Annotated in this window: 98 protein-coding genes and 1 pseudogene (2 of these 99 cut by a window edge); 48 read left to right on the plus strand and 51 right to left on the minus strand. The window is 62.5% G+C overall.

Annotation, left to right across the window (positions count from 1 at the left end; all coding sequences use genetic code 11):
• On the minus strand, positions 1–319 hold the 5' portion of the coding sequence (locus AC20117_RS14870; protein ID WP_074699065.1) for a hypothetical protein. The gene continues 92 nt to the left of window position 1, outside the view; only the first 319 of its 411 coding nucleotides appear in the window; the start codon lies at positions 317–319; its stop codon lies beyond the left edge, outside the window.
• 501 nt (positions 320–820) lie between these two features.
• On the opposite strand from AC20117_RS14870, the gene mfd reads away from it, so the two are divergent.
• Positions 821–4,393, plus strand: a complete 3,573-nt coding sequence (mfd, locus tag AC20117_RS14875; RefSeq protein WP_074699063.1) for a transcription-repair coupling factor — start codon at positions 821–823, stop codon at positions 4,391–4,393.
• A 33-nt stretch (positions 4,394–4,426) separates the two neighbouring features.
• Here mfd and AC20117_RS14880 read toward each other — a convergent pair whose 3' ends face one another.
• The 3 genes from AC20117_RS14880 to AC20117_RS14890 all read right to left on the minus strand — a co-directional run bounded on the left by AC20117_RS14880 (position 4,427) and on the right by AC20117_RS14890 (position 9,134).
• Positions 4,427–6,781 carry a CHAT domain-containing protein gene (locus AC20117_RS14880; protein WP_074699062.1) on the minus strand — a complete coding sequence of 785 codons (2,355 nt, stop codon included), beginning with the start codon at positions 6,779–6,781 and terminating at the stop codon, positions 4,427–4,429.
• A 453-nt stretch (positions 6,782–7,234) separates the two neighbouring features.
• Positions 7,235–7,489 (minus strand): hypothetical protein, encoded by a 255-nt coding sequence (locus AC20117_RS14885; protein WP_074699061.1) that lies wholly within the window; start codon positions 7,487–7,489, stop codon positions 7,235–7,237.
• A 46-nt stretch (positions 7,490–7,535) separates the two neighbouring features.
• Positions 7,536–9,134, minus strand: a complete 1,599-nt coding sequence (locus AC20117_RS14890; RefSeq protein ID WP_074699060.1) for a PucR family transcriptional regulator — start codon at positions 9,132–9,134, stop codon at positions 7,536–7,538.
• 104 nt (positions 9,135–9,238) lie between these two features.
• Between AC20117_RS14890 and AC20117_RS14895 the strand changes: the two genes are divergently transcribed.
• The 5 genes from AC20117_RS14895 (at position 9,239) to AC20117_RS14915 (ending at position 14,031) form a co-directional block, all read left to right on the plus strand.
• Entirely contained in the window at positions 9,239–10,105 is an 867-nt protein-coding gene (locus tag AC20117_RS14895; protein WP_074699058.1) for a hypothetical protein, read from the plus strand.
• A gap of 26 nt (positions 10,106–10,131) precedes the next feature.
• Complete coding sequence (locus tag AC20117_RS14900) at positions 10,132–11,073, plus strand: ABC transporter substrate-binding protein (protein WP_083339510.1); 942 nt, start codon at positions 10,132–10,134, stop codon at positions 11,071–11,073.
• The gene (locus AC20117_RS14905; protein WP_074699056.1) at positions 11,070–12,050 is read left to right on the plus strand and encodes an amino acid ABC transporter permease; all 981 of its coding nucleotides are present in this window, start codon (positions 11,070–11,072) and stop codon (positions 12,048–12,050) included. The genes AC20117_RS14900 and AC20117_RS14905 overlap by 4 nt, the downstream gene beginning before the upstream one ends.
• Before the next feature lie 22 nt (positions 12,051–12,072).
• Positions 12,073–12,852: an amino acid ABC transporter ATP-binding protein gene (locus AC20117_RS14910; protein ID WP_074702825.1), complete on the plus strand. Its 780-nt coding sequence runs from the start codon at positions 12,073–12,075 to the stop codon at positions 12,850–12,852.
• A gap of 66 nt (positions 12,853–12,918) precedes the next feature.
• Entirely contained in the window at positions 12,919–14,031 is a 1,113-nt protein-coding gene (locus AC20117_RS14915; RefSeq protein ID WP_074699055.1) for a mandelate racemase/muconate lactonizing enzyme family protein, read from the plus strand.
• Between the two features lie 111 nt (positions 14,032–14,142).
• Here the strand turns inward: AC20117_RS14915 and AC20117_RS14920 are convergent, their stop codons facing one another.
• The 6 genes from AC20117_RS14920 to AC20117_RS14945 form a co-directional block, all read right to left on the minus strand.
• Entirely contained in the window at positions 14,143–14,733 is a 591-nt protein-coding gene (locus AC20117_RS14920) for a hypothetical protein (RefSeq protein WP_074699053.1), read from the minus strand.
• A 28-nt stretch (positions 14,734–14,761) separates the two neighbouring features.
• The gene (locus tag AC20117_RS14925) at positions 14,762–16,702 is read right to left on the minus strand and encodes a beta strand repeat-containing protein (protein ID WP_101632609.1); all 1,941 of its coding nucleotides are present in this window, start codon (positions 16,700–16,702) and stop codon (positions 14,762–14,764) included.
• A gap of 259 nt (positions 16,703–16,961) precedes the next feature.
• Complete coding sequence (locus tag AC20117_RS14930; protein ID WP_074699049.1) at positions 16,962–17,438, minus strand: hypothetical protein; 477 nt, start codon at positions 17,436–17,438, stop codon at positions 16,962–16,964.
• Positions 17,439–17,705: 267 nt separating this feature from the next.
• Complete coding sequence (locus AC20117_RS14935) at positions 17,706–18,464, minus strand: amino acid ABC transporter ATP-binding protein (RefSeq protein WP_101632610.1); 759 nt, start codon at positions 18,462–18,464, stop codon at positions 17,706–17,708.
• Positions 18,464–19,381 carry an amino acid ABC transporter permease gene (locus tag AC20117_RS14940; RefSeq protein ID WP_083339899.1) on the minus strand — a complete coding sequence of 306 codons (918 nt, stop codon included), beginning with the start codon at positions 19,379–19,381 and terminating at the stop codon, positions 18,464–18,466. Before AC20117_RS14940 ends, AC20117_RS14935 begins: the two co-directional genes overlap by 1 nt.
• 40 nt (positions 19,382–19,421) lie before the next feature.
• Complete coding sequence (locus AC20117_RS14945) at positions 19,422–20,327, minus strand: ABC transporter substrate-binding protein (protein ID WP_158300474.1); 906 nt, start codon at positions 20,325–20,327, stop codon at positions 19,422–19,424.
• A 220-nt stretch (positions 20,328–20,547) separates the two neighbouring features.
• Here AC20117_RS14945 and AC20117_RS14950 point away from each other — a divergent pair, with 220 nt between their 5' ends.
• From AC20117_RS14950 to AC20117_RS14960, 3 genes are read left to right on the plus strand one after another with little or no spacing between them, the layout of a single operon-like run.
• Complete coding sequence (locus tag AC20117_RS14950; RefSeq protein WP_074699046.1) at positions 20,548–21,213, plus strand: TetR/AcrR family transcriptional regulator; 666 nt, start codon at positions 20,548–20,550, stop codon at positions 21,211–21,213.
• 59 nt (positions 21,214–21,272) lie between these two features.
• A complete protein-coding gene (locus tag AC20117_RS14955) occupies positions 21,273–22,508 on the plus strand; it encodes an aminotransferase-like domain-containing protein (protein WP_074699044.1) in 1,236 nt (411 codons plus the stop codon).
• Positions 22,505–23,680, plus strand: coding sequence for a M20 family metallopeptidase (locus AC20117_RS14960; protein WP_211482270.1), 1,176 nt, complete (start codon positions 22,505–22,507; stop codon positions 23,678–23,680). The genes AC20117_RS14955 and AC20117_RS14960 overlap by 4 nt, the downstream gene beginning before the upstream one ends.
• 73 nt (positions 23,681–23,753) lie before the next feature.
• Here AC20117_RS14960 and AC20117_RS14965 read toward each other — a convergent pair whose 3' ends face one another.
• Genes AC20117_RS14965 through AC20117_RS14995 form a run of 7 tightly spaced genes read right to left on the minus strand, consistent with a single transcriptional unit; the run spans position 23,754 to position 32,260 of the window.
• The gene (locus AC20117_RS14965) at positions 23,754–25,370 is read right to left on the minus strand and encodes a zinc-binding metallopeptidase family protein (RefSeq protein WP_074699042.1); all 1,617 of its coding nucleotides are present in this window, start codon (positions 25,368–25,370) and stop codon (positions 23,754–23,756) included.
• A 23-nt stretch (positions 25,371–25,393) separates the two neighbouring features.
• A complete protein-coding gene (locus AC20117_RS14970; RefSeq protein ID WP_236777321.1) occupies positions 25,394–27,037 on the minus strand; it encodes a thiamine pyrophosphate-binding protein in 1,644 nt (547 codons plus the stop codon).
• Positions 27,038–27,050: 13 nt separating this feature from the next.
• Entirely contained in the window at positions 27,051–28,781 is a 1,731-nt protein-coding gene (locus tag AC20117_RS14975; protein ID WP_074699040.1) for an amidohydrolase, read from the minus strand.
• A gap of 32 nt (positions 28,782–28,813) precedes the next feature.
• Positions 28,814–29,827 carry a C-terminal binding protein gene (locus AC20117_RS14980; protein ID WP_074699038.1) on the minus strand — a complete coding sequence of 338 codons (1,014 nt, stop codon included), beginning with the start codon at positions 29,825–29,827 and terminating at the stop codon, positions 28,814–28,816.
• Positions 29,817–30,620 (minus strand): amino acid ABC transporter ATP-binding protein, encoded by an 804-nt coding sequence (locus AC20117_RS14985; protein ID WP_074699036.1) that lies wholly within the window; start codon positions 30,618–30,620, stop codon positions 29,817–29,819. Before AC20117_RS14985 ends, AC20117_RS14980 begins: the two co-directional genes overlap by 11 nt.
• The gene (locus AC20117_RS14990; RefSeq protein ID WP_074699034.1) at positions 30,620–31,351 is read right to left on the minus strand and encodes an amino acid ABC transporter permease; all 732 of its coding nucleotides are present in this window, start codon (positions 31,349–31,351) and stop codon (positions 30,620–30,622) included. The genes AC20117_RS14985 and AC20117_RS14990 overlap by 1 nt, the downstream gene beginning before the upstream one ends.
• Before the next feature lie 60 nt (positions 31,352–31,411).
• Positions 31,412–32,260: an ABC transporter substrate-binding protein gene (locus tag AC20117_RS14995; protein ID WP_074699032.1), complete on the minus strand. Its 849-nt coding sequence runs from the start codon at positions 32,258–32,260 to the stop codon at positions 31,412–31,414.
• Positions 32,261–32,496: 236 nt separating this feature from the next.
• On the opposite strand from AC20117_RS14995, the gene AC20117_RS15000 reads away from it, so the two are divergent.
• Positions 32,497–33,420, plus strand: a complete 924-nt coding sequence (locus tag AC20117_RS15000; protein WP_074699030.1) for an Lrp/AsnC family transcriptional regulator — start codon at positions 32,497–32,499, stop codon at positions 33,418–33,420.
• Between the two features lie 67 nt (positions 33,421–33,487).
• On the opposite strand, the gene AC20117_RS15005 is transcribed toward AC20117_RS15000, so the two are convergent.
• Positions 33,488–34,084 carry a flavin reductase family protein gene (locus tag AC20117_RS15005; protein WP_074699028.1) on the minus strand — a complete coding sequence of 199 codons (597 nt, stop codon included), beginning with the start codon at positions 34,082–34,084 and terminating at the stop codon, positions 33,488–33,490.
• A 203-nt stretch (positions 34,085–34,287) separates the two neighbouring features.
• On the opposite strand from AC20117_RS15005, the pseudogene AC20117_RS24340 reads away from it, so the two are divergent.
• The 8 genes and pseudogenes from AC20117_RS24340 to AC20117_RS15040 form a co-directional block, all read left to right on the plus strand.
• Positions 34,288–34,395: pseudogene (locus AC20117_RS24340) on the plus strand (hypothetical protein); the annotation flags it as partial.
• 39 nt (positions 34,396–34,434) lie between these two features.
• Positions 34,435–34,581, plus strand: coding sequence for a hypothetical protein (locus AC20117_RS24345; protein WP_236777322.1), 147 nt, complete (start codon positions 34,435–34,437; stop codon positions 34,579–34,581).
• Positions 34,578–34,892: a (2Fe-2S)-binding protein gene (locus AC20117_RS24350; protein ID WP_074699023.1), complete on the plus strand. Its 315-nt coding sequence runs from the start codon at positions 34,578–34,580 to the stop codon at positions 34,890–34,892. The genes AC20117_RS24345 and AC20117_RS24350 overlap by 4 nt, the downstream gene beginning before the upstream one ends.
• A complete protein-coding gene (locus tag AC20117_RS15020; RefSeq protein ID WP_074699021.1) occupies positions 34,889–36,112 on the plus strand; it encodes an NAD(P)/FAD-dependent oxidoreductase in 1,224 nt (407 codons plus the stop codon). The genes AC20117_RS24350 and AC20117_RS15020 overlap by 4 nt, the downstream gene beginning before the upstream one ends.
• Positions 36,109–37,281, plus strand: coding sequence for an NAD(P)/FAD-dependent oxidoreductase (locus AC20117_RS15025; RefSeq protein ID WP_074699019.1), 1,173 nt, complete (start codon positions 36,109–36,111; stop codon positions 37,279–37,281). The genes AC20117_RS15020 and AC20117_RS15025 overlap by 4 nt, the downstream gene beginning before the upstream one ends.
• Before the next feature lie 26 nt (positions 37,282–37,307).
• Positions 37,308–38,786, plus strand: a complete 1,479-nt coding sequence (locus AC20117_RS15030) for a TRAP transporter large permease subunit (protein WP_074699017.1) — start codon at positions 37,308–37,310, stop codon at positions 38,784–38,786.
• 17 nt (positions 38,787–38,803) lie between these two features.
• Positions 38,804–39,445, plus strand: coding sequence for an aspartate/glutamate racemase family protein (locus AC20117_RS15035; protein ID WP_158300475.1), 642 nt, complete (start codon positions 38,804–38,806; stop codon positions 39,443–39,445).
• A gap of 17 nt (positions 39,446–39,462) precedes the next feature.
• Positions 39,463–40,449 (plus strand): LysR family transcriptional regulator, encoded by a 987-nt coding sequence (locus tag AC20117_RS15040; RefSeq protein WP_083339507.1) that lies wholly within the window; start codon positions 39,463–39,465, stop codon positions 40,447–40,449.
• Between the two features lie 58 nt (positions 40,450–40,507).
• Here AC20117_RS15040 and AC20117_RS15045 read toward each other — a convergent pair whose 3' ends face one another.
• Together AC20117_RS15045 and AC20117_RS15050 are read right to left on the minus strand one after the other, a co-directional pair.
• Positions 40,508–40,831, minus strand: a complete 324-nt coding sequence (locus tag AC20117_RS15045; RefSeq protein WP_074699011.1) for a DMT family transporter — start codon at positions 40,829–40,831, stop codon at positions 40,508–40,510.
• A complete protein-coding gene (locus tag AC20117_RS15050) occupies positions 40,831–41,205 on the minus strand; it encodes a DMT family transporter (protein ID WP_074699009.1) in 375 nt (124 codons plus the stop codon). The genes AC20117_RS15045 and AC20117_RS15050 overlap by 1 nt, the downstream gene beginning before the upstream one ends.
• Before the next feature lie 136 nt (positions 41,206–41,341).
• On the opposite strand from AC20117_RS15050, the gene AC20117_RS15055 reads away from it, so the two are divergent.
• The 3 genes from AC20117_RS15055 to AC20117_RS15065 all read left to right on the plus strand — a co-directional run bounded on the left by AC20117_RS15055 (position 41,342) and on the right by AC20117_RS15065 (position 44,276).
• Positions 41,342–42,589, plus strand: coding sequence for a cytochrome P450 family protein (locus AC20117_RS15055; protein WP_074702817.1), 1,248 nt, complete (start codon positions 41,342–41,344; stop codon positions 42,587–42,589).
• Between the two features lie 176 nt (positions 42,590–42,765).
• The gene (locus AC20117_RS15060) at positions 42,766–43,074 is read left to right on the plus strand and encodes a GNAT family N-acetyltransferase (protein WP_236777323.1); all 309 of its coding nucleotides are present in this window, start codon (positions 42,766–42,768) and stop codon (positions 43,072–43,074) included.
• 182 nt (positions 43,075–43,256) lie between these two features.
• Positions 43,257–44,276, plus strand: a complete 1,020-nt coding sequence (locus AC20117_RS15065) for a DUF6528 family protein (RefSeq protein WP_139186719.1) — start codon at positions 43,257–43,259, stop codon at positions 44,274–44,276.
• 57 nt (positions 44,277–44,333) lie between these two features.
• Here the strand turns inward: AC20117_RS15065 and AC20117_RS15070 are convergent, their stop codons facing one another.
• The 3 genes from AC20117_RS15070 to AC20117_RS15080 form a co-directional block, all read right to left on the minus strand.
• Complete coding sequence (locus AC20117_RS15070; protein ID WP_074699005.1) at positions 44,334–44,972, minus strand: hypothetical protein; 639 nt, start codon at positions 44,970–44,972, stop codon at positions 44,334–44,336.
• A gap of 180 nt (positions 44,973–45,152) precedes the next feature.
• Entirely contained in the window at positions 45,153–46,805 is a 1,653-nt protein-coding gene (locus tag AC20117_RS15075) for a sensor histidine kinase (protein ID WP_083339504.1), read from the minus strand.
• Positions 46,806–46,974: 169 nt separating this feature from the next.
• Complete coding sequence (locus tag AC20117_RS15080; protein ID WP_335644995.1) at positions 46,975–47,613, minus strand: amidohydrolase family protein; 639 nt, start codon at positions 47,611–47,613, stop codon at positions 46,975–46,977.
• Between the two features lie 149 nt (positions 47,614–47,762).
• Here AC20117_RS15080 and AC20117_RS15085 point away from each other — a divergent pair, with 149 nt between their 5' ends.
• Both AC20117_RS15085 and AC20117_RS15090 read left to right on the plus strand, forming a co-directional pair.
• A complete protein-coding gene (locus AC20117_RS15085) occupies positions 47,763–48,620 on the plus strand; it encodes an RCC1 domain-containing protein (RefSeq protein WP_074699001.1) in 858 nt (285 codons plus the stop codon).
• A gap of 736 nt (positions 48,621–49,356) precedes the next feature.
• Positions 49,357–49,653: a hypothetical protein gene (locus tag AC20117_RS15090; RefSeq protein WP_074698999.1), complete on the plus strand. Its 297-nt coding sequence runs from the start codon at positions 49,357–49,359 to the stop codon at positions 49,651–49,653.
• 159 nt (positions 49,654–49,812) lie between these two features.
• Here AC20117_RS15090 and AC20117_RS15095 read toward each other — a convergent pair whose 3' ends face one another.
• From AC20117_RS15095 to AC20117_RS15135, 9 genes are all read right to left on the minus strand, one after another.
• Positions 49,813–50,568, minus strand: coding sequence for an SDR family NAD(P)-dependent oxidoreductase (locus AC20117_RS15095; RefSeq protein ID WP_101632612.1), 756 nt, complete (start codon positions 50,566–50,568; stop codon positions 49,813–49,815).
• Positions 50,569–50,593: 25 nt separating this feature from the next.
• The gene (locus tag AC20117_RS15100; RefSeq protein ID WP_074698997.1) at positions 50,594–51,454 is read right to left on the minus strand and encodes a fumarylacetoacetate hydrolase family protein; all 861 of its coding nucleotides are present in this window, start codon (positions 51,452–51,454) and stop codon (positions 50,594–50,596) included.
• Positions 51,451–52,647 carry a fumarylacetoacetate hydrolase family protein gene (locus tag AC20117_RS15105; RefSeq protein WP_074698995.1) on the minus strand — a complete coding sequence of 399 codons (1,197 nt, stop codon included), beginning with the start codon at positions 52,645–52,647 and terminating at the stop codon, positions 51,451–51,453. Before AC20117_RS15105 ends, AC20117_RS15100 begins: the two co-directional genes overlap by 4 nt.
• Position 52,648: 1 nt before the next feature.
• Positions 52,649–54,118, minus strand: coding sequence for an aldehyde dehydrogenase (NADP(+)) (locus AC20117_RS15110; protein WP_074698993.1), 1,470 nt, complete (start codon positions 54,116–54,118; stop codon positions 52,649–52,651).
• Complete coding sequence (locus tag AC20117_RS15115) at positions 54,115–55,443, minus strand: enolase C-terminal domain-like protein (RefSeq protein WP_074698991.1); 1,329 nt, start codon at positions 55,441–55,443, stop codon at positions 54,115–54,117. The genes AC20117_RS15110 and AC20117_RS15115 overlap by 4 nt, the downstream gene beginning before the upstream one ends.
• A gap of 20 nt (positions 55,444–55,463) precedes the next feature.
• Positions 55,464–56,744, minus strand: a complete 1,281-nt coding sequence (locus AC20117_RS15120; protein ID WP_074698989.1) for a TRAP transporter large permease — start codon at positions 56,742–56,744, stop codon at positions 55,464–55,466.
• 10 nt (positions 56,745–56,754) lie between these two features.
• A complete protein-coding gene (locus AC20117_RS15125) occupies positions 56,755–57,306 on the minus strand; it encodes a TRAP transporter small permease (RefSeq protein ID WP_074698987.1) in 552 nt (183 codons plus the stop codon).
• Positions 57,303–58,355: a sialic acid TRAP transporter substrate-binding protein SiaP gene (locus AC20117_RS15130; protein ID WP_236777324.1), complete on the minus strand. Its 1,053-nt coding sequence runs from the start codon at positions 58,353–58,355 to the stop codon at positions 57,303–57,305. The genes AC20117_RS15125 and AC20117_RS15130 overlap by 4 nt, the downstream gene beginning before the upstream one ends.
• 62 nt (positions 58,356–58,417) lie before the next feature.
• Positions 58,418–59,398: an Ldh family oxidoreductase gene (locus AC20117_RS15135; protein WP_236777325.1), complete on the minus strand. Its 981-nt coding sequence runs from the start codon at positions 59,396–59,398 to the stop codon at positions 58,418–58,420.
• 223 nt (positions 59,399–59,621) lie between these two features.
• On the opposite strand from AC20117_RS15135, the gene AC20117_RS15140 reads away from it, so the two are divergent.
• Both AC20117_RS15140 and AC20117_RS15145 read left to right on the plus strand, forming a co-directional pair.
• A complete protein-coding gene (locus tag AC20117_RS15140; RefSeq protein WP_236777326.1) occupies positions 59,622–60,356 on the plus strand; it encodes a GntR family transcriptional regulator in 735 nt (244 codons plus the stop codon).
• Between the two features lie 82 nt (positions 60,357–60,438).
• Positions 60,439–61,398: a 2-hydroxyacid dehydrogenase gene (locus AC20117_RS15145; RefSeq protein WP_074698983.1), complete on the plus strand. Its 960-nt coding sequence runs from the start codon at positions 60,439–60,441 to the stop codon at positions 61,396–61,398.
• 131 nt (positions 61,399–61,529) lie between these two features.
• On the opposite strand, the gene AC20117_RS24415 is transcribed toward AC20117_RS15145, so the two are convergent.
• From AC20117_RS24415 to AC20117_RS15160, 3 genes are all read right to left on the minus strand, one after another.
• Positions 61,530–63,083, minus strand: a complete 1,554-nt coding sequence (locus AC20117_RS24415) for an amino acid ABC transporter permease/ATP-binding protein (RefSeq protein ID WP_074698981.1) — start codon at positions 63,081–63,083, stop codon at positions 61,530–61,532.
• Between the two features lie 2 nt (positions 63,084–63,085).
• Positions 63,086–63,970, minus strand: coding sequence for an ABC transporter substrate-binding protein (locus tag AC20117_RS15155; RefSeq protein ID WP_074698979.1), 885 nt, complete (start codon positions 63,968–63,970; stop codon positions 63,086–63,088).
• 81 nt (positions 63,971–64,051) lie between these two features.
• Positions 64,052–65,197, minus strand: a complete 1,146-nt coding sequence (locus tag AC20117_RS15160) for a M20 family metallopeptidase (RefSeq protein WP_074698977.1) — start codon at positions 65,195–65,197, stop codon at positions 64,052–64,054.
• 108 nt (positions 65,198–65,305) lie between these two features.
• On the opposite strand from AC20117_RS15160, the gene AC20117_RS15165 reads away from it, so the two are divergent.
• From AC20117_RS15165 to AC20117_RS15195, 7 genes are all read left to right on the plus strand, one after another.
• Positions 65,306–66,217 (plus strand): LysR family transcriptional regulator, encoded by a 912-nt coding sequence (locus AC20117_RS15165; protein ID WP_074698975.1) that lies wholly within the window; start codon positions 65,306–65,308, stop codon positions 66,215–66,217.
• A gap of 146 nt (positions 66,218–66,363) precedes the next feature.
• The gene (locus AC20117_RS15170) at positions 66,364–66,966 is read left to right on the plus strand and encodes a flavin reductase family protein (protein ID WP_074698973.1); all 603 of its coding nucleotides are present in this window, start codon (positions 66,364–66,366) and stop codon (positions 66,964–66,966) included.
• On the plus strand, positions 66,963–68,420 hold the full coding sequence (locus AC20117_RS15175) for a 4-hydroxyphenylacetate 3-hydroxylase family protein (RefSeq protein ID WP_074698971.1): 1,458 nt from the start codon (positions 66,963–66,965) through the stop codon (positions 68,418–68,420). The genes AC20117_RS15170 and AC20117_RS15175 overlap by 4 nt, the downstream gene beginning before the upstream one ends.
• On the plus strand, positions 68,417–68,845 hold the full coding sequence (locus AC20117_RS15180; RefSeq protein ID WP_074698969.1) for a RidA family protein: 429 nt from the start codon (positions 68,417–68,419) through the stop codon (positions 68,843–68,845). The genes AC20117_RS15175 and AC20117_RS15180 overlap by 4 nt, the downstream gene beginning before the upstream one ends.
• Before the next feature lie 19 nt (positions 68,846–68,864).
• Positions 68,865–69,539, plus strand: coding sequence for a DUF1028 domain-containing protein (locus AC20117_RS15185; RefSeq protein ID WP_074698967.1), 675 nt, complete (start codon positions 68,865–68,867; stop codon positions 69,537–69,539).
• Positions 69,536–70,735, plus strand: coding sequence for a M20 family metallopeptidase (locus AC20117_RS15190; protein WP_236777327.1), 1,200 nt, complete (start codon positions 69,536–69,538; stop codon positions 70,733–70,735). The genes AC20117_RS15185 and AC20117_RS15190 overlap by 4 nt, the downstream gene beginning before the upstream one ends.
• Positions 70,725–72,161 carry an aspartate ammonia-lyase gene (locus AC20117_RS15195; protein WP_074698965.1) on the plus strand — a complete coding sequence of 479 codons (1,437 nt, stop codon included), beginning with the start codon at positions 70,725–70,727 and terminating at the stop codon, positions 72,159–72,161. Before AC20117_RS15190 ends, AC20117_RS15195 begins: the two co-directional genes overlap by 11 nt.
• A gap of 105 nt (positions 72,162–72,266) precedes the next feature.
• On the opposite strand, the gene AC20117_RS15200 is transcribed toward AC20117_RS15195, so the two are convergent.
• Positions 72,267–72,836 carry a TetR/AcrR family transcriptional regulator gene (locus tag AC20117_RS15200; RefSeq protein WP_139186717.1) on the minus strand — a complete coding sequence of 190 codons (570 nt, stop codon included), beginning with the start codon at positions 72,834–72,836 and terminating at the stop codon, positions 72,267–72,269.
• A 188-nt stretch (positions 72,837–73,024) separates the two neighbouring features.
• Between AC20117_RS15200 and AC20117_RS15205 the strand changes: the two genes are divergently transcribed.
• The 4 genes from AC20117_RS15205 (at position 73,025) to AC20117_RS15220 (ending at position 79,007) form a co-directional block, all read left to right on the plus strand.
• Complete coding sequence (locus AC20117_RS15205) at positions 73,025–74,515, plus strand: aldehyde dehydrogenase (protein ID WP_074698961.1); 1,491 nt, start codon at positions 73,025–73,027, stop codon at positions 74,513–74,515.
• Positions 74,516–74,635: 120 nt separating this feature from the next.
• Positions 74,636–76,144, plus strand: coding sequence for an APC family permease (locus AC20117_RS15210; protein WP_236777328.1), 1,509 nt, complete (start codon positions 74,636–74,638; stop codon positions 76,142–76,144).
• A 164-nt stretch (positions 76,145–76,308) separates the two neighbouring features.
• Positions 76,309–78,309 carry a primary-amine oxidase gene (locus AC20117_RS15215; protein ID WP_083339502.1) on the plus strand — a complete coding sequence of 667 codons (2,001 nt, stop codon included), beginning with the start codon at positions 76,309–76,311 and terminating at the stop codon, positions 78,307–78,309.
• Between the two features lie 245 nt (positions 78,310–78,554).
• Complete coding sequence (locus AC20117_RS15220) at positions 78,555–79,007, plus strand: hypothetical protein (RefSeq protein WP_139186716.1); 453 nt, start codon at positions 78,555–78,557, stop codon at positions 79,005–79,007.
• Positions 79,008–79,081: 74 nt separating this feature from the next.
• On the opposite strand, the gene AC20117_RS15225 is transcribed toward AC20117_RS15220, so the two are convergent.
• The gene (locus AC20117_RS15225) at positions 79,082–79,666 is read right to left on the minus strand and encodes a DUF3237 domain-containing protein (RefSeq protein ID WP_074698955.1); all 585 of its coding nucleotides are present in this window, start codon (positions 79,664–79,666) and stop codon (positions 79,082–79,084) included.
• A gap of 30 nt (positions 79,667–79,696) precedes the next feature.
• Positions 79,697–81,118: an alpha/beta hydrolase family protein gene (locus AC20117_RS15230; protein ID WP_074698953.1), complete on the minus strand. Its 1,422-nt coding sequence runs from the start codon at positions 81,116–81,118 to the stop codon at positions 79,697–79,699.
• Positions 81,119–81,593: 475 nt separating this feature from the next.
• On the opposite strand from AC20117_RS15230, the gene AC20117_RS15235 reads away from it, so the two are divergent.
• On the plus strand, positions 81,594–84,428 hold the full coding sequence (locus tag AC20117_RS15235; RefSeq protein ID WP_074698951.1) for a hypothetical protein: 2,835 nt from the start codon (positions 81,594–81,596) through the stop codon (positions 84,426–84,428).
• Positions 84,429–84,560: 132 nt separating this feature from the next.
• Here the strand turns inward: AC20117_RS15235 and AC20117_RS15240 are convergent, their stop codons facing one another.
• Positions 84,561–85,583, minus strand: coding sequence for a carbon-nitrogen hydrolase family protein (locus AC20117_RS15240; RefSeq protein ID WP_074698949.1), 1,023 nt, complete (start codon positions 85,581–85,583; stop codon positions 84,561–84,563).
• Positions 85,584–85,709: 126 nt separating this feature from the next.
• Between AC20117_RS15240 and AC20117_RS15245 the strand changes: the two genes are divergently transcribed.
• On the plus strand, positions 85,710–86,684 hold the full coding sequence (locus tag AC20117_RS15245; protein WP_158300477.1) for an AraC family transcriptional regulator: 975 nt from the start codon (positions 85,710–85,712) through the stop codon (positions 86,682–86,684).
• 124 nt (positions 86,685–86,808) lie between these two features.
• A complete protein-coding gene (locus tag AC20117_RS15250) occupies positions 86,809–87,282 on the plus strand; it encodes a universal stress protein (RefSeq protein ID WP_074698945.1) in 474 nt (157 codons plus the stop codon).
• Between the two features lie 15 nt (positions 87,283–87,297).
• Here the strand turns inward: AC20117_RS15250 and AC20117_RS15255 are convergent, their stop codons facing one another.
• The 3 genes from AC20117_RS15255 to AC20117_RS15265 all read right to left on the minus strand — a co-directional run bounded on the left by AC20117_RS15255 (position 87,298) and on the right by AC20117_RS15265 (position 92,565).
• Positions 87,298–88,659 carry a hypothetical protein gene (locus AC20117_RS15255; protein ID WP_139186715.1) on the minus strand — a complete coding sequence of 454 codons (1,362 nt, stop codon included), beginning with the start codon at positions 88,657–88,659 and terminating at the stop codon, positions 87,298–87,300.
• Between the two features lie 171 nt (positions 88,660–88,830).
• Complete coding sequence (locus AC20117_RS15260) at positions 88,831–90,657, minus strand: calcineurin-like phosphoesterase C-terminal domain-containing protein (protein ID WP_236777329.1); 1,827 nt, start codon at positions 90,655–90,657, stop codon at positions 88,831–88,833.
• Positions 90,658–90,744: 87 nt separating this feature from the next.
• Positions 90,745–92,565 (minus strand): calcineurin-like phosphoesterase C-terminal domain-containing protein, encoded by a 1,821-nt coding sequence (locus tag AC20117_RS15265; RefSeq protein ID WP_074698941.1) that lies wholly within the window; start codon positions 92,563–92,565, stop codon positions 90,745–90,747.
• Between the two features lie 179 nt (positions 92,566–92,744).
• Here AC20117_RS15265 and AC20117_RS15270 point away from each other — a divergent pair, with 179 nt between their 5' ends.
• The 3 genes from AC20117_RS15270 (at position 92,745) to AC20117_RS15285 (ending at position 98,185) form a co-directional block, all read left to right on the plus strand.
• Positions 92,745–93,341 (plus strand): hypothetical protein, encoded by a 597-nt coding sequence (locus AC20117_RS15270; protein WP_074698939.1) that lies wholly within the window; start codon positions 92,745–92,747, stop codon positions 93,339–93,341.
• 573 nt (positions 93,342–93,914) lie between these two features.
• Entirely contained in the window at positions 93,915–96,761 is a 2,847-nt protein-coding gene (locus tag AC20117_RS15275; protein ID WP_074698936.1) for a S8 family serine peptidase, read from the plus strand.
• 773 nt (positions 96,762–97,534) lie between these two features.
• Positions 97,535–98,185 carry a DUF2278 family protein gene (locus tag AC20117_RS15285; RefSeq protein WP_074702811.1) on the plus strand — a complete coding sequence of 217 codons (651 nt, stop codon included), beginning with the start codon at positions 97,535–97,537 and terminating at the stop codon, positions 98,183–98,185.
• 62 nt (positions 98,186–98,247) lie between these two features.
• Here the strand turns inward: AC20117_RS15285 and AC20117_RS15290 are convergent, their stop codons facing one another.
• Positions 98,248–99,666, minus strand: a complete 1,419-nt coding sequence (locus AC20117_RS15290; protein ID WP_139186714.1) for an FG-GAP-like repeat-containing protein — start codon at positions 99,664–99,666, stop codon at positions 98,248–98,250.
• Positions 99,667–99,983: 317 nt separating this feature from the next.
• Between AC20117_RS15290 and AC20117_RS23730 the strand changes: the two genes are divergently transcribed.
• From AC20117_RS23730 to AC20117_RS15310, 4 genes are all read left to right on the plus strand, one after another.
• Entirely contained in the window at positions 99,984–100,178 is a 195-nt protein-coding gene (locus AC20117_RS23730) for a hypothetical protein (protein WP_211482269.1), read from the plus strand.
• Entirely contained in the window at positions 100,163–100,969 is an 807-nt protein-coding gene (locus AC20117_RS15295; RefSeq protein ID WP_211482268.1) for a PfkB family carbohydrate kinase, read from the plus strand. Before AC20117_RS23730 ends, AC20117_RS15295 begins: the two co-directional genes overlap by 16 nt.
• On the plus strand, positions 100,966–101,742 hold the full coding sequence (gene surE / locus AC20117_RS15300; protein ID WP_074698928.1) for a 5'/3'-nucleotidase SurE: 777 nt from the start codon (positions 100,966–100,968) through the stop codon (positions 101,740–101,742). Before AC20117_RS15295 ends, surE begins: the two co-directional genes overlap by 4 nt.
• Before the next feature lie 717 nt (positions 101,743–102,459).
• Positions 102,460–103,836, plus strand: coding sequence for a protein kinase domain-containing protein (locus tag AC20117_RS15310; protein WP_074698922.1), 1,377 nt, complete (start codon positions 102,460–102,462; stop codon positions 103,834–103,836).
• A 62-nt stretch (positions 103,837–103,898) separates the two neighbouring features.
• Here AC20117_RS15310 and AC20117_RS15315 read toward each other — a convergent pair whose 3' ends face one another.
• Positions 103,899–104,630: a GAF and ANTAR domain-containing protein gene (locus AC20117_RS15315; RefSeq protein ID WP_074698919.1), complete on the minus strand. Its 732-nt coding sequence runs from the start codon at positions 104,628–104,630 to the stop codon at positions 103,899–103,901.
• A gap of 143 nt (positions 104,631–104,773) precedes the next feature.
• Between AC20117_RS15315 and AC20117_RS15320 the strand changes: the two genes are divergently transcribed.
• Entirely contained in the window at positions 104,774–105,571 is a 798-nt protein-coding gene (locus tag AC20117_RS15320) for an alpha/beta fold hydrolase (protein WP_074698916.1), read from the plus strand.
• Positions 105,572–105,600: 29 nt separating this feature from the next.
• Here AC20117_RS15320 and AC20117_RS15325 read toward each other — a convergent pair whose 3' ends face one another.
• The 7 genes from AC20117_RS15325 to AC20117_RS15355 form a co-directional block, all read right to left on the minus strand.
• Positions 105,601–106,467: a potassium channel family protein gene (locus AC20117_RS15325; protein ID WP_074698914.1), complete on the minus strand. Its 867-nt coding sequence runs from the start codon at positions 106,465–106,467 to the stop codon at positions 105,601–105,603.
• A 199-nt stretch (positions 106,468–106,666) separates the two neighbouring features.
• Positions 106,667–107,572: a hydroxyquinol 1,2-dioxygenase gene (locus AC20117_RS15330; RefSeq protein WP_074698911.1), complete on the minus strand. Its 906-nt coding sequence runs from the start codon at positions 107,570–107,572 to the stop codon at positions 106,667–106,669.
• Positions 107,569–108,522, minus strand: a complete 954-nt coding sequence (locus tag AC20117_RS15335; protein ID WP_074698908.1) for an aldo/keto reductase — start codon at positions 108,520–108,522, stop codon at positions 107,569–107,571. Before AC20117_RS15335 ends, AC20117_RS15330 begins: the two co-directional genes overlap by 4 nt.
• A gap of 1 nt (position 108,523) precedes the next feature.
• On the minus strand, positions 108,524–109,645 hold the full coding sequence (locus tag AC20117_RS15340) for a maleylacetate reductase (protein WP_211482267.1): 1,122 nt from the start codon (positions 109,643–109,645) through the stop codon (positions 108,524–108,526).
• A gap of 55 nt (positions 109,646–109,700) precedes the next feature.
• On the minus strand, positions 109,701–110,927 hold the full coding sequence (mmsB, locus tag AC20117_RS15345) for a multiple monosaccharide ABC transporter permease (RefSeq protein ID WP_074702809.1): 1,227 nt from the start codon (positions 110,925–110,927) through the stop codon (positions 109,701–109,703).
• Between the two features lie 5 nt (positions 110,928–110,932).
• Positions 110,933–112,471: an ATP-binding cassette domain-containing protein gene (locus AC20117_RS15350; RefSeq protein WP_101632735.1), complete on the minus strand. Its 1,539-nt coding sequence runs from the start codon at positions 112,469–112,471 to the stop codon at positions 110,933–110,935.
• A 44-nt stretch (positions 112,472–112,515) separates the two neighbouring features.
• A complete protein-coding gene (locus tag AC20117_RS15355) occupies positions 112,516–113,667 on the minus strand; it encodes a substrate-binding domain-containing protein (RefSeq protein WP_074698906.1) in 1,152 nt (383 codons plus the stop codon).
• A 258-nt stretch (positions 113,668–113,925) separates the two neighbouring features.
• On the opposite strand from AC20117_RS15355, the gene AC20117_RS15360 reads away from it, so the two are divergent.
• Positions 113,926–115,343 carry the 5' portion of an IclR family transcriptional regulator gene (locus AC20117_RS15360; RefSeq protein WP_158300478.1) on the plus strand. It continues 139 nt past the right edge of the window, so only the first 1,418 of its 1,557 coding nucleotides appear in the window; its start codon is at positions 113,926–113,928; its stop codon lies beyond the right edge, outside the window.

Genomic DNA, 115,343 nt, shown 5'->3' on the forward strand with positions numbered 1-115,343 from the left:
CGCCGAAGAAGAGTTCGTCCGCGCGCTCCTCCAGTTCGCTTTGGGCGTCCACGCTATCAGGGTCATCGGCATCGATGTCTGCGGCATCAGCGGCGATCGATAGGATGCCGTCGGCCAGGGCATCGAGCCCGAACCAGCGGTAGCCGGCCACAGCGGCGGCGAGCTCATCCTCATCGAGAACCTGGATCCCGTGCAGCAGGCCTCCGTTCTGGGCGACGTTGTCCAGCATCAGCAGGTCATAGAGGGCCTGGTCCCCTTCAGACCGCGGACCCTCATAGTCGTAGTCCAGGGCTCTGTTCCACACTTCTTTTTCGCGCATTATCCCCAACCCCCTTAGCATTCGTAGCTACGGGCGGCCGCCGGCGGAAGCGGCCCCACGACCGAGCATAACGGTAGTCCGGGCGGAGGTGGAGAGCTCGACGCCAAGAAAATCGAACGGCTGGATCGAATCCGATTTATCCGCTCGCGCTGACCTCGAATTTTGAGTAAATACTGAGCTGGCGCAGACGCTGTCCTTGAGGGTGTTGGCCAAATACTGTCTGATAGCGCATTCCTGCGGCGGCACGGTCCTGACGCCCCTTGCCTGGACCATTCGCAGCTGTCTCTTCAGGTTGTGCTTAAACGGGGTGCGGGTAGCGTTGGGAAGAGCCTGCCCGCATTCCGGCCAGGCCCAGACTGTTGATTCCCTGTCCAAGCTCCAACCTCCCCGGCTCAGAACGTCAGTCGTTGGCGGTAAACTTTTACCCGTGACCCCGGAGTTCTGCTGAACTTCGGGTACTTGTGTTGCGCCCTGCCGGGGAAGAGTAAGGATTAGAAGACCATGAGCCTGAACGGACTGCGGACCGCCCTCGCTGAAGATAAGTCCTTCGAGCGGGTACGGCTCTACGCGTCCCGGCCGGCGGGGGAGCGCAGCGAGGATCTGCAGATCGGCGCGCCCCCCGGGCTGCGCGCGGCGTTGCTGGCGGAGATGGTCGAGGGGCAGGAATCCGGCGTCGTTCTTGCGGTTACCGCTACCGGGCGCGAGACCGAGGATCTGGCCACGGCGCTGCGCTGCTACCTGCCGGCCGAGTCCATCGAGGAGTTCCCCAGCTGGGAAACGCTCCCGCACGAGCGGCTTTCCCCGCGCTCGGACACGGTGGGCCGGCGCCTGTCCGTGCTGCGCCGGCTCAAGTACGACGACGGCGCCAGCCCGCTCCGCGTGGTGATCGCTCCGGTGCGCGCGGTGCTGCAGCCGCTGGTCAAGGGCCTGGGCGAGCTGAAGCCGGTGTCGCTGAAGGTGGGGGACGAGGTCTCCTTCGAGTCCGTGGTCCGGCAGCTGGCCGATGCCGCCTACGCGCGGGTGGACATGGTCACGCACCGGGGCGAGTTCGCGGTGCGCGGCGGCATCCTGGATGTTTTCCCGCCCACCGAGGACCATCCGGTGCGCATCGACTTCTTCGGCGACGAGGTGGACCAGATGCGCTGGTTCGCGGTGGCGGACCAGCGCAGTCTCTCGGGCGAGAACGTCAAGCACCCCAGCGCGCTGTACGCCCCGCCGTGCCGGGAGCTGCTGATCACCCCGGACGTGATGAGCCGGGCCGCGAAGCTGAAGTCCCAGATGCCGGCCGCGGCGGACATGCTGGAGAAGATCGCAGGCGGCATTGCCGTCGAGGGCATGGAGTCGCTGGCCCCGGTGCTGGTGGACGCCATGGTTCCGTTCCTGGGCGAGCTGCCGGAAGGCTCCCTCGCCGTCGTTATTGAGCCGGAAAAGGTGCGCGCCCGCGCCCACGATCTGGAAGCGACCAACGCGGAGTTCCTCGCCGCGGCGTGGGCCACAGCGTCCGACGGCGGCGACGCGCCGCTGGACCTGGCGCTGCAGGGGGACCTGGACGAGGCGAGCTTCCGCTCCCTGGCGGACACCCGCACCACCGCCCTGGACCGCAAGGTCTCCTGGTGGTCCATCACCTCCTTCAACCCGGACGATGAAACCGTGCTGGACGTGGACTCGCTGACCGTCAGCGCGCGCGAGCCCCGCGGCTACCAGGGCGACGTGGCGGAAATGATGGAGTTCATCGGCGGCCGCGTCCGCGACCAGTGGCGCGTCGTCGTCGCCACCGAAGGCCCCGGCCCCGCGCAGCGCCTGGCCGAGCTCTTCCACGACAATGACATCCCCGCCACCCGCGTCGACTCCCTCGAGGACCAGCCGCAGCCGGGCATCATCGAAATTACGACGGCGAGTGCGGGCAAGGGGTTCGTCTTCGACGGGTTGAAGCTCGGTCTGCTCACCGAGGCGGACCTGCTCGGCCGGACCTCGGCCGCCGGCACCCGCGACATGCGCAAGATGCCCTCGAAGCGCCGCAACGCCGTCGATCCCCTGCAGCTGACTGCGGGGGACTTCGTGGTGCACGAGCAGCACGGCGTGGGCAAGTTCGTGGAGCTGCTGCAGCGCTCCTCCGGGGCCGGATCCACCAAGACCATGCGCGAATACCTGGTGCTGGAGTACGCGCCGTCCAAGCGCGGGGCGCCGGGGGACCGGCTGTTTGTGCCCACGGACCAGCTGGACCAGGTCACCCGCTACGTCGGCGGCGACGCGCCCGCGCTGTCCAAGATGGGCGGCTCGGACTGGGCCAACACCAAGAACAAGGCGCGCAAGGCGGTCAAGGAGATCGCCGGTGAGCTCATCCGGCTGTATTCGGCGCGGATGGCCTCGCGCGGGCATGCCTTCGCCCCGGACACCCCTTGGCAGCGCGAGCTGGAGGAGGCGTTCCCGTACATCGAGACGCCGGACCAGCTGACTACCATCAACGAGGTCAAGCAGGACATGGAGCGCGAGATCCCCATGGACCGCCTGGTCTCCGGCGACGTGGGCTACGGCAAAACCGAGATCGCCGTGCGCGCCGCGTTCAAGGCGGTGCAGGACGGCAAGCAGGTGGCGCTGCTGGTGCCCACCACCCTGCTCTCGCAGCAGCACTACGAGACCTTCTCCGAGCGGTTCAGCGGTTTCCCCATCCGGGTCAAGGCGCTCTCCCGTTTCCAGACCGCCAAGGAATCCAAGGAGACCATCGAGGGCGTGAAAAACGGCGCGGTGGACGTGATCATCGGCACGCACCGGCTGCTGTCCAAGGAAGTGGACTTCAAGGATCTGGGCCTGGTCATCGTGGACGAGGAACAGCGTTTCGGCGTGGAGCACAAGGAGGCGCTGAAAAAGATGCGCACCAACGTGGACGTTCTGGCCATGAGTGCGACGCCGATTCCGCGCACCTTGGAGATGTCGCTTACCGGCATCCGCGAGACTTCCACTTTGGCTACGCCGCCGGAAGAGCGGCACCCTGTGCTGACCTACGTGGGCGGGTACACGGACAAGCAGGCTTCTGCTGCCATCCGGCGCGAGCTGATGCGCGAAGGCCAAGTGTTCTTCGTGCACAACCGCGTCTCCTCGATCGACGCGACCGCCGCCCGCATCCGCGAGCTGGTGCCCGAGGCGCGGGTGGAAGTGGCCCACGGGCGGATGAGCGAATCCAAGCTCGAGCAGATTATCGTGGACTTCTGGGAAAAGCGCTTCGACGTGCTCGTCTGCACCACCATCATCGAAACCGGCCTGGACATCTCCAACGCCAACACGCTGATTGTGGACCGGGCGGACAACTACGGCCTGTCCCAGCTGCACCAGCTGCGCGGCCGAGTGGGCCGTGGCCGCGAGCGGGCCTACGCGTACTTCCTCTACCCGGCGGAGAAGCCGTTGGGCGAGGTGGCGCTGGAGCGGCTCAAGGCCGTGGCCTCCCACAATGAGCTTGGCGCAGGCATGCAATTGGCCCTGAAGGACCTCGAGATCCGCGGCGCCGGCAACCTCTTGGGCGGCGAGCAATCCGGCCACATCCAGGGCGTCGGGTTCGACCTTTACATCCGGCTGGTCGGCGAGGCCGTCGCGGACTACCGCGGCGAGGCCGAAGAGAAGGCCGCCGAAATGAAGATCGAGCTGCCCGTCAACGCCCACCTCCCGCACGACTACGTCCCGGGGGAGCGGCTGCGTCTGGAGGCCTACCGCAAGCTTGCCTCAGCGACGACGCTGGAGGGCATCGACGAGGTGGTCGAGGAACTGACCGACCGCTACGGCGAACCGCCCTTGCCCGTGCAGAACCTTATCGCCGTGGCCCGGTTCAGGGTTGGCGCCCGCGAAGTCGGCCTGACCGACGTGGCGCTGCAGGGCAACTTCATCAAGTTCGCCCCCGCATCCCTGCCCGAGTCCAAGACCATGCGCCTGAACCGCATGTACCCGGGGTCTCAAGTCAAACCCAACCTCGACTTCATCCTCATCCCCAAGCCCAAAACCTCCCGCATCGGCGGCCGCGACCTCTCCGACCAAGCCGTCCTCGAATGGGCCCAAGGCGTCATCGACGCAGTGTTTAAGGGGTAGCTATTGAGAGTAAGTGAGAGCACGTCCTGTTTACTAAAGAGTACTGTCAATATATTTCGAGGCTCTCCTATTCCAAGCAATAAGTGAAGAAATAGGATCTGGAGAGGATTCCTCTTTCTCCTTAATACGTTGAGGACGTCCATGAACCTCAAAGGCTGCTATATACCCGAAGTGGTCCGGCTTGGTGGACAGTTTCTCGATTTGTGACCGCCAGTCGCCATACGTTCGTTCCAGGATGCCATCTATCAGCCATTCCATGTCGGGATAATCCAATGTTTCTTGAAAGAAAGAGCGAACAATGTGAAGCGACTCTGCGACGCTATGGTTTTGGGTATATGTCATATGGAAAGCGGTGGAATACAGGGCACCATAAAGATCCCCAATTGGCCATTCGGCGGCTACGACATGGGAGGCTCCTCGCAATAGCAGCGCGTCAGCGACTGACAGGCCCTCATGGAGTGCAGTCCGTGCATTATTTGCACTACCGACCGAGCAGACGTCGAGAAAGATCAGCTCGGCTTGTGATACTCCTTCAGAGCGCAGAATATCAATCACGTCAACCGTTTCTTCGCCCGAAGGACCGAGAAGCAACTGATTATCTGCGAGATTGCCGAATCCCTTGCCATGGGCAGATACATGGATCACGTCAGCTTGTGATTGGAGGAATTCCTCTGATGTGTGTTTGGGGAGATAAAGGCGATAGCAGTCTCTAATTGCCCGGCATTCTTTCGTCGCACTGCTGATGCGAGTATCGCCGGCACTGCAATCGAAGATGTCTAGCAGATTGGAATTCTTCTCGTAGCGGCGTGGAACGGCCTGGGCCACCATAGCGGACAGCAACAGCGACGGTGTACGTAAGCATTCAGCCTTACTTATGGCGCTGAGGAGAAAATGTAAAGGTACTCCGGATAATTGACGTCCCGGTGAATACCATATTTTCAGCGGTTTCGATGATATTTCATTCCACCAGTTCTCCAAGGGCGAGGCGATGCTGCTCAACACGTCCCGGAGCGTCGACTCACCATCGTCTGAGACAACGCTTGGATTTTTTGCTCTTTCACCGTTTTCCCGATGCTCTAGATGTTTCCCTATATTGTTGAGAAAAGTTTGACCGATGACCTCGTAATGCTCGAAGAAATTGTTCTCGCCGTCCACCCAGATGAAACTCAATTCCGACCGCCGGGCGTCATACTCCAAATGCAGAAAGATCTCGTCTGGATGCAGATAGTCGCTAGGGCAAGGGGGCGGCCAGTAGGCCGAACTTGAGGCAGGGGGTGGCACCGGCCTTTCTATGGCTTGTCCTAGTCGCAGTGAAGCGCGCCAGTCATCAATGTCCGAATCGAACTTTGCTAACGCATCCTTGTCTACGATTGCGCTAGGGAAAGCTTCACGCAATAAGAGTGACGAAGCGATGGCGTCCGCATGCCGGGTTCTGTCTATAGCGTTGAATTCTTCACTTATCGGAGTTAAAATATCATTCGTCATTGTATTTTTCATACTGCCAGTGTTGAAGAATTCTCGACATGCGTCGATAGATACATACAAAGACCTCGAGAGAATGTGGGGCATCGGAAACTTTGAAGTGTCATATAAATCCACTCTAACCATGCCAAAAATCATCGCGAGCGCCAAACTATATTTCCCATGGCTGCCATATAGTGGGGCGACGAACGTGCGCCTTCGATTATTGAATTCCCAAACAAAGCCGAACTCAATAATCTCAGTTTGATATATCGCCGTCAAAAACAGATCGTTGGGACGCCAGCTAATGTCTTTAAACCATTCAATGTCTGCGCTGTCTAAGTATAATTCCAACGTGGGTAATAGGCCGTTCGTATGCATAATGATTCTTTGGGGAAGTGTTGCAGCAAGAGAGTCTCGCCATTCAAGCCCCTCTATTGTTGGATGACTCGGCTTCGCCATGATGTCTGTGTAAACCACCCGTGGCCCCTCGAGTAGTTCTAGCACTTCCTTCGGTAGGTCATCCGCACGCGAGCTCTCCGGGTCGCAATTCATGCCAAATAGTGCGTGTTCAAGCGATCGATCCCAATCCGTTGGAAGATCATCTAATGGGATGCCATTCGCCGTGGCTAGCAGCCCCCAGCACCGCACCAAATCGGCAGCGGTAGTGAAACTGTATTGATTCTCTAGCTGAAACGGACGCAGGGCTAGCTTGCCCCAGATTTCAGATATAGAGTCTGCGGTCAGGTCATCAACGCTCTCGTGTTGTGCCAAGAGTGCTGCAATGCAGGCTGCGGTAGAGCCAGCGCTCCACCCAAACAAGTAACCTAAGTGGGCTGTAAGAACAACAAAGGTTTGGTCGGCGAGTAAGCCAGACTGAACATTGTTTTTATACATTGACTGAAGCGAAGATTCCATTTCCCCCATTAGTTCAGCATATATCCTCCGCGCCCCTTATGATGTGGTGAAGGTCGATGGCCTTAACGGACGGGGGCGCAGTTCATTGGCCGTCCTACAGCGGGGCGAGGACACGGCTGACGGTGCTTTCGTACTTTCCCAAGAGTCTGGGGAGCCGGGCGCGACCACTGCTCATTGAGGATAACCGTCATTGCGCTGGCGCTGATGGTGGTATTCAATGTTCTGTCTGGCGTGGCTTGGCATAGTTCTGCCGCATGATGATGTCGTCGGTGTCGCCTTTGTTGGGGGCCAGCGGAGTTCCCATTCATCCAATGGTGACGGTGGTTGGATTGATCTGCTGGGTGTAGGTGAAGCCAGAGCCGTGGCTGACTTCGAGCCCTCCCGCGGTGGCGGGTTCCCGGTGGTGCTACGGATGTCCGTTCCGATAGGCGGCTGCTGTCCGCGCCGGAGGGAAACGACGCTCTAAGGATCAGAGGTTGCAGACGGAAGTGAGGCGAAGACGGCCTGAACCTTTTCTGCTTCCGGTGCTTCACGGCGGAGCCTGGCCCAGTTTTCGGCCACGGCTAGATGACTCCTCGCGGCGGCAACGACGGCCTCCGGCAGCGGATTGTTCCAATTCCGGACTAGCTCCGCGAGCGTCTCCGCGGCGGAACGACGTGCCAAGGCCAGTTCCATGGAATCGACGATGCCAATACGGATGGCTGGTGTTGCGGTCATGCCCTGTATTCGAAGCAGGGTGGGTATGCGGATTGTTTCCTCATAGTCAGAGTAGCTCCTGAAGGTGCAGGCTGAGCCACAGCACCAAGGTGTCTTCGGGCTGGCCCAAATCAATGCCAAAGAGTTCGGAGAGGCGCCGCAGGCGGTAACGGAGAGTGTTCTGATGTAGGGACAGAGCGGCGGCAGTTTTGGCGGAGTCGCGCGATAAATCGAGGTAGGTGCGCAACGTCTTGGCATAGTCGGTTCCGGACTTGGCATCGAATTCCACCATCCTGGTTGCGGCCGGGGACATGAGCCGCGGGGTGTTCCGGAACTGAGCCGCGAGTTCGAGCAGGGTCAGCCGGCTGCGTACTTCCTGGGCGCTGGCATAGGCGCCGTCGCTGCGCCCGGAAGCGAGCATCAACAGAACAAGGTCGGCGTCGTGCCGTGAACGGCTGATCCCGGCGACGGTAGCGGCGGCAGAGCCGGTCGACACCCGTAGCTGGACTGGCAGGGTAGCGGCGGATCGCTCGATCAGGCGGCGGGCCAGGGCCTCGATGGACCCCAGAGCCGATGCGGCAGCGTCCGCGAAGAGGGCGTAGATGGTGGTGCCAATGAGGACGCAGTGGGCGCCTTGCCGGTGGGACTCGCACTGCGTGGTGACAAGGTCTACGAGGCGGAGCAGGGAGATTTCGTCGGCTTGGCTGAGGTCCGGTTGGAAAGCGACGACAACGAAGGGGCCCGACGGCTTGAGTCCAAGTTGTTCCGCGATGAGCTGGACATCATCGCCGCCTTCGAGGAGCCGGCGGAGGAGTTCTGCGCGTTGCTGACGGGCCAGATCGTTGGCGCTGCGGGCACGCAACATGTGCAGGGCGGCGATATCGGCGGCGCGTTCCAGTGCCTGCTCCGCGTCGGAATCCAGGTTTCCGTCGGCGTCGACAACCCAGATGGAACCCAGCGGTTGGTTCCCTGCCCTGACGGCGATGGCCAACCGGTCCAGCGCTGTGCCGATCCCTTTGATGTGCACGGCGCCGCGAGACTGAAACACGGAGGCGTACTGCTCGGCGTTCTCCGGCAGGTAGGGAACCTGCCGCCCCAGGATTCCGTTCCGTCGGTCTTCATCAATGGGCTGGTCGGGGAGGGCGGAGTAGGCCAGTACCTGTTCCTGGAGGTTTTCGATGGTGGTGGCGCCACCGACCATGGCTGCGATGGCATTGGCCAAGGCGAATAGGTCACCTGCCCCCAACGGCGAGGGCGACCGGCTGGTTTCTGCCGCGGTGCTCAGCGCCGATTCCAGAAGGGCGTAGAGCTGCCGCCAGCCTACTGCGTCGTCCACCACGAGAAGGGCAATGCCGGCTTCGACGGCGGTTGTGACGAGTCCGTCGATGTCCTGGGAGAGTTGCTTCAGGACGATCGCGCCGAAACCAGCGCCCGCGGCGCTTAGAACGACGTCGTTGGTTTCCGGATTCGCAGGATGGAGGCCTATCCCCAGCAGGATCTCGCCGCGGAATCCTTCGACGGGCGCGAGCGGATCGTACAGGGCTGGACTGGTCAGGGACAGCTTGGGGGCGTTGCCGTACGAGCGCACCAGCAGTCCGGAACGCTCCAGAACTTGCAGGAGGTCGGGCAAGCCGATGCTATCCGGGGTTTTCGCGAGGGTGACCACTTCGTGCACATTACCGGCGGTTTGTGCTGGACCACAAGACAAAGGACGAAGGTTGGTGCCGGGCGCTGAAGTCATGGCTAACCCGCTCAGGCCATAGTTGACGCATGTCACTTACAGTTGAAGCCAACCCGGCAGCCCGCCAGGCCGAGGAAGCGGCGGCCGCTGCCGCAGCCAGGGCCGGCGTCCGGGTTGTCGATGAACACGACCGCGAAAGACTCCGGGACGTTGAAGAGTTGCTCATTTCCATCTGGGGAATGTCGCCCCATGGAGCGCCCGTCCCCTTTGATCTACTGCGGAGCATCTCCCACGCCGGCTGCAACGTTTCCGCCGCCTACAGGACGGACGGCGTGTTGTGCGGGGCAGCCGTCGGCATCGTTTCCCCGGGAGGGCGGGCAACCTATTCGCTGATCGCCGGCGTCCTGCCCGGCACGGCGGACAAGGGCGTGGGTTTCGCCCTCAAACAACACCAGCGGGCGTGGTCCCTTGCCCGTGGCATCGACACGATGACGTGGACTTTCGATCCGCTGGTCAGCCGGAACGCGCGCTTCAACCTGACGAAACTCGGCGCCCACGCCACGGAATACGCCCGCGATTTCTACGGCGAAATGCAGGACGACATCAACGCCAACGACGAAAGCGACCGGCTCGTGGCCGTCTGGCCGCTGACCTCCACGCGGAGCGTCAACTGCAGCGAAGGCAAAGTCGAAGAGCCGCAGCTCCCCGAAGCGGACCTGGTCCGCATCCTCGAATACGGCCCGGACTCCGATCCGCTGCTCCGCGAAACCCCGGGTGCCCTCTGGTGCCGTGCACCGCAGGACATCGTCGCCTTGAGGGCCGCGAATCCGACCGAAGCAAGCCAATGGCGGCTGACGATCCGCGGGATCTTCGAATCCGCCTTCGCCTCCGGCTACAGCGCCACCGGAGTCACCCGGACCGGCTGGTACCGGCTGACCAAAACCAGCCAGGCCTGACCTACACCCACCATCAGGAGTAAACAATGCGCCACAAAAATCGAGCAGTTACCGTGCGCCACGTCCTCGGCGTCGCCAGCCTGAGCCTCCTCGTCGGACTCACGGGGTGTGCGGGAGGAGCCGCCCCGGCTGCAGAGCCGCAGCCAATCTCCACCGCCGACATCGACCCCGCCGCCGCAGCGGCCCTGCCGGAGGAATACAAATCGGCCGGCGTGATCAAGGTGGCCTCGGACATTCCCTATCCGCCGCTGGAGATGTTCGATGAAAACCAGCAACTCACGGGCCTGGACTACGACCTTGCCCAGGCGATGGGCGCCAAGCTCGGCGTGCGGCTGGAACTGCAGACGCAGGCGTTCGACAGCATCATTCCCTCACTGCAGTCCGGCAAGAACGACATCATCATGTCCGGCATGAATGACACGGTTGAGCGGCAGGAGACGCTGGACTTCGTGGATTACCTCCACGCCGGGTTCTCCATCCTGGTCCTGGAGGGCAATCCGGAGAACATCACCACCGTGCTGGACCTGTGTGGCAAGAACGTCGCCGTGCAGAAGGCCACGGTGCAGGGGGAGATCCTCCGCAGCTACGACCAGCAGTGCAAGGACAAGGGCTCCGAGCCGGTGAACGTTGCCGAGCTCCCGCTGGAAACAGATGTGCAGACAGCCGTCCGTTCCGGCAAGGCCGCTGCCGACGTCGTCGATTCCGCGGTAGCAACCTATGCAGCCAAGACCGCCGGGGACGGCAAGATCTTCGACATCGTGAAGGACCCCGCGAATCCGGCCGGCTACAACCCCGTCTACACCGGGATCGGCATCCTCAAGGAGGACAAGGAACTGAGCCAGGCCATCCTCGCAGCCCTCGATGCGGTCATCGCCGACGGCACCTATGACGAGATCCTGGCGAAGTACGACCTATCCGATTACACGGTCAAGGAAACCGGGCTCAATCTGGGCGGGACCAAACCATGAAGCAGGCGAGCACCCTCCCTGCCCGGCACGCAGCAGAAACCGGGAGCACCACCGCCAGCACGGCGGACGACGTCGTCGCTGTTCCGTTGCGGCATCCGTGGCGGTGGATCGTTGCGGGGGCACTGGCCCTGGGATTTGTCGCTCTCTTCTCGTCCCTGTGGACCAACCCCAACATCGACCACGACACCATCAGCAGCTACGTCTTCCACCCGCGGATCCTCAGCGGCATCGGCCTCACCCTGGTGGTGACCGTCGTTTCCATGCTCGTCTCGACCGTCCTCGGCGTGCTGCTGGCGGTGATGCGGCTGTCGAAAAACCCCGTGATGAACGCCTTCGCCTGGTTCTACGTCTGGGTATTCCGCGGAACCCCGCTGCTGATCCAGATTGTCTTCTGGGGGTATCTGGGGCTGCTGTATTCGCAGATATCCCTGGGCGTCCCGTTCACGGACTTCACGGTGTTCTCGGTAGACACCAACACACTGGTACCCGCCTTCACCGCCGGGCTGCTGGCCATGACCCTGAACCAGGCCGCCTATTCCGCGGAGATCATCAGGGGCGGGCTGGTCTCGGTGGATGCGGGGCAACAAGAGGCGGCCGCCTCGCTCGGAATGTCACCGGCCTACACTCTCTTCCGGGTGGTGCTGCCGCAGGCGATGCGCGTGATCATTCCGCCGATGGGCAACGAGACCATCTCGATGCTGAAGAACACGTCCCTACTGTCCGTCATCGCGGTTCTTGAGCTTTACACCGTGGCCACCCAGATCTCCTCGCAGAACCTCCGCCAGGTGGAGCTGCTCATCGTCGTTAGTTGCTGGTATCTCTTCCTGACCTCGGTGCTGTCCGTGCCGCAGTACTACCTGGAACGGCACTACGGCCGCGGGAACGCACGGCAGCCGGGGCCTACGCCGTTGGGCCGGATCGTGTCCTCGTTCCGCAAAGGCAAGCAGCCAGAATCGAAAGGACCGGTCAATGACTGACGCCCTCGCAACCCAACGGCCCATGCCTGGCTCCGCGGCAACGACGCCGCTCCTGGTCGCCAGCAACGTCCGTAAGCAGTACGGCAGCGTGGAGGTGCTGAAAGGCATCTCGCTGACCGTCAATGCCGGAGAGGTCATGTGCCTCCTGGGCCCTTCCGGCTCCGGCAAGTCCACTTTCCTGCGCTGCATCAACCATTTGGAGCGGATCGACGGCGGACGTATCTCCGTGGCCGGCGAACTGATCGGCTACGCCCAGCGCCAGGACCGGGTTTTCGAAATGAACCCGCGCGAAGTCGCCCGGCAGCGCCGCAGCATCGGCATGGTGTTCCAGCGCTTCAATCTGTTCCCGCACATGAGCGCCCTGGAGAACATCTGGGCCGCGCCGGTGGGAGTGAAGAAGGTGCCCAAGCAGCAGGCGCTCAAGCGCGGCATGGAGTTGCTGGACCGGGTGGGCCTGGCCCACCTGGCGAAGGCTTATCCGGCGCAGCTTTCCGGCGGCCAGCAGCAGCGGGTCGCGATTGCCCGGGCGCTCGCCATGGACCCCCAGCTGTTGCTGTTCGATGAGCCGACGAGCGCGCTGGACCCCGAACTGGTGGGCGATGTCCTCGACGTGATGCGGACCCTCGCCGCCGACGGGATGACCATGATTGTGGTTACCCACGAGATCGGCTTCGCCCGCAGCGCCGCGGACAACGTCGTCTTCATGGACGGGGGCGTGGTGGTGGAATCGGGTGCGCCGGCTGCGGTGCTCGACAATCCGCAGCATCCCCGGACCATCGCCTTCCTCAACAGCGTCATGTAGCCGGGCGCACCTTCAGCATCCCGTTGACAGTCCGACCCCTAGCCCTCTCTTGAATTGCGAGTACCAATGAAAATCTCCCGCGCCACCATCGCGCTCATCGATGTTCCGCTGCTGGAACCCTTCGTGGTTTCTTATGCCACCTACGACTCAATGCCGAGCATCATCCTGACTCTTGAGACCGACGATGGACTGGTGGGTTACGGTGAGAGCGTTCCGGATGGACACATCACCGGAGAAACGCCGACCGGAACGGTCGAAGCCCTCAAGACCGAGCTGATTCCCGCCATCTTGGGGATGGACCCGCGGGACATCACCGCGATTCATCAGCGGCTCGACCAGTCGTTGAAGGGGTGCGGCGCTGCGAAGGCCGCCGTCGACATTGCCTGTTGGGATCTGGCGGGCAAAGCTGCCGGGCGACCCATCTACGCACTCCTGGGAGGGCGCCGGCCGGAGCAGCCAAACATCGCCCGGGTGATGAGCATTCTGGAGCCCGAGGTGCTCGCCGAACAGGCGGTCCAGGCACGAAACGAAGGGTACCGGCACCTCAAGATGAAGCTCGGCAGCGACGACGGGCAGGACGTGGAGCGGGTGCGGGCCGTGCGGGCCGCTATCGGTCACGACTTGGCCATCCGGGTGGACGCGAACCAGGGGTGGGGCGATCCGGCCACGGCCCGCACAATGATCCGGGCCCTTGAGCCGTTCGGCATCGATTGGATAGAGCAGCCAATCCTCGCGGACGACATCCACGGCTTCCGCCTGCTTCGCCAGGACACGAGCGCCCGGCTGATGGCCGACGAATCCGTAGTGGATGCCGGCGACCTTGCACGGTTTGTCCGTGACCGCTCGGTGGACATGGTCAACCTGAAGCTCATGAAGAGCGGCGGCATCACGCCCTGCCACCGTATGGCGACGCAGGCTGAACTCGGCGGACTCAAAGTGCAGATCGGCTCCATGCTCGAGACTAGCGTCGCTTCCGCAGCAGGGTTCCATCTGGCCCTTAGCCATCCCAACATCGTTTCCACTGAACTGTCCGGGCCGATGAAGTTCGCGAAGGAACCGGGGGACTTGCAGTACGTTCTGCCCGACGTCCAGATCACCGAACGGCCTGGTCTCGGCGTCGACGTGGACACCGACATCCTTGCCGAACTCACGGTCAGCGAGTGCGAAGTTCTGGCGTGACGGTTGGCGCTGGTTCTCAATAAGCAGACCGAGCGAAACGGCGGGTGGAAGCGCAACGCCACCACTCGCCGTCGTCGTTTTCTTCCAAAGTGCAGCAGCCGTGGGCTGGACCTAGCTAACGTCGTAGCGCAGGGTCACGGTGGCCAGCTTGCAGGCGTCCTGATTGACGGATTTGTTGTTGAAGCCGATTTTTGCCCCGGTGAATACCGTTGACTCTCCTGGTGCCAGTGTGCGGCCAACTGGCATCCGTACATCGGTCAGGATGTAGTCGCTGAGGTCGCACGCTCCGGGTGCTGCTTCAGGGGCCATGGCCAAGGAGCTGGCCCTGACCGTAACTGCAGCGATGTACCTGGTTTCCGTGCTGTTGTTGGTGACGGTCCCGGTGATGAGTGCGGGATCAGCTCCGGGGGCAACGCCGTTGATAGTCGAGATCTGCACCGCTGTGACTTCCTTGTTCGGCCCGATCACGACCGGGCCTTGGATCTCCTGGCTGCAGTCCGGTACAGCTTGGGCGGCTGAAACGCCGGCGCCGGAGCCCCCGGCAAAGAGCAGTAACAGCAGCAGGACAGCGACGCCTCCCCGTCTGGTGCCTCGTCGGCGGGCCGCGGCAACCAGCAACAGGCCGGCAGCTACGAAGGCGACTGCTAGTGCTATCAGCGCCGTTATAGGCAGGCCGGTGGCGGCGAGCTGGTCACAGTTCATCGGAGGGCCTTTCTGCTGCGCGGATTGGTCAGTTGGCGTTGAAGGGATTGCTGGTCACGTCTGCAAAACCTGGTGTTGAGGCTATGAGGACGTGGGATGCAGTAGCTTGTCCTGCGATATACAGATCGCTGAAGGTAGCGATGCCATTGACGGCAGTGATGGTTAGGGACCCCTTCAGGTCTCCGGGCGAAGCGCCCTTCCTCATCGTTACCTGCACCGTTCCTGTCGTTTGATTCCCGAAACCGTCCACGATCAGAACGGTGACAGCAGGCGCAATGACCTGGCCTCCCCTCACCGTGCTGGGCGGCTGCTGACCGAACATCAGTCTGGCTGCCGGGGCTGCCGTGACGGTGGCGGTCTGGGTGGCGCTGGTCAGGCCGTTGGCGCTGACGGTGAGGGTCGGGGTGCCGGCTTTGGTGTCGCCGTAATAGAAGGAGGCGGTGGAGGAACCGGCCGGGATCATCACGTTTGTGGTGGATGTGCCACCGGCGGTGGCGGAGAAGACTTTGCTTCCGGTGGAGTTCGACGACAGGGCCAATGTGGTGGCGCCGGCGGTCACGGGATTGCCGAACGTGTCCTGACGCTGCACTGTTGCCGGGCCCAGGGTTGCCGTTGCGGAAGCGGCTCCGGAGACCGGGGCAGAGGTGAAGACCACCTTGGATGCGGCAGCGGCATTGATAGTGGCGGTCTGAGTGGCGCTGGTGAGGCCGCTGGCACTGACGGTGAGAGTCGGCGTGCCGGCTTTGGTGTCGCCGTAGTAGAAGGACGCGGTGGAGGAACCGGCCGGAATCGTCACGCTTGTTGTGGTCGAGCCGCCGGCGGTGGCAGAGAAGACCTTGCCTCCGGCGGAGTTCGACGTCAGGGCCAATGTGGTGGCGCCGGCGGTGACGGGATTGCCGAACGTGTCCTGACGCTGCACTGTTGCCGGGCCTAGATTTGCCGTTGCGGAAGCGGCTCCGGAGACTGGGGCAGACGTGAAGACCATTCTGGAGGCGGCGGCGGCGCTGACGGTGGCGGTTTGGATGGCGCTTGTCAGGCCGCTGGCGCTGATGGTGAGGGTCGGGGTGCCGGCTTTGGTGTCGCCGTAGTAGAAGGACGCGGTGGAGGAACCGGCCGGAATCGTTAGACTCGTGGTGGGCGTGCCGCTGGCGGTGGCAGAGAAGACCTTGGTTCCGGTGGAGTTCGACGACAGGGCCACGACGGTACCGCCGGCCGGCGCAGGTGCTGAATTTCCTGATGCGTCCTGCAACTGCAGCGTCACCTGCCCCAGAGACGCTGTTGCGGATGCGGGACCTGAAACAGGCGGCGTGGTGATTACCAGCCTGGAAGCCGGCAACGGGGCGTTGACGGTGAAAGGGCTGCTCGTTGCATCCAACAGTCCCGAACTGGTAGCCGTCAGCGTGAAGCCGAGGCCTGCCTTATCAATGGACAAGTCGTTAAAGACGGCTACCCCTTGGGCATTGGTCAAGGCAGTCAGCGTTCCTGAGAGTCTGGCACCGTTGAGGTTCAGTCCGCTCAAGGAAACGGTGATGGGAACACCGGCAGCCTCGACAGTGGTGCCCAGCACCGACTGCAGGCTCACCGCGACGGCCGGGCTAATCGGGGCGCCGGCCGTAGCGCCACTGGGCGAGGTGGTGAAAGCCAGTTTGTTCGCCGCAACGACGGTAACGGCACCGCTGGGTACGCTGGCAGCAGTCCAGGACTTGTAGACCGCTGTCACGGTGTAGGTAAAGGTGCCCGCCGCCACGGCGGTGTCAGTGCAGGAAGTGCCCGTGACCAGAACAGTCGAACTGGTTCCGCAGGCAGGCACGGCCATCCCGTTGCTGCTGGAGCGCGTGATGTAGTAACCCTCTGGGTTCGGAGTACCCGAAGATGCCGTCCAGTTGACCGGGATAGTGGAAGCGCCGATCAGGGAAACTGTCACGGCAGTCGGTGCCGACAGCGTTCCGGTCGACACCTCCGCGGTCACGGATCCAGTCGCCGTCCAGTAGGCCGAGGCTGGCCCCGCACCCAGAACAACCGCAAGGAACCAGACAGCGACGACGATCGCGCTGGATCGTAACAGGCGCCTCAAAGGCAGCGCACTGGCCCGGACCCCGGGAGGGGATTCGGGCGCGGCGGGCTGGCTGGGCACGAGCATCTCGACCTTCCGGACTCATTCCTAGAAACACGGCTCCCGACCCGCGACATGAAGGTCAAGCGGGCCGGGAGGTACAGGCTGCTATCGGCTAACTGGCGGAGAAGTGCAGCGGCACAGCCAGGCCCTTGCAAGCATCCTGGTTCGTGGCTAGGTTGTTCATCTTGATCGTGACGGTGCCTGTGACCTTACCGCCGTTGGGTGCGACGTCGCCAGCGGTGAACACGGCATCGCTAACAAAGTAGTCCTTATAGGAGCATCCGCCGGCATCCGTCCACAGGATCCCGTCCTCGTCCGCGACTGTCACGATAACGTTTTGCAGACGCTGCACGCCGGTGCTGGGGTTGGTGACCTCGAATTCGACTACCTGGCTGGGTCCACCCGGCGTAAGTGGCCCGCCGGTCGCCGTCGTGCTGGTGACGGTAAAAGGCACAGTGGTTCCGGTCGTTGCGCTGCCGGTGCCTGAGCCCGTCGAGGTCCAGTAGGCGAAGGCCGCGCCGCCGCCGATGGCGACGAGGGCTGCAGTCGTGATGGCTACACGCTTTTTGTGTGCGGTGAACTTCTTCATGATGTGCCCCTTAGTTAGTGAGTCGAGAAGCTGATCTGCTCTGGATTCACTTTCGTGGGTTAACCTCAAGAAGAACCGCTGCTCAGGCGCATGTACCTGAAAAAATGCCTCAAAATTCGCCCAAGATCTGCTCAAGTCTTGACACACACTGCGTCCGCGTCCTAGTTGGCGCTTGTTCGATAAGCAGGCCAAGCGGAACGGCGGGTGGCTGCGTGAAAAAACGCAACCACCCGCCGTCGTTGTTCTCGAAAGTCCGCGCTCCGGGAGTCAGGAGACGCGGGCCAGGAAGCTGCGGGTCCGCTCGTGCTGTGGGTGGAGCAGGACATCGTCCGGAGCGCCCTGCTCCACAATGACGCCGTTGTCCATGAAGGCGACCACGTCCGCTACTTCGCGGGCGAAGCCCATCTCGTGGGTGACCACGATCATCGTCATGCCCGAACGCGCCAGCTTCTTCATGACCTCCAGCACCTCGCCGACCAGTTCCGGGTCTAGGGCGGACGTGGGTTCGTCGAAGAGCATTACGTCCGGATCCATGGACAGGGCCCGGGCGATGGCCACGCGCTGCTGCTGACCGCCGGAGAGCTGGGACGGGTAGTTACCGATCTTGTCGGCTAGGCCAACCTTGCCCAGCAGACCGCGTGCCTTGGCCTCCGCTTCGGCCCGTGGCGCCTTGAGCAGCTTCAACGGGCCGTGCATGACGTTCTCCAGGGCAGTCATGTGGCCGAAGAGGTTGAAGTTCTGGAAGACCATGCCGATCTTCGACCGGCGCTTGTTGATCTCGCTTTGGCGGGCTTCCATCAACTGGTCGCCCTTGACGTCGTAACCGATCATCCGCCCGTCCACCAGAATGGCGCCGGCAGTGGTCATCTCCAGATGGTTTACGCAGCGCAGCAGGGTTGATTTGCCGGAACCGGACGGGCCGATCAAGCAGACCACCTGCTGTGGCTGGACGGTGAGGTTGATGCCTTTGAGTACTTCCACGTCGCCGAAACTCTTATGGACGTTGAGGAATTCGACGGTTGCCATCAGCGGGCCGCCTTTCCGGCAATGAGGAAGTTGCCTTTGGAATAGCGCTTTTCCAGTTTGCCCTGGAAGTACGTCAGGATGGTGGTGAGGACGATGTACCAGATGCTGGCGACGATCAGCAGCGGGATCTGGCGCAGGTTCTGGGCGTAGATCTGCTGGGTGTTGTAGAGCAGGTCTCCCACCCCGATGACTATGACTAGCGAGGTGGTTTTCAGCATGGAGATCACGTTGTTGCCCACCGGCGGAATGATGACCTTCATGGCCTGCGGGATCACTACGTGCCACAGCGTGGACATCTTGCTGAAGCCCATGGCCCGGCTGGCTTCGGTCTGGCCGTGCGGCACGCTGAGCAGGCCGGCGCGGACGATTTCGGCCATGTAAGCGCCCTCGTTCAGGCCGAGGCCGAGGATGGCCGCGGTCATGAGGGAAATGACGTCATTCGTGTTCCACTCGACGAAGTTCGGTCCGATGAAGGGGATGCCGATCCCGATCTTCGGGAAGAGCGCCGCGGCGAAGCCCCAAAACAGCAGCTGCACCAACAACGGGGTCCCGCGGAAGAACCACACGTACGCTCCCGCGACACCGGCTAAGAGCCAGTTGTCGCTCATCCGCATGACCGCGACGATCAGGCCGACAACAAATCCGATGACCATGGCGATGAAGGTCAACTGCAGCGTGGTCAGCAGGCCGCCGAGAATCCGCGTGTCGAAGAAGTAGCGGGCCACCACGTCCCAGCCGAAGCCCGGGTTGGTAACCAGGGTGATGCCCGCGATGAGGATGCAGAACGCGACGGCGATGATCGCAACCACCTGCCCGGGCCGCTTGCGCCTCAGCACCGGCCTGCCGGCTAGTGCGAGGAAGTCGATGTCCGCGCTTGACGGCCCGGATGTCGGGACGGGCTTGCTCGTTCGTTCCATGGTCATGATGTCTGGGCCTGGCCTTCCTGGTTTGTCCGGCTCACTTGGCAGGGTTGATCTCGGACGCTTCAACTGCCGTGTTGCCCAGGCTCCAGGCCTCCATGATCTCCGTATAGGTGCCGTCGGCGATCAACGAATCGATGGCGGCCTTGAACGCATCCGCAAGCTCCTTGTCCTTCTGGTTCACGACGACACCGGCCAGCGACGGCTCGACGAGGATGTCCTCGACGGCAGCGAAGACGTCGGGCTGCAGCTGCGAGTAGTAGGCGATCAGCGCGCCATCGGCCGCCATCGCTGCGGCCCGGCCGGTTGCCACGGCTTGATTCACGTTGTCCTGCTGGGGGAGCACCAGTTCGGTAACCTCTTCCTTGCCGGCCTTCTTGCACTCTTCCTGGAAGCCTGGCAGCACAGTCAGGGCCTGCGTCGTGCCGGTCTGGGCGGCTACCGTCTTGCCGCACAGGTCCAGAACCCCCGCGATGCTCTCGGGGTTGTCCTTTTTGACCATGACCGAGGTGCCCCCTTGCATATAGCTGACCATGGTCACGCGCTCCTGGCGTTCCGGGGTGATGGAGAAGGCGGCCCAGGAGGCGTCGTACCGCTCTGCCTCGATGCCGGCGAGGATGCCGTTGAAATCTCCCTTGTTGATGGTGATGTCCAGCCCCATCTTCTTGGCAGCGGCCAGAGCCATGTCCGGTTCCAGTCCGACGATGTTGCCCTTGTCGTCGGTGAAGTCGATCGGCGCGTAGGTGGGGTCCGTCACCAGCTCCATGGTGCCTTTGTCCTTGAGGTCCTGCGGGACGAGTGCGCTGACGGCGGGATCCTCTTCCACAGCCTGCGCAGCCTCCTGGCCACCTGCGCCCAACACGGGTCCTGCGGCCTGGCTGGCACCTTCGCCGCCCGACGAGGCAGCGCTCTCGGTGTTCGTGCAGGCTGTAGCACCTGTCATCAGCGCAAGTGCTGTGACTGCGAGGCAAGAGTTCCGGAACGTCATGTTCATGGTGTGCCTTCCATCGGCGGAATTAGATTCTGGAGAAGTGTTGATAACTTCAATATGTTCAACTTATTATTGAAGTGACAGAGATCACTGTCAAGGGCTATTTTTGAGGATGCGCCGAGTTGGAACCTCCATCAGGCCTCAACTGAAGTGCGATCAGAAGGAGTAAGCCGTGGGCGGGTCAAGGATTAAACATGCCGTAACGGATGAAGCCATTGCGGAGCGCCGGCTGGCTATCGTCAATCACACGGCTGCCATCATCTCCGACTCCGGGGTGGACGGCTGCTCCTTTGCCGCGGTCTCGGAGGCGAGCGGCTTCAGTATCGGCATGATCCAGCATTACTTCCGAACGCGGGACCGCCTCATCTCGGCGACCATCGACCACCGGATCCATGAAGCCGAGGAGGAATGGCGTGAGATCGCCTCCCGTGGTGCAAACGCGTTGGCGAAGATTCGTGACCTCCTGACCTTCTCCGTGGAAGGGGACAAGTCCTTCGCGGACGCGTGGGGCTTCTGGCTTGAGCTGTACGCAGCGTCGCATAAGGACCAAGCCATGCGGCAGGAGGTCAACAGCATTCTCGAGCTGTGGCGCAAGTTCTTCCTGGACGTGCTGGAGGAAGCCGTTGCCGAGGGCAGCATCAATCCCGTCCATGACCCCGAGGACGCGGCCCGGCTCCTGCTCGCCGTTGTCGACGGTCTCGCCATCCAGACCGTGAACGGAACCTACGGGAGCAGCCCCGAGGACATGCGGCGCTTGCTCTATCGCTTTGCTGCCGCCGAATTGGGCGTTGATACATCCGCATGGGAGTCCACGCTCGCCTATGCAGCCGAACGCTGACCACCGCTTTTTGCCCGTCGATTCCACTTTTGTGCAATGCCAACAGAACGAGGAAGTTCATGACCATCACCTCCTTTCCGTCCTCCACGGCAGCGGGCCTGTTCGCAGCCCGTGCCTCCGGCTACAAGCCGTCGCCGGTGCGCGAGGTCTTCGACATCTCGATGCAGCCGGGGATGATTTCCCTGGCCGGCGGCAATCCAGACCTGAGCGTCCTGCAGCTCGACGCGCTCGCGGATACGGCGGCCGAGCTGGTCCGCACCCAGGGCTTGGACGCGCTGCAGTATGGCGGGGGCGGCGGGACCAGGGAATTGCAGGAGCTCATCTGCGCGGTCATGGCGGCCGAAGGAAACCCGGCGCTTCCGGCTAACGTGCAGGTAACCGCGGGATCCCAGATGGCGCTTGAACTGCTGGTCAAACTCTTTTGCGATCCCGGGGATGTCATCCTGGCCGAGGGCCCCACCTACGTGGGCGCCATCAGCGTCTTTGACGGACTTCAGGCGGACGTGGTTCATGTTCCCATGGACGACGACGGCCTGATCCCCGGGGAACTCGAGCGCAAAATCAGCGAGCTGGCGGCCGTAGGCAAACGGGTCAAGCTGCTCTACACCATCCCCAACTTCCATAATCCTTCCGGCGTCACGCTCTCCGCCGGGCGGCGGGCCGACGTCGTCCGTATCTGCAGGGAGGCGGGCCTGGCCATCATCGAAGACAATCCTTACGGCATGCTCAGCTTCGATGGCCTCTACCTGCCAAGCCTCCACCAGCTGGATCCGGAGAACGTGTTCTACCTCGGTTCCTTTTCCAAGATCTTCTCCCCAGGGGTTCGTGTGGGCTGGGCGGTAGTGCCCGATGACGTGCGCCGGCAACTGCAACTGGCCTCCGAAGCGACCACCATCTGCCCTTCGGTTCTGAGCCAGATGCTTGTGCAGGAGTACCTGAGCCAAACCGACTGGCGCCAAACCCTAGCCTCAGCCGGCGATCTCTACCGGGACCGTTGTGAGGCGACAATGACAGCGCTCGCAGACTTCATGCCGGCCGGCACCACCTGGACCGTGCCCGGCGGCGGCTTCTTCACCTGGGTGACCCTGCCCGAGGGCATATCCGGTGAAGACGTTATGTACCGGGCGATCGGCCACAAGGTGGTATTCGTCCCGGGCAGTGCTTTCTATTCCGATGGGGCCGGCGACAACCAGCTGCGCATTGCATTCTCCTTCGAGACACCTGAACGATTGCGTGAAGGCGTCCGGCGCCTCGGACTGGCCACCGCCGAGAGCATACAGGGAGCTACGGCATGAGCATGGTGGATGCCTTAAAACAGCGGGCCGAGGATGCGCTCGAGGCGGGACTGGACCGGATTGTGGACTTCAGCCATCGGCTCCACGGCAACCCGGAGACCGGCCTGGAGGAGGTCAAGGCCTCCGCCTGGCTGGTGGCCGAGCTGGAAGCACTCGACCAAGCACGCGTGGAGCACGGCCTGGGCGAACTCCCTACCGCAGTGCGGGCCGAGGGCGGCCACGGCGAACTCGTCCTAACCATCTGCGCTGAGTATGACGCGCTCCCCGGGATCGGCCATGCGTGCGGTCACAACATCATCGCCGCCGCGGCTCTTGGTGCGTTTACCGCCTTGGCCCCGCTGGTCGACGAACTGGGCGTCACTGTCCGCCTGCTTGGAACGCCGGCGGAAGAAACTGTGGGCGGCAAGATCATCATGCTTGAGCAGGGTGACTTCGACGGAACCCATGCCGCGATGATGGTCCACCCGAACGCGCATGACGAATCCGCCATGAGGCCATACGCATGCTCCGGCTACAGGGCCACCTTCCGGGGCCAAAGCGCCCACGCATCCGCGGCACCTTATGAGGGCATCAATGCACTCGACGCTATGACGGTCGCCCTGACCGCCATCGGTCTCGCCCGCCAACAGCTGAAACCGAACCAACAGATCCATGGCTACGTGCTCGACGCCGGCTTCGCACCCAACGTCATCCCCGAAAAGGCTACCGGCGAATGGATGGTACGTGCGGACTCCATGGAGTCTCTTGAACACGTAACGAAAGTCCTCCACCGCTGCCTGGAAGCAGGTGCGGTTGCCAGCGGCTGCCGGTTGGAAATCGACGAGACGGGCCACAGCTTCGCAAACCTCAAGACCGACGGCCATATGGCCGACTTGTATAACGCCAATGCCAGGTTGCTGGGCAGGAGTCCCCGCGAGGAGGCGCTGTTGGCCGGATCGACGGACATGGGCAACGTGTCGCAGTACTTTCCGACAATCCATCCCATGATCGGACTCGGCGATGACTGCCCGCCGATCCACAGCGCCGAATTCGCGGACTTCGCGGTCTCCAGTGCCGGCGACCAGGCTGTCCGGGACGGCGCCCTTGCCATGGCCTGGACCTGCATTGATCTCGCCACCGATCCGGCGCACCGGCGGCGGCTGCTGACGGGAACGCGAATGATAGACGCCTAGCCCTTCGGGTGGATTATCACCAACGAAACGGCGGGTGGTTGCGTCTGAAACGCAACCACCCGCCGTCGTTGTTTTAGATGGAATTCGGATGCCAGACGCGTGACCCGCTGGTGTCTTTGGAGTAATCCGGCCAGGCCAGCTCGGTGGGCGGCATGAAGTCCGGTTCCAGCAGAGCCGGCATGGGATCTTCTGCCATACGGCCCTCAAATTCGGTCCGGGCTTGGGCCAGGACATCGGGCCGGGTGAGCAGGTCAATAAAGGTCCCGGTAATCGTCTTGCCGGCGGTCTCGATGGTGGGATCGATGGTTTCCGGTATGCCGCCGAGGGCGTTCATGACCCAGCCGGGGTAGGCGCCCTGGCCCGGGGCGGGTTTGAGCGCGGAACGGGAGACATAGAACCGGACCGTGGGAGCGTAATGCGTCATCTCCACGTAGTCGTCGCTGGTCCAGTTTTTCTGCCATGGCGCCATGTGCTCGCGCAGCGCAGCCTCCGCGTCCTGCGGCGTGATCAGCTGTTCGCACTCGTCCAGGAAGGGCTTGTCCATGGGCTCGAGACCGAGGTTCTGCTGGATGTTCTGCGCAGCCGCGACGGCGTCGGGTCCATAGCTTGGGGCGCCGACGGCTTCTAGGTTGTCGTAGAGCGCTTGGGCCAGCACATGGTTGGTCCGTCCCGGCCGGTTCCGCGCCACCCACGTGGTTTCCAGCCGGCAGTGAGCCATCGCGGCGGCATGCTCGGCGTTGCGGTCCAGCACGGTAAGGACATGTTCGGCCATTTCGACGGTGGGGCAGCGCCAGGAGTATTGGATCTGCGCTATCCGCGCCGGCAGGTTATCCGCGGTGGCCTGGCCGTGGGTGAAGATGGCATCGGAGAGGGACCAGCCGCCGAAGCTAGGCAGCATGGCGTCCTGCATGATCCGCGACGACGAATACATGCTCATCAGGGCCACGTTGGCTCCCGGCGCGCGGGCAGCGGAGTGCGAGGCGGGAATGGGGGAGTTGGGGTTGGCGGAGAGCTGCCAGGTTTCGGGCTGGTCGCACACGAAGGTGTAGACCTTGCTGTAGTAGCTGCCGCACTGGGTGTCCCAGCGGGCGGTGTTGCACAGCGGCAGCATGTAGAAGGGGTGGAAGCTGACAATGGCGTCCACGCCGTCGTAATAGCCGCGCAGGCCATGCACCACCTTGGAGCCCTGCACCTTTTCGGCCGGTTCCCCAGTGTACTTCAGCGTGCCTGTGATCCCATGGACTTCCATGGCGTGCTTGGTGGCCAGCAGCCCGGCAAGGGTGGAGATGCCCAGCGCCGAATGCGGGTCCGTATGGCCCGGGGCGAATTCGCTGAGCCCGTCGCGCGGTTCCTCCTGGTGGCCGGCGGCCTGGCAATTGCCGGGCACGGCGTCGTACTCGGCGTAGGTGAGCAGGACCGGGCCGCCCTGGCCGCTGGACCATTCCGCGGCGAAGGCCGTGGGCATGCCGCCGCTGCCGGCCTCTACCGTAAAGCCTTCCGAACGGAGGCGTTCGACATACCAGGCAGCGGACTGGAACTCGCGCCACGCCGGCTCGGCCAGCTCCCAGATGTGCCGGTGCCATTGGCTCAACCGGTCCATATTGGCGTCGATCCAGGCACGCGCGGTGGCCTTGGCTTCGTCGGTCAGACCGGCCGGACCAGCGGACTGACCGGAGAGTACTTCCGTCATGAGTGTTCCTTCAGGTGCAGTAGTTAGAGGCTCGCGGCGATTTCGGCGAGCGGGACATGGATGAGCTGCAGGCCGCCGTCGGTCGCGGCAGAGCGGAGGGCATCGCCGAGCTCCGCGAGGGTCGCGGCCCGCTGGCCGTGTCCGCCGAAGGCATCAGCCAGGGCAGGCCAGTTCGGCTGGGCCAGGTTGACGCCCACGGGCTCCATGCCGCGGTCGCGTTCGTTTTGCCGGATCTCCGCGTAGCCGCCGTTGTCCACGCAGACCACGGTCAGGTCCAGTCCCTGTTCCACGGCGGTGATGAGTTCCTGGATGGCGAACATCAGGGCCCCGTCGCCGGCCACGCACACCACCTGGCGGTCCGGCGCCGCGATCTTGGCGCCGATCGATGCCGGCAGGCCGTAGCCGAGCGTGGCGTATGCGGGGGTGTAGAGCAGGCTGTGCGGCTGCTGCTGCGGGATGAACGACGACGTCCCGAAGTACGTGATCTGGGAGGAGTCCCCGCCGATGATTGCGTCCGCCGCCACGTTGGCAGCAATGGTCTCGCTGACCGCGGCGAGCTCGGGCGAGAGGGAGCGGGCCTGCTCCTCAAGTTCCGTACGCAGGGCGGCGAGGTTGGTTACCGGAGCCTGATGCCCGTCGAGTTCTGCCAGAAGCTGGGGCACGACGGCGGAGGCGTCGCCTACCAGCCCGAGATCCGCCGGAATGTTCTTATCCAGTTGGGTGCCAAGGATATCGATGCGGATTACGCTGCCGCGCGGTGTGACGGCGCCGCCCCACATTTCCGCCTCGCCCACTTTGGAGCCGACGACCAGTAGCACGTCCGCGTCGTCGGCCAGCTGCTGGGCACGGGGCAACCTGATGTTGGAGCCCAGGGAGAGCGGGTGGTCTTCCGCAATGGCGGCCTTGCCGTTGAGCGTGGTGACCACCGGCGCCTGCAGCCGCTCGGCCAGCCTGCGCAGGTTGTCGCCCGCGTGGAGCGAGCCCCCACCGGCCAAAATCACGGGACGCACTGCGGAACGCAAGGCAGCAGCGGCAGCTGCCACGGCGCCGTCGTCCGCCTGAACGGGCTCAAGCAGCGGCAGCGCCTCCAACAGTTCGGGCGTGCAGCTGTGCCGGCTTTCGAGGATGTTGAGGGGAACCTCGATGTGGACCGGGCGGGGCCGGCCGTGGCGGAAGAGCTCGAACGCGTCGTGGACTGCCTGCACTGCTTCCTGGGCGCTGTGCACGCGCCGGCTCCACTCCATAATGGCGCCGGCAGCGGCGGAGGCGTCCTTCGTCTCGTGCAGCGAGCCGTTGTCGGAGAACTCCGCTCCCTCGGGCACGCCGGGGGAGAGGACAATCAGCGGGCGGGACTCGCAGTAGGCAGTCCCCGCGGCCGAGAGGGCATTCAGCAGGCCGGGACCGGAGGTGGTGATGACGACGCCGGGGAGTCCCGTCTGCTGGGCCCAGCCGTCCGCGCCGTAGCCGGCGCCCTGTTCATGCCGGGTGGTGACAGGGCGGATGCCTAGGGGGGCCAAGTGGCGGTAGAACTCCAGGTTGTGGGTGCCGGGAATGCCGAAAATGGTGTCGATCCCGTAGTTGCGCAGCACGCTCATGATGGCGAGGCCCGCATTGTCCGCAGGGATCTGCAGCGGAGCCACGGACGTTTCCTGATCCAGTGTTTCCATGATTGGTGGCCTCCTAAGCCGATGCCGTAGCGGTCAATTGGGCGCCTGCTGCTTCTGCTGCGTCAGCCGACGGGGTGGCGTACTGGCAGACGCCGTTGATCCAAGTCTGCAGCACGGCGATGTCGCGGATCTCTTCCGGAGCCACGTCCAGTGGATCGGCAGAGAGTACGGCGAAGTCCGCGCGCTTGCCGGCCTCCAGCGAACCGAGCTCGTCCTCGCGGCCGAGCGCCTTAGCACCGTTGAGGGTATGGCCGACCAGTGCATCGTAGGCAGAGATGCGGAGGCTGTCGGCGCCGAGCCGGTGGCCCAGCCGGGTCACGCGTGTGACGGCTGCCTGGATGGCCTCGAGGGGACGCGGTTCCGCCACCGGGGCGTCCGAGCTCAGCGTCACTGTAACGCCTTCGGCGATGAACTCGCCCAGCGGGTTGAAGCGCTCGCCGGGAGTGCCGATGGCGGCCGTGACCCCTTCGCCCCAGTTGTAGTAGTGCTGCGGCTGGTTTACCGGGTAGATGCCCGCGGCCGCCATCCGCCGGATCTGGTCCGGGGTGGGCAGGCCGCAATGCTCGATCCGGTGCCGGGCGTCCGCGTCCGGGCGTTCTGCCTGGGCTTGCTCGATGGCGGAGATGACCATCTCCAGTGCGGTGGGGGACTGGGCGTGGGTGGCCGTCTGGAGCCCGGCAAGGTGGGCTTTGCGGATCAGGTCGGCGTAGTCGGCCGGATCATGGTAGAGCTGGCCGGTGCGGCAGGGATCGCCCACGTAGCCGTCGGGGAAGTACGCGGTCCAGCCGCCCAGCGTGCCGTCGGCGTAGAACTTGATGCCGGCGAAGCTCAGATGGGCGTTGCCGAACTGCCCCTGCAGACCCATGTCCAGCGCGTCATCAAGCAGGTGGGAGAGCAGGTACATGCTGACACGGGTCTTGAGCTGGTCTTCCTCGGCCAGCCGCAGGTACATGTCGAACTCGCGCTTGGACACCTGGCAGTCGCCGATGGCTGTCACGCCGCCGGCCAGGAAGTTATCCTGCGCAGCGCGCAGCTGGCGCAGGTGCTCAGCGGGCTCATCGGCAAGGTGGAAGTTCGGGCCGTGGTGGCCTACCTTCACGCCCTCGAGGCCGGTCAGGATGTTGCAGGCAGCGTCCGAGAGCTCGCCGGTCAGCTCGCCGTCGTTGTCCCGGAAAAACACCCCGCCCTTCGGATCCGGCGTCGCGCTGGTTATTCCGTGCAGTTCGAAAGTGTAGGAGTTGACCACGCCGCCGTGTCCGGAGGCGTTCATCAGGTAAACCTCGCGGTCCGTGGCCACCTGGTCCAGTTCATGGCGGGTGGGGTGGCGGCCTTCGGCGAGGTTGCGGTGTTCGTAGCCGTAACCACGCACCGGCTGTCCGGCCGGAGTGGTGCGGGCGGCAGCTTGAAGCAGTGCCACGATCTCCGGGATGCTCCCGGCTTTGCCCGGGCCGCAGTCCACCCAGCTCATCATCTGTCCCAGCATGAGCGGGTGGGCGTGCGGATCGATGAAACCGGGAACGACGGCGGCATCGCCGAAGTCCTGCAGCTGCGGTTCCAGAGTGGAGACGTTGGCGGCGATTTCCCGGCAGTGCTCGAGGGAACCCGTGGCGACGATGTTCCCGCCGAGGACCAGCATCGCCTCAGGTGCCTGTCCGTCGTCTGCGAGCGTGTGGATGGTTCGGGCAGTGACGATCACGGGAACATGGCCGTAGGACTGTTGTTCGAAATGCTTGAGTTTGCGCAAGATGTTGCTCCTGTAGGGTGCTTGCCGGCGGACTAGATCCGGGCCGGTTCCAGCGGAAAGATGGGGGTGTCCGGAGTGCCGGTGGCGTACCAGCTAGCCACGTTCTGGGCCTGTTGCCGGACGTATTCAGAATCGGTGTGGTCCGAGAAATAGGCCACATGCGGAGTCACCAGCGCGCGTGGATGGGCCACCAGCGGATGGTCGGCAGCCGGAGGCTCCTGCTCCAGCACGTCCACGGCAACCCCGGCGAGGTGCCCGGAATTGAGCGCCTCAACCACTGCCTCGACGTCGATCAACTGGCCGCGGCTGACGTTGACCAGGAAGCTGCCGGCGGGCATCCGTCCAATGGTCCCCGCATTGATCAGTTGGTCCGTCTCCGGGGTCAGCGGTACATGGAGCGAGAGCACATGCGAGTTCTCCAGGACTTCATCCAGCCCGGTGCGCCTGATTCCTGCCGCCTTGAGCTCCGCCTCCGTTTCCGGTGAATCCGGGAGCATGGGATCGTAGCCGATGACCTCTCCAAAGATGGGGGAGGCTAGTTGGCCGAAACGGCGGCCGATCCGGCCAAGTCCTACCAGCCCGAGCCGGCGGCTGCTCAACCGCAGAGGCGCCCGGTCATTGCGGATGTTCCACTCGCCGTTGTTTACAGCCTGGGCGAAAAAGGGGAGATCGCGGACGGCCGCCAAGGCCAGAGCCAATGCGTGGGTGGCCACTTCCTCGATGGCCGCGGCCGGAATGTTCGTCAGCCAGATGCCGCGGCGGCGGGCTTCCTCAAGGTCCACATTGTTGTAGCCAACGGACATGAGTGCGATGATGCGCAGATTCGGCAGCTTGTCCATGAGGTCTGCGTCGATCTGTGCATAGCCGACGAGGAGAGCCGTGGCTTTCGCTGCTTCACGGGCGATAACTGCAGGATCCTGGCTGTCCGCGTAGCGCACGTCGAATCCCGCCGCCTCGAGGAGGCTCGCACCGGCAGCGAAGTCGGTGTCGTCCATGTCCGTGTAGACAGCCAGTGGGCGGTACTGCTCGTGGCTCTCAATGGACATGGCTCAGGAACTTCCTTGTGCGTTCGTGCTGCGGGTTATTGAAGAATTGGTCGGGGGCGGCCTGCTCTATGATCACGCCGCCGTCGAACAGACTCACCTCACTGGCCACACGGCTGGCGAAACGTGTCTCGTGCGTGACCACGATCATCGTCATGCCGTCGGCTGCGAGCTTTTCCATCACGTCGAGGACTTCGCCGACCAGCTCCGGATCCAGCGCGGAGGTGGGCTCGTCGAAGAGCATGACCGACGGGTTCAGAACCAGGGCCCGGGCAATGGCGACGCGCTGCTGCTGCCCGCCGGAGAGCTCCGAGGGGTAGTGCTCCGCGCGGTGGTCCAGTCCGACTCGGTTCAGCATCTCCATGGCCTGTTCCCGCGCCGCATGGTGTGAGATTCCCTTGACCGAGGTCATGCCCAGCATCACGTTCCGAACAGCCGACAAGTGAGGGAAGAGATTGAACTTCTGGAACACCATGCCGATTTCCTGCCGTTGCCTGGCCAACAAGCGCTCGGGCAGGTGGACGGTACGCCCATGCTGGAGCTTCGTGCCTATGGTTTCGCCTCGGAGCTGGATGGAGCCGTCGTCGGCTGGCTCCAACAGTGCCATGAGCCTGAGCATCGTTGATTTACCTGACCCCGACGGGCCCAGGACCGCCTTGACCTGGCCTTTGCGGATATCGAACTCGACGCCCCTGAGCACTTCCTGCCCCTGATACGACTTGTGCAGGTTCTTGACCTGCAGGATGGGCTGGTCCACGACAGCGGCCTCCTGAACAATCTCGGCACTTTGGGTCATCACAGGCCTGCTTTCGCGGCGGGAGCCAGAACGCGGCTCTTCTTTACTTTCGCCTTCGAGGTCCAGGCGAACTTCTTCTCCAAGGCATTCTGGGCCAGGGTCAGCAGCGTCACGATGATCAGGTAGTAGATGATCGCCGCGGCGTAGTACTCGGCGTAGCGGAAGGTGATGTTAACGCCGACCTGCGCGGTGGTCAGCAACTCCCGCAGGGAGATGACCGAGGCCAGGGACGAATACTTCACCAGCCCAATGAACTCGTTTCCGGTAGGAGGAAGCGCAATCCGGATGGCCTGGGGGAGAGTAATCTTGAGCATCACCTTCGTCGGCGACATACCCAGCGCGCGGCCGGCCAAAGCCTGGCCCTCATCCACACTCAACAGGGCAGAACGCACAATTTCCGCCATGAACGCCGCTTCGACCAGTCCAAGGCCGACGAAGGCCGCAATAAACGGGGTGAACCAGTCCTGGCGCAGGGCGGGAATGATCTGCGGCAAGGCGTTCCACATGATCAGCAGAACCAGGAGCGCGGGAATGGCGCGGAAAAACCAGACATAGATGCTGGCCGGTGCCTGGAAAGTCTTCCTGCGGGAGGTTCGGCCAAGCGCAAGGAAGAATCCGATGACGGTGGCAAGGATGAGCGACAGTACTGCTACCGCCACTGAGATCAGCGCACCCCACATGTATTCGGTGCTGACCAGTTGTTGGAAAAAGATATCGGGATCGAACAGCATGATTTCACTTCCTCATGGATGGGAGCGCCGATGAATGTGCCAGCGCTCCCATCAGCGGGATCAGTAGACGTCGAGGATTGCGGGATCGAGGTTGTACTTCTTGGCGATTTCAGCCAGCTTTCCGTTCTCGTACAGTGCCTTGAGCCCCTCGGCGATCGCAGGAGTCAGCTCATCACCCTTGCGGCTGAAGACGCCGAACTGGGTATCGGTCTCGAATACGCCGGGAGCAACCTGCAGCTTGCCTTCGTTCTGCGTCTCCATGTATGAAGCCGCGACGTTCGTTTCGACAAGAGCGTCAGCCTTGCCGTTGAGGACTGCGAGGACCGTCTCGGCCGTCTTGGGGTATTCCGTCAAGCGCGGTGCATCTTTGCCCTCAGCCTCGCACTCGTCGCCGAGGGCCTGGATCCTGGCCGCGTTGCTGGAGGCGGCCTGTGCGGCCACGGTCAGTCCGCAGAGGTCCGCAGGGGTGGCCAATTCGCTCGCCTTTGCCGGTGCTGTGAGGACCGCCGGACCTGCATTCATGACCGGTGCAGCATCAGCGACCTGAAGCCGGTCTTCGCTCATGTAAAGACCGCCGAGAATCATGTCGCAACGCCGTGTCTGCAATCCCGGCATCAGGCCATCGAACGCGGTGACCTCGAACTTCACCTCAACGCCCCAGTGCTCGGCCAAAGCTCGGCCTGCATCGGCGTCGAAACCGATGATGTCACCGCCCGAGCCGTCCGAGTAGTACTCAAGGGGCGGGTATTCGGGATCGATGCACAGCGTTGCCTGACCGTCGTTGACGAGTCCGGACGGTGCATTCTCCGAGGAAGCAGCGGCTCCTTCGCCGCCGGCGGAAGATCCGCAGCCTGCCAGCGCCAGCAACGCTGCTGACGCCGCAACTGTGGAATAGATCGACTTACGCATGGAAATCTCCTGGGTACAGGTAGTGGGCGACTATTTGCTGACAGGCGCCCGCTGAACGGTATGCAGATGATTCTGTGACACTTGCCACCATCCGTCAAGCAGTTTTTTTGTTGGGCATCATTTCTACGAATTAAGTGATGAGTTTACCTATCAATTTTGCGACGTTAGGCACGTAGATTCGCGTTCTGACAATAAATTTGCTGGTGAAGCTGAAAGTTAGTTGATATAAACAGTGGATGGGCGATCTTGAAGAGCGATTAGTGCGGCACCTGCAGCAAGACGGGCGCGCCTCATTCAGCGAACTGGCCAAGGCCTTGGATACCAACCGCGCGACAGTTGCCGCTCATGTGAATGCTCTGCTGGAGTCAGGAGAGATACGGATCGTTGCTGCCGTACACCCGCGTGTACTGGGGCTAAACTGTCTCGCGCATGTTGCCGTTCAGCTGACTGGGGATCCGGTTCCTGTGCTCGAAGCAATGGAAGCCATGGAGAGTCCGGTTTTCATCTCCCAGACGACTGGCCCGTATCATCTGGCAGCTGAACTGCGTATGCCAACGCTGGCTTCTATGTACGAGCAGACTGAGTTGATTCGTGCCCTGCCTCAAGTCGCTTCCGTCAACGTCACCGTCTATGAGCGGGTCATCCGTAGCTTCTTCCTGGGGGCGGAACCAAAGCTGATGGATCTGGAATTGGATGAGTACGACTTGCGGCTGATGAATCTTCTCCAACGTGATGGCCGTGCATCCTTCGCCGAAATGGCGGCGGCAGTAGGACTGTCGTTGAGCGCCTGCCGAACAAGGGTACTCAAGCTGATCAATGCCAATGTCATGCAGATCGGCGCTATCCGGCGTCGGGCAGATACATCCCAGGCCATGGCGTTCGGGTTTGGTCTCAGCACCTCCGGTATCGAGGAGGCAGTCCGGTATCTCGAGGGTGTGCCGGGTGCCGAGTTCATAGTGAAATGTTTCGGGCACTACAACTTGATTGCAACGGTGGGGGTGGCGTCGCTGGGGGAGTTCAACCGTATCGCTGGCGGGCTCCGTCAACTCGGTTCTGTCGCGACTGTCGATACTTGGCTTCACGCAGATATCGTTCGCGAACGCTATGAAAAACCGCTGGATACCTTGGTCGGCGCGATTGCCGCTTCACAGCTCGCGTAATCAACTATGACGTGAACGGTGAGCATGCGTTCGAGGTTCTGGAAGAGCAGGCCTAGAGAGCTATTGCTCAATCGGGCAGGACGGTCACAGGTGCGCCCATTTGGGAGAACGAAGGTCCGCGCTTGCTTCCCCAGAAGTGCACTGGCTGTGTCTTCTCCCAGATGAGTTCTTGGTTGTCATCAAGGCAATCGGCCCGGGCGGAGACAGCCACCACGCGACCCACAATCATGCAACGGCCTGACCAGAGCTTGATCCACTCAGCCTCGAGTTCGAGATGTGCGTAGCATTGCGCCAACAGCGGCGGCGCGATCTTGATGGCGGGAAAGGCCGTAAGCCTTGCTTGGGCAATCTCGTCGACACCGCCCGGCCAGGGGTGGGCGGCGACGAGAACCTGCTTCAGCAGCTCTTCCTCAAACGGTATGAAGTTCACTGCGAACTCTCCCGTTGCCCTGATGTTGGCACAGGTGTCGCTGTCTTCTGCAGCAGTAAAGGCTAGATGCAAGGGATCCTGACTGACACGCACAAGCGTGGCGAAGGGCGCCGCATTCATCGATCCAGCTGCGTCAACCGTGGTGATGAGGGACAGAGCAGAAGTCGGCCTCGCGATGTCCAGCCAATGGTTAGGAGCGACTTTCACTCTGTCTTCCGCCCAGTTCGCAGTCATCCGGCTCCTCAGGTTGAAGGCAACGTCGAGTAGTAAATCACGTTACAAAGCTGACCATATATTTCACGCAAGTAGCGGCCTTTGAGCGAAAGATTTTCTGCAAGCACGGTGGATTCCTTCTGTAACTCGGCCTATTGTTCACAACCGGCGTTTGCTGGAAATTAGATGGAACGCTCTACAACTTTTTATGAACGGCAGGCAACATGAACGACCCGACGATCTGCAGGTGTGAAGGTGTCACGCTCCGTCAGATAGAAAAGTGTCTGACCGTGCCAGACACTTCCGTTTCGCTCCGGGAACTCAAGCTGCAGACCCGCGCGGGTATGGGAATCTGCCAAGGACGCACTTGTATGCCTCTTCTGATGGCGATCGCGGACGCCTCCGGCCGCGGATTGAGCAACGATGCAGGGCTGCCCAGAAACCAACCGATCCGGCCCATTGCCATGGCCGACCTGATGAATGTCGTCTCGAAGCCGGAGCGGAGCGTCGCAGAATGAAACGCATCAGCGAGCATCCGGTCCTCGGCACTCTGAGGGATAGTGCCATCTCATTCGAGTTCAATGGCACGAGCTTTCCTGCTAATGAGGGAGATTCCATAGCTTCCGCGCTCTTGGCCAGCAATGTCAGAACCCTTCGCTATTCCCGTCTAGGTCAGGAGCCCCGGGGCATCTATTGTGGCATCGGGCATTGCTATGAGTGCCGCGTCACCGTTGACGGCGCGGCGAGCGTGCGAGCGTGTATTACGCCGGTTGTCGACGGGATGACCGTGGAGTCGCACGGCCAGACCCAGCCGGAAACCGAAGCATGATCTCTCCCGACGTCGCCGTTGTGGGCGCTGGCCCGGCGGGCCTGTCGGCCGCGATCGCCGCGGCTGAAGCCGGCGCCCGTGTCACGGTCATCGATGAAAATCCTGCACCTGGGGGCAGACTGCTGGGACAGCTCCACCAGGAGTCCAATGGAAACTGGTGGATCGGCAAGGAAATTGCTGTACAGCTCGCTGACCGCGCGGCAACCGCCGGTGTCCAATTGCTGGAACGCCGGGAAGTGTGGGGGATGTACCCGCAGTGGAAACTCGCTCTCGACGGCGGAGAAACGCTAACTGCCTCCTGCGTAGTCCTGGCCTCGGGAGCAGCAGAGCGGGCACTGCCGATTCCAGGATGGACACTGCCGGGGGCAATGACCATCGGCGCCGCCCAGACCCTCACGAACTACTATCGGGTTCTCCCAGGGAAGCGCGTCGCCGTCGTCGGTGTTGATCCTTTGTCACTCACCGTTGCCCATGAGCTCACTATGGCCGGCGCCGAGGTAGTTGGGATTTACCTTCCTCCTGCCGATCTGTTCAGCAAGGACAAAGGTAATCCCCGGTACACCCTTGGCTACTTGGCCGGGATGGCCGATTTGGCTCCCAATGCCTTCCTGCGCGCCGGCGCCAAGCTAGCTGGAGTGCCGGCCATGCGGAAAATCGCCGGAGCTCTCTATCCGAAAGCCGGGATCCCCGTCCTCGGAGCGAAGCTGAAACTTCGTCAACGCGTCAGCTCGATACACGGAGACGACCGCGTAACCGGTGTCGGGATAGATGACGTTGACGGCATAGGCAGGCCAACAGGCCGCTCCGTATTCGTGGATGTGGACTGTGTCTGCCTCTCCGGCGGGTTGTATCCGGTGCAGGAGCTGACTGCCGGCTGCTCTATCGAGCGGATTGACGAACTGGGTGGACAGGTGCCGCTTCACAGTCCGGAGATGGAGACCTCCCTAAAGAACCTCTTCGTGGCCGGAAACATCACCGGTATTGAGGGGGCCAAAATTGCGATGGCCCAGGGAACTCTGGCCGGTTGCGCCGCGGCAGCCCGTTTGGGCCTGCTCGATGCAGCAGCGGTGACCCTCGCGGCCAGCGGGGTCGGCCAAGCCAGGGAAACCAGTCCCATAACCTTCCAGCCCGACATCCTCCAAGGCAGGCGCCGGGCCACGGAAGCTTGGGCGAATACTGTCGGCAGGAGGCCGGCCATGAGCCCGGAGGTCTACTCATGATGACGGCAGATGTGGTGGTGATAGGCGCCGGAGTGATAGGTGCTTCGATAGCCTTCCGCCTTGCTGAACAAGGGCGCAGCGTCGTGCTTGTGGAGCAGAACGGGCCCGGTTCAGGTGCGTCCGGTTCCTGTGACAAAGCCATCTTCCTCCAGTCAAAACGGCCCGGAATCCACATGGAGCTCGCCTTGGCCAGCCGTCGCATGTACGACTCCCTCGAGGCTGAACTAGATGCCGACCTTGAGTTGAAGAACGACGGCGGCATGGTCGTGATTGAAACGCCCGAGCATCTTGAGTTCATGCGCGATTTCGTTGAACGGCAGCAAGAGGCCGGCATCTCGGTGTCGCTGCTCGACAGGGATGCGGCGCGCGAGCGCCAGCCTTGCCTCGCCCAGCACGTACTGGGTGCGTCCTACAGCCCCGATGACGCGGAAGTAAATCCCCTCGCACTCAACACAGCGCTCTACCGGGCCGCGGCACGATGCGGTGCGGTAGTCCGGACGCACTGTGAGGTCACCGCTATCAACGTAGTAAGCGGCCGGGTCATTTCCGCCGACACTACCCGCGGCCGCATATCGACTGATCTGGTGGTCAACGCGGCGGGTCCCTTCGCGGCCCGGGTTGGCGAACTGGCCGGCGTATGTGTTCCGGTGCAGCCGCGTAGAGGAACCATTTTGATATCCGAGGCCGTGGAACCATTGGTCAATGGGAGCATGCTCTGCGCCCAATACATCGCCGCAAAGCACTTGGCCGCGGTCGAGGCCGGAAGTACCCCTCCGTACGGCGTAGGCCTGTCGCTGGGCCAGACCGACTCGGGCAACCTGCTGATCGGCGGCAGCAGGGAATTTACCGGTTTCAACAAGCCGCAGGGCCCGGAGATCATGGCTGCCATTGCCCGTCATGCGGCGAGGATTGTGCCGTTGCTTGCGCAATTGCGCATCATCCGGTCGATGACAGGCTTCCGCCCATACACCGGCGATGGACTGCCGATTATTGACCGAGCGCCGGAAGTTGATGGCTACATCATCGCTGCCGGCCACGAGGGCGACGGAATCGCCCTCGCCCCGATCACTGGAGTCCTGGTCCGGGATCTCCTCGACGACAAAGCGAGCCCTGACCCGTTTCTGGGCGCATTGTCGATAAACCGCTTCGCTGGATCCGTTCACTCTTAATACACCGCTCGATCGAGGAGCCACACATGCTTGTCGTCATCGTTCCACTGGTACTGCTGTTCGCCATAGCCCTCATCAAGAAGATCCCCTGGATCGGCGGTGACATCCGTGCCGCCCTGTTGACTGCGGCAGTAGCAGCCGGGCTTATCGGCGGACTCGCTCCCATGGGATGGGTCAATGCCCTCGTCGATGGAGCCGACCGCCTCGCCTGGGTGATCGCCCTGTCCTTGTTTGGCAGCATCTATGCAGAGGCGCAGGTCCGGCTGGGGGCCATGGAAACAACTCTCTTCGGATTGCGGGCGCTGTTCGGGAAATCTCCGCGGGGATTGATCGCAGCCGTCTTCGTGACGCTGATTCTTGCCGGCTCATTGCTGGGCGATGCTATTGCTGCGGCAACGGTGATCGGCTTCCTGGTGATCCACGCGCTGAGTGAACTGAAAATCAAGCCCGTTCAGATCGGTATGATGATCCTCCTGGGAGCATCCATTGGCTCCATCATGCCGCCCATTTCCCAAGGCGTCTTCCTGTCAGCTTCCCTGATTGGAATAGACCCGACTCCGGTGACCAATATTGCTTACCTGACGGTCGGCGGCGGAGCCCTTTTCGCCATATTTGAGTCATTCCGGTTCGTCCGCGCGAAGCGCGGGACGGGTGCCAAACTTACCCCCGCAGCACAGACTGTAGGAGGGTCTTTTCCGATGGGCTCAGGGGCCGGAGCAGCATCGGGGCCAGCAAAGAGCTTGCCAGCGGGATCGTCGGCTTCAGGATTCGGGTCCCTCGATGCCACCGGATCCAAAGCCTTCATGAAACTCATGGCGGAACGATGGAAGACCCTGATTCCTCTCGCGGTCCTGATCGTTATCGTGGTAGCGAAATCCGGCTTCGGGTTCGACGTTTTTACCGAGATTCCTCCACTGGCCGCAACCACGTCGTGGCTGGGAAGCATTCCGGTGCTCAAGGGCATCGCCTTCCCGGTGGTCATGGCAATCATCGTCGCCATCGCGGTCAGCTTTCTGTTCAAGAGCGTCCGGCGCGACACTCTGGGTACGGTTACGACAGGTTTGAGCAAGGTCAGCGGAACCATTCAGATCCAGCTTTGTGCAGCAGCAATGATTGGCATCTTCTATGCGGTGGGAGCCGTCGACATGGTAGCCGCCGCGGCAGAATCACTAGCCGGACCCGAGCTGAAACTTGGAGGAGCGGCTGGAATAGTTGCCATCGGTATGTTGACCGGCTCGCAGACCGCAGCCCAGACGGTGCTCGTCACATTCCTCGGCCCCATCCTGGTTGGCCTCGGGGTGGACCCGGTCAACGCTGCACTCGGCGCATCCCACATCGCTGCGGCGGGACAAAACATGCCGCCGGTTGGACTGACAGCCTTTGTGGTCTGCGGTCTGGTCGGATCGGCGCTGAACACCAAAGTCGACCCCGTCAAGGTTATGATCCTGGCCCTGCCGAATTCCATCTACTTCCTTCTTGTTGGCTTGCTGGTCTGGTTCATTTAGCGATGCTCGGAGTCCTTATGCTCGCGACGAATTTCCGTCGTCCGGTAGGAGATATCGGGAATCCCGCTACGTTTCCGTTTCCGGTCCTTTATGAAACAGTGCCGACCGCGTCCGTGCGGAGAGTTGTTATGGATCCGGACCCGGCGCTAATCGGAGAGTTCATTGCAGCAGGCCGGCTTCTCGAGCAGCGGGGTGCTAAAGCCATTTCCACGAGCTGCGGTTTCCTATCCCTCTATCAAGCAGAGATCCAGGCACAGCTCTCAGTGCCATTCGCCGCCTCGAGCCTGCTGCAGATTCCCGGAGCCGAGAGGCTGCATGGGCAGGTAGGAGTCATTACCGCAAGAGCAGCAAGTTTGACCAAACGGCACTTCACGGCTGCAGGGTGCTCCGGTATGCCCGTTGCCGTGGAAGGCATGGATTCAAGCCCGGCGTTTACTGCCGCTATTATCGAGGGCAAAGTACACCTGGACGAACGCGCTGTGGAGCGGGAGGTGGCTGCGGTCACTGAAGCCATGCTGCGGCGACGACCTGAGGTACGGGCAGTAGTACTGGAATGCACTAACCTGCCGCCGTACGCCGCAGCAGTCAGGGATGTGTCCGGTCTGCCAGTGTATGATTCAACGACCCTTTGCCTGGACCTTTTGAACGCGTCCCGATGAGGCAGTGGGAGTGAATCATGGAGGCCGGAATGCAGAGGATGACCAGTACCAACAGTTTTGTCCACCTTCGGACCTTACAGGCGGTACTCGAATCCGGTTCGCACAGCGCGGCTGCTAAGGAGCTGGGTTACACTACTTCGGCGGTCTCCCAACAGATTGCCGCTCTCGAGAAGGCACTTGGCGTGGCCCTCTTTGAACGAGGCCCACGTAATCTCTGGCCCACGCCGGCGGGTTTGGCCATGGCAAAGCACGCCCAAGTACTGCTGAAGCAGCTCGCCCAGGCGGAAGATGACATGCAGTCCTACGCTCACGGAGCTCGCGGCCGGCTGAGAATTGGCGCCTCCGGGACTGTTGCAGCGCAACTGCTGCCCAAAGCCATATCCCGGCTGCTCGACAAGCAACCGGAAACTGAGTTACTCGTGGAAGACCTCGAATCAGCGGACTTGCCGAACGCCATCCTCAGTGGGGAAGTCGACCTGGGGATCGTTTACGAGTATGCGGTACTCTCGGTGGACCGGCACCCAGAATTGAAATACCGTCTTGTCCTGGACGAGGAATTGGTGATTCTTCAGGGCGTTCCCAATATTGTGAAGGACGAAAGGATTCCGCTGGAGTCCCTCGCCGAGGAAGTTTGGGCGACCAGCGCAACCGGCTCCGACGGAGAGCAGGTACTGGGGATCCTTTGTGCGGAAGCGGGTTTTGCTCCCAGGATCCGCTTCAATAGTAAGGACTTTGACGTAATCCGGGGGCTAGTCAGCGAACAGCTGGCCGTCGCTCTGGTGCCGGCGCTGGCATTGGGAATTGACCGAAATATCCGCATGCATCGGTTGGTCGGCGATCCTCCACGCCGCAGGATTTATGCGGTACGTCGTGCATCGGACACGAATCCTGTGTTGCCCGAGATGCTGCAGGCTCTCGATGCGGCGGCAGCTACATTCCTAGAGTGGACGACAACAGCTTTCCTCACGCGGCTGGATTCGCCCCTCGCGACGAGCCGGGGTTAGACGGAGGGTGGTGCTGACCGCGCAGGTTCCGCTGGTCGTCGCCGTCGTTCTTCCATAGCTAATGGGCGGGATTGCCCAGTTCGATGAGCAGCACACCGCCGATGATGAGAACAATGCCGAGACTCATCAGCCAGGTGAAGGGCTCGTCGAACAGGAATCTGCCGAGCACCGCGGTGAGGGCCACGCCGACTGCGGTCCAGATCCCGTAAGCCACGCCCAGAGCTATGCCGTTGGCGAGCGTAAGCGCAAGCAAGCTGAAGGCGAGCAGGTAGCCGGCGACCACGCTGATGTACCAGCGCTTTGCTGCGGTGACCGCCATGCGCAGTGAGAGCGTACCGGCGACTTCGAATATGATCGCACCGATAAGGAACAGCCAGGCCATCAGGCCACTTCGCTGTTCACTTCGGCGGGCCCCCTGTGAGCCGCCTGGGAGCCCAGTTCGACGCACAGCACCCCGGCGATGATCACGAGGATGCCAATCCCCATCAGCAGGGTGAGGGGCTCGCCAAAAATGATCAGTGACATGACCGCTGTGAGCGCAACTCCGGTGGCGCCCCAGATGCCGTATGCAACGCCGATAGCCATGCCGGTGCGGAGAACAGCGGCCAGCAACACGAAGGCGGCGACGTAGCCAACCACAACCACGGCGTAGAGCAGAGGGGTGGTCAAGGCACCCTTAAGCGACAGCGAGCCCGCTACCTCCGTGATAATCGCGCCGGCGAGCAAGAGCGCGCCCTTGCGGGGTGTCGTAGCCACGCCAGAAACGTACCATACGCATGGCCTGCAATTGGGGCAGGCTTCAGCACATTCGCCCTTGGAACCAGGAGGGCCCGGGGCCACAATGGTGATACCCATCCAGCAGACGCGTTCAAAGCTATTTCCGGGAGTCACCATGACAACTCCTCAAGACGTAGTCAGACATCCGATCATGGTGGGGAGCCCGGAGTTCCTGGCCGACCCCTATGCCCACTACGCATGGCTGCGGGAAAACGCCCCTGTCTACCGCGGACGATTGGCGTATGTGAGCGACCAGGACGTGTGGATGGTCTCCCGGCACGCGGACTGCCGGGCACTGCTGACCGACGAGCGGTTCCAGCGCTCGCCGGGCGGGAACGGTCCGGGCTTCCTGGAGCAGTTCCCGGAGGCGGCGCGGGAACCGCTGAAGCTGCTGACGACCTACAGCATGATCATGATGGACGATCCGGCTCATCGGCGGCTGCGTATGCTCGTGGTCAAACCGTTTACGCCGGGGGCGATTGCCCGGATCGGTAAACGGGTGGCCGAGCTGGCCCACGGCCTGCTTGACCGGCTCGAACAGGTGGGGACCGCAGATCTGCGCGAGCAGTTCGCGCTGCCCATCCCTTCCACCGTAATCAACGAGATGATGGGGGTTCCGCACGCCGACCGGGACCGCTTCCAAAAGGGCGCGCAGGCACTAATCGCCGGTGGCTTCGACTACGGCCAGGACAGTTGGGTCCGGGAAGTCAACGAGATGACCGAACTCGTCCGTCAGCTGATCGAACATAAGCGGACCGAGCCTGGCGAGGACATCCTGACCGGTCTGATCCATGCCGAAGAAGAAGGCGATCGTCTCGACGAGCACGAGCTGGTGGCCATGGCGTTCCTGCTGATCACCGCGGGATACGAGACTACCTACAACCTGATCACCAACGCCGTCGTCACACTGCTTGACCACCCGGATGAGCTTGCGCGGCTGCGCTCCGCGACCGACGACGACGAACTCTGGCGCGGCGCCGTCGACGAAGTGTTGCGCTACAACAGTCCGGTCGGGGGGACCGAACCGGTTACCGCGACGGAAGACGTGGTCTGGCACGGCGTCACCATTCCGGCAGGGGCGTCAGCCGTGCCGCTGACTCAGGCCGCCAACCGCGACCCGGAAGTGTTCGAGGACCCGGATCGTTTCGATATTGACCGCCGCCCGAATAACCACCTCGCGTTCGGCCACGGGGTGCACTACTGCCTCGGGGCGAATCTCGCACGCTTGGAGACCCGGGTGGCGCTGGGCATCCTGTTCGAACGCAATCCCAACCTGCGGCTGGCTGTTGACCGCTGCGAGCTCACAATTGAACCGCTGCCGCTTTGGACGCGCTACCAAACGTTGCCGGTCCGCTTCGGTTAGGCAAGGCCGGGGCCGCCAGCGATAAAGAAGGGATACCGGCGACGTATCGCCGAGGTTTATGTGCGCAGCTTCTCGGAGGACTTCGTGACGTTCTCGCGCGACACCGGCAAGTTAGCCGGCGTCACCTCGGGCTGGCTCGCGGGCTGCTCGGCTACGCGGTGATCGGCGGCTGGTTTATGGGTGGTTCCGACGGTGCCCGGCCGGGGCTTGCCGAGATCGGGTTCGTCGCTACTGAGCCGGCCCACCAGGGTCGCGGCGTCGGGACGGCGTTGCTGCGCCATCTGCTGGCTCAGCCCGGGTACCGCGAGTACGTGCTTGAGGACATCAAGGACACCAATGAACCCGCCCTCGGCCTCTACGCCAAGCTCGGCTTCAGCGTGTACAAGCGCCGGAAGGTGCGCTTCGCCCGACGTGCCGGCTTCCGCGAGCTCGTGTCGATGAAGCTCGTACAGGACCCCGCATCGCAGCCTACCGCGGGCTTTTGACCGGCCGCGTAGACGATCACCCGCCGTCGTCGTACTTTGCATGCCGCGAGGCCGAAACGGACGCTTTCACTAGACTTCCTCGAACAGTTACCCCATGGTGGAAAAAGTGTCCGGCGTCACCCGGCGTCGGAAAATCCGACATTCCCGCGGGGTGAACCATGGTAATTTCAGGCAATCAGACCATGCAGAGCAGGCGCACCGTGCTCAGGGGCCTGGCGGCGGGCGCTGTCCTCGGACCGGCTGCGGTCTTGACCGGCAGTCCCGCCGAGGCTGCTGCTGGCTACCACCTTGCAGTGGTCGACCAGAACTCGAAGACAGTGCGGATCTACGACAGGCGCGCGAAACGCTGGAACGACGATGCGGTGATCTGGTCTTTCACCGGCAAGGAGCCTTGGTTTGGTACTGCCTGGTGGGCGGACCTGTCCGATGTCAAGATCCGCAAGACCCAGGGGCGGGGGCGGATCGCGCTGGTCTGTGCCTCCGGCGGTGCCGCTGGAATCGTCGACATCAAGCGCCGCGAGCACACCGACTCCGATAACGATCTGATCTGGCAAGCGTACCCGGACGACAACCCGCACTCCATCGAGCGGATCCCGCATAACGGCTCAATTCTTACCGCCAGCTCGAAGGGTGGGAAGAACCTCCAGCTCTACTCCCCGAAGAACCCGAAAAAGATCGATGACTTCGACAGCTACGAGAAGGTCAACTCCTGGAGCTTCCCTGGCGCTCACGGCATCCTCTGGGATCCGCGCACCAAAAACAAGGTTTCCCAAGGAGTGCTATGGGTACTCGGTGACGGCCGGCTTGTCGGCTACAAGGTCAGGGGAGCTGGCCGGAACACCGATCTCGACGTCTGGCGCGAGGTAATGATTGACCATCCCGGCGCCAAGATGGGTCATGACCTCCAACCCGATTACACCAACCGAGGTCACCTACTCCTGACCGACAGCAAGGGTGTCTACCGCTACGACGTTAACAGGGACAAAGTCATCAGCAAGCCGATCTGGGCCAAGGGGCGGGTCAAATCTATCGCCCGTCACCCCGTCACCAAGGAGTACATCTGGGTGGTGGGTTCACCTGACACCGGTGAGATGGGCACCAAGGTCAGCATCGGCAAGGTCCTCGGGAAGCCCACCGCCGAGCGCGGCTGGTCCGATGCTCGCTTCTACAAGGCCAGGATCTTTAGCCCCGATTACGAGTGACAGCGGCCGCATCCCGGAAGGCCGTGAGCGGCTGGACAGACGCGATGTTCTTACGAGTCAGGCGTTGCCGTCGGCGTTCCAATCTGCGTAGCCGCTGGCCTCGGTCTGATCGACCTTGCGGTGGTAATGCATACCGGCCTTGCCGCCCAGTACGGCGGCCACCAGCGAGAGCAGTGCGATGCCGATCAGCACCACTATTCCGCCGGTTGTCATTGTCCCCTCGTCGAGCGGCACCCCGGGGAAGCTGGCAAGGAGGGCCGGGACGTCCAGCTGCGCTCCGGACACCGTGCCGGTCACGGTTCCGAGCGCGGCGATGATCCCTGCGACGACGACGGCCCAAAGCCAGACGGCCACACCCTGTCTGGCTCCGTCGTAGCGCGCCATGCGGCCGGCGACGTAGCCGCCCGAAAAGTAGGCGAGGAAGATGATGACCGCGAGAATCACCGCACCGATGATGCTGACGCTCCGCAGGTCTTGTCCCGCTTGTTGGGCAATGGTGCTCGGGTCAGCGCTGTCGGCGACGCCGAAGAGGGCGCCGATCGCGGCGGCGAGTCCGGCCAGCAGGACGAAAATGCCGGTGGCTGTCATCCAACCGAAGAAAGCGGAGCCGATTTTCACCCCGCCAAGCCTGGTGGGCCGTGCCGGATGGTCCCGATGGCTCTCGTAATGGCCTGCACCAGCGGCTTCTGCTTTCATGGCAATCCCTCCTGCGGGTTAAGGGCCTCACAGCCCTGCTGCACGTCCCTAAATTCCAGATTAGGCGCGCGGAATCAGGGCCCACAAGCAGAGTTATGCAGTCGTGATTCGCGCTGGAATTCTTGACGTGGCCGTGACGCCTCCGCGATATTTACGACGGCGTTTCAAGCCGCCCACCAGTCATTCAGGCCTGCTGCCGGCAGGTATGTCCCGATGCAGCGGCAGTGTGAAGGAGACCACCGTGCCTTTGGCCGGCGTGCTTTCGAAACCGATGTTGCCGCCGTGCTGTTCAACGATGGCTTTGGCTATGGGCAGTCCCAACCCCATTCCAGGAATCGCCGTTTTTCGGACGGACGGGCTGCGGTAAAACCGGGTAAAGGCTTCGCCCATCTCTTGGGTATCCATGCCGCGGCCTTGGTCAACGATGCGGCAAACCAAGTGGTTGTCTTCCTGCCTGGCACGAACCACGACCGTGCTGTCCTCGGGCGAGTATTTGATTGCGTTGGAGATCAGGTTGTCCAAGACCTGGCGGATGCGAAGGGGGTCGCAGACCAGCCGCAGATCCGGCTGTACTTCAGTGCGAATGATGATGCCTTTGGGATCGGCCCGGTGACCGGCGTCCGAGGCGCTGTGGGCGATAAGTTCCGAGACGTTGGTGGGGACCGGGCAAATCGCGGTCCGCTTCGCCGAATCAAGCAGATCCTGTACCAAGTGAAGAAGGTGCACTGCGTTGCGCTCCACGGCTTCCAAACGCGTGCGGTGTGCGGGCGGCGCGTCGTCCAAAAGCAGTTCGGTGTTTCCGAGGATGACGGTCAGTGGCGTCTTCAGTTCGTGTGAGACGTTGGCCATGAAGTCGTCCCGTGCGTCGATGGCGTTGACGAGTTCAGTCACATCGGAGGAAGCGATTACCGCTCCATCGACAGTTCCAGCGGCACTGCGTACATACCGGATCGACGTGGAGAGGACGCGTTGTCCGGGTTTGGCGCCGACAGTGCAGAGCTGGTCTGATACGGGCTCCCCGCGGGCAGCCCGCCGGGAGGGCCATTGGTCCACAGGCAGCGGGACGTTGGTGCCGAACTCAAAGAGAAGGTGCCTGTCCTCATTGGGTGAGGCACCTCCGACGGTTTGCGCCAATTGCTGAAAGTAGCGTTGTTGCCTGTTGGAGAGGATCTCATGGCCTTGGGCGTCCACCGCCAGGACACCGGTGCCGACTGTATCCATGATGGTCCTGAGGAGCCGCTCCCGCTTGTCCGTCTCGGCCAGCAGCGACCTGAGCTCCTCATCCTTGGCGGCCATGTTGTCCACCATGAGACGAACCGTGGCGGCCAGCGCCAACATCACCAAGGGGAGCGGCAGAACACGGGAGAGCTCATGCGCGGCATTTCCAAAATCTATGTCTTCACGCTGCAAGAGGACCGGTTCCCAGGCAATGGCGAGCGTGCCCAGAATGCTGGCCACCATGCACCATCTGGGAAAGCGGGCAGAGGAAGCCAGCCAAACGACCGGAAACACCGTGAGCAGCCCCAGATGGAACACTTCGAAGCTTCCGCCCATCTGCAGGAGCCCGACCGCGACGAAGTCCAGGAGGGGAATGGCCAGATGCAGGGGGCGGCTGGACCTCTCCCACGGCACGATCACTCCGCCCGCGAGCAGAACCGCCGCCAAGGCTACTCCCAGTTGGAATTGAAGAACGGCCAGCGGTTCCGGGTGGATCACAGCCAACAGGAACACGGTCGCGGTGAAGGGCGCCTGGCCCATCAGGACAGCCCGCCGGCCCTCCGACCGCATCCGCTGGACGGGTGTCAGGGTCAGGAACCTGAGAATGCGCTCCACTAACCAGCCTCCTCGCTGTAGCCACCACTCTGGTGTTTAAGCCTTACACCACAGAGCCCTGCAGGGATAGGGAGTGCCACACCGCACCAATTATTACCTCAACGACTCGGCGGGTGGCTGCGTAAAGCAACCACCCGCCGTCGTACTTAGATTGTGGCGAGGTCCAGGATCACTTTTTCGCTGACACGAGCTCGTGGGCGGCAGTCCGGTAGGCGACACGACCGCCAACTACGGTGAGGCGGGCGTGGTTGGTCAGGAGTTCCGCGGGCTCGGCGGCGAGCGGGTTGGCGTCGAGGACGGTGAAATCGGCGAAATCTCCGACGGCGATGCGCCCCTGCTGGTTCTCGGCCCGGCAGGAGTAGGCTGCGTCGCGGGTGGCATGGCACAGGGCGTCGGCCAGGTCCAGGGCATAGCCGGGCAGGTTCGCCGGCAAGGCCGGGTCCAAAGCCGAGCGTCGGGTCGCGGCTACGTACATGTTGGGCAGCGGATGATGCGGGGCCGTGGGAGCGTCACTGCTCAAGGCCAGGGTGGCGCCGGCGGCCGTGAATTCGGTCCACGGGTAGGCCCGCTCCGTCCGGTGGTCTCCCAGCATGCTCTGCCAGTTCTCCTGGATCGACGGATCGGCATGGACCGGCTGCATGGAAGCGACCACGCCCAGGCGGGCCAGCCGGCGGACGTTGGCTTCGGTCACCGTTTCCAGGTGTTCGATCCGGTGCCGGCGATCGCGCGGACCGTTGATGCTGTAGGCCTCCTCAAGGGCATCCAGCGCGATGTCGGAGGCCTCGTCGCCGATGGCATGCAGGGCGATCTGCCCATCTCAACCGCGGTGTCCGTAGAGCGGACGTGGGAATCTTTACGCCAGGGGCTGCCACCGTTCCATCACGTAGGCGCAGCCCCATCGACCACAACCTCCGAGGGACTGATGTTGCGCGTCGCAACTCCTGAGACGATCTAAAGATGACTACTTGCTATCCCCACCCCCGCATCGCGGCCGGTCGCCGACACTCGGTGGGCGTCACCGCGCAGGGTTCGGTGCTATCCGCGGGCATCCCGACAGCGGAGGAACGGCGCGTCGAGGGCTGGAATAGCATCGTCGCGGTGGCGGCTGGAAACGTGCACACAGCATCGAACACCGGGCGCTCTCACACGGTTGGACTGCGCGAGGACGGCACGGTGCTCGCGACCGGCTGGAACAACGAGGGGCAGTGCGACGTCGACGAATGGACCGACGTCGTGAGCATCGCCGCTGGTTGGCGACGCACGCTCGCAGTCATCGCAAACGGTACAGCCCGTGCGGCTGGTCGACGGAACGAAGGCGCCAGCGACATTGAAGGTTGGAGCGAACTGGTGGCCGTTGCGGCGGGAGACTGGCACTCCATAGGGCTTCGGGCGGATGGCACAGCAGTGGCTGCAGGAAACAATCGCAGGGGCCAATGCGAGGTGGCCGGATGGCGCGACCTGCGGGCGGTGGCCGCGGGCTGCCTGCATACGGTCGCCCTCACCAGAGACGGACGAGTGATCGCGGCCGGGGACCGAGCGTCCTGGGTCGAAGAAGTGTCTGCGTGGCGTGACGTTGTAGCCGTGTCAGCGGGCAGTTATCACACGGTTGCGGTGGTCGCTGGGGGCCAGGTGCGCGCGGCCGGCGACAACAGTCGCGGGCAATGCGATGTTGCATCGTGGGGTGACGTCGTGGCGGTTGCGGCTGGTTCCACTCACACGCTAGGCCTTCGCTCCGATGGGAGCGTTTTGGCGACCGGTAACAGCGATGACGGCCAATGCGACACTGCGAGCTGGCACCTCTCCTCAACCGACTAACGAGCCGCTTACGCGCGGCGCGGGGCGCCATTTAACGCAGCAGATAAGCCGCCATTTAGCGCTGCGATTCACAGGCAACGGTTATCAAACGTACATTTCGACGGTTGTTGCTACCGCTAGCGGGCCCATAGGCATGCTGTCGATTAACACACCCGAGCCTGGCTCCTTGAGCAACGCTGACTAACCTTATGCCACCTTAGCTGCGGGGTTGTTGGCGGTCGCGTTCAGTCCGCTCTTTCCCGGAGCTTAACGACAATCCCTGATCTGAACGATGAACTACCTATCGACGCTTGCGTGCCGAAGCAGAGGAAGAACTACGTGAGGCCCGGCGGAATGCTCAAAAACGCGCCTTCCGGTCCCTTCTCCGTCTCGGCTGGCTTATGAGGTTTAAGGTCGGCTGAGGCCAGGGGGGGAATTTCTTGGACTCAGTATGAACGTGAAGTATCACCGCAGACCGGTTACCGGCAGGGGTTGTGTGGAGCCTGTTGTTTCCCAACACGCCCAGGCTCCACACGGATTCCCCCAACCTCCATCGACAATTCCGCGGCCTCCCCAACGAAGCCGCGGTTGTTGATGCGTCACGTTCAGGGTAACGAATCGGCCCGACGGATCGCTAGGGACTTTAGGCCCTATCGGGATGCCGGCCGGCCGGGAGCGAGGTCCGGCGGAAAACCTATTGTCACGGCGCCGGAGCAGGGCCACCATTGGTTCATTCCAACAGTTGAAGGAGGCACCCATGGAAACGTCGGCCTACGCAATCGTGCATTTCTTTCCCGGCGGCACCAAGGACCAGTACGAGGCATCGGTGGCCGCGGCCCATCCGGGCGAGGGCCAGCGGCCGCCGGGGCAAATCTTCCACGCCGCAGGTCCGTCCGACGGCGGTTGGAGGGTCATTGCAATCCACGAGTCGAAGGAAAGCTGGGAGTCTTTCCGCGACAGCACCCTCATGCCCCTGCTGCAGAAGGGCGTGGAGGGCGGTTTTACAACTATGCCGGAGGCCACGGAGATCCCGTTGCACAACCTGCTGATGTAGGTGGGCACCGCCGTCGTTATTGTGTGCCGACAGTCCGGGTTAGTGTAAGGGTGCTGCCGACCGCGATTACCGGGTTCTGCCGGAGGATCGCGCTGGGGGAAGCGCGCTTGGCGGCCTGTTCAACGGTCACGTCAGTGCTCCTAATTGCCATGGCACACTCTAACTTGCCGGCCGAAGCCTCAACGCCTGCATGCCGCCGTCTACCGCCAAGGCCGTTCCCGTCGTGGACCCGGCCGCGGGGGAAGCGAGATATGCCACGGCCGCCGCGACTTCATTGGGCTGCACAAGCCTGCCATGTGGCTGCCGGGCTTCGAGCGCGGATCGTTCGGCTCCCGGATCTTCGGCCTTCTCCAGCAGGCGTCCGACCCACGGTGTGTCGGCGGTACCGGGGTTGACGCAGTTGACCCGGATGCCTTCGCGCAGGTGGTCCGCCGCCATCGCCATGGTCATTGACAGCACTGCTCCCTTCGAAGCGCCGTACAGTACGCGGGCAGGCAGTCCGGCCGTGGCCGCGATAGAACAGGTGTTGACGATGGCCGCCGTGGGCGACTTCCGCAAGTGGGGCAGCGCCGCACGGCTGACCCGCACCATGCCGACGACGTTGATGTCGAAGACGCGGTGCCACTCGTCGTCGTCGTTGTCCTCAACGGTTCCCTGCGCACCTATGCCAGCGTTGTTGACCACGACGTCCAGCCGACCGTACCGCTGGACGACGCTTTCGACGGCGGACTTCACCGATGCGTCGTCGGAAACGTCGCAACGCAGCGAGAAGTGCCTTCCGTTGGCGGATTCCGGCACCAGGTCCAGTACGGCGACCCGTGCGCCCAAATCCGCCAGCCGGTCCGCGGTGGCTGCTCCGATCCCCGAAGCGCCACCGGTCACGATGGCCACGAGTCCTTCCATCTCCTTGCTCATTACCCTCCGTCCTTCTTGCTGTTGCTCATGCCTGGGCAAAGGTCTGCCGCTGGCGGCCGAGTCCTTCGACTTCGATCTCGACGACATCGCCGGCCTTCAGGTACGGGTACTTCCCGGAAAGCGCCACCCCTTGCGGCGTGCCCGTCAGGATGACGTCGCCGGGTTCCATGGTCAGGTACTGGCTGAGGTGGTGCACCAGGAAGTCGACCGGGAAAATCATGTCGGCAGTGGTCGAATCCTGGCGCGGTTCGCCGTTCACCCAGCTGCGCAGGCGCAGGTTGTTGGCGTCCACGTCTGTGGCGGGGACCAGCCAGGGGCCGAGGGGAGAGAAACCGGGAGCACACTTGCCTTTGGACCATTGTCCGCCGGAATCCTCGATCTGGAAGGTGCGTTCCGACAGATCGTTGGCGGTGAGGTATCCGGCGATATGTTCCGCAGCCTGGGCAGGGGAGTCCAGGTAGCTGGCGCGCTTGCCGATGACCACGCCGAGCTCGACTTCCCAGTCTGTCTTGGTGCTGTTGCGCGGAATGTAGGCTTCATCATCCGGTCCGGCCACCGTGTTGGGGGTCTTGAAGAAGATGATGGGCACGGTGGGAGGCGCCGAACCCGATTCGGCGGCATGTTCGGCGTAGTTCATGCCGACGCAGATGATGGCGGACGGACGGGCGATGGGAGCCCCCAGCCGCTGGCCGTCGAGCTCTACGGCGGGCAGATCGCCGGCTGCCAGCGCTTTCCGTACGGAGGTGAGCCCGTCGGCCGCGAGGAATTCTCCAGTGATGTCGGCCGTCAGGGATGACACATCGTAGGCGTGCTCACTGCCGTCTCCGTTCAATGTAAGTACAGCGGGTTTTTCTGTTCCCGGAGAGCCGTATCGTACGAGTTTCATGCGTTCCTTCCAACGTGTTGCGGCGTGCCGACGACGGCCGGACTCTGGAGATAGGCGAACAGCTGCCTGATACCGAAGGTCCAGGGCGGGAGCTCTTCCGTGATGCCCGTCCGGTTGGCCAAAGTGCCAAGGTGCTTGCTGCGGATGGTGACGGTGTCGCCGGGCTTGTGGGTGAACCCCTGGCCCGGGGTGTCCCTGTCCTGGGTGGGCGCAAACAGTGTTCCCGTGAACAGGACAAAGCCGTCCGGGTATTGGTGGTGACTGCCGTGGGCGGCCCGCACCAGCTCTTCGAAGGGCCGGCTGATCTTGGCGACGTTATTGCGCCCTTCCAATGCATAGCCGTCCTGGCCTTGCACCTTAAGCGTTATCTCCTCTTCACGGAGCGTATCCAGTGTGAAGTCGCCATCGAAGAGCCTGATGAAGGGCCCCAGAGCCGTGGATGCGTTGTTGTCCTTCGCTTTGCCCAGGAGCAGGGCGCTGCGCCCTTCGACGTCCCGGAGATTGACGTCGTTTCCGAGTGTGGCACCGCGGACGGTGCCGGAGGAATCCGCGACGAGGACCAGTTCCGGTTCCGGATTGTTCCAGGAGGAGAAGGTGGGAATGCCGACGTCGGCACCGAAGCCGACGGCCGAGAGGACCGGGGCCTTGGTGAAAACCTCGGGGTCCGGCCCGATGCCTACTTCAAGGTACTGGGACCACATACCTTCGGCGATGAGCACCCGTTTGGCCTGCATGGCTGCTTCGGAGCCCGGCCGGAGCGACGAAATGCTTCCGCCGAGTGCCTTGCCCACAAGCTCCCGGACCTCCGCGGCCTTATTGAAGTCACCACCGCAACGTTCTTCGATGACGCGTTCGACCATGCTTTCCACGAACGTCACGCCGCAGGCCTTGACGACCTGCAGGTCGATGGGTGCCAGGAGGTGGGCGCTGCCGGCGTCCGCGTTCCATGAGGCGTCGACGAGCTCGGCCAGCGTCCAGCGGGGGCGGTCCAAGGCGGCAGCCGCATGCTGGGCGGGGTCATCCTGTTCCAAGAGGTCGGCGACAGTGCGGGCCACGGCGGTAATGTCGTAGACGTCTTCGCCCTTGGCCACTACTACCCGCGGGCCGCCGGACTCGGGGTCCCAGACCCGGCCGATCAGCAGCGCTTCGTCGGCGTCGGAGGGCAGGATCTCCCGTGCGGGAAACGCGGTCATGCTAGTTCCCTCCCTTGGCCGGTCGTTCCCACTGTCCGTCAACGCGGCGCGCGATGCCCCAGGGGTTGTCCTCCTGCAACGGCGGCGGAAGCTGCGTCGCGGGGAAGGAATCGTACGCGACCGGGCGCATGAAGCGACGGATGGCCGCGGTCCCCACGGACGTCGTGCCGGGCGCGGTGGTTGCCGGGTAGGGGCCGCCATGCTGCTGGGCATAGCTCACCGTCACGCCGGTGGGCCAGGAGTTCCACAGCACGCGGCCGCTCTTCTCCCGCAGCACGGTCAGCAGGTCGCCGAGCTCCTCTTCCGGCTCAGCCTGGACCGTGGCCGTAAGCTGTCCCTGAAGGAGCGCAGCCAGCTCGGCCAGATCGCTGCCCGGCTTGTACCCGATCAGCAAGGTGGCCGGTCCGAACATCTCCTGCTCCAGGAGTTCGGGCCGCTCGCGTACGGCATCCGCAGACGTGGACAACACGGTAGGCGACGGAGCGTCGTCGTCGTTCCCCTGGATGAGGACCTGTACCCCCTCGGTGTCCCGGACACCGGCCAAAGCCGAATCGTAGCCTTCACGCAGGCGCGGACTCAGCAGCGGGGCAACGGGCTTGCCTTCGAGCTCGCGCTCCAGCAGCCGGGTGACGTCCTCGGTGTCTTCCACGGGTGCGAACAGCAGTCCGGGCTTGGTGCAGAACTGGCCCATGCCCATGGTGAACGATCCCGCGTAGCCGGACAGGATCTCATCCTTGCGCCGGCTCCAGGCCTCCTCCGTGACGAAGACCGGGTTGATGCTGCCCAGCTCGCCGTAGAAGGGGATCGGCACCGGGCGGCGCGATGCCCTGTCGAAGAGCGCCCGCCCGCCCGCCGTCGAACCGGTGAAGCCGATGGCCATAACGAGCGGGTGGTCCACCAAGGCCTCCGCAGCGGCTCGGCCCGTGACGGTAGCAAAGAGCCCGGCGGGAGCGCCGGCCGCGGCGAGCGCCTCGACGACGATTTCTCCGGTTCGGAGGCCCAGTTCCAGGTGGCCGTCATGGATTTTGTGTACGACGGCGCAACCCGCAGCCAGGGCCGAGGCACTGTCCCCGCCCATGACGCTGAAGGCGAACGGGAAGTTGGAGGCGCCGAAGACGCCGACGACGCCGAGGGGAACGTTGACCTTCCGGATGTCCGGCCTCGGGCCCATGCCCCACTCCGGGTCGGCGTGGTCGATGGTGGCATCCAGGTTCTCGCCGCGGAGGATCTCGTCGCGGAAGAGGCGCAGTTGGAAGACCGAACGCTTGAGCTCGAAGCGGAGCCTAGCCTCGGCCAGATGCGTTTCCCGGCCGGCAATCCCGACCAAATCGTCCGCATGCTGTTCAAGACCGGCGGCGATCGCTTCCAGCCAGCTGCCCCGGGTTTCCGGTGTTACGTTGCGGACCTGCTCGTAAGCCGAATGGGCCGTCTGGATTAGGGATGCGGCTTGCTCGGCCGAGGTAGCGGTCATCGGTTGCCACCGCCCGTCACAGCGGCGCGGTTGCCGACCTGCTGCCAGCCGGCTCCAGCTGGGAAACTCCAGCGGTCCCGCGATTCCTGCAGCATTTCGGCTCCGTTACCCGGCTTCTGTGGCGCCAGATAACGGCCGTTTTCTACTCGAACAGGCTCAATGAAGTGCTCGTGCAGATGGTCGACGAACTCAATCATGCGGTTATCCATGCTGCCGCTGACGGCAGCGTAGTCGAAGAAGGAGAAGTGCTGCACCAATTCGCACAACCCTACGCCGCCTGCGTGCGGGCAGACGGGGGTCTCGAAACGTGCGGCCAGCAACAGATTCGCGATGTTCTCGTTGACGCCTGCGACCCTGGTGGAATCAATCTGCATGACGTCGATGGCACCGGCCTGGAGCAGCTGTTTGAAGATGATGCGGCTGGCTACGGCCTCGCCGGTGGCCACCTTGATGGGAGAAACCCCCTTGCGGATCGCTGCGTGGCCGAGAATCTCGTCCGTGCTGGTGGGCTCCTCGATCCACCAGGGGTTGAACTCAGCAAGCTCGTTGACCCAATCGATAGCTTCCTGGACTTCCCAGCGCTGGTTGGCATCGATGGAGATTTTGATGTTCTCGCCTACGGCCTCGCGGGCCAGCTTCATCCGGCGCCGGTCCTCGTTCAGGTCACCGCCCACTTTGAGCTTGATCATGCCAAAGCCATCTGCAACGGCTTCCTTGCTGAGCCGGACCAGCTTCTCGTCACTGTAGCCAAGCCAACCCGGCGTGGTGGTGTAGGCGGGGTAGCCGGAGCGCTGGAGCTCGGTGATGCGTTCTGCCTTGCCGGGTTCGCCGCGCCGCAGGATCTCCAGGGCGTCGTCAGGGGTAAGTGCGTTGCGGATGTGGGTGAAGTCCACCGCGTTGACGATCTCCTCCGCGGGCATCTCACTAAGAAGCAGCCACAGCGGCTTCTGTTCGCGCTTGGCCCGGATGTCCCAGAGCGCATTGACCAAGGCGCCTGCGGCCATATGGGATACGCCCTTTTCGGGGCCGAGCCAGCGGAGTTGGGAGTCGTGGATGAGCCGACGGGAGGCATCGCCCAGATCGTTGACCAGGTCGTCGGTATCCAGGCCGACAAGTAACTGGCCGTAGGACTCGATGGCTGCAGTGACGATCTCATTGCCGCGGCCGCAGGTAAATACGAACCCGTGGCCGGCTTCGTCATCGGTATTGATGCTGACGTAGGCGGCCGAGTAGTCAGGGTCCACATTGACAGCGTCGGAACCGTCCAGATCCAGCGAGGTTGGGAAGCGGATGTCTTCGGTGCGGACAGAGGTGATTTTTGACATTGATGGAGCCTTTCAGGCGTTTAGATAAAGCCGAGCAGTGACGGAAGCCAAAGGCTCAGCGCCGGAACAAAGGTGATGACAAAGAGGGTGATCAACATGGGCACGAAGAACGGCAACACACCCTTAATGACCTTGGGCACCGGGATATTGGTGACGCTGGACAAGACGAACAGCACCAGTCCGACGGGTGGCGTCAACAGGCCGATCAGCAGGTTGAAGATGACGACGACGCCGAAGTGGATGGGACTGAGGCCGAAGGTCTCCGCGACCGGCCCCAGCACTGGAACCAGGATCAGGATGGCGGCCGTCGGCTCCAGGACACAGCCGATTACCAGCAGCAGGAGGTTGACGAGGATGAGGAAGACGATCGGATGGTTGGTGAAGTTCAGGATGAAGTCCGCAGCGAGCTGGGGTGCCTGTTCACGGGCCAGCACCCACCCGAACAGCGCTGCCGCAGCGACAATAAGCAGGACCGAGCCCGATGTTTCGACGGAGCCGAGGAGGATCCGGTAGGTTTTCCGCCACGTCAAGGATCCGTAGATGAGGGCGAGGACGAAGATGTAAAGCACTCCGATACCCGAGGCCTCGGTGGGCGTGAAGATTCCGCTCAGGATGCCGCCGAGGATGACTACGCCGGCGCCAAAGGCTGGAAGGGCCGCCAGCAGGGACCGTCCGCGTTCGCTCCACGAGGCTTTGGACAGAGTGAGATGATGCTCCGTCCGGGTTAGCCACCAAACCATGAATGTCAGGCAGAGGATCAGTACCAGAGCAGGAATGATGCCTGCCATGAATAATGCGCCGACAGACACACCGGCCGTGACTGCATAGATGATGGCGGGAATGCTCGGTGGAATCATCGGCGCGATCAAGGAGGATGCGCCCGTGATGCCGAGGCTGAATTCCTCCTTGTATCCGCGCTGCTTCATGGCGGGAACCTGGATCTTGCCCATGGCAGCGGCGTCGGCAATAGCGGCGCCGCTCATCCAGGAGAAGCCGAAACTGGTGGCGATGTTGACGTATCCGAGGCTGCCGCGGATATGGCCGAGGTAGGCCACGGCGGTGGTGTAGAGCCGGTCCGAGACACCGGAAACGTTTGCGACGTTTCCGAGGAGGATGAACAGGGGCACGGCAAGGATGGCGAAGCTGTTGACACCGGACGTGGTCTGCTGCACAGCAATGCCCAAGGACGCGGTGGGGTCCATTGTGACGTAGATCAGCGACGGCACCAGCAGGGCTATCGCTACGGGAACTCGGAGGGCCAGGAGAACCAGAAGGCCCACGAGCATGAGGGTCAATGTCATATGCGTTTCCTCAGAAGGATTCTTTTTCGAGATTGTCCATGGCTTCCGGCACTTCCTCCGGGTGGCGCAGGTTGACCAGGGTGTTCAGCAGGCCGTGCACGAAGATGAGTGCAAATCCCAGCACAGCTGCCGTGTAGACCACGCTCATGGGAATGTCCGTTGCCGGGGCGTTCAGCTTTGCGGCGGAGATGGCGAACTGGGTTCCGGCGATGGTCATGGCCGCCGATACAACCAGGACCACCAGCATGGCGAACGAGTCCATCAGCACTGCCGCCCGCTTGTTAAGCTTGGCCGCCAGAAGGTCCACGGTGACATGCAGCCGTCTCGCCATGACGAATCCGGCCGAGATGAACGTCAGCCACACGAGCGCGAACCGCGCCAGTTCCTCGGTCCAGGACAACGGGCTTGAGAAGACATACCGACTGACCACTTGGACAAGTACCAGGACGAGCGTGAGGCTCAGCAGGCCGGCCGCCGCCATTCGTTCGACGTTGACGAGGGCTCGCAGTGCGGGGCTCTTGGACTCGAGGAAGTCCGGTTCATCGGGGTGTTCGGGAATCATTTGGCGTCCTGGATCTGCTTGTAGAGTTCGCCCCAGGAAACCTCGCTCGGCAGCATCTGGCGGGAGCGTTCGGCAAAGACTTCGCGGTCGACGTCCTCATTGACCTTGATACCGTCGCCCTTCTTCCACTTTTCGAGAGTTTCCTTCTCTTCTGTCTCGACACACTCGCGGACCTTGTCGGAGGCGACATCCATAGCGGAATCGAGGGCTGCCCTTTGGTCCTCAGGCAGAGAGTCGTAGAGGGCAGAACCGGTCACGATGTTGATGCCCTGAATCATGTGGCCGGTCAGGTTGATGTAGTCCTGGACCTCGTTGAGCTTTGCGGAGGCGATCGTGGGGATCGGGTTTTCCTGCGCGTCGATGACTCCCTGCTGCAGGGCGAGGTAAACCTCATCAAGGGCCATCGGGGTGGCTGTTCCGCCCATGATCTTGGTATTGGTTAGATAGAGCGGGGCATCAGGCGTGCGGATCTTGACGCCCTGCATATCTTCGGGCCCGTGGATTTCCTTGTTCGAGGTCACGTGCCGGGTGCCGTAGTACCAGCCCGAGAGAACCTTGATCCCCGTTTCTTCCTTCATGTCGTTGTAGACCTGTTCCATGACCGGCCCTTCAATGGTTTCCACGAAATGGTCCACGTCATCGAAGAGGTAGGCTCCGTCCAGGACGGCGGCGGGCTCATGCCAGACGCCGAGGAAGGACGGCCCGGCGATGGCCATGTCCAGGCCACCGGTGGCGACCTGTTCCAATGATTCGGCTTCACTGCCGAGCTGGGCTGCCGGGTAGCTTTCGACGGTGATACCGCTGCCTTCCAGCTCCTCCTTAAGCGTGGCGATGCCACATTTTTCAACAGGATGCCCAGCCTCATATACATGGGCAAGCCGCAGCGCCCTGTCGCTGTTTCCTCCCGCACCGCCGGTGCCGTCTGCCTGTACGGGACCGCCCACGCCGCAACCGGCGAGCATGGTTGTTGCAGCGGCTGCGACGGATAGGGTCAGGACCTTGGCCATGCGGCGGCCGCGGCGGGAAACGCTCTGCTTTGAATCCAACATCGTTGGTTCTCCTTGAACTGGTTGTGACCTTTGCATTCGGTCTTGTGCGGTAATAGGGGTATTCAGGCGGGCTGCTCGGCCGGAACGATTGCCAGGCGCTCAGCGAGCTGATTGAGGAGGAGGGTAGTGGAAGCGGCCAAGGTCACCGTCTCCTGGTTCTGGTGCCCCTTGGCATATTCGATGTCTCCTGGTGCATGAACCACGGCTTCATTGACGCCCGATTCCCGGATCCGGCTTTGGAGCCGGGACACGCGCTCTTCGGTGTGCTGCCGGCCGGTGAAGGCTTCTGTATCCAGAGCAATCAGCAGGTGCCCAGTGTTCATGCGGGAGCCGGGGTTGGACCAGATATCCTCGGTCTCGTGCGCGAACGTGCCCGTGCCAAGAGACGCAGCAATGGCCTCGAGCAGGGCTGAGATACCCGAACCCTTGTGGCCGCCGAAAGGTATGAGCGCCCCAGCCATGGCCTGCAAAGGATCCGTGGTGGGATTGCCCTGCGCGTCCACTGCCCAGCCCCGAGGGATGGAAGTTCCCTCGTTCTTAGCTGCAATGACCTTTCCGTAGGCGCCCGTGCTGGTCGCCATATCCGCGGTCAGGGGATGTCCGTCGGCGCTGGGGGCCGCGATGGTGAGCGGGTTGGTTCCAAACACTTTGGCGACGCCGCCATACGGCGCCACTGTTGGGCCGGTTGTGGAGGTCAGAATGGCGATGAACCCCTGGGCGGCCATTAGATCGGACCAGAAGATGCCGGCACCGTAGTGACTGCTGTTCTGGACCGCGACGGCGGCCACGCCCCGATCAGGAGCATGCTCCCGTGCGTAGTCTGTTGCCGCCCGCATTGACACTTGTCCCAGTGCGCCATCGGCGTCCAGCAGTGCAGCGGAGCCTGAGTCTTTCAGCCAGTGCATGTTCGGGCGCGGGTTGATGCCACCCTGCTCGATGGCGGAAATGTACAACGGCAGTCGCAGAAGGCCATGGGAGTTGATTCCCCGAACATCCGCTTCAACAAGCGACTCAGCCGTAAGATCGGCGTCGGCGGTAGGCACCCCGACGCTCTGGAGTGCCTTCGAAGAAAAGCGAACAAGGTCGTGTGTGGAGTAAGTCTGCAGTTCCAAAATGTGTTCCCCGTTACTGTTCATATAGGATTGATGAAAACCCTATATGATTAATCGCACATTGCAAATGGTTTCTTCTGATGGGTTTGAACCGACCGCTCGCACCCAATGGGCGGCCAGAGACTACCCTTCTAGGGGGACGAAAGGTGTGGAAGTGGCAGAGTCGCCGGAACAGAGCAAGACAAAGTTGTCGACGGGTGAGGTGTACGAAGAACTGCGCGCCCAAATCCTGGAGAACAGAATTCCACCCGGGACACGGGTCAACATCGAGGCGGTCTCTCGGCAACTGGGTGTCTCGCCGACTCCGGTGCGAGAAGCCTTGCATCGCTTGCAGGGCGATAACCTGGTTGTGGCTACGTCCGGCCGGGGATACAGCACGACAACACTGCTGGACCTGTCCGCGCTGCGTGACTTGTTCGAGTTTCGGCTGCTTGTGGAGCCATGGGCTGCTCGTTCAGCCGCCGTGGACCGCTTGGAAAATCCAGCCCGGCGTCTGGAGAAAGAACTGGACTCATTCCGCCAGCAAACGGAGTCAAATGACGACATCCGGCAGGATCTCGTCAGTCACGACACTCGTTTTCACGACCTCATCCTGTCGGCAACCGGCAACGATGTGGTTCTCAACGCTTACACCCAAACTCACTGCCATTTGCATATTTTCCGGCTCTATCCGGCAGATATCGGCGGTGCAATTACTTTGGAAGAGCACCGGCAGGTGTGGCGCGCCATTCGCGACTGCGATCCCGAGCGGGCGGAGGAAGCAATGCAAGAGCATCTCACCGGCGCCTATATGCGCTTCGCCCAAGCTTTCGAGGACAGCGACGCAGCCCCGGCGCTCAGGCCGGCAGGCTCTGCCCTGACACACGTCCCTGCTCAGCAGCAAGCGTGAAGATGAAAATCTCTACACCGGTTCGTGCCGGAACTTCAGCACGACTATCTACAGAAAACGATCACCTGCGGGAGGACGCTTCATGAGCTCAACAGCTGGCCCTATCAAGACCATCACATTCCCTGACCGGGAACTGCTCGAAGCTGTCCAGCCCCTGCCTGACGGGATTCGTGCAACGGTTTGGGACTTTCGAGACGATCCTGTTGACGTGGACCTCGCCGAGGTCGACGCCGTTGTGCTGCCGTACTTGAACGCGCAGACAGTGCTGGGCTCACTGAGTAGGGCTGGAAATCTAAAGTTTGTCCAGGCACAGACCACCGGAATCGACGGCGTCCGTGAGGCGGTGGGTGCGAACGTAACCGTGGCCAGCGCGGCTGGGGTGCATGCCGCCTCCACCGCAGAACTCGCAGTCGGTCTAGTGCTGGCGTCGCTGCGTGGCATCGACAAGGCAGCGCAGGACCAGCTTGAGGGCAGATGGCGTCACGAACGGCGTCTGTCTCTGGCCGATCGGCGGGTTCTCCTCGTGGGGGTTGGCGGGATCGGTGCGGAGATCTCGAAGCGCCTGATCCCTTTCGATGTCGAGCTCACCCGTGTCGGCTCCCAGGCCCGCGACGACAACGAAGGCCACGTACACAGCAAGGACGAACTGATCCAGCTGGCCGCAAATACCGACGTTTTGATCGTCATCACGCCCCTCACCGAAGGGACCCGTGGGCTAATCGGACGAGAAGTGCTGGCCGCGCTCCCGGATGGAGCGCTGTTGGTCAACGTGGCGCGTGGCGGTGTCGTCGATTCCGAGGCCCTGACCGCAGAGGTGGTTTCCGGGCGGATCAGCTGCGCCATAGACGTCTTCGATCCAGAACCGATTCCTGCGACCCACCCGCTATGGCAGGCAGAAAATGCCCTCATCACCCCGCACGTCGGCGGCGACACATCCGCATTCTTTCCGCGGATCGTGCATCTGCTCAAGCGCCAACTGGACGCGCTCGGCACTGGCTCCGAACCGGAGAACCTCGTCCAGCAGGGGACAGACCTGTCCTGACGCCGCTGTTGCAGCGGGCAGTCGGAGGCCACGGAGATCCCGCTGCACAACCTGCTGATGTAGCCGGGCCAGAACCCAAGGCGGCGCCCGGCATCAAAGCCGAGCGCCGCCGTCGTAATTTCCCTTTGCACTTACCCGATGACTGGAGTCTGTGCAGTGACGGGAACATCCGATACGGACTGGACGAATCGCTTGATCCGAGGCTCTGCGTCCGGACCGAAAAGCGACTCCGGCGGACCCTGCTTCACCACGTTCCCGTCCTCCATGAAAACCACCCAGTCCGCAACGTCGCGGGCTAGCTTCATCTCGTGTGTCACGATCACCATGGTCATGCCGTCCCGGGCTAGTTCGGCGATGACCGCAAGGACTTCTGCCACTAGTTCAGGGTCCAACGCCGAAGTTGGCTCGTCGAACAACATGACCGATGGCTTCATGGCCAGAGCGCGGGCGATAGCAATTCTCTGCTGCTGGCCACCCGAGAGCTGGTGCGGGTACTTCTTGGCATGTGCTGCCATGCCAACCTTGCGGAGAAGCTCCATGCCGAATGTTTCGGCTTCGGCTGCCGTCATGAGGTGCAGTTGGACGGGTGCCAGGGTGACGTTCTCCAGCACTGTCTTGTGGGGGAAGAGGTTGAATCTCTGGAACACCATTCCGATGTTGCGGCGCTGCAAAGAAATGTCACGGTCGGAGAGGGCAACAACGCGTCCTTGGGGACCGGCTTTGCAGCCGACAGTCTGGCCGTTGATTTCGATGCTTCCGCCGTCGGCCGGTTCCAGATGGTTCAAGGTACGTACCAAGGTGGTTTTGCCGGAACCTGACGGGCCGATAACCACAACCACCTCGCCTGCGTGGACGTCCATGTCCACACCCTTCAAGACCTGGTTCCCGTGGAAAGACTTGGTGACGCCCTGAGCCTTGACCAGCTTCTCGCCCTCGTGTGGACGGCGCTCGCGACCGCGGACCACCGTTCCCTGGATAGCCACATCGCCATCTCCATGCAGAGCGGGACGGCGGCGGTTCACGTCAAGCCTGCGCTCGAGTAGATCCCGCAACCGGTCGAAAATAGTGACCAGCAGGACGTAGAAGATAGCGACGGCGAACAGCGTTTCCAAGACCATGAAGTTCTGCGTATACAGCCGCTGACCGACAAGAAGGATCTCCTCAAGCGAGATGACACTTGCCAATGAAGTCAGTTTCAGAATTGAGACGAACTCATTACCCAGGGCAGGCAGCGCGATACGGAATGCCTGCGGGATAACCACCTGGCGCTGCACCCGTCCGTACGGCAGTCCCAGCGCCCGCGCCGCTTCCCGTTGGTCAGTGGAAACGGACAGCAGGCCACCTCGGTGAATTTCGGCCATGTAGGCCGCTTCGCTGAGGACCAGGGCGATCAACGCGGCATTGAATGATGAACCGAGGACCACCTGCGTTGCGGGAAAGACCTGCGGGATGTTGTAGGCGAACACCAACAGGACCAGCAGCGGCAGGCTACGGAACAGCCAGACATAGGCACCGGCTGCGGTGGAAAGGACCCTGGACCGGGATTCTTTCATTAGCGCCAGGCCGATGCCGGCGATGTTGGCGATGACCCAAGACAGCAGGCTGAGTGCGACGACGAGGCCGGCTGCCCGCCACAGGTCAGGGTTTGCAAAGAGCGAGAATGTGTATGCCCAGTCGAACGTCATGATTATCCCTGCTTCAGCGAATCTTCGAGGACTTGCGGGTCGACGGGCTCAAGGTTGTATTCCTGGAGGAGCTCATCGTAGGTGCCGGACTCCTTCATGGCTTCGATGCCGGTCTCGAGTGCTTTCTGCATCTCGCTATTGCCCTTTTGCACGGCCAGCCCGACGGCGATCGGATAGATCAATTCAGTACTGGTGATCGTCGCCCGTTCGTTTGACTTTTCCACCACGGTCTTCGCTACTGCGGCATCTGTCATCTGCGCATCCACCTGACCTGCGAGCAGTGCTTGGGTTGCTTCGGGATCCGTCGGGAATTCCTTCACGTTGATGACGGGCTTCCCTGCTTCCTTGCACTTGTCACTTTCGGTGGAAGGAAGCAGTTTGGCGATCACTGTGGCCGTGATGACGCTGACCGTCTTGCCACAGAGATCTTGGGCCGTAACTAGTGGTTCCTCGCCTTGCGGCGCCAGGATGGAATTTCCTGTCTGGAAATACGGCACGAAGTCCACTTCCTTGTCCCGGCCGGCGGAGATGTACAAGGTGGAGGCGATCACGTCATAGCGATCTGCCTTGATGCCAGCGACGATCTGGGCAAAGCGGGTATCGGTGAATTTGGGCTCCAGCCCCAGTTCTGCGGACAGTGCGTTCATAAAGTCGACATCAAAGCCGGCCGGTTTGCCGTCTACGAGCATGTCGTAGGGCGGGTAAGTCAGATCGACCCCGACATTGAGTTGGCCCGGCGTATTGGTTTCGACGCTGCTGGTGCCGGCCGCGGGCGCTGCACTGTTTTCACCTTCCGCGGCGGTGCTGCCACCACCGCAACCGGAGACGAGCAGAGCAAGGGTTGTTGCACCACCGAGGAGACCGGCGAGCTTAGCTGACTTTTTCATGGAAGAACCTTTCTCGGAACTACTCGGAGATATGCGTTTCGGTGCTGTTGGTGCTGTTGTCGCCGCGGTGGAGATCTTGCCTCAGCGGCACCAGCTGTGGACTGCGTTGTCATAGATTTCTATAATTTGGCGGTACTTTGCGAGCTCAACCCACTCATCCGCCCAGCTGTAGGGGGGTGTCCCTGGTCCTACATTCACCGAGGGAATTCCGAATTGCTTCAGGGGCACCATGTCCGTCCAGAACTGGATACCTTGGTAGACCGGCGAGATTCCGGCCTCCTGCACTGCTTTCGCGACAGTCCTGGAGATAGGGGAGTTCTTGTCAATTTCGTAGGGTAACCGGGGTCCGCTGAGCCAATGGTCACTGAATTCTACGATGGCTTCGATACGAGGATCGGAAGCCTTGAGCTCGCTGACCATCTGCTCAACCTGGATCTTGACGTCGTATGGATCTTGGGAGGGCAGGAGCCTAATATCGCAGGTCATCTCGCAGCGGTCCGGCACCTGGTTGTGCTTTGTGCCGCCACGGATAGTGCCGATATTCAGGTTGGGCCCGCCGGGCAGATCCGGATGCGGTTCGTAAGGCATGACTCCTTCGAGCTTCCGCATGGCCGCCAGAATGGGCTCCATGGTTTCAATGGCGTTCAGTCCTAGTTCCTTGGCCGAGGTGTGGGCCTGCTTGCCGAATGTCGTGATCTTCAAGTAGGCGGCGCCCCGATGAACCGTGCCAATTGTGTTGTCCGTCGGCTCACCGCAGATGGCTGCATCAGCGGTGAAGCCAGCCTCCAGTAGGGACCTTGTGCCGACCCCGCCTTCAAAATGGCAGGACACACCTTGGAATATGACGTCGCCCGCGGGGCGCTCGCCCGATGTAGCGATCCTGCGCATCACCGCCAGCGCTGCGGTCGTCGCTGCTTTCATGTCGGCGATGCCTCCGCCGTAGATGCGGCCCTCCTCGATACCGGGGTTGAACGGATCCCGCGTCCAATCGGGGGACATTTCATAAATGTCTAAATGGCCGTTGAGGATCAATGACCTTCCCTTGCCGGTTCCCCGGATGCGGCCGCCAACACTGGGACGCCCCGGCATGGAGTCGACCAGCTCTACGTCGTCGACTCCCCAGGACTCCATCTGGCTACCCATGTACTGGGCCAGTTCCTTCTCCTTGCCCCATGTCGAGTCAATGGAGAGTGTGTCGAAAAGCAGCGCGAGCTCGGGATCATTCATCTTTGCTCCTTGGAGAATCTGTGAGGCGTTCAGTGATTACAACGACTATGCAGTGCGCAGTGCATCGTGTAAAACAGATGTATTCGAAGAAGGGTTTCGGTTTAATCGATGTCTAACGTGAGCTTGAGGCAGCTGGAGTATCTCGTAGCGGCCGCAGAAACCGGCAGCGTGACCGCGGCGGCAACCAAGTTGTATCTATCGCAATCTGCCGTTTCCACGGCTCTGACCGACCTCGAAGAATCCCTTGGGGTGCAGATATTTGTCCGTCATGCCCGCGGCATGTCGCTCACTAGTGTTGGTCAACAGGTCCTGGTGGACGCGCGTCGCTTGCTGGCCGGGGTCGAAGATTTGCGCAACTCAGCCAGGGAGACCAGTGAGTCTCTGTCGGGACGGCTTGTTGTCGGGTGTTACTCCACTTTGGCACCCATCCTGCTGCCCCGCATCATCGCCGACTTTACTGATTCGCATCCGGGCGTAGATCTCAGCTTTATCGAGGGATCGCATTCGGAGCTGGAAGAGAAGTTGCGCAGCGGCTCCTTGGATCTCGCGATCCTGTACGACTATGGTTTCAGCGGTCGCCAGCGCCCACGAGACCTAACCAGCACTGTTATTGAGTCAACGCCGCCCTACGTAATCTTGCCGGAGCACCATAGGCTGACGCAGCGTCCTAGCATAAGCCTGAGCCAGTTGGTGGAAGAGCCGCTGATCCTCTTCGATCTTCCTCCCGGCGGCGACTACTTCCTCTCCTTCTTCCAGGATGAAAACTTATCTCCCAACATCCGCTTCCGGACAACCAGTTTCGAAATGGTGAGGGCCTTGGTTGCCCGTGGTCTTGGTTATTCGATTCTCAGCCAACGCACCAACATCAACATGAGCTATGAAGGCTTGGGATTTGTTGCCCGGGAGCTCGATGGCGGGCACGGAGGACTGAACGTCGGCACTGTCCATTTGACGGGCGTGCGGCTCACCCGGAGGGCCACGGCCTTCATCGACCAGTGCAGGCGTTCCCTTCTGAAATAGGACACCCACCGTTTCCTATGGAAACTTGGGGTTACTAGGTTTCGGTTTTTTCGATGCCTATCGTAGAAAACTTCTGTTGGACACATGGCTCGCAGCCGCCCAATACTGATTGCAGATCACCGCAGCAATCGGAAAAGGAGCATGCGATGTCAACCGAAACCAGAGCAACTTCGGGCCAAACTGCGCCGGCGAGAGCGTATGATCCGTTCATCGCCGCCATGGGCAAGGTGGCTACGGGAGTCACTGTCGTAGCAACGGACGGGCCGGGTGGACGCTATGCGCAGACCGTGAGTGCGATGTGCTCGGTTTCCGCCGATCCGCGGCTTGTACTCGTCTGTATCAACACCCGGAGCCCGATCAATAACGCGATCGCCAAGAACCAGGCGTTCACCGTAAACGTCCTCGGACGTCAGCACGACCATGTTGCCGATACTTTTGCCGGTCGTCCTTGGCCGGGCAAAGAGCCTTGGGACTTCAGCTGCGGGGAATGGACCAATGCTCCTTCAGGATCCCCGCGCATTGCCGATGCCGTGGCCAGCTTCGACTGTGAAATCCACGAATCGGTGGAGGCGGGGACCCACCTTGTGTATATCGGCCATGCCCTCGACATTGAATCCCACGGCGGCGATCCACTGATCTACAGCGCTCAGACATATGCGAAACCGCAGCCCGTGCCGCCCTCAATTTTCCCCGATTATCCAGGATCGGGACCCACCTACGGACCGTACAAGAAAGAGAGCTCCAAATGATCCGCACCGGAGATGAATACCGCGACTCCATCCGCGACGGACGCCAAGTCTGGGTTGACGGTGAGAAAGTCAGCGATGTTACCTCCCACCCAATGTTCAAGCCGATCGTGGATGTCCGGGCGAGGATCTATGATCTGGCCCATGAAGCCGAGACCCAGAAGGTCATGACCTACGCGGATGAGGAAACCGGCGAACTTAATGCGATTGCTAACCGGCTGCCCAAGACGCAGCAGGACTGGATCGACAAGCGGGCCGCTGTGGATCTGGTCCAGCGCGAGGCGGGCGGAGTCGTCACGCGTGTCGGCGACGAGACCATTGGTGAAATGTGGTCGCTTTATGACGGCCAGGATGTGCTGAACGAGGTGGATCCACGGTTCTCCGAGAACATTCGCCGGCATATCTCTCGCTCCATCAAAGCCGACCCATTCCATGTTTCAGCCAACACTGATCCCAAGGGGGACCGTTCCAAGGCCCCGCAGGATCAGGATCCTGACATGCTCCTGCACGTGGTGCGGGAAACCGACAATGGCATCGTGGTTAGAGGCGCCAAGTACGAGACGGCAGCCGCGTACTCCAACCAGGCCTTCACGAAGCCCACAATTGCCAACTGGGGCAACAGCGAACTCTCCGACTATGCGGTCGGCTTCGTTATGGACATGGGATCGCCCGGGCTGAAGTTCATCTCCCGAAACGGATTCGCCAGCAAGAGTCCTTCGGCCGACTACCCATTGGCCAACCGCGTGGATGAGGTTGAATCTTTGGTGGTGTTCGACGACGTCGAAATCCCCTGGGAGGACGTTCTCTTCTACCGCCACACCAAGGCGGCCGGCTTCATCCGGTCCACCCTGCACCGCTACAGCGCATTCCCGTTCGTGCAGCGAACACTGCATCTGGCCGATTTGATGATCGGCTCGGCGCTGTGGAACGTAAAGCAGACCGGATTGGAGAAGCAGCAGGCTGTGCAGGAAAAGCTGGCCCAGCTGGCCTGCTACAGGGAGACTATCAACGCCCACCTGACGGCGGCCATCGCACATGCCGAACCGAGTCCGGGCGGACTCCTGATGCCCAACCAGTCGCTGCTCTATACCGGCCGCGTCACCGCGCTGACACAGCTCCCGGCCATGATGCACATTGCCCGTGAGCTTTGCGGCGGCCAGATCTGCATCACGCCCGACTCGGCAACCTTCAACGACCCGGAAGTCGGATCCTGGCTGGACAAGTTCTACTCAGTGAACGAAAACTGGGTGGCTGAGGACCGCCGTCGCCTCCTCGCGTTTGCACGCGACTTGCTCAATAGCGACTACGCTGGCCATCGCCTGACGTTCCAGCTCTTCGCACAGTCGCCGCCTTTCGCCCAGCTCGGCGCCGTTTACCGTAACTTCGACTGGGATGGCCCGCTCGATCTGGTTAAGTCCGCGGCAGATCTCTCGGAGAAGGTGAACGGGTCGCGATGACAGCAACAACTCACACACGGATCCGGCCATTCAACACCAGGGAAACGTACCCCGAGCAAAACCTCGACAATGATTTGTGCCAAGCGGTGGTCGCCAACGGCGTGGTCTACCTTCGCGGTCAGATCGGGCAGGACTTGGATACGCGCGAATCCGTCGGCGTCGGTGATGTAGAAGCACAGGCGGAGAAGGCAATGGCCAATATCAAGATGCTCTTGGAAGAGGCCGGCAGCTCCTTGGCGGACATCGTCAAGGTCACCGTCTACTTGACCGACCCCCGATTCAGGGAGCCTGTCTACCGAACAATGGGCAAATGGCTCCGGGGCGTCCATCCGGTATCTACCGGCCTCGTGGTCAGCGCCCTGGCCCGACCCGAGTGGCTGGTGGAGATCGACGCCACCGCCGTTGTCAGCAACAGCCAACTTTAACTACTCCTGAGGAGCCATTATGACGTTTTCCCTTGTGGCACGAGATCCCGAATCCGGTGCCTTCGGCATGGTTGTCACTTCATCAAGTCCTGCTGTGGCCGCGCGTTGCGTGCATCTGCGGGCCGGTATTGGCGGTGCAGCCTCTCAGAACATCACTAATCCGGAGCTAGGGTCCAAACTGCTGGAATCGCTTGAATCCGGCACAGCCGCCGGGGATGCGATGGCGAAACTGCTCGCAACGGAGCCGGACACCGAGTACCGCCAGCTGAGCCTGGTTGATAATCAGGGAGGGACGGCAGCCTTCAGCGGAACCAACACCCTTGGCACTCACCGAACTGTAGAAGGTCCGGGCGCGGTGGCTGCAGGCAACCTGCTCTCCGATGCCGCTGTCGTTGATGCAATCATGGACGCCTACGCCAGTGCCCCGGGTGAGTTTGAAGACCGGCTCCTGGCCGGCCTGCTCGCTGGTAGGGACGCGGGTGGTGAGGAAGGGCCGGAGCATTCGGCTGGCCTCGTCGTCGTCGATAAAGTTTCCTGGGCCGTCACCGACCTGCGGGTGGATTGGGTCGAGGAAGATCCGATTGGCCAACTGGCTGACGTCTGGAAACTATGGCAGCCGCAGAAGCAGCAGTACCTTACACGTGCAGTGCAGCCGAACGCGGCGCCGAGCTACGGCGTTCCGGGGGACCTGTGAAAGACCTGAAAGACGTTGCGGCCGCGCGGATCGACGGACTTTCCGCGCGGCTGCTCGGCCTCTCGCACCGACTGCACGCGAACCCAGAAACTGCATGGCAGGAGAAGCAAGCCGCTGCTTGGATCTCAGCAGAACTCACCGGCGTTGGATATAAGGTGACGCGGGAACTGTGCGGCTTCCCGACGGCGTTTGCCGCCACCCTCGGCCGCGGACCCCTGCAACTGGCTATTTGTGCCGAGTACGATGCGTTGCCTGGCCTCGGGCACGCTTGCGGACACAACATCATCGCCGCTGCTGCCGTTGGTGCCGCGGCGGCGCTGGCCCCCGTGGTAGATGCCCTCGGCGTGACGATCACGGTCATCGGTACACCAGCTGAAGAGGGCGGCGGCGGCAAAATCGAGTTGATGGATCGCGGCGCCTTCGACGGACTGCACGCGGCTATGATGGTCCATCCCGGCCCGCTCGATGTGGCGCGGGCGGAGCCCTTCGCCGTATCGCACAGTAAGATTCGATACCGGGGGAAGGCAACTCATGCGGCGGCCTATCCGGAGCGGGGAGTCAACGCAGCTGATGCTTTCACCGTGGCACAGGTCGCTATAGGTCTGTTGCGGCAGCAGCTCCAATCCGGCGTACGCGTCCACGGAGTGGTGACGAACGGGGGAGAAGCTCCGAATGCAATCCCCGAGGTGACTGAGGGCCGCTGGTACGTCCGTGCGGGCACTCTGGCCGACCTGGCGGTGCTGGAAGAACGGGTCCGGAAATGCTTCGAAGCAGGTGCCCTGTCCACCGGTTGCGACCTGGAGATTGAGGCCGAAAGTCAGCCCTATGCGGAGTTTGCCAATGATGAGGCAATCCTAGACCTCTACGTAGCCAATGCAACGGCGCTGGGACGTCAGTTCGTCTCCTCCGGTCCGGACATGAGGATGAATAGAGCCTCCACAGATATGGGTAATGTGTCCCAGCGGGTTCCAGCCATCCACCCCTATATAGGTATTGATTCTCTTCCTGCTGTGAACCATCAAAAGGAGTTCGCCGCGCATTGCATTACCGCGGCAGCGGACAAGGCTGTCATGGACGCGGCGAAGGCCATGGCCTTCACCTGTATTGACATCGCCCGGAGCAGTCCGCTGCGCTCGCGTTTGATCGGGAATACGGAACAGGTAGATCCTCTAAAGGAGACCGTCGATGTCCACTAATATGCGCCGCGAGCACGACCTGATCGGCTGGCTGGACGTCCCAGTCGACGCGTATTACGGCGTACATACGGCCCGCGCTCTGATGAACTTTCCTATGACCGGTGTACCTATCGGCATCCACGGCCACTTTGTGAACGCTTTGGCTGCGGTCAAGGAAGCTGCAGCGGCCACTAACAAGGATCTCGGCCTGCTGGACGCGGTCCGCGCGGATGCCATCATCGCGGCATGCCGGTTGATTCAGACGGGGAAGCTGCACGATCAGTTTGTGGTGGATTCGCTCCAGGGCGGCGCCGGTACCTCCACGAACATGAACGCCAACGAAGTCATAGCAAACCTCGCATTGGAAATACTTGGCAGCCAGCGGGGCGACTACAGCATCCTGCACCCGCTGGACCATGTGAACCTGGGGCAGAGTACCAACGATGTTTATCCCACAGCACTGCGGATTGGTCTTCACGGGGCGGCCGCGGATTTACTCACGGCAATGGGCGGTCTTCGCGATTCCTTCGATCGAAAGGCGGCGGAGTTCAAGGAAAACCTCAAGATGGGCCGGACCCAGCTCCAAGACGCAGTGCCGATGACGCTGGGGCAGGAATTCAAGACGTTCTCAGTCATGCTCTCCGAAGATGAACTCCGCTTAGGAGAGGTGATGGCGCTGATCCGGGAAGTGAATCTGGGCGGCACCGCTATCGGAACGGGCCTGAACTCCCACGGCGAATATACTCAGCGGGCCTGCACCCATCTGGCCCATATCAGCGGAGTCCCGGTAACACCGGCCGGTGACCTGATCGAAGCGACCCAGGACGTCGGAGCATTGGTCCAGCTTTCGAGCGTACTGAAGAGAATCGCCGTCAAAATCTCCAAGGTCGCCCACGATCTGCGCCTGCTCTCGTCCGGACCACGGGCTGGCCTGGGGGAAATAAATCTGCCCGCAGTTCAGGCAGGCTCAAGCATAATGCCGGGGAAAGTTAATCCGGTCATTCCGGAAGTTGTGAACCAGGTTGCGTACTCCGCGATCGGCAATGATCTCGTTGTCACAATGGCAGCCGAAGCCGGCCAGCTGCAGCTAAATGCGTTCGAACCTGTCATGGCCCGCGCACTCTTCGAGAGCCTGGGCGAGCTCAGGGCAGCCTGCACCGTACTGGCTGAGCGTTGCGTCGATGGCATTACTGCGGATCCCGCCAAACTGCTCGCCACCGTTGAACAATCCATCGGTCTAGTGACTGCTCTGGTTCCCTACATCGGGTACTTGAGCGCCACTGAAGTCGCCCAAGAAGCAATGGCTTCCGGTGGCAGTGTAGTGGAAGTTGTCCGGGCTCGAGGACTGATGTCAGATGAGGCTTTGGACAGCGTGCTCGGTTCCCCGCACCTGCTCACAGCGCCGGGGCTTCGGACTCTCGGCGCACCGCTGGCCAGTATAGTGTGACGGTGCGGCTGATGCCGTGAGTCCAGCCTCTGCTCCCGACACAGCGGGGACGCCTGAACCGGCGTCCCCCGCTGTGTCGGGAGCAGCTGTCTTGTCTGTCCCCTTCTACAGCGCCGCGCCCGTGACCGCCCTTGCATAGGAAAGCAGTATTGTCTTAGCGTGTTCTGCGGTGAGACTGTCAGTGCCGGCCAGCACTTGCAACCCCAGGCCGTCCTCGAGGGCGACAAAGGATCTTGCCAGTTCGTTAGTGGGACCGGACAAGTTGAACGCCTGTGTCTTGCTGCCGTGTTCCAGTACTTGCTCGTACAGAGAGACTTCGTCCCTGTACAGGTTGCTCATCAGCTGTTCGTGCTGGAGCTGTCTCGTGGCGCTGATGCTTAGCTCGTACAGCACGCTGGAAAGCACATCCCCGCGGCCTTGGGGCAGGCCGCTGGCGATGAGCTCCGTCAGTGCAGCTTCGGGTGCGCGATGGCGCTGGATCGTGCGAAGTCTATTCCAATAGTACTTTTCCGACGCTTTGCGGTGGGTCGCAGCAACCAAGCCGTCCAGATCCGGGTAGTAATAACTGACTAGCCGCTCGGACACACCCGCCTCTGCCGCGATGTCCTTAATTCTCAGATTCGTTAGGCCATTGCGGGCGATTGTAGCCACCGAGGCGTCAACGAGCGCATCCATGCGTTTCTCCCTGTCGCGCGCCACTTTGCACTCCTCCCGGCCGGTATTCAGAAGCCTATGCCCTGTCCAGGCGGACCCCACGGTTATTTCAATATATAGCTTCGGTTAATCAGTGCTGACAACTCTCGCCCTAGTGACTCAGTTCACAGTATTCTTGCGGTGAAGCGCAAAGTATAGGAGTAGTTATTATGTCGCAAAATACCCATCAAGAGTGGTTGGACCTGGCTCAAACCCTGCCGGTTCCGCAATATGCATTCATTGACGGCCAACAGGCCAAGGCTGAATCAGGTGCCACCTTTACATCCATAAACCCTGCTACGGGCAAGCCCTTGGCGGATGTGGTCTCCTGCGATGCCGCAGACGTGAATCGCGCGACTGCTGCTGCCAGGAGGTCTTTTGAAGATCGCCGCTGGACAGGCCAGCCGATCGCGGTCCGCAAGCGCGTCATGCAGAACATCGCCGAAGGACTGCGGACGCATGCAGCCGAACTGGCCTTGTTGGACTCGCTGGATATGGGGAAGCGGGTCGTTGACGCCTACGAACTCGACGTGCCGTTCTCGGCATCGCTGTTCGATTTCTACGGCGAGGCCCTAGACAAGCTCAACGGAGAGGCCGTGGCAACGGACGACGGCGTTCACGCCACCATCACAAAAGAACCGTTGGGTGTAGTGGGCGCCGTCGTGCCATGGAACTACCCAGTGGATATGGCGGCCTGGAAGCTCGCGCCGGCCATCGCCGCGGGCAACAGCGTAGTCCTCAAGCCGGCCGAACAGTCACCTCTGTCAGCTATCCGTTTGGCTGAAATCTTTGCCGAAGCGGGCCTTCCGGACGGCGTCGTCAACGTGGTGCCCGGATTTGGCGAGACCGCGGGGCAAGCCATCGGCCGGCACATGGACATCGACACACTCGTGTTTACCGGTTCAACCGGGGTCGGCAAACTGTTCCAGCGGTATGCGGGCGAATCGAACATGAAGCAGGTCTGGCTTGAGTGTGGCGGCAAGAGTGCCAACATCGTCTTTGCCGACACCGAAGACTTGCAGAAGGCAGCCGAATCGGCCGCGTTTGACGTGTTCTTTAATCAAGGGGAGGTGTGTTCCTCGCATTCACGGGTTCTGGTGCAGCGCGGAATCCACCAGGAGTTCGTCGCGCTCTTGCGCGATATCTCTGAGCGGTACCAGCCCGGGGATCCGCTCGACCCGGCATCGGGCATGGGTGCCATGGTAAGTGCGGAGCACGCGGACATGGTGGAGGGTTTTATCGCCCGCGCGCGGCAGGAAGCCGACCTCGCAGCCGGCGGGCGCAGGCTAAGACTAGGCGACAGCGATTGCTTCATTCAGCCCACTGTGGTGGACAACGTGCACCCGGACTCCGAACTCGGCCAGAACGAAGTGTTTGGTCCGGTTCTGGCGGTCATTCCGTTCGACACCGAAGAGGACGCGGTCAGAATTGCCAACTCGACGCAGTTTGGCCTGGCCGCATCAGTCTGGACTTCAAACATCTCACGCGCACACAGGGTGGCCAGCCGATTGGTTGCAGGCACGGTATCGGTCAATGCCACGGACGCGTTCGGAGCCCAAACTCCCTTTGGCGGCTTCAAATCCTCTGGCTACGGCCGTGACCTCTCGCTGCATGCCCTGGACAAGTACCAGGGATTCAAGACGACGTGGATTTCTTACTGATAAAACGACCGTTTGCCGAGCCGCTTCAATGCGGCCTGTGGCAGGACCAAGCAAAGAGGCCTGGCCCTTCATCCACGCTTTTCGAAAGGTTCAGCAATGTCATCGATAAACACCAAATATATGGACGAGCAGCAAGGGAAGCTTCACCGTACGCTTGGCCGCTTGGACATCGTTCTGTTGACGATCGCGGCGGTTATTTCGATCGAGATTCTCGGTCAACTGTCTTCGTACGGAGGGGAGACCTTTACATGGCTGGTCATTCTGGTCATCACTTTCCTGATTCCCTACGCACTCTTGTTCTCCGAGACCGGCAGTGCATTCACAGAAGAGGGCGGTTGCTACAACTGGGTCAAGCGCGCTTTCGGCCGCAGAGTCGCATCAATCTCTACGGTCTTCTATTGGGTTACGACGCCCGTCTGGATCGGCGGTTCAATGGCGTTCCTGGCAGGGGAGACGTTCCACCAGTTCTTGCTGCCCCTCGATCTGGCTGGTCCGTCCGGCTACCTGTTTTATCTGGCCTTCATCTGGACCACGGTGATTTCGGCCATTGCAAGCCTCCGTTGGGCTAAGTGGCTACCGAACTCCGGGGCTGTGGCCAAGGTGGGGCTGTTGTTCCTGTTCGTGGTAACCACGATTATCTACGGGTTCCAGCACGGTTTCAGCGGTATATCCGCTGCCGACCTCAGCCCGACACTGCTCGGTCTCTTCGGCGTAGCACCGCTACTGCTGTTCGGATTTCTCGGCTTTGAAGCGGCCAACGGCGCCGCCGGCGAAATGAAGAACCCGCAAAAAGACGTACCCAAGGGACTGACACAATCCACGTTTATCGCGGCCTGCTGCTACCTGCTACCCATCTTGGCCATCCTGCTGGTGATTCCCAAGGACGAGATCACGGGTGTTTCGGGCTTGATGGAAGCAGTCGGCGAAGTCTTTGTTGTTTACGGACCGGCCGCGCCGGTCATGATGACCGTAGCGGCAGCGCTTTTCGTTCATGTACTGGTCACCCAAGGCGCCGCGTGGATGATCGTCAGTGACCGCGTCCAAGGTATCGCGGCGGCAGACGGTTCATTCTTCGGCGGCTTCTTCGGCAAATTTCATCGGATTCTCGGCACTCCGATCCGTATCAACCTTCTTTCCGGCGTTCTCGCCAGCGTTTTCTTGATCGCGTCCCTGACCCTGATCGAGGGTTCTTCCGCAGCGGTGTTCGGGGTAGTGCTGACGATCTCCATCAGTACGTACCTGATCTCGTACCTTGCCATCATTCCTGCGGCCATAAAGCTGCGCCTATCGGACACCCGGACCCACCGGCCGTTCCGCTTACCAGGTGGAAACCGCGTTTTCGTTATCCTCGGTGTGATCTGTACGGCTTGGGTGGCTCTGGGATCGTGGGTTGCTGTCTTCCCCGGCACCCTCGAAGCCGTCTTTGGGCTGGACTACCCGTTCGTCGAGATCTGGGGCGTGGAGCAGCAGGTCTACACAACGTTTACGCTTGGCACTCTCGGATTCCTGGCAGCGCTGGGCTTGGCCGGTTACATATTTGGCGCCAAATTGCGAGTGCCGTCGGCTCCGGAGGATCGCGAGGAACCCGATGGCGAATCTGTTCAAGACCGCACCTCGGTTCTGGACTAACACCCGCCATTAATGGAGGCGTCCAGTTATCCGAACGACTCCATCGCATGTTTCCACAGCACCAGCCATCGCTATTTATAGTCCCCTTCGTTTATTCTTGCGGTTGAGCGCAAAAATTTATTCTGATTCGGCCGCGCCGGCCGGTTCTATTTGAAAGGCAAACCATGCAGACTACCCAAACTGCTCCCTCAAGCCTGGGCGTCACCCATCCTCTGGACATGCTGACTCCGCAGGAGATCAGCGCTGCTCGCCAGGTTCTGGTGGATGCAGGAATGGTCAGCGAGAACACCCGCTTTCCTCGAGTTCTTCCTGTGGAGGCCGACAAGCAACTGCTGGAAACCTATGTGGATGGCGACGACGACTACGACCGGTCGGTCCTCGTTACGCTGATGGATATCACGACGGCGGAGGCCGCGGAAGCCACCGTCTCGGTTACAAAGGGCGAAGTTACTGCCTTCAGGACAATGCCGAATACCGAGCATCCTTATGGTCAGCCGCAATACCTCTTCGAGGAGTATGAGCGGGCGCAGGAAATCGCGAAGTCGGATCCGCGCTGGCAGGCAGCCATGCTCCGTCGTGGGATCACAGACACCACCAACACTTACCTATCCCCGCTGGCACCTGGATTCTTCCCGCGGGAAGGCGAGACCGGAAAAAGAATGATTCGGTCTTTGACCTTCCACCGGAACTTTGAGGGAGACAACGCTTGGGCGCACCCGGTCGAGGGCCTCATTTGCCACATTGACCTGACTGCCGGTGTCGTTGCCCGGGTCGAGGACGACTATGCCGAAACGGAACCGGTACCGATCCCGATGGAAACTCGGCACTACACACCAGAGCATGTTGGTCCCGCCCGGACCACTCTTAAGCCTTTGGAGATTACCCAGCCTGAAGGCCCGTCCTTTAAGGTCAACGGAAATCACGTGGAGTGGGAGAACTGGAAACTCCGCGTGGGGTTCAACGCTCAGGACGGCCTCGTGTTGAATCAGGTCAGCTTCCGGGACGGCGACGAGGACCGCATGGTGCTGCACCGGGCATCTGTACCGGAGATGGTGGTCCCGTATGGCGATACATCCAACACCCGATTCTGGATCAGCTATTTCGACGCGGGGGAGTACCTCCTCGGCAAGAACGCGAACTCGCTCAAGCTAGGGTGTGACTGCCTGGGCGTGATCGAGTATTTCGATGCCTTCGTCGCAGGGGACGACGGACGACCTGTCCAGATTCCAAACGCCGTCTGCATGCACGAGGAGGACTACGGCGTTCTCTGGAAGCACACCGAATTCGGCGAAGCCCCGCAGGTGCGCCGGTCACGCCGGTTGGTCCTCTCCTACTTCGCAACTATCGGGAACTACGACTACGGCTTCTTCTGGTACTTCTACCTTGACGGCTCCATCCAGATGGAGGCCAAAGCCACGGGAATCGTCTACACCGGAGCCACTTTTCCCGGCCAGCCGAACCGGTACGCCCCCGAAATCGCCCCCGGGGTCATTGCGCCTGTCCACCAGCACATTTTCTGCGCGCGGCTTGACGTAGCGATCGATGGCAACGCCAATTCGGTCGAGGAGCAAAACATACTGGGTATCCCGATGGGGGAGGAAAATCCGCACGGAAACGCATTCACCTGGGAACGCACACCGTTGAACCGCGAACTGGATGCTGTCCGTGATGCCAACGCTGAGACGGGCAGGAGTTGGTTCATTACTAACCCGAACCGGAGGAACTACGTTGGCCAACCCACCGGCTACCAACTGATTCCGATGGCCGGTCCGCGGCTTATGGCGCAAGAAGGTTCCTCCGCGTGGAAGCGTGCCCAGTTCGCAACTCACCATTTCTGGGCCACAAAGTACGACCCGGCAGAGCGCTTTCCGGCCGGCGATTACCCCAATCAGCACGCCGGAGACGGCATCGGGGAATGGGTGAAGGCCAACCGAGCCATCGAAAACGAAGATATTGTCGTCTGGCATTCCTTCGGCCCCACCCACATCCCGAGGACCGAGGATTGGCCGATTATGCCCGTCGACTACAGCGGTTTCTGGTTCAAGCCACACGGTTTCCTAGACCAGAACCCCGCTATGGACTTGCCGGACTGGAGTTCCTACAAGGCGGCCGCTGAAGCGCAGGCACACCAGGACGATGCTGCCGGCAATTGCTGCCGGAACTGACCTAAACCCTGAAGACCGGTTGCCTGGACTTGTGCCTACCCCCGTGTACAGGCAGCAGCGCATATTGAAAGGGCGTTTCTAACATGGCGGGTTCTCTGCACCTAGCTCTCACAACGGGAATGCTCGTCTTTACCGGGACTGGAGTTTGCTGTGCGGTAGCCGGCAACCGCCGGCAACCCGGTCAGCGTTCGCGGATCCAACTCTCGCTGACCGGGCGCGCCAATGATGTTATGGGCGTCTTTTGGATGTTGATCATGCTGACAGCCATGGCGGATATTGCCCTGTCCTCGGTCGCCTTGCAGCCGGATATTGGATGGGCCCTGTCCCTGATATTGGCCTGCCCGTTTTCGATGGCGTTGGCTGCGCGCGCAGGAGGCCGATTCTCTGGCGCTGCACAACGTGCCCAGGTGGACCTGCACCGAGGTCTGTCCATGCTGGCAATGGGTGCATTGATTCCGTTCGTTCATTCAGGAGGTGAAACAACAAACATCGCTATGGGGCACGCGCACGGTTCCCTGAGCGGAACGAGCCAAATTTACGTGATAGTTGCAGGTACCGCCGTCTACATCACGTTCACTCTCTGGGTGGCGTCCCGCCTTGGGGGTAGCCCGGATCTACGGCACCGACGTCGTTCGCATTTTCTTGAGGCTGTTTCATCGGCGGCGGCGGTCGTTTGTATGGCCGCCATGGCGGCCTAGATGAGATTCCAACACGAATCGCCGGGTGGCTGCGCAACGCAACCACCCGGCGTCGTACTTCTGCCGCCGATGCCCTAGGTGAGGACGAAGACGCGAATCAGCACGGCATCCCTGGAGGGGCGCAGTGAGTTGAGCGTTCCGATCAGGATGCGCCGGTTCAGCCAGTCGTGCGGGCCCGTCGGGGCGGTCACGGTCAGGAACGATCGGGCGTACCGCTGTTCCGGCGTGGGCTGGTCGATGAGCACGTTGTTGACCACTGACAGAACGGCGCCGTCATCCGTGCGCAGTTCGTAGGTGGCCTCCAGCATGCGGACGCCGTCGCCACGGATGAGCTGCCTGTCGGCGCCGCCGCTCTCAACGGTGCCGCTGATCCGCGGACCTTTGAACCTGCCGCCGGTGATGGGCACAATCCGTCGTCCGCCAAGTGGGCCATCGCCCAGGTCCTCGGCGGGCGCAATGTCCACGACTGCTTCGAAGGCGAGCTCGGCGCCCACTCGGTCCATGGGGACGCCGGCGAGGAGTTCCTCGAATTTCTTATCGGGCAGCGGGGGAGTAGGTTTCGCTTTGTCGGCGGCTGCGGCTGAGCCGGCTGTGGCAAGACCGGCAACAGACGCCAATCCTGCACCGAGCATGACGCGACGTTGGATGTTCTGGCTCATGACATTCCTCCTTTGTGCATGAAGCTCGGCTTAGAATTTGACGTTCCAGTCGCGGTCATTGATGAACTCGCCCGGCCGGAAGTCGACGAAGGCGGCGCCGTCCAGCCCTAGGGATTCGGCGTTCTTCTGCAGCACGGAGGTCTTGGCTACGTTCGCCCAGTAGCCGGTCTCCAGCCGCTGGTCCATGGCTTCGATCGAGGCGACGTTCTCGGCGACGGTGAAGCTGCAATGGCCCTCGCGGTCGATGAAGGCCTGACGGAACAAGGAACGCTCGCCGGCCTGGCGGACGGTTTCGGCGTACTCCTCCTGGTATTCCACGGGCGCCAGCAGGTCTACGAGGGTGTGCGTTGCCAGCAGCGGCACCTGCAGCTCACCGGTGGGAGTGGAGGTGCGCAGCATCCATCCAAGGGCGTTTTCATCGGGCTCGATGTCGGCGTTGGCGGTGATGGTGGCGAGGTCGTCCGACAGGCCGAGGCCGGCCAGGCCGTACATGTGCTCCACCTGCTTGCGCCGGTCCGAGGAATGCAGGAGTTTGGCGTAGTCGACGCCGGCGGTCCAGCCGCTGTCGCCGCCCGCCGCGTTGACGATGGTGTGCCGGCGCTCGATGACGGTCGGTAGAGTGCCGAGAACCAGTTTCGCCTGGGCGGCCGCCAGCGCTTCCGGGTCCGTGACGTCGACGCCGTCGAGCTCGGTGGGAGTGTTCAGCAGCGTGGCCACCAGCGCGATCCGCGCCCTTCCCTCGGCTGATTCCGTGGCTTCCTGCAGCGCCGCCTTCAGGCTGGCGATGGTCGCATCCGACTGCTCCGGCGTGGTGAAGCCGGTCAGCCGGATGTCCTGCCCGGGGAGGATGAGTGCGGCCGCCGCGTGGGCTGCATCGAGCTGGTAGTTGTTCAGCGCGACGCCGCCGCCCACCAGACCGCAAGTGCTCACGGCGCCGTCGATGCCGGCTCCCGGAATCTCGGCCATCATGCTGGTCACGAGGCCGCCCATGGACCGGCCCATGGCAATGACGCGGTCCGCTTCGCCGAACTGTTTCTCGAACGCGGCCATGGTGTCGAGCTGGTCCTGCGCGGCCGTCTCCAGCGCCCAACCCGTTTCGGCGTACGACGACGACGCCACGGCGTACCCGCGCTTGATCAGTTCTTCGGCGGTGGGGGCGAACCCTCTGTCCCAGGCAGGGTTGTCGGTACCGCCACGGAAGCCGTGCGCAAACAGCACCAGCTTGCCGTTCCAGTCCGCGGGCACTTCTGCGCGCCAGGTGGCTCCGTTGTCGAGGGTTCCGTTGGCGACCGTGGGCGGTGCTTGCTGCGCTGCGGTGTTGACTGCGCTGCCGGCGTCGGATGCCGGTGGTGCAGCTACGGCGGCGGGGGAGATGGCCGCGGCGGCGAGGAGGGCAGTAAGGGCGGATGTTGAAACAATCGTGCGGCAGCGTTGACGCATGGTGCGGGTCATTGGGGAAACCTCACTGTGGATCGTTTAATCGGACAACTAATGCTTATCAAAACAGTTGAAGGTGTCAATGGATTGGCGCCCCTTGTCTGGGACTTGCAGAAGGATGGACGAGAAGTCGTGCCGCGTTCAGTCAGCAGGTCCAACTCGATTCTCAAGTTGGACCGCGAACGGATTCCGGCACGGGTGGGACTGTCCCTAGAGGAGTTCAGATTCGCCGTCGAATCACGACCTCTGACCCCTGATGAGTGGCGAGCGAGGGAAGAACTTGAGGAGATCCAATTCCTCATAGGGGGATGCCGGCTTTGCTGACTGAGCAATGTGTGTCGAAGGAGTAAAGACTGGGGTTTAACTGGGGTATGAAAGCTTTAAGTGAAACGTTACGCTTCTCCCGGGGGAATGGTCGCGGCTTGCCGGGCACCTACCTGTAGCTCGGAGCCGGTCTCACGGCTCCGCTGATCGTTTTTGAGGGGCGAATGTGAAAGAACGACTTGCTGCGCTGGCGGCTGCCGGAATGCTGACTGCCGGGTTCATCATCCCGGGCGCGACGCCGGCCTACGCGGGTGAGCAGGTTACCGGCCTGTCTACAACCGACACGACCTCGGTGGCCACGGACAATGCGCCCGGCGGCTCCGCTCCGGCATCCGTCCTTGCGACGCCTGATCCTGCGCCGTCCGGCGCTGCGGACGCTGCTGCCGAACCGGTTGTGAAGCTGGAAATCCTGACGCGTGAGCCTGGCGACCCGGAGCTCAAGTTCGAGGGCCAGGCCACCAACGCTGCCGGTAAGGCCATTGAGCTCCAGGTGCTCTGGGACGGCGAGTGGGCGAAGCTGTGGACGTCGGAGGCTCTGAAAACGGGCGATGAGGCGTTCCAGCGTACGTTCAAGTTCACCGAGGCCGCCGAACTCCGGTTCCGCGCTGCTGTTGAAGGCGGCACGGCCGTATCCGAGATCGTGGAGGCGGAGTGGGCCGATGAGGCGGCGTCGACGAAGCCTGCCCCCGAGGCAACCGGCTCCGCTACGGGCCAGCCTGCCAAGGAGGCACCGCTGACGGAAGTTCCGGAAGCGGACGAATCAGCGCCGGCCACCGATGCCGCGACGCCAGCACCGGCTACGGACGTTCCGGAAGCAGAAACGCCGGCGCCGGCTCCGACCACGGAAGCTCCAGCCACGGAATCGCCAGAGAAGGAAGCTCCCGCCGAGGAAGCGCCGAAGTCAACACCGACGACCGATGCTCCTGCGCCGGCCCCTTCGCCGACCACTACTACCGAAGCTCCGGTCACCGTCAAGGCCACTCCGCAGCCCGTCGTGAACAGCGTCCTCCCCACCATTTCCGGCAGCGCTGTCCTGGGCCAGACCCTGACCGCCACGCCCGGGACCTGGACCACCGGCGCCACCTTCGCTTACCAGTGGCTGCGCGAGGGCCAGCCGATCACGGGCGCCACCGCTGCCACCTATAAGGTGACCACGGCTGATGCGGGCAAGCGCCTTAGCGTCCGCGTAACCGGAACCAAGTCCGGCATGACCGCCACCTCCGCCACCTCGGCGCTCACGGCCAAGGTCATCCTGGGCACGGTGGCCAACAGCGTGGCCGCGACGATCAGCGGCAGCGCACTCGTGGGCAGCACCCTCACCGCGAAGGGTACCTGGACCACCGGCGCCACCCTGACCTACCAGTGGCTGCGCGACGGCAGGAACATCACCGGCGCCACCGCCGCAACCTACAAAGTGACCACCACCGACGCCGGGACGAAGCTTTCGGTCCGGATCACCGGCTCGAAGACCAACTACAAGTCCCGGACCGTCACCACGGCACAGACCGCGATCGTGGCCTACGCGCCCGCTCCTGGCACCCTGACCTACCGGAACTACACCGCGCCCAATGGCCTGACCAGCCAGTACCACGTGCTCGGCAACAACGTGGACACCTCCCAGCCGGTGGGCATCGTGTTCGTCTTCCACGGCGACTACAGCTACCCGGCGCAGTCCTACGTCCACCAGCCCACGGGCTCGATCATGAAGGGCATGGCAGCCGAGGCGGCCAAGAAGAACATGATCATGGTCCCGGTCATCACCCCGGACAAGGTCGGCGGCATCACCTGGTGGGAAGACATCGACCGCAACGGCGATTACTTCCGATCGCTCGCGACCATGCTGATTGCAAAGTACGATGTCGACCCGAGCCGGGTCTGGTTCCACGGCTACTCCGGCGGCGCAGAGTTCACCAGCATGGAGGTGCTCTCCGACCGGCAGAACTGGATCAAGGGCGGCGGCGCCACCATCGTCGGCGGCGGCGGATACCGGAGCATGCCGACGGCCCCGTCCACCGAGGTCAAGAACATGAACCTCAACTGGATCGCCGGCAGCCTGGACGGCATGGGCGGCACCACGTTGGCCACCTGGTCCGCGCTTGGCACCGCCCAGCGTGCCGAACAGATCTACTCCGACAAGGGCTTCACCAAGACCACCATGACGGTCCTGCCCGGCGTCAACCACTGGTCCTACGACATGCCGGCCCTGCTGGCCCGTGACCTGCGGGTGCTGCCGGACCGACTCCCGGCGGCCAACAAGACCGCGAAGATCCTGCCCGGCGACATTGCCGCGGTGGCGGGCGACGGCTCCCTCTACTCGTACCCCTCGGCCAAGGGCGGCGACCTGGCCACACGGACCTTCGTGTCCGCGGGCTGGCAGAACGCGCTCAACGTGGATGTGGCCGACTGGAACAACGACGGCGTCCAGGACCTCGTGGCGAACTGGAAGAACGGCCAGCTGACCGTCGACTATGGCCGGGCAACCGGCGGCTTCCAGCGCGCAGTCATCGGCAGCGGCGGCTGGCAGGGCTACGACGTGCTGGTGACGAAGTGGCGCAACGCCGACAAGTTCCCCGGCGTCATCGCCAAGAACCTGCGTGACGGCAAGCTCTACGCCTACACCAACCCGACAGGCGAGAACCACGGTCCCCGCACTCTGATCGGCTCCTCTGGCTGGCGCAACCTGGGCCTGATGGCCATGGACTACGACCAGGACGCCAAGATGGACCTGGTGGTCAAGATGACCACTGGGAAGCTGAAGCTGTACCGTTCCAACGGCGCCGGCCGGTTCATCTCCGAAGAACGCCGCGTCGTCGGCCGGTCCGGCTGGAACGCGATGGGCCACCTCTCCGCGATTCCGAACCATGTGGCCGACGGCGGGATGGGTATCCTCGCCCGGGACATGAACGGCACGCTGTACCACTACGCGGTGACCAAGAACCGGATCAACAAGCGGATCATCATCGGCCAAGGCGGCTGGGCGACCCTGCGCCTCGGTTCCTGAGGCCTCGGTACAACTCCTCCGTGGATGACCAGCGGTTGCCGTAGAGCAACCAGCGCAAACGCCAAGCGGGCGGTCGGCAACTAGCCGGCCGCCCGTCGTCGTACGTTGAACTGCCTGGGCGGGCTGCGAAACCTAAGCGAAGACCGAGGCCGTCTCGATTCCGTCATCCTCGTTGCGGAGGTCTTCAAACTCCTGAAGGTCGAATTCCTCAGGTTTGATAACCGGCTTTTGTGGACGGTCGTCGAAGATCAGGCGCGTGACATCTGCCCGCGCGTAATGGCCAGCGGGGTCAACCGTGTTCTTCGCCAGAGCGATCTGGGAGAGGTCAAGGTCTGCATAGACGAGGCCTTCCTCTGTCGGCTCCATCGGCTGGCTGATCAGGCCTGAATGCGGACCAAAGATCCGGGCGAACCCGCCGCCACCGGTGTAGATGGGAGTGGGGCCGCCATCGGCATCCGGGAACTTTAGGGCGCCGTCGTCGGACATGATCTGGGTGGCCATGAGGACGAAGGCGCTGCCCTCCAGAGCATAGGTCTGGGACGCAGCGATAATCGATTCCGGACTGAGCGCCGGCACGTTGCCCATGATGCCAAGGCAAGGCCAGCCTGCAACGTGAATTTGCTCGTTCTGTGCGTACATGGCGTACTTGGTCAACGGCTGAACGTGCTCAAAGCAGTTCAAAGCACCGACGCGGCCAATGGCAGTTTCAACGACCTTGATTCCGCTGCCGTCGCTTTCGCCGAAGAGGGTGCGTTCAGCGTGCGTGGGCTTGAGTTTGCGGCGGTGCAGGACGATCTCACCGTCAGCCCCGATGATGGCCTGCGCCATGTACAGGGAGCCGCCGTCCTTCTCGCTGAAGCCAAGAACCACACTGATCTGGTTCTCACGGGCGGCTTCGCGGATACGGCGCAGCTGGTCGCCGTCCACCGTGATCGAGTTGGCATGGTAGCGCGCCACAAACTCCATCTGTTGATAGACAGGGTAGGACCAGAGGAAGACCGGGTAGCCCGGTATCCAGGTCTCGGGAAACGCCACGAGTTCGGCGCCTTCTGCTGCGGCCTGGCCGATCAGATCGATGGTCTTTTTGGTCGTGCCTTCTGCGTCGAGCCAGACGGGCTCGGCTTGGACTGCTGCTACACGGATGGTCTTTTCCACGATTACTCCTTGTTTTATCCCTGACGGATGGGATATTCCGAGACTATGACGCAGCACACTGTCGTGTCCTTGGCGTTTTCTGCACGGCATGGTGCATTTCCTGCAGGCGTTGGTACCCTCTTAGGCATGGAACGTCCGCAGCGACGGGCGCTTGGGGAAGCAAGAGGGATGAAGATGGCAGCCGTGTATGCCTCCGACATTGCCGGATGGCAGGATATTTCCAGTAAGCATTTCGTGCCGCTTCGCTGTGCCTCTCCCGAGGCGACTTTCAGGGGTAGCTTGGTTCCGCTGCGGTTGGCGGACGACGTCTCCCTCTGCAGGGTCAGTACGGGGCCGGTGCGGGTGGAACGGACAGACCGTTTGGCGCAGAGTTCAGAGAACGACGACGTTCTTCTCTCGCTCCAGTTGGCGTCCTCCGGAACCGTCAGGCAGCACGGCAGGGCGGCGCAGATCAATCCGGGTTGTGCCATTCTCTACGAGACCAACCGGCCATATGTCTTGGACCACCTGCAGACCGGTCAGGAATTGCTGGTCCTGCGCGTCGGCAGAGGCCGCCTGGGGATCCGGGATCGTCTGATCTCCGAGTTGTGCGGTCGCACGCTCGACCGCAAGGTACCGGGTATGGCAGCTTTCAGCGGTTATCTGCGTGGTTTGGCTGACGATGCGGGGGCCGATGACTTCGCACGGCAGGACATGGCACGGGCTGGTGCCGAACTGCTGGCAATGGTCTTGCGCTCATTCGCGGGCTTGGAGAGCAACGGCTGGGACAGCGATGCAGCTCTGCTGGCCGCCTTGCGATCCTATATAAATGACCACTTGGCTAACCCGGCGCTGACTGTGGAAATGCTCGCCCGGGAACACCACGTATCGGTGCGCAAGGTCCATTCAGTCTTTTCCGACATCGGGCAAACTCCCGCTGTTGTTGTCCGGGGCTTGCGCCTGAACCGGGCGGCCTCCATGTTGGCTTCCCGTGCTCCTGGGCAAACCGTTGCTTCCATCGGTGCCGCCTGTGGCATTGCGGACCCTACGACGTTCAATCGCGCGTTCCTGCGTGAGTTCGGCTGCTCGCCTTCGAAGTGGCAACCTTCCCTGCAAACTTAGGCACGGGATTCAAAGCAGCGCTGCTGGGAGGCGCTGAAGCCTGGTTCCTGCGTGTCTTTCCTCCTTCTGGATTCCCTGTCATTCTGTAGTTGAGGGGCGGATTCCTAGACGAAGGAGAGCGGCGATGGCATCGACAAGCGGCAAAATTGTTGTCGGTGTGGATGGTTCCGAGGGCTCGGTGGAGGCACTGCGCATGGCTGCACGGCTGGCGCCGGCCCTTGACGCGTCTATTCACGCGATTTCCTGCTGGCATTTTCCCCCAATCTACGAGGGCTATGTTCCGCCGGATTTTGAGGCGTTCGAGGCCTCGACGAAGAAGGAACTCGAGGCCGCCTTGGATCAGGCCTTCGGTGAGAATAGGCCTGCAGACCTGACCTCCGAGCTCTTGCGCGGTCCGGCGCCCGAGCTGCTGGTCGAGGCAGGAAAGGAAGCCGCCATGCTGGTGGTCGGGCGGCGTGGCCACGGCGGCTTCCTCGGCATGCACCTCGGCTCGGTGAGCTCGGCCTGCGTATCCCATGCCGCGTGTCCGGTCCTGGTTCTGCACGAGGACGGAAAGGTTCACGGCCGTTCCCATCACCGGGGACGTCGGGAGCACTAGCGGTTGGCTCGACGCTCAGGGTCCGGCGCCGGCCTTCACGATGTAGGCCATCCCGTTCCCGCCGAGGCCGGGGAAGGCTCCGATCCCGTCGCCGGAGACGGCGGCGGGCAGCACTGTCTCATCGCCCTCATGCCAGGGGCGCGGTTCGGTTCCCAGCGCAGGGTCATAGCTGGCCGCCTGCCCCTCACCGGTGTCCGGGGCAGCGTACTTGCCGTACACGATGCGGTCCGCGCCGACAAAGTAGGGGCGGAAGTCCTCCGACTCGGTGTCGCGCGGATCGGCGTTTTCCACCCATTGCCGCCCGGTCTCCGGGTCGAACATGGAAACCAGGACGGTGCCCTCCTCAAACGATGCGAAACCGCGGCCCCGATGCCCCACGAACAGGAGCCCGTTGAAGCCATGGATGTGGTTGGAGCCCGTCCGCAAGCACCCGTTGTTCAGCTGCTCCGAAGCGCCGATGCTTTCGCCGGTATGCACGTCGACAATAAGGCACTTGTCCGTGGCGACGCCACCGTTGCCGATGGCCAGACTGATATACGGGCCTACCGCGTTCGGGATGGCAATGAACCCCTCATGACGCCAATCCCCGGTGAACGCCTCATAGCCCAGCCGGCGGCGCTCATCCAGACCCATTGTCGGCAGGTCATCGACCCGGTTAAACACGTCCACCCCGTCCACCCGCAGGATCCATTCATCGCCGTCAGGAACCTCAACGGTTTCGAACTCGCCGCTGACCGGGTCCAAGACCATCGGGGCCTCGGCGACGGGCAAATGCAGGGAGCCGCTGTGGCCGAGCAACCCGGTGTCATTGTCGCCGCGGGACGGGAAGGTATGGACCGTCCGGTGCAGCAACTCGCCGTTTGTGCCGTCGAACACGGTGATCACGGCTGTGAGGCCGCCGGGGGAGGGACTTGTGCCTTCTGCCTGCGGTGGAGTTCCTTGGCTGAAGACGGCGAGGAACTTCTTCCCGCCCTCATAGAGTTGTGCCACCTCGGTCCCTCTGGTCTGCTCGGGCCTGAGCTCCCTGGGTTCCTCCGACTGCGAGACAACGCCGCCGCGCTTGTCGTAGACGGTCATGATGCCGTCCTCGGACAGTGCGGCAATGCCGGTGTCCAAGCCATAGGTGCCGATCACTCCGCCCTCGGTGACCCATGAGGCTCCGCCCGTCCACGGAGCCGGCAGCTGGGCCTTAAAGGAATTCGTGGATCGGTAGGACTCGTGGGGCTCCCGCGAGGACTCGGTGGTCCCCGGAGCGCCGCTGGAAGTGGAGGGGACGGTGTCAGGCGGTTCCGGTCCGCCGGGGGTGCAGGATGAGAGTGCAGTCACCACCGCGGCTGTCGCAAGTACGACGGCCGTGGACGCACGCATACTCCTCATGACGCGTCCTTCCCCACTGCGGCGCTCGTCGCGCCGCGTGCGTTCAGACTCACTCAGCATCGCCCGCGCGTCAATCCACCAAACAGGGGGTAACGACGACGACGAAGCCGACGACGACGAAACCGTCCGCCCAGCCGGGTTTGGCTGGGCGGACGGCTTCGTGGGGTTGGACTACTCGGTTACCTCGAAGGTCAGTGTTTCGGTGAACTCGCGGCCGTGGACGTCGGTCGCGGTGACTTCGGCGGTGTGCTCTCCGACAGCGAGGTCGGTGGGCAGTTCCAGCCGCCACAGGTGCATCGACCGGTCGGCGAGACCGCCGCCGTGGACGAACTGCTCCTGGATGGCGACCGGGTCGGACCATTCGGCGCCGACGCGGACGGTCTCGCCCTGCAGCTGCTGGGTGCGGGTAGCCGGAACGGTTTCGCCGCCGTCGAGCTTTGCTTCAACGGTGGAGCCCGTGCTGCCCATGTAGAAGTTGGTGGTCAGCCAGGTCTGGTTGGCCACCTCCTCCTGCGAGACGGTCAGCGGGTTCCCGAACTCCGGTGCCGAGCCGCGGGGCTTGCCGACGTTCTCTGCGTACCAGGTCCGGTAGCGCGGGCTGTTCAGGCCGACGGCCAGCTGCTGCGACTCATCGCCGCCCCGGACGGTGAAGCGCTCGGTGACGTCCGTGTTCATGATGTCCAACGTCACGACGCCGGGCGGGGTGCCGTCACGCTGGATGGACGTGGGATAGCCCTCCTCGACCACACGTCCGCCGTACCAGTGGCCGGAAACCGCGGGGACGGTCAGGTGCGTGAACGGCAGGCCCTGCTCGCCAACCTCGTCCATCCAGCCGGCCATCAGATCGCCCTTGCGCAGGTTCTCCGACATGTGGGTGTGGCCGCCCAGCGCGATGACCTCGCGGCCCTCGAGGATTCCGTAGATCTCCTTGAGCTGCTTGGTGGTGTGCGAGTTGCTGTAGAAGAACTCGAGCAGCGGGCTGTGCGAAGCCAGCACGATCACCTTGTTTTGCGGTACCTGTGCGATGTCGTTGCGCAGCCATTCGAGCTGGCGCTCGCCGAGGCCGTACGTGTAGTTGCTCTTCTTGGCCGGCACCTTCGTGGGGTACTCGATGGTGCTCAGCGCGACGACGTGGGCCTTGCCGGCGTCGTATGAGTAGTACTCCGGGCCCAGCTTGGCGCGGAAGGTGTCGAACTCGTGCTCCCCGTCCAGGGCGTCGAAGTCGAGGTCGTGGTTGCCGGGCAGGAAGCGGGCGGGACCGTTCAGCATCCCCGTCAGTTCGCGGGTCTGGCTGAACAGGGACAGATCGTCGCCCACCACGTCGCCGATGAAGAGGGCGCCGCAGCCGGCATAGTCATCGCGGGCGGCCAGATCGGCGAAGACGCCCGCCTTGGCGAACTCCACCTCTTCCTGGTCATAGGTCTGGACGTCGGCGCCGATCACGCAGTGCTGCTCGGGCGACTGCGTGAGCTTGCTCTGGGCCAGCGGGAAGTTCACGGCGTCCGGCAGCGCACCGGTAGGCGCGATGCCGCCGTACTTCAGCTCCGGCGAGCCCTCGGGCAGGTGGTTGTAGGAGAACTGGGCAACGTTGTCGCCGTCCACCGGAACCTGGTAGCCGCGGGGCTGGGTGACGAAGACGGTCATGTTGTTGAACGCCGGCAGCTCGTAGCGGCCCTGCTCGTCGGTGCTTACGACGTCGCGGCCGTTGGACACGGTCACACCGGCGACGCCCGGCTCGTTGGTGTCCTGCTTGGAGTTGCGGTTCTTGTCGTTGAACACGGTGCCATCGAGGACATTCTGGTTCTCGTCGGCTCCAATAACGACGTCGACGGCACCCTGGTACGCGGCGGTTCCGCCGGCGTCTACGGGAGCGCTGTCAGACGTGGCGGTGGCGGCGGGGGAGAGCAGGACGCCGCCGACAATGAGTGCCAGCGTGCTGGCGGTCAGGCGGGCAGGCCGGCTGGAGAGCGGTTTTCTCAGAGGGACATTCGGATGCAATGGATTCTCCGGTCGAAAGGTGTGGCTCGTGGCAGCAGCTGTCCGCCCAGCGGATTGGCTGGGCGGACAGCTGCGGTGCGGGCAGTACTACTTGGTGACTTGGAAGGTCAGAGTTTCGGTGAACTCGCGGCCGTGGACGTCGGTCGCGGTGACCTCGGCGGTGTGCTCGCCGACGGCGAGGTCGGCGGGCAGCTCCAGCCGCCAGAGGTGCATCATGCGGTCGGCCAGGCTGCCGCCATGGACAAGCTGTTCCTGGACGGCGGTCGGGTCGGACCACTCGGCGCCGACCAGCTGGCCTTCGCCCTGCATCTGCTGGGTGCGGACGGCCTCGGCGGTGTCGCCGCCGTCGATCTTCACGTCAACGGTGGAGCCGGTGCTGCCCATCCAGAAGTTGGTGGTCAGCCAGGTTTGGTTGGCCAGGTCTTCCTGCGAGACGGTCAGCGGGTCGGCGAACTCCGGAGCGGAGCCCTTGTTATCCACGTTCTCGGCGTACCAGCCGCGGTAACGCGGGGTGTTCAGGCCCAGCGCCATCTGCAGTGAATCGTCTTCGCCGCGGACGGTGAAGCGCTCCTTGACCTCGGTGTTTTTGATGTCCAAAGTGAGCACGCCCGGCAGGCCGCCGTCGCGCTGGACGGCGAGGGGGTAGCCCTCGGGTAGCATGCGGCCGGAGTACCAGTCGCCGGAGATGGCACCCGCGGTGATGTGGGTGAACGGCAGTCCGTCGACGCCGAAGATGTCGGACCAGCCGGCCATCGAGTCGCCTTCGCGCAGGTTCTCGATGCTGTGCGTGTGTCCGCCCAGGGCAACCACTTCGCGGCCTTCGAGGATCTGGTAGATCTCCTTGACCTGGTCGACCTGGTGCTTGGAGCTGCCCTGGTCGGCGTAGTCCAGCAGCGGGATGTGCGCGGCGAGGACGATCAGCTTGTTTTCCGGCACCTGGGCGATGTCGTTGCGCAGCCACTCGAGCTGGCGCTCGTCCAGCGCACCGTTGTACGGCGTGCCCGACTTGTACTCCACAGTGTTCAGCGCCACGACGTGGGTTTTGCCGGCGTCGTACGAGTAGTACTCCGGCCCGAGGTTGGCGCGGAACGAATCGAACGAGTGCTCGCTGCTGGCGGCGTCGAAGTCCAGATCATGGTTGCCGGGCAGGAAGCGGGCCGGGCCGTTGAGCATGCTCGTCAGCTCGCGGGTCTGCGGGTAGAGCCCGGGGTCGTCGCCCACCACATCGCCGATGAACAGGGCGCCGCAGCCGGCGTAGTCGGTGCGCTCGGCCAGATCGGCGAAGGCGCCTGCGCGTGCGAACGGCACCTCTTCCGGCGTGTACGTCTGGATGTCGCCACCGATGAGGCAGTGCTGCTCGGGCGACTGGGTCAGCGAGCTCTTGGCCAGCGGGAAGTTGACCGCGTCCGGCAGGGCGCCGGTGGGGGCGATGCCGCCATGTTCCAGCTCCGGCGAACCCTCGGGCAGGTGATGGTAGTAGAACTGCGCCACGTTGTTCTCGTCCACCGGCACCTGGTAGCCGCGCGGCTGGGTGGCGAAGACGGTCATGTTCTCGAACGCCGGCAGCTCGTAGCGTCCCTGGCTGTCCGTGGTGACAACATCGCGGCCGTTGGAGACGGTCACGCCGCCGAGTCCGCGTTCGCCGTCGTCCTGCACGGAGTTCTTGTTCTGATCGTCGAAGACGCTGCCATCGAGCGTCTCCTGGTCGGCGTCCGGTCCTTCGACCACCTCAACGCCGCCGCGGTAGGCACTCGCGGCCCAGCCGGTATCGGTAGGTGCGTTTTCGGGTGCTGCGGTCGCCGCGGGGGAGAGCACGACACCGCCGAAAATCAGCGCCAGCGTGCCGGCGGTCAGGGCGAGGGGCCTGGCAGAAGGTGACTTGGACGGGGTGGTAATGGGGTTCACCATGTTCCTTCGGTCGAGTGATTTGGCTAGCGGTTCTCGCTGCCAAAGGCACTGTTCCAAGGTTGGGTGAACGTTTCACTACCGGCAGACCACAAGGACGGGAAGTGGACGTAGCGACTCGCCCAACCCCCGGTGAAGTCTCACCCGTTCCCGGAACCAGGTGCCTGTGGAAAGCTGGTGGCATGAAGCCGCAGAAGAAGTCCAGGCGTAAGGTCCTTGCCGCCCTCCAGAGCGCTATGGATAAGAAGGCGTACGTAGATGTCCGCCGGAAGATCAAAGACGCGGACGTCATCCACGGCTACGTCGTGCAGCTCTCCGACGCCTGGATCCTCGTTGCCGACGCCCGTGACGGAGGCTACCTCGACGGCTTCACTGCCCTGCGCACCAAGGACATCGCGAAGGTCAAGAAGGTCGACGGGTTCGAACGAGAGCTGCTGAAGAAGCTCGAGCAATGGCCGCCGGCCGCACCGGGCCAGCCCATCAGCCTCTCCAGCGCTGAGGCCATCATCCGCACTGTGGGCGAGGGCAGGGAGGCCCTCACGATTCACCAGGAGAAGGACAAGCCCAATGCCTGCTTTATCGGTGCCCCGGTCGACTGGGGCAGGAAAAGCGTCTGGCTGCTCGAAATCGACAGGCACGCCCGCTGGGATACAGAGATGACCAAATACCGGCTCAAGGACATCACCCGCATCGGCTTCGGCGGCGGCTACGAGGAGGCCCTGCTGACCGTTTCAGGAGCCAAGCCCGATCGTAATTCCGGTGGGCACGAAGGAAAGTGAGCCCGTCACCGGCCCGCTCCGCAGCCCGTTGTATACCGGCCAATTGGCGCTTAACCTGATTCTAAGGGCAGGAGCACGTCATGGAATTTATCCTCTTCGTTATCGTCCTCGTACTCGCCTTCGCGCCTTTTGCGGTGCTGTTGTTCGGGCCCGATCTACGGCAAGACAAAACCGTTGAGCCGGTGCGGCTGCGGCCAGCCCGGCGGTCCAAACGACCCAGATTCCACCGAGGTCCAGGAGGCCACGCCCCCGTACCGGGATGACCGGAAGCCTGGATTACGGGAACTCATCGTCCAGCATCTGGTCGCGAGGGCCGCGCGGGGCCCTCGCGTTCGACCCCAACCAAGTCAGCGCGCTCTACTTCGGCATCCCGTTTGTCGGCGCCTGCTATGGTGCCCGGCTTGCTGAAGCCGGGCACCCGACGTCGTTGTTCGATCGAAGCGGAACTGGGAACCACCGGGTGCAAATCCGCGGATTAAACGTACAATCAACTGCGGAAGTGTTTGCGGCGCTTCCGTTTTTGAAGTGCTATTTGCACCGTCTCCCCAGCGGTGCACCATTGACAGGATGCCTATGTCTCAGCTCCGTCCCCGCCGGCTCTCTTCTGGAATTGCCTCGTTCTGCGCCGCTGCCCTGCTGGGTGGCCTGCTGTTCCCCACCGCGGCAGCCGCCGCCGAAAAGCCGACCTCCGCCGCCAAAGAACCCCGCCCCGCGGCCACCGAAGAACCCCTTCCGGTAGCGCCGGAAGCCGGCCTCGATCGGGAAGATGTGCCGGCGTCCGGCCGGTTCGTCGTCAAGTTCAAGGAGAAGGCCGGGCGCAGTTCCGCCGGCCGCAGCCATGCCTACGGGAAGACGGCGAAGGATCTGGGCATCTCCGTCAAGGAGGTCCGGACCACAGCCACCGGAGCGCAGGTGATCGAAACCGCCGCGACGCTGGACTCCACCTCGTCACAGGACTTCGTGGCCGGGCTGGAGGCCAACCCGGCTGTTGCCTACGTCGAGCCGGACCCGCTTCTGCAGCCGGCCGCGGTGGCGCCGAATGACGAGCTGTACAAATTGCAGTGGAACTTCTGGGAAGAACAGGCAGGCCTGCGCGTGCCCGGCGCCTGGGACGCCAGCCGCGGCGCTGGTGCGGTGGTCGCCGTCGTCGACACCGGCATCACCAACCACAGCGACCTCAACGCGAACGTGCTGCCGGGCTACGACATGATCTCCGATCCCGCGATGTCCCGTGACGGCAATGGCCGCGACGCCGACGCGCATGACGCGGGGGACTGGTACGGCGCCTATGAATGCGGCGGGAACACCGGCGGCGCGGGCTCGTCCTGGCACGGTACCCATGTAGCCGGGATCGTGGCCGCGGTGACCGGCAACGGCAAGGGCGTGGCCGGCGTTGCGCCCGGAGCGAAGGTCCTCCCGGTCCGCGCGCTCGGTTCCTGCGGCGGCTACATGTCAGACATCGCCGACGGCATCATCTGGGCAGCCGGCGGCGCCGTGCCCGGTGTGCCGGCGAACCCGAACCCGGCCGATGTGGTCAACATGTCCCTAGGTGGCAGCGGAACCTGCTCCCAGACCTCGCAGGCCGCGATCGACTACGCCTACAATGCCGGAGCAGCCGTGGTGGTCGCTGCCGGGAACGAGAACCGGGACGCGCTGAACTCCAACCCGGCGAACTGCGAACACGTGATCACCGTGGGCGCCAGCGGCCGCGAGGGCAACCGTGCCGCGTACTCGAACTACGGCCCGGTGGTGGACGTGACCGCTCCGGGCGGCGACATGAGTACGGATGTCAGCAGCGGGATCGCCTCCACACTGAACGACGGCGCCACCACGCCCGGTGCCGAATCGTACTTCTACTCGCAGGGCACCTCGATGGCGGCGCCGCATGTCGCCGGGGTTGCTGCGCTGATGATGGCCGGCTCCGGCGGAACCATGACGCCGGCCGCGGTGGAGCAGCGGCTCAAGGCAACCGCCCGGCCGCTGCCGGGCTCCTGTACGCAGGGCTGCGGCGCGGGACTGGTGGACGCTGCCGCCGCGGTCGGGTCCGCGCCGTCGCCGACCCCGGAACCGCCCGTGGTCGAGGTGGTGCCGAAAAACGTGGTCTTCACCGACAAGGACGGGACCGCCGCCGATACCTACACGGTTCCATCGGTCGAGGGGGTCCGCTACCAGGCCAATGGCGAGCCGGTAGCTGCCGGCACGCACCCGGGATCAGGCACCGTGGTGGTCACCGCGGCGGCGCAGCCGGGCTACGGGCTGCAGCAAGGCTCCACCAAGGAATGGTCCCACGCCTTCAGCGCGGCCGCGATCAAAGTTGATACCGCCGCACCGGCACTGGCAAGCTCCACCGTGACGCCGGAATCGCTGGACCTCGCGGACGGCACGGACAGCGTCACCGTGAAGGTGCAGGTGACCGACGCAACCGGAGCCGTGGCGCCGTCGGTCTCGCTGGACCATACGGGGACGGATGAAACGGTGGGCTTCGGTGAGATGAAGCTCGTCTCCGGCGACGTCAAGAACGGCACCTGGGAACGGGTCATGGCCCTGCCCGAGGGAGCATCCGCCGGTACCTGGGACGTCACGCTGTTTCCGTTGCGGGACAGCCTGGGCAACTCGTCCGGGGAGTTCCAGAAGGTCGGCAGCATAGAGGTCGCGGCGGGCACTTCCGCCCCGGCCAGCCCCTCGATCGCTTCCCAGGGCGAGATTGTGGCCTTCGACTCTTCCGGCAGGCTCTGGAACTACGGGCACAGCGGAAACGGAGCTACCCGGGTCCTGATCGGCGCCTCCGGCTGGACCGCCATGGACGAGATCCACACGGTGGACTGGAACGCCGATGGCTTCATCGACATCATCGCCCAGGCCAAGTCCGGCAAGCTCTACTACTACCAGGCCAAGCGCGACGGGGACTTCATCCGCCACACCATCGGCAGCAGCGGCTGGGCGCCCTATGACCTGACCGTTACCAAATGGCGCACCGGCGACAAGTACCCCGTGGTGATCGCCAAGAACAGCTCCACCGGAAGGCTCTACGTGTACCCCAACGATTCCGGCACCTGGCTTTCCCCGCGCTATCTGCTGGGCAGCAGCGGCTGGAGCGACTACACGCTGACGGCGATGGACTGGGACCGCGACGGGCAGAAGGACGTCGTGGCCAAGACCCCGGCAGGGCAGCTGAAGCTCTACCGCGGCAACGGCGCCGGGACGTTCATCAGCGAAACCCGCACGGTGGTCGGCAGGTCAGGCTGGAATTCGATGAGCAACATTGTCACGTCCAACGGCTACGCGGGGGAGGGGACCGCCGGGCTGATCGCCAGGGACAGCGGCGGCAGGCTCTGGTACTACCAGGCCAACAAGAGCAGCTGGGCTCCGCGCGAGCTCGTCGGTACGGGCTGGTGGAGCTATACCGTGGCGGCCCAATAGAACGACGGCGGCACTCCACGACACGGAACCCTAACGTTTAATCCCGCATCTTTTGCGCGGGTATGAGGATGCTGTAGTTTATTGTCAGCAGCGAAGGAAAATGTTGGTGCAGTTTCCTTCACTGCCGCGCAGTTGGGGCGTTGGGGAACGATACTTCCTTGTTGGGGATAGATATTTCCTGCCGTGCCCTAGTGCGTTTAAGTACTGGGAGGCTCTCAGTTCTGTTACTGCCGGGCACGTGCTTCACTTGATCCCCCGAAATCGGGTCAGCGCGTGCCCGGCTCAGCAGACTGTTGTGCTTCCCGTTTGGGAAAAGCGATAGACAGTTGGGGAACTGCATGAATCTACGACGCATGCGGCGCAAATGGCGCCGGATGAAACCCGAAGCGCAGCGCGGCATTGCGAACGCAACAGTAGCGGTCCTGGGCGTGATGGTCCTGGCCGCCGGAGTTTACTCCATAACCCTTTAGCCCCGGCCGGCGGTTTCGTCCGCCACGGTCGGATCACCGCTCGCGCTGTCAGGCGGGGAGGTGCTGTCCGACAGCGCCTGCGCCGCGACGGTCAGTATGGTGTGATGAGCCTCTTGCTCCTCAGGCGCCTGCGCCCCGGCGAGTGATTGCGCACTATACGTAAGCCGGCCGCCCGCCGTCGTGCTTTGACTGTTTTTCCTGCTCAGGGGCACGGTCCAGTGTGGGATAGGTTCTGGCGGGAGGCCGGGAAGCATGCCTAGGATGTGAAGAACAGCCCGACGTCGGGCAGGTGAGGTGGTTCCTTTGGCACTGAATCATGGGTACGGGGTGGTCGCGGGGGTCAAGGAGGACTACTTCCGGGATCCGCCGAACGACTACGGGCAATACTTCCACGGGAACCTGCGGCTGCGCACGCCCGCCGGCGTGTACCACTGTGCGATCGACGTCGACAGCAAGGCCGTTCGGAACGGCGTGCAGTGGCGGGTCATTGAGCTGCGGCCGTCGATGCTCAAGGGCGTGGACAGGCTCGGCGACGGCTGGCATCCGCTTGAGTCCACGCCGGATTCCGGTGCGCTGGACTTCATCCGCAACCGGGACCTGAGCTGGCGGCACCATCTGGGGTGCATTCCGGGCCTGCTGGCCGCGGTGTTCCGGGTGCATTTCCCCGTGCGGTGGAAGTCCGGCGTGAGTACCCAGGCGCTCGCCGACCTTGAGCCACTGCTTGAAGTGTCACAACGGATCTGGGTGTTCGGCGAACCGTTCGAGGACGGGCTGGGCGTTCACAACATCCACCAGAACCAGGGCGACCCGCTGGATTCGCAATGGTCGGCGGAAAACGGCCTCTGGCAGGACGGCGCCACCATGGTGCAGCGGCAGGACGGCTCGTTTGCGATGTTCTGCAACAAGTTCGTCACCCAGTCGGTCCAGACCAACGAGCAGGGGAGGCCGCGGTAGGGCATGGACCGGCAGGGGTGGCCGCGAAAGCGAGCCGGCCACCCGCCGTCGTTCCTGCGGTGCTAGGAGAATGAGTTGTACTTGCCGAAGCCGTAACCGATCTGCTTCGTCGACGCGATCCCGTTCTTGGGCAGTTCGTAGTAGCGGACGACGCCGTTGCGGAACTTCACGATCATGCCCTGCGCGCTGCCGCTGCCGAAGCCGACGGTGTCGGTGAAGGTCGCAGCGGTTCCCCAGCCGGAGGGTCCGACGACTTTGCGGGCTTCACTGATGAACGTGCCCCGGCCGTTTGTCCGGTAGAGCTTCAGCTGGCCGGTGTATTTCTGGGCGCCGAGGATGTCCTTCTTGCCGTCCTTGTCGAAGTCGACGATGGCGAGGTTGTAGTTGCTCCAGCCGGTATTGAACTTGTTCGGGGTGGGGTGGAACGCGTCACCCTTGGTGTTCGGGTAAAGGTTCAGGACACCGGCGGAGGTCTTCTCCACGATGCTCGGGAACGGGTTGTTGTTGCAGAAGCGGTCGGCAACGATGGTCGAAGACTTGGCGATGGAACCGGCATTCAGGTAGCCGTAGAAACCGCCGGTGGCCTTGCCCTTGTAGACGCGGACCTTTCCGTCGCTCCAGTGCGCCACGATGTCGAGGTAGCCGTCGTTGTTCCAGTCGGTGACGGACGTGGTCCTGGCATGCTGCCACCCGCTGTTGCCGATCAGGGCCCGCTTGCCCAGCGTCTTGTTGGACTGCTCCGGGTAGCGCCATAGCCGGCCGCTGGTATCAACGGAAATATAGTCGCCGGTGCTCTTGATCGATGCCCGGGAGAGGTCCTTGCCGGAGGCTATGGTGCCGGCGACCGTCGCGCACTTGGCCAAGGCCGGCTTCGGCGCCGTGAGGGTCGAGTAGTAGGCGTTGGGCGAACTGTAGACGCCGGACGGGGTGGTGCTGTAGCCGTAAAGGTTCACGGTGCCGTACATGCTGTAGCGGTCCGGGTGGGTGCGGTAGTCGCCGTCGGTGAAGGCGACACCGACGCCGATGACATTGAAGGCGGGGTTGGACATGGCCGCGTTGTGGGGCGGGGACTTGATCCACTGGTCGACGAGGCCCTGGCCGTTCCGGTCCCAGCGGGCGGCGATGATTTCACCGGCGGCGTTCCAGCCCGGGGTGCGCTTGTCGAGGCTGTACTGGGGGTTATGGTCGAACCAATCGTTCGCGGCCATGTGCGTGGACCAGTCCTGCGATACCTTGCTGCCGCTGACGTAGAACTTGACGGGCTTCAGGCCCTTGGAAGCGCGGAACTTGTTGATGCCATCGAACACCTGCTGCACCTGAGTACGGTTGCTGTCATTGACCACGTTGGACGCCGCAGCTGCTGGCTGGACGGCGGGAGCGGCGTACGCTGGAGCGCTGATCGCGGCGGTGCCGGCCACGATAGTCAGCATGACTGAAACGGCGCAGGCGCGGATGGCAAGTTTCTTCGTTGCGCGTGCCAAAGGGACACTCTTGATTGACTTCACTCTTATTCCCCCGAATAGTGCGCAGAGAGCGCTGACTTATGCCTGATAGGCAGTACCAAAAGGATAATGCATTCACCCGGCAGTTGAACCCCCGCCGTCGTCCTTTTGCTACTTCCCGATCTTGACCGTGGAATCAGCGCATCCCATTGTCCGGTCCTTGCAGCGGGGTTAGTGTCGGGGAAAGAGGATCCGTTCCACCGGATCGCATTTCAACAGCGGGCGGGGCGCAGCTGCGCTGCTGTCCGAGGCAAGGAGGCTGGCATGGCTGAACGCCGGACACAGAGGAGTCTGCCATGGGCTCCGTAGTGATATTTGCGCCGTCGCCGGTGCTGACCGTGACCGTGGAGGATGTGGAAGGGACCGCGGACATCCACCTCCACGCCGGGGGCCAGGGCGTGTGGCAGGCACGGATGCTCACCGCCCTGGGCGCTTCGGTCACGATGTGCGGGGTGTTCTCCGGGAGACCGGCCGGATGGTGCGTCATCTGATCGCCGATGAAGGTGTCCATGTTCTTTCGGTAGAGGGCCAGGGCAACGGGGGCGCGTACATCCACGACCGGCGGGACGGCGGCCGGAAGGTTGTCGCCGAATCGCCGGGCGACAAGCTTTCCCGGCACGAGCTCGACGAGCTGTACGGCCTGACGATCAAGGCGGGGATGGACGCCGGAACGGTGATCCTCAGCGGCGCCGCCCGGGAAGACGCGGTGCCGGCCGACGTGTACCGCCGCTTGGCGGCGGATCTTCGTACCGCCGGGTGCCGGGTCATTACCGATCTGACGGGGGAGCGGCTGACCGCTTCTCTGGCTGGCGGCCTGGCCGTGGCCAAGATCGCCGACGACGAACTCGTGGAGTCCGGCCGCGCCGCCAGTTCCAGCCCCGCCGACATTGTCGAGGCGATGCGCAAGCTGAATGAAGAAGGCGCGGAATCGGTGATTGTCACCCGCGCCCACCTGCCGTCCCTGCTGCTGGAGGAGGGCGAGGTCAGCGAGATACACATGCCGGAGATGCAGAGCGTGGACACCAGCGGAGCCGGCGATTCGCTCACCGCCGGCGTCGCCGCGACGCTCTCCGACGGCGGCTCCATGCACGAAGCCGTGGTGCTGGGAACCGCAGCAGGCGCGCTGAACGTGACCCGGCACGGCCTGGGCACCGGCGAGGCCGCCGCGATCCACAAGCTGAGCAGCCTGGTGAAGGTGGCTCCCTTCGAGGGCGAGGCCGAGGCAGACCAGTCGCAGCAAATTAGTCCGGACGAGCTCGCGCAGAAGATACGGAAACAATGAACAAGCCGAAAATGGTCCTGATCACGAACGACGACGGCATCGACTCCCCGGGTCTGCATGCCTTGGCTGCCGGTGCCGTGGAGGCCGGGCTCAACGTCACGGTTGCCGCACCGGTGGTGGAAGCCAGCGGTAGCAGCGCTTCCATCACCGCACGCGAGGACGAGGGCCGTATCCGCATTGAGGAGCGGAAACTGGAAGGCCTCGACGGCGTTCCGGCGTTCGCGGTCCACGGTGCGCCGGGCTTTATCGCCATGATTGCTACCCATGGCGCCTTCGGCGACCCGCCCGACGTCGTACTCTCCGGGGTGAACCGCGGCGCGAACGTCGGACGCGTGATCCTGCACTCCGGCACGGTAGGCGCAGCGCTGACCGCGGGCATCAACGGCGGCCACGGGATGGCGGTGTCCCTCGACACCGGCATGCATCCATCCCACCTGAACTGGGACAATGCCGCGCGGCTGGCCACCGGGCTGCTGCCGTTCCTGCTGGAGCAGGAGGCGGGCACGGTGCTGAATCTCAATGTGCCCAACATCGACTCGGCGGAGCTGCCCGAATACCGCACGGCCACACTGGCCGAATTCGGTATCGTGCAGACCACCATGGCCGAACGCGGGCAGCAGCACCTTCGTCTGGCCATTGCGGACAGCAAGGAGGAGGCACCGCCGGAGAGCGACTTCGCGCTGCTGGCAGCCGGCTTCGCCACGGTGACCAGCATCCAGCCGGTGACCGAAAGCAAACTGCCGGACCTGGAGCGGAGCCTGCCGAACACGTAATCCTGGAGGAGTAAGCTCGCCGAACAGCGCGTTGGGGAACCGCTTCCCAAACGCCGGCTACCTACGTGACTGCCCGCGGACGGCCATTGTTCCATCCTGATGGGCCGCAGCGAAGCTCGGCTGCTGTCAGTCTGCCACGTTTGCATTACCTGTGGTCAACGCCTAGGGTCTACAGCGTGGGACTTCGTTTCGGCTCAGTCCTATAGGCTGGCGCCGCATTCAGGGTTGGCCGTTGCTTCGAGTGCTTGGTGCACGGTGCCGGAGTAATTGGCTGCTGTAGCAAAACGGCGGCACCAAGGCACCCACAGGAAAAGAGCCGCCATGGCACATTCCCACTTCGACCGATTCCTGCAGGAAGCTACCGCTCTTGACCTTGAATCGGACTGCACACTTGCCCCCGATCCTCTGTACGGACTTTACGTCAGCTGGTGCGAAGTCACACGAAATGCGCGACGGGCGGAGAAAACCTTCCGGGCCGCGATGAAGAGCCGAGTAGGCGCTGGGCCCAATGGTCTGTGCATGAAAGGCCCGGCCGCGGCTGATTACTTCCTGTCCAGTTATCCAAGACTGACCTGACCCCAGTTCACGGCGCCGCGAGGCGAGGCTTCCGGCGCCGTATCCGGCTGGCACTGGGCGACTTCTTTTTCTACTTAGTGTCATCCCTAAATGCGTTACGCATTTGGGGCCATTCAACTTGAGGGATATCCAATATTGGGCATGATCGAAAGCGGGCATCTGCTCGGCGGGCGGTACCGAATCGAGGAGCTCGTCGGCCGCGGAGGCCAATCAAGCGTATACCGTGCAGTCGATCAACTGCTGGAGCGGGACGTGGCGGTCAAGGTATTTCATGAAGGCAGGCACGGCGACGCCGCGCAGGCCCGCCGGCAGGAATCCGAAGTGCGGATTCTGGCCGGGATGAGCCACCATGCGCTCGTCACGTTGTTCGATGTCGGCATGGATCCCACGAACGCATCCGTTTCTTACCTGGTGATGGAGCTTGTCACTGGTCCTGATCTGCGTCGGCGCAGCGCGCAGTCGCCGCTTCCGTTGGCGCATGTGGCGCTGATCGGTCATGACATAGCTGACGGTTTGGCCTATATCCACCATCACGGCATCGTCCACCGGGACGTCAAACCTGCCAACATCCTCCTGGTTGACTACAATCACCAGGATCAAAGGCCGCGTGCAAAGCTGAGTGACTTCGGCGTCGCCATGATACTTGGAGACGACGGGCGCGACGACGGGATCGCCTCGGGGACACCGCAGTACCTGAGTCCGGAGCAGGCTGCCGGGGAACCCGTGGGTCCCTCCTCCGACGTCTATTCGCTCGGACTGGTCCTGCTCGAAGTATTGACGGGCGAGGTAGCCTTTCCTGGTGCCCCGATCCAGTCGGCGGTGGCCAGGCTCCTGCATCCGCCGCACGTCCCGGCCAGCCTTGCCCCCCGGTGGGCCGGACTGCTGACATCGATGCTCTCCCGCGAACCCGCCTCCAGGCCATCAGCCCTGGAGGTCTCCTTGGCCCTGCGGCAGGAAATTGTCCAAGGCGCCGGGAGGCGCCGGGCAGCATCCTTCCGCTCGGACAGCGAGGAGTCCAGGATGCAGGCCGTGCACCGGTACCGGATTCTGGACACACTTCCTGATGGCATGTTCGATCGGGTGGCTGCGATCGCGGCGAGGGTATTCTCCGTTCCTGTCGCGATCGTGAGCATAGTGGACCATGACCGTATCTGGTTCAAAACTCATCACGGCACGGACGTTCAACAAATCGGCAAAGATCCGGGCCTATGCGCCTCGGCTATCCTTCAGGACGGCCCGTGGATCATTCCGGATGCAACCACCGATCCCAGAAGCCTGGCCAATCCCCTGGTGGCAGGGGAGTTCGGGCTGCAGTTCTATGCCGGTGTCCCGTTGCGCACTCCCGACGGCTACAACCTCGGTACCCTCTGCGTGATCGACAGGGAACCGCGGGAATTTACGGAGGATGACGCCCGGACGCTGGAGGACCTGGCCGCGATCGTGATGAATGATCTGGAGCTTCGGCTACAGACAAGGCAGAGCATCGCCACACGCAAACGGGCACCAGCTATGGCGTAGCAGGGTGTGAGCCGGTCGCGGAGAGCCGGGCGGACTGCTGCAGTGTTGAGGCGGCATCAGGCTCAGTCGTCGAAGACCGTTTGCGCCGGTCCTTGGCCGATGGAGGCCACGATTCCGGCTGCGATCTCGCGGAGCTTGACGTTCCGGCTGCTGGAGGCGTTCTTCAGGATACCGAACGCCTCGTCCTGGCTGCAGCGGTTCTGGCCCATGACGATGCCGACGGCCAGATCGATGGTAGTCCGCGAGTCCATGGCCCGCTTCAGGTGGTCTGCAGTTTCCGACTTGTGGGCAAGACGCAGAGCCAGCTGCAGCGCCCGCGACGCCTGGGCGGCATAGCCTTCGGCAATCCCGACGGCGTCCGCTCTGAAGGTGTCCGGTTCCCGCGCGTAGAAGTTCAACGCTGCACCGCCGCTTTCGCCCAGGATCAGCGGCACTCCCATCATGGAGTAAAAGCCGAACTCGGCAACGGCAGTGAAATAGTCAGGCCACCGGTTATCGGTGCGCACATCGGCTACGACCGTTGTGTGCTCGGTTGCAATGGCATGCAGGCACGGCCCGTCGCCGAAACCGTACTGGACCTCATCCAAGAGCTTGGCCTGCATGCTGCTGCTGGCCACTGTGAGCGCCCGTTTATTCCGCTTGAGGGTCACGCCGCAGTGGACCTCGACGCCCCCGCCAAGGATGTTGGAGGAATGGACAGCCAGGTCTTCCAGGAAGTCGTCAACATCCTCGTTGTTGAGGATCAGATCCTGGAGTTGTTCTGCGACGGGAGTCTCCGCGTAGTTCTCTTGCATCCGACAAGTGTAAAGTGTGCGCGCGCGGAAAGAACGGGCCTTTGGTACCTGTTGTCGGCCCGGCGGCCACTTGGCGTTCTGCGCAGTCATCACCCTGCCGGGGCCATGGACGGGCGGTTTGGGATGCGCGTAGCGTTGTATCCATGAGTGAGATCCGTGTGAACGGGGTGTCCCTCTACTACGAGGAACACGGCGACGGCGTTCCGATCCTATGCATCCACGGCACCGGCAGCTCGGCGAAGGTCTGGGGCGAGGCGGTGGAGCAGCTGGCCCAACGTGGACGGACGATCATCTACGACCGGCGCGGCTGCACCCGCAGCGAGCGGCCGGAACCATACACGATGACCACGGTAGGCGAACATGCCGAAGACGCAGCGGCGCTGCTGCAGGCTCTCAAGGCGACCCCCGCCGTCGTTGTCGGACGCAGTTATGGCGGCGAGATCGCCGTTGACCTTGTGCAACGCTACCCGGGGCTGGTCCGGGCTCTTGTCTTGCTCGAGCCGGCCATCGTGACCATGACGGCGGAAGCCCACGCGTGGGAGGGCGCCTTGGAGGCAAACGTCGCCGCGGCTGCCGCCACCGGGGGACCGGAGGCCGGGGCGGACTGCTTCTACCGGGAGATCCTCGGCGATGAGGGCTGGACGCAGCTGCCCGGGACCTGGCGCCGTATGGTGCTCGATAACGCTCCCGCCATCTTGGCCGAGCTGAAAGGCGGCTCCTCCCGGCCGGACCAGGAGCAGTTGGCCCACGTGCGAAAGCCCGTGCTGATTGTTTCCGGTGCCGCGTCGCCGCCGGTCTTCCGCGCCGTTGACAACGTACTGGCGGACCTGATCCCCGGGTCGCGGCACGAAGTCGTAGAGGGCGGCCACCTCATCGATCCGGCTTCTGCGGAGGTGCTGGCGTTTCTCGACGGGCAGTTGGCAGAAGGCGGAGGGCGCTAGGTCAGTTTCGGGCAGGGGCGGGCGGTGGATCAGTCCCGGTGGCCGTGGTCTGCCGCGAACGCGTGGAAAACCTCGCGGGTGGTTGTGCCTTCGAGCGTGAACTCGTCCCGCAGGTAATGGGCCAGCTCAGTCAGCGAGGTCTCCAGCACCTCGGCGGTGAGATTGACGTCCGTGCTGGAGGATTGCTGTCCTGCCGCGGAAAGGTCGAGCGCGTAGGAGAGGGAAACGGCAAGAGCAAGATCAGCGGACGTATCCCGAAAGTAGTAAGTCTCCGTGGTCTGGCTCAGGTCGATTCGGGCCTGGACAATGCTGTCTGCCACGGATTCCAGCGCGCTGCAGGCCACTGAAGGTTCGAGCTGCCGCAGCTTGTCCGCGTACCCGCTCTTGCTCATCGACGACAGTTTCAGCGCCAGCGTCCTGCGGCGGGAAAGGGCAGGGTAAATCTGCATGAACCAGGAAACGGCCGCGGTGAGCAGCCCGAAGCCGGTGACTGCCTGAAAGGTAGAGACCCAGCGGATCCAGTTGTCGATGGGAACGACGTCGCCGTACCCGAGCGTGGACAGCGTCATGACCGAGACGTACAGTGCCTCGGCGGCATTCGAATACCTGGTTTCATCAAGTCCGGGTGAATAGGAGAACCCGTCGGGAAAATGCGGGTAGTAGATCAGCGCCCAGCCTATTGCCTGCAGCGCGGTCCAGGTGAGGATCACGGAGACGATGGCCAGCGGGCCGGCGTACTTCCGGATCGCTTGGTTGCCCCTGAAGGCCTTCCACATGCCGTTGACCACGAAGTGGCTCAAATGGCCTCGCCCCGTTGGCCGGAGCAGGGTATGGAAAATGTCGTTCAGCCCGGCAACAATCAGAACGACGCCCAGCAGGGTGAAGAGCCACATCATCCTTACTGTCTAGCACGCCGGCTCTGCGGGTAGGGAAGATTGGCGAAGCAAGCGTGCCTTCCAAGGACCACGCGTCCTTCCCCAACATCCCTCACGCTCACCCGTTCCCGGCTCGGCAGACTTCAGTCCTTGCCCACTGTCTTCCTTTCCGACATCACGCGTGAACATGCGTGGGTAGGAAAGGAGGACAGTGATTTGTTTAGGAACCTGTAGGCGCAAGGACAATATCAAAGTGGGCTTTTGCCCAGGTGGTCTCGCCTAGCTCACGTCCATCCGGTGTGGGAGCGCCAGCAGGCTGCTGGATAAAGTCTTTGACCAGTGACTGCTTTACCCCGAATACGGTGTCGTGTTTTAACAGCTCGTCACCGTTCACGAAGATGTGCGTGACGAGGGTGCGCATCTGAGGGGCCGTGACCATGAAGTGTAAGTGGCTGGCTCGCATCGGTGAGCGTCCTGTGGCCTGCAGCATCCGGCCCACTGGTCCATCATGTGGGATCGGGTACGGTGTGGGGGTTAGTCCCCAGAACCGGTAGTGGCCTTTGTCGTCGCTGAAGAGGTGTGCTCGCCCGTAGACGCGTCCGTCGGCGTGCTGTACATCGTAGAAGCCCTCGTCATCGGCCTCCCATACTTCGATCCGTGCGCCCGGGATGGGGTTGCCGTCGAGATCACGGACAGTTCCCTCTACCCAGCAGGGTTCTCCGGCAGCGCCCCCGGCGATATCCCCGCCATTTTCAATCAGCGGGGCGTCCTCGACGAAGAACGGGCCGAACACGGTTGCCTCGGTGGCATTGCCGCGCGCCTCGTTGTTCACGTTGATGGTCTGCATCGACGCGCCGAGCACGTCCGAGAGCAGGATGAATTCCTGCCGCTTGTCATCGGTGATGTGCCCGACCTCGGTCAAAAATTCGATGGCCTGGTTCCATTCCGTCTCGCTCAGGCGCACGTCTCGAATGAATGCATGCAGGTGGCGTACCAGGGCTTGCATGATCTGCTTCAAGCGGTCATCGGTGCATCCCTCGAACGAGGTCAGGACGTTGGCGATGAGCTTTTCCTCGACAGCCTGCTGAGCGTCGGAAACGGTTGTGTACTCCTGCTGACGAGTCATGATTCGGTTCCTTGGTTCTGCGAGGCAGCGGTCAGTAGTGATAGTTCGTCGTCGTTGAGCACCAGATCGATGGTTTCCAGCAGCGGTTCAAGCTGTTCGACGGTACGCCCGCTGGCGATCGGTGCGGTAATGCCTGGCTGGGACCGTAGCCACGCCAGTGCGATCGGCGCGTAGGGCAGGCGGCGGTCGGCGGCGATTGAGCCCAGCGCTTCCAGCACCCGTTCGCCGCGCCCGTCGAGATAACGTGTGGCGTCGTCGGCCCGGGCGCTGTCCACGGAAACACCTGGACGGTATTTGCCGGTCAGGAATCCGTGAGCGAGCGAGTAGTAGGGGAATACCTCAAGACGGTGCTCCCTGGCCAGCGGAAGCAGACGCTCCTCTATGCCGCGCTCCATCAGGTTGTACTGGGGTTCCAGCGCTACTGGAACGTGGTATCCGCCCGACTCGGTGATTTCCATCCATTCGGCCAACCGCTCGGCGCTATAGTTCGAGACCCCGATCGCGCGGATCTTGCCTTCATCCACCAGTTCGGAGAATGTCGCAATGGTCTGTTCCAACGGCGTTTCAGGGTCATCGAAGTGGGCATAATAAACGTCCACATAATCCAGTTCCAGGCGCCGGAGTGTATCGTCGATTCCCTCGCGGATCGTGGCAGGTGCCAGTCCGAACAGCTCCGGGTGGTAGCTGACTTTCGAAGCGATCAGAATCTCTTCACGTACGCTTCGCTTGGCCAGCCAGGTACCAATGATCGTTTCGGATTCACCGCCGGTATTTCCCTCAACCCAGAAAGAATATGAATCAGCAGTGTCGATGAAGTTACCGCCCGCGGCGACGAAAGCGTCCAGGATCCGGTGTGACTGGGCCTCGTCGGCGGTCCAACCGAAAACATTTGTCCCCAGCACCAGCGGCGCCACTTGCAACCCGGTGGCTTCGGCAGTGGTTAATGACATTTCAGTCCTCCTGCTGTCCCGGGTTCTCGCGGGGAGCGCCGCCGTGCAATGCGTCCGTCAGCAGAGCGCGTACGGTGGCTGCATCAATGGGACGCGGGTTTCCATAGGAGTAGCCGGTGACCTCTTCGACGATGCGTTCCACATCGGATTCCTTCATGCCCAATTCAGCGAGGGAACGTGGAGCGCCGAGTTCTCCTGTGAGGTTCCACAGGGCCAACGCCGGATCTTCCACCCCGCCCAAGGCTCGGGACAGTGCAGCCTTGGCAGCCGGTGCGGCGGGCTGGTTGAAAGCCAGTGCGTAGGGAAGAACTACGGTGTGGGTCTGGGCGTGGGGAAGGTTCAACGTGCCGCCCAGGGCGTGGCATAGCTTATGGTGCAGCGACATCGTCGTGGCCCCGAGGCACGCCCCGCACAACCAGGACCCATAGAGTGCGTCGCTACGGGCATCCAGATCGGCTGAATCTTTGACAATTTTCGGCAAGGCACCGGTCAGGGCACGGACCCCTTCTTCAGCCATCAGGGAGATGATGGGCGTGGCGTCCGGGGCGTACAGTGCTTCGACAGCGTGCGCGATGGCGTTCACGCCGCTGGTGACGGACATTCCTACCGGCAAGGTGGCAGACAGGGTGGGGTCATAGACGACGCTTCGCGGCAGCACCCGGGCGTCCCGGCCGGTCTCCTTGCGGCCATCGGTGGTGAGCCCCCACACGGGGGTCATTTCCGACCCCGCATAGGTTGTTGGGACCGCGATGATCGGCAGTGAGTGGTTCAATGCGATCGCCTTGCCCAAGCCGATCGCCGAGCCGCCGCCTACTGTCACGCATCCATCGGCGCCGACCCGCTTGGCTTCGTCGCTGGCTTTTTGTGCGGCTTCGGCGGGCACATGCATCACGGCTTCGGGCAGGACGCCTACGGCCCGGGAGCCCAGGGCCTGGGCGACCTCTCGCCCGGTTGCTGCCTGTTCAGGGGAGCAGAGTACCAGCACGCGCTTGAGCCCGATCGCGTCGAGTTCGGCCGGAAGATCGGCCAGCGAGCCGATTCCGAACCGCACCCGCATGGGCAGCGCCTGGTAGGTGAATTCGCGGTCCCTGGTTTTCTGTGTGTCCATTGTCTTTGCCGTCATCGTCGAACTCCTTCGCATGTGGTTGTTGTTCTTTGCTTGCTGCTGTTCGGGTGTTTTACTGAGCGCCGGCGCGGCGCTTGTTCCAGATGTCGAAGGCCACGGCGAGCAGCAGTACCAGGCCCTTGACCACGGACTGCACCGACTGGTCGATACCCATCAATTGCATGCCATTGCTCATCACCGCCATGATCAAGGCACCGGCCACCGCCCCGACAACCTTGCCCACGCCGCCGGTGACTGCTGCACCGCCGATAAACGCCGCAGCGATCGCATCCAGCTCGAACATGTTGCCGGCGCCGGGCTGGGCCCCGTTGGTGCGCGAGGAAAAGACGATGCCGGCTACGGCTGAGAGCAGGCCCATATTCACGAAGATCCAGAAGTTCACTGCCTTGACCTTCACGCCCGACAATGCGGCGGCGGAGAGGTTGCCGCCGATCGCGTAGATCTGCCGGCCGAATACTGTGTGCTGCATGATCAGCGAGTAGGCCATGATGAGGATTGCCAGCATGATCAGCACCACAGGCAAACCGCGGGCGGTGGCCAGCTGCCAGGCAAAGGCCATGACGACCACGCCGACGGCCGCGATTTTCGCTGCGAAGAGCCACAACGGGGGGACCGGCTGCCGGTAGGACCGGCGTGTCTTGCGCGTACGGTATTCGTTTACCGCGAAACCGATGACTCCGATCGCGAACACGAGCAAGGTGAAGGTGTCATACCCGTACCCGCCCAGTAGCCCGTTGACGAATCCGGACGCAATGACTCCATACTCGGAAGGGAAGGGCGAGAGCGAAATATTGTCCAGCACCCAGAGGGTCATGCCGCGGAAGAGCAGCATGCCGGCCAGCGTCACGATGAAGGCAGGGATTCCGACATAGGCGACCCAGAAGCCGTGCCATGCGCCGATCGCCAGCCCTGCCGCCAGGGCAGCGAGAACGCCAGCCCACCAGGGCATCCCGTATTTGATCACCGTGATCGCCGAAATGGCGCTGGTCAGCGCCACCACCGACCCGACCGATAGATCAATATGGCCGGCGATGATCACAATGACCATGCCTATGGCGAGGACCAAGATGTAGGAGTACTGCAGCACGATGTTCGTGATATTTCCCGGGGAGAGCGATGCACCTCCGGTGAACACAGCGAACAGCACTACCAGGGCCACCAGAGCCATGTAGATCCCGCTGGTGCGCAGGTTGCGGGTCAGCGCCAGCCGCAGCTCGGTCAGCGTCGAGGAGCCGGTGCCGCCGGGGTCTTGTAACGGTTTGTTTGTGCGTTGGGCCATCGTAGTCATCGCACTGCTTCCTTCTCTTTGGTCATCAATGTCATCAGGTTTTCCTCGGTCGCCTGGCCGACCGGAACTTCACCGGTAATCCGCCCCTGGGACAGGGTATAGATCCGGTCGCAGGTGCCCAGGATCTCCAGGAGGTCCGAGGAGATCACCACTACTGCCTTGCCCGCCGCCACAAATTCGTTGATCAATTGGTAAATCTCGTATTTGGCACCGACATCAATGCCGCGTGTCGGCTCGTCAATGATCAACAAATCGGGTCCGGTCAAAAGCCACTTGGAAAGCACCACTTTTTGCTGGTTTCCCCCCGAGAGCTGACCGACAACGGACTGTACACTCGGTGCCTTGATCCGCATCTTCTCCATTGCCTGTTCGGCCAGCTTGTTCTCCCTGTGCTGGTTAACCCAGCCGAACCGCGCCAGCTTGGGTAAAGCAGCGCCGGAAATATTCCGGGCAATGGTGTCCAGCAGGTTCAAGCCGTACTGCTTGCGGTCCTCGCTGACGTAAGCCATGCCGTAATCGATCGCCTCGGCGACACTGCGGGGCTTGACTTCCCGGCCCCGCATCGATGCACGTCCCGAAATGAACCGGCCATAGGACTTCCCGAACAAGCTCATGGCCAGCTCTGTGCGCCCGGCTCCCATCAAGCCGGCGATTCCCACGACTTCACCGGCCCGCACAGTGAAGGAAGCCCCTTCGACCACCAGCCGATCCTGCACCGGGTGGCGCACTGTCCAGTCCTGGACTTCCAGGACAACCTCGCCTGGATCCGAGACCCGATCGGGATAGAACGATTCCAGGTCCCGGCCAACCATTGAACGGATGATGCGGTCAATGCTCGCTGAGTCATCGGCCATGTCCATGGACTCCACCGTCTGCCCGTCCCGGATCACTGTGGTGGTGTTCGCCGACGCCTCGATTTCGTTGAGCTTGTGGGAAATGATGATCGAGGTAATCCCTTGATCCTGCAGCTGACGCACCAGACCCAGCAGGTGTGCCGAGTCCGTATCGTTCAAGGCGGCAGTGGGTTCATCCAGGATCAGTAACTTCACGTCCTTTGACAACGCCTTCGCGATCTCGACAAGCTGCTGCTTGCCCACGCCCAGCTGCCCCACAGGTGTCGTGGATTTCTCGCGAAGGCCAACCCTGTCCAGCAGCTCACTCGCTTCGGCATGGGCGCGATGCCAGTCAATGAGACCACCTGGGCCGCGCCGCTCGTTTCCAAGGAAAATGTTCTCCGCGATCGATAGGTGCGGCACCAGCGCCAGTTCCTGGTGAATGATGACGATTCCGGCCCGTTCCGAATCACGAATGGATGCGAATCGGCACTCGGTTCCCTCAAAGATGATCTGGCCGCCGTAGCTGCCATGGGGATATACGCCCGAGAGTACCTTCATCAAGGTGGATTTTCCCGCACCGTTCTCACCGCAGATCGCGTGGACTTCACCGCGCCGGGCAGACAGGGTTACCCCCGAGAGTGCCTTAACCCCGGGAAAGCTCTTTTCAATTGAACGCATTTCAAGGATGTAGTCGTCCATGGCGCCCATTCCTTCCAGCTTCATTGATTCCGTTGCCCGGGCAGCTAGAGCTGCCCGGCTTTGACCTGCTCGGCGGTGTAGTAGCCGGACTCCACCAGGACCTCGTCGATGTTCTTTTCTTTGACTACCTCGATGGGCATCAGGAAGGAAGGCACCACCATGGCGCCGTTGTCGTAGGATTCGGAGTCGTTGACCTCCGGTTCCTCGCCGTTGAGCAGCTTGACGGCAGAGTCCACGGTCTGCGCGGCCAGCAGCTTGGTGTTTTTGAAGACCGTGGCGTACTGGACCTGGTCCTCGATGAGCTTGACCGAGGCAATTTCCGCGTCCTGTCCGGTGGTCACCGGCATCGGCTTGCCCTCAGACGACAGGGTGGGTCCGTAGCCGGCGTTGCGCAGCGAAGTGATGACTCCACGAGCCACGGCATCGTTCGGGGTCAGTACCGCATCGACCTTGCGGCTGCCCGTGTAGGTAGAAGTGATCAGGTTGTCCATGCGTGCCTGGGCTTCCTGCTGTGACCAGTCCTTCGTGGCGATCTGCGACAGCTCTGTCTGCTTGGAGGCAATCACGATGGTGCCATCGTCAATGAACGGTTGCAGGACTTCCATGGCCCCTCCGTAGACAAAGGTGGCGTTGTTGTCATCGAGCGAACCGCCGAACAACTCAACGTTGAAGGGGCCTTTCTCCGAGGTACGCTGCCCCTGCTCGTCAAGCACGCCCAGGCCGGTCAACAAGGCGGTGGCCTGCTCGGATCCGACCTTGTAGTTGTCGAAGGTGACATAGAGGTCCACATCGGCGCTATTACGAATCAGCCGGTCGTAGGAAATGATCGGCACATCGGCACCGACTGCCGCCTGGATCTGCGGGGCGAGGGCCGTGCCATCCAGGGGGGCCAAAATCAGCAGGTCTGCACCGCTGGTGATCATTTGATCAACCTGCTGCTGCTGAGTGGGGATGTCGTTGTTGGCGTACTGCAGATCCACCTGGTAGCCCAGTTCCTCCAGACCCTGCTGGATTGCCTTCCCGTCGGTCAGCCAGCGTTCTTCGTCCTGGCTGGTCAGAGAGACGCCAATACGCGTATCTGCCGGCTCCTGCGTACCACCCCCCTGAACGCCACCCCCGGCACCCTCTCCGCCGCAACCGGTAGCCAGCAATGCCGCGGCGAGTGCTGCCGAGACCAATAGGGTTTTTCTCTGCATGATGTCCCCTCCCTGAGGGAAAAAGCGAAGTAATGTGGATCGCTGTCACTGAGATGTTGGCCAAGTGTCCGCTTGTGCCATAGAATGGACAACGTGTTCAGACAGTACCACATGATCTGAATCACTGCGAGTGAAATGATGGAGTTAGATCTTGTGACGCTCGCAAAACGCCCCACACCGGCCAGCGTCGAACCTATCCGGACCCAAACGGCTTATGCCGAACACAGGCCTTATCGGCCTCATTCGAGGAGCATTCAGATGAAGACGGTAAACCCGATCCAGCTGGTCATGAAGGCAAACCAGTTGGTCGACGATTTATCCATTTTGGGTCGCTCCACGCCGGCAGATCTGGCCAAGGTGATGAACGAACCCCGCCCCTCCATCTACCGGATCATCTCTTCATTGGAGCAGGCCGAGATTGTGCGGCGCACTCCGGAGGGGCTGGTGGAAATGGGCACCGGAATCCTGCGCCTGGGCGAGGCCGCCGGTGACGCTTTGGTCGATCGGCACGCACTGAAGAAGGTGCTTGACGACGTGCAGGCCCAACTCGGGCTGACCGCCGCCTTCTGGATCCCCCGCAACGGTACGGCCGTGTGCCTGGACCAGGTTGATGCCACGGATGTAGATCTTTACGAACTGTCCTCCGGGCGCATCCTTCCACTGCACGCCGGAGCGGCGTCGCACGTGCTGCTCGCCTGGCAGCCCGGGGAAGTGCTCCAGCAGGTACTTGCTTCCGAACCCTACGCACAGCTCTCTGCCGAAACCCCTACCGACGCTCAAACTCTGGCGCGACTGGTGGAGGCTACTCGACGAGACGGGTGGCGCCTGGAGGCCAATGAGGTGGTCAACGGAATTGCAGCCCTCGGCTTCCCGGTCTTCAATCCCGATGGAAGTATCTTCGGGGCCTTAACCGCCGCCGGCCTGGTGGAACACGTCGTGGGCCAGCAAGCAGAAGCAAAGACGGTCCTGTCCGCCGCAGCTCAAGCCCTCACCGAGGTCATGGCCTCGTTCCAGCCCGAACCGACGGGCAGCGAATTTGAGGCGCCGGATTCCCAGGGGTCGGTACTCACAAAGGCCCATGCCCTCATGCGCGCATTGGCCAGTGAGCGGGTCTCCACATCCTCCAGGCTGACCGAACTACTCGGCGAGCCGGTCAGCTCCGTTTACCGCATGCTCGCCACCCTCATCGAAGCCGGCTGGGTCGAGCAGCTGGGCCACCGTGGATCGTACCGGGTGGGTAGCAAGATGCTTTCCCTCTCGGGAAAGATGCTCAACTCCCTGGACCTGCGCCGTGCAGCACTGCCCGTGCTGCGCAGTATCCACGACGCCACCGGCGAAACGGCTTTCTTGTGTATTCGGCGCAACACCAGGGCTGTATGCATTGAGCGGATCGACGGCAAGAGGGTAAACAGCCGTCGGCTGGCATTGGGAAGTTCGTTGCCACTGCACGTTGGAGCCGCTCCGCGGGCGCTCCTGGCCTTCGAAGACCAGCAGGCTTGGGAGGATTATGCAGGGATGCTAGCCCAGAGTGCCGACTCCCGATTCGATGTGCGCTCACGTTCCAAGTTCTTCAGTGAACTGACAGCTATCCGGGAGAGGGGCTATGCCCTGAGCGACGATGAGCTGACCCCCGGCATCGCCGCGGTCGGGGCGCCGATCTTTGATCACCGAGGTCA

The organism is Arthrobacter crystallopoietes (genome assembly GCF_002849715.1).
Classification (GTDB): Bacteria; Actinomycetota; Actinomycetes; order Actinomycetales; family Micrococcaceae; genus Crystallibacter; species Crystallibacter crystallopoietes.

Bases quoted from the DNA above. Each gene is read 5' to 3' on its own strand.
- AC20117_RS24345 (WP_236777322.1), top strand. From the start codon at position 34,435: ATGCCTCTTCTGATGGCGATCGCGGACGCCTCCGGCCGCGGATTGAGC.
- AC20117_RS14995 (WP_074699032.1), bottom strand. From the start codon at position 32,260: ATGCGTAAGTCGATCTATTCCACAGTTGCGGCGTCAGCAGCGTTGCTG.
- AC20117_RS15275 (WP_074698936.1), top strand. From the start codon at position 93,915: ATGTCTCAGCTCCGTCCCCGCCGGCTCTCTTCTGGAATTGCCTCGTTC.
- AC20117_RS15220 (WP_139186716.1), top strand. From the start codon at position 78,555: ATGTTGATCATGCTGACAGCCATGGCGGATATTGCCCTGTCCTCGGTC.
- AC20117_RS15215 (WP_083339502.1), top strand. From the start codon at position 76,309: ATGCAGACTACCCAAACTGCTCCCTCAAGCCTGGGCGTCACCCATCCT.
- AC20117_RS14945 (WP_158300474.1), bottom strand. From the start codon at position 20,327: ATGACAGGTGCTACAGCCTGCACGAACACCGAGAGCGCTGCCTCGTCG.
- AC20117_RS14880 (WP_074699062.1), bottom strand. From the start codon at position 6,781: ATGGGGGAAATGGAATCTTCGCTTCAGTCAATGTATAAAAACAATGTT.
- AC20117_RS15055 (WP_074702817.1), top strand. From the start codon at position 41,342: ATGACAACTCCTCAAGACGTAGTCAGACATCCGATCATGGTGGGGAGC.
- AC20117_RS15200 (WP_139186717.1), bottom strand. From the start codon at position 72,836: ATGGATGCGCTCGTTGACGCCTCGGTGGCTACAATCGCCCGCAATGGC.
- AC20117_RS14910 (WP_074702825.1), top strand. From the start codon at position 12,073: ATGCCTGGCTCCGCGGCAACGACGCCGCTCCTGGTCGCCAGCAACGTC.
- AC20117_RS15205 (WP_074698961.1), top strand. From the start codon at position 73,025: ATGTCGCAAAATACCCATCAAGAGTGGTTGGACCTGGCTCAAACCCTG.
- AC20117_RS15165 (WP_074698975.1), top strand. From the start codon at position 65,306: ATGTCTAACGTGAGCTTGAGGCAGCTGGAGTATCTCGTAGCGGCCGCA.
- AC20117_RS14905 (WP_074699056.1), top strand. From the start codon at position 11,070: ATGAAGCAGGCGAGCACCCTCCCTGCCCGGCACGCAGCAGAAACCGGG.
- AC20117_RS15185 (WP_074698967.1), top strand. From the start codon at position 68,865: ATGACGTTTTCCCTTGTGGCACGAGATCCCGAATCCGGTGCCTTCGGC.
- AC20117_RS15315 (WP_074698919.1), bottom strand. From the start codon at position 104,630: ATGCAAGAGAACTACGCGGAGACTCCCGTCGCAGAACAACTCCAGGAT.
- AC20117_RS15160 (WP_074698977.1), bottom strand. From the start codon at position 65,197: ATGAATGATCCCGAGCTCGCGCTGCTTTTCGACACACTCTCCATTGAC.
- AC20117_RS15100 (WP_074698997.1), bottom strand. From the start codon at position 51,454: ATGAAACTCGTACGATACGGCTCTCCGGGAACAGAAAAACCCGCTGTA.
- AC20117_RS15020 (WP_074699021.1), top strand. From the start codon at position 34,889: ATGATCTCTCCCGACGTCGCCGTTGTGGGCGCTGGCCCGGCGGGCCTG.
- AC20117_RS14955 (WP_074699044.1), top strand. From the start codon at position 21,273: ATGACCATCACCTCCTTTCCGTCCTCCACGGCAGCGGGCCTGTTCGCA.
- AC20117_RS14935 (WP_101632610.1), bottom strand. From the start codon at position 18,464: ATGGCAACCGTCGAATTCCTCAACGTCCATAAGAGTTTCGGCGACGTG.
- AC20117_RS15210 (WP_236777328.1), top strand. From the start codon at position 74,636: ATGGACGAGCAGCAAGGGAAGCTTCACCGTACGCTTGGCCGCTTGGAC.
- AC20117_RS15255 (WP_139186715.1), bottom strand. From the start codon at position 88,659: ATGAGGAGTATGCGTGCGTCCACGGCCGTCGTACTTGCGACAGCCGCG.
- AC20117_RS14915 (WP_074699055.1), top strand. From the start codon at position 12,919: ATGAAAATCTCCCGCGCCACCATCGCGCTCATCGATGTTCCGCTGCTG.
- AC20117_RS15340 (WP_211482267.1), bottom strand. From the start codon at position 109,645: ATGACGGCAAAGACAATGGACACACAGAAAACCAGGGACCGCGAATTC.
- AC20117_RS15145 (WP_074698983.1), top strand. From the start codon at position 60,439: ATGAGCTCAACAGCTGGCCCTATCAAGACCATCACATTCCCTGACCGG.
- AC20117_RS15155 (WP_074698979.1), bottom strand. From the start codon at position 63,970: ATGAAAAAGTCAGCTAAGCTCGCCGGTCTCCTCGGTGGTGCAACAACC.
- AC20117_RS15030 (WP_074699017.1), top strand. From the start codon at position 37,308: ATGCTTGTCGTCATCGTTCCACTGGTACTGCTGTTCGCCATAGCCCTC.
- AC20117_RS15110 (WP_074698993.1), bottom strand. From the start codon at position 54,118: ATGACCGCTACCTCGGCCGAGCAAGCCGCATCCCTAATCCAGACGGCC.
- AC20117_RS15120 (WP_074698989.1), bottom strand. From the start codon at position 56,744: ATGACATTGACCCTCATGCTCGTGGGCCTTCTGGTTCTCCTGGCCCTC.
- AC20117_RS15105 (WP_074698995.1), bottom strand. From the start codon at position 52,647: ATGACCGCGTTTCCCGCACGGGAGATCCTGCCCTCCGACGCCGACGAA.
- AC20117_RS15000 (WP_074699030.1), top strand. From the start codon at position 32,497: ATGGGCGATCTTGAAGAGCGATTAGTGCGGCACCTGCAGCAAGACGGG.
- AC20117_RS15005 (WP_074699028.1), bottom strand. From the start codon at position 34,084: ATGACTGCGAACTGGGCGGAAGACAGAGTGAAAGTCGCTCCTAACCAT.
- AC20117_RS14985 (WP_074699036.1), bottom strand. From the start codon at position 30,620: ATGACCCAAAGTGCCGAGATTGTTCAGGAGGCCGCTGTCGTGGACCAG.
- AC20117_RS15225 (WP_074698955.1), bottom strand. From the start codon at position 79,666: ATGAGCCAGAACATCCAACGTCGCGTCATGCTCGGTGCAGGATTGGCG.
- AC20117_RS15175 (WP_074698971.1), top strand. From the start codon at position 66,963: ATGATCCGCACCGGAGATGAATACCGCGACTCCATCCGCGACGGACGC.
- surE (WP_074698928.1), top strand. From the start codon at position 100,966: ATGAACAAGCCGAAAATGGTCCTGATCACGAACGACGACGGCATCGAC.
- AC20117_RS15265 (WP_074698941.1), bottom strand. From the start codon at position 92,565: ATGGTGAACCCCATTACCACCCCGTCCAAGTCACCTTCTGCCAGGCCC.
- AC20117_RS15195 (WP_074698965.1), top strand. From the start codon at position 70,725: ATGTCCACTAATATGCGCCGCGAGCACGACCTGATCGGCTGGCTGGAC.
- AC20117_RS15350 (WP_101632735.1), bottom strand. From the start codon at position 112,471: ATGGACGACTACATCCTTGAAATGCGTTCAATTGAAAAGAGCTTTCCC.
- AC20117_RS23730 (WP_211482269.1), top strand. From the start codon at position 99,984: ATGGGCTCCGTAGTGATATTTGCGCCGTCGCCGGTGCTGACCGTGACC.
- AC20117_RS14965 (WP_074699042.1), bottom strand. From the start codon at position 25,370: ATGACGGAAGTACTCTCCGGTCAGTCCGCTGGTCCGGCCGGTCTGACC.
- AC20117_RS24415 (WP_074698981.1), bottom strand. From the start codon at position 63,083: ATGACGTTCGACTGGGCATACACATTCTCGCTCTTTGCAAACCCTGAC.
- AC20117_RS15035 (WP_158300475.1), top strand. From the start codon at position 38,804: ATGCTCGCGACGAATTTCCGTCGTCCGGTAGGAGATATCGGGAATCCC.
- AC20117_RS15025 (WP_074699019.1), top strand. From the start codon at position 36,109: ATGATGACGGCAGATGTGGTGGTGATAGGCGCCGGAGTGATAGGTGCT.
- AC20117_RS15090 (WP_074698999.1), top strand. From the start codon at position 49,357: ATGGAAACGTCGGCCTACGCAATCGTGCATTTCTTTCCCGGCGGCACC.
- AC20117_RS14895 (WP_074699058.1), top strand. From the start codon at position 9,239: ATGTCACTTACAGTTGAAGCCAACCCGGCAGCCCGCCAGGCCGAGGAA.
- AC20117_RS15180 (WP_074698969.1), top strand. From the start codon at position 68,417: ATGACAGCAACAACTCACACACGGATCCGGCCATTCAACACCAGGGAA.
- AC20117_RS24350 (WP_074699023.1), top strand. From the start codon at position 34,578: ATGAAACGCATCAGCGAGCATCCGGTCCTCGGCACTCTGAGGGATAGT.
- AC20117_RS15085 (WP_074699001.1), top strand. From the start codon at position 47,763: ATGACTACTTGCTATCCCCACCCCCGCATCGCGGCCGGTCGCCGACAC.
- AC20117_RS15060 (WP_236777323.1), top strand. From the start codon at position 42,766: ATGGGTGGTTCCGACGGTGCCCGGCCGGGGCTTGCCGAGATCGGGTTC.
- AC20117_RS15045 (WP_074699011.1), bottom strand. From the start codon at position 40,831: ATGGCCTGGCTGTTCCTTATCGGTGCGATCATATTCGAAGTCGCCGGT.
- AC20117_RS14885 (WP_074699061.1), bottom strand. From the start codon at position 7,489: ATGACCGCAACACCAGCCATCCGTATTGGCATCGTCGATTCCATGGAA.
- AC20117_RS15070 (WP_074699005.1), bottom strand. From the start codon at position 44,972: ATGAAAGCAGAAGCCGCTGGTGCAGGCCATTACGAGAGCCATCGGGAC.
- AC20117_RS15230 (WP_074698953.1), bottom strand. From the start codon at position 81,118: ATGACCCGCACCATGCGTCAACGCTGCCGCACGATTGTTTCAACATCC.
- AC20117_RS14980 (WP_074699038.1), bottom strand. From the start codon at position 29,827: ATGTCCATTGAGAGCCACGAGCAGTACCGCCCACTGGCTGTCTACACG.
- AC20117_RS14920 (WP_074699053.1), bottom strand. From the start codon at position 14,733: ATGAACTGTGACCAGCTCGCCGCCACCGGCCTGCCTATAACGGCGCTG.
- mfd (WP_074699063.1), top strand. From the start codon at position 821: ATGAGCCTGAACGGACTGCGGACCGCCCTCGCTGAAGATAAGTCCTTC.
- AC20117_RS15325 (WP_074698914.1), bottom strand. From the start codon at position 106,467: ATGATGTGGCTCTTCACCCTGCTGGGCGTCGTTCTGATTGTTGCCGGG.
- AC20117_RS15330 (WP_074698911.1), bottom strand. From the start codon at position 107,572: ATGACTCGTCAGCAGGAGTACACAACCGTTTCCGACGCTCAGCAGGCT.
- AC20117_RS15170 (WP_074698973.1), top strand. From the start codon at position 66,364: ATGTCAACCGAAACCAGAGCAACTTCGGGCCAAACTGCGCCGGCGAGA.
- AC20117_RS14990 (WP_074699034.1), bottom strand. From the start codon at position 31,351: ATGCTGTTCGATCCCGATATCTTTTTCCAACAACTGGTCAGCACCGAA.
- AC20117_RS14970 (WP_236777321.1), bottom strand. From the start codon at position 27,037: ATGGAAACACTGGATCAGGAAACGTCCGTGGCTCCGCTGCAGATCCCT.
- AC20117_RS15065 (WP_139186719.1), top strand. From the start codon at position 43,257: ATGCAGAGCAGGCGCACCGTGCTCAGGGGCCTGGCGGCGGGCGCTGTC.
- AC20117_RS15320 (WP_074698916.1), top strand. From the start codon at position 104,774: ATGAGTGAGATCCGTGTGAACGGGGTGTCCCTCTACTACGAGGAACAC.
- AC20117_RS15040 (WP_083339507.1), top strand. From the start codon at position 39,463: ATGGAGGCCGGAATGCAGAGGATGACCAGTACCAACAGTTTTGTCCAC.
- AC20117_RS14940 (WP_083339899.1), bottom strand. From the start codon at position 19,381: ATGGAACGAACGAGCAAGCCCGTCCCGACATCCGGGCCGTCAAGCGCG.
- AC20117_RS14900 (WP_083339510.1), top strand. From the start codon at position 10,132: ATGCGCCACAAAAATCGAGCAGTTACCGTGCGCCACGTCCTCGGCGTC.
- AC20117_RS15295 (WP_211482268.1), top strand. From the start codon at position 100,163: ATGGTGCGTCATCTGATCGCCGATGAAGGTGTCCATGTTCTTTCGGTA.
- AC20117_RS14960 (WP_211482270.1), top strand. From the start codon at position 22,505: ATGAGCATGGTGGATGCCTTAAAACAGCGGGCCGAGGATGCGCTCGAG.
- AC20117_RS15245 (WP_158300477.1), top strand. From the start codon at position 85,710: ATGGAACGTCCGCAGCGACGGGCGCTTGGGGAAGCAAGAGGGATGAAG.
- AC20117_RS14930 (WP_074699049.1), bottom strand. From the start codon at position 17,438: ATGAAGAAGTTCACCGCACACAAAAAGCGTGTAGCCATCACGACTGCA.
- AC20117_RS15335 (WP_074698908.1), bottom strand. From the start codon at position 108,522: ATGTCATTAACCACTGCCGAAGCCACCGGGTTGCAAGTGGCGCCGCTG.
- mmsB (WP_074702809.1), bottom strand. From the start codon at position 110,927: ATGGCCCAACGCACAAACAAACCGTTACAAGACCCCGGCGGCACCGGC.
- AC20117_RS15130 (WP_236777324.1), bottom strand. From the start codon at position 58,355: ATGTTGGATTCAAAGCAGAGCGTTTCCCGCCGCGGCCGCCGCATGGCC.
- AC20117_RS15125 (WP_074698987.1), bottom strand. From the start codon at position 57,306: ATGATTCCCGAACACCCCGATGAACCGGACTTCCTCGAGTCCAAGAGC.
- AC20117_RS15250 (WP_074698945.1), top strand. From the start codon at position 86,809: ATGGCATCGACAAGCGGCAAAATTGTTGTCGGTGTGGATGGTTCCGAG.
- AC20117_RS15310 (WP_074698922.1), top strand. From the start codon at position 102,460: ATGATCGAAAGCGGGCATCTGCTCGGCGGGCGGTACCGAATCGAGGAG.
- AC20117_RS15270 (WP_074698939.1), top strand. From the start codon at position 92,745: ATGAAGCCGCAGAAGAAGTCCAGGCGTAAGGTCCTTGCCGCCCTCCAG.
- AC20117_RS15095 (WP_101632612.1), bottom strand. From the start codon at position 50,568: ATGAGCAAGGAGATGGAAGGACTCGTGGCCATCGTGACCGGTGGCGCT.
- AC20117_RS15355 (WP_074698906.1), bottom strand. From the start codon at position 113,667: ATGCAGAGAAAAACCCTATTGGTCTCGGCAGCACTCGCCGCGGCATTG.
- AC20117_RS15115 (WP_074698991.1), bottom strand. From the start codon at position 55,443: ATGTCAAAAATCACCTCTGTCCGCACCGAAGACATCCGCTTCCCAACC.